Source organism: Succiniclasticum ruminis DSM 9236 (genome assembly GCF_900112895.1).
In the GTDB taxonomy this organism is placed as follows: Bacteria; Bacillota; Negativicutes; order Acidaminococcales; family Acidaminococcaceae; genus Succiniclasticum; species Succiniclasticum ruminis.
On record NZ_FONL01000003.1, the window covers coordinates 1 to 115,343 of the forward strand.

109 protein-coding genes, 1 tRNA gene, 1 riboswitch and 2 other annotated features (1 of these 113 running past the window's edge) are annotated in these 115,343 nt (G+C 50.1%); of the genes, 94 read left to right on the forward strand and 16 right to left on the reverse strand.

The window, feature by feature from the left end; translation table 11 throughout:
- Nucleotides 1-3,904, reverse strand: a 3,904-nt coding sequence (locus tag BM159_RS03295; protein ID WP_177205891.1) for an AIDA repeat-containing protein, incomplete at its 3' end; no start/stop codon positions are given.
- Between the two features lie 83 nt (nt 3,905-3,987).
- Nucleotides 3,988-4,797 carry an FkbM family methyltransferase gene (locus tag BM159_RS03300; RefSeq protein ID WP_093912852.1) on the reverse strand — a complete coding sequence of 270 codons (810 nt, stop codon included), beginning with the start codon at nt 4,795-4,797 and terminating at the stop codon, nt 3,988-3,990.
- 261 nt (nt 4,798-5,058) lie between these two features.
- On the opposite strand from BM159_RS03300, the gene BM159_RS03305 reads away from it, so the two are divergent.
- From BM159_RS03305 to BM159_RS03320, 5 genes are all read left to right on the forward strand, one after another.
- Nucleotides 5,059-6,285 (forward strand): autotransporter strand-loop-strand O-heptosyltransferase, encoded by a 1,227-nt coding sequence (locus tag BM159_RS03305; RefSeq protein ID WP_093912853.1) that lies wholly within the window; start codon nt 5,059-5,061, stop codon nt 6,283-6,285.
- A complete protein-coding gene (locus tag BM159_RS03310) occupies nt 6,275-7,477 on the forward strand; it encodes an autotransporter strand-loop-strand O-heptosyltransferase (protein ID WP_093912854.1) in 1,203 nt (400 codons plus the stop codon). Before BM159_RS03305 ends, BM159_RS03310 begins: the two co-directional genes overlap by 11 nt.
- A gap of 53 nt (nt 7,478-7,530) precedes the next feature.
- Nucleotides 7,531-7,607, forward strand: a riboswitch (ZMP/ZTP riboswitch).
- Nucleotides 7,574-7,735 carry a hypothetical protein gene (locus tag BM159_RS11810; protein ID WP_177205892.1) on the forward strand — a complete coding sequence of 54 codons (162 nt, stop codon included), beginning with the start codon at nt 7,574-7,576 and terminating at the stop codon, nt 7,733-7,735. It overlaps the preceding riboswitch by 34 nt.
- Nucleotides 7,728-8,903, forward strand: a complete 1,176-nt coding sequence (locus BM159_RS03315) for a phosphoribosylaminoimidazolecarboxamide formyltransferase (protein ID WP_093912855.1) — start codon at nt 7,728-7,730, stop codon at nt 8,901-8,903. The genes BM159_RS11810 and BM159_RS03315 overlap by 8 nt, the downstream gene beginning before the upstream one ends.
- Before the next feature lie 70 nt (nt 8,904-8,973).
- Nucleotides 8,974-9,564 (forward strand): DNA-3-methyladenine glycosylase, encoded by a 591-nt coding sequence (locus BM159_RS03320; RefSeq protein ID WP_093912856.1) that lies wholly within the window; start codon nt 8,974-8,976, stop codon nt 9,562-9,564.
- Between the two features lie 85 nt (nt 9,565-9,649).
- Here BM159_RS03320 and BM159_RS03325 read toward each other — a convergent pair whose 3' ends face one another.
- The gene (locus BM159_RS03325) at nt 9,650-10,645 is read right to left on the reverse strand and encodes a transglycosylase domain-containing protein (protein ID WP_093912857.1); all 996 of its coding nucleotides are present in this window, start codon (nt 10,643-10,645) and stop codon (nt 9,650-9,652) included.
- Nucleotides 10,646-10,860: 215 nt separating this feature from the next.
- Here BM159_RS03325 and argF point away from each other — a divergent pair, with 215 nt between their 5' ends.
- The 6 genes from argF (at nt 10,861) to BM159_RS03355 (ending at nt 18,583) form a co-directional block, all read left to right on the forward strand.
- Nucleotides 10,861-11,802 carry an ornithine carbamoyltransferase gene (gene argF, locus BM159_RS03330; RefSeq protein WP_093912858.1) on the forward strand — a complete coding sequence of 314 codons (942 nt, stop codon included), beginning with the start codon at nt 10,861-10,863 and terminating at the stop codon, nt 11,800-11,802.
- Nucleotides 11,803-12,041: 239 nt separating this feature from the next.
- Complete coding sequence (locus BM159_RS03335; RefSeq protein ID WP_093912859.1) at nt 12,042-13,271, forward strand: argininosuccinate synthase; 1,230 nt, start codon at nt 12,042-12,044, stop codon at nt 13,269-13,271.
- Complete coding sequence (gene argH, locus BM159_RS03340; RefSeq protein ID WP_093912860.1) at nt 13,271-14,683, forward strand: argininosuccinate lyase; 1,413 nt, start codon at nt 13,271-13,273, stop codon at nt 14,681-14,683. The genes BM159_RS03335 and argH overlap by 1 nt, the downstream gene beginning before the upstream one ends.
- Nucleotides 14,684-14,937: 254 nt before the next feature.
- Nucleotides 14,938-15,825, forward strand: coding sequence for a diadenylate cyclase CdaA (gene cdaA, locus BM159_RS03345; RefSeq protein ID WP_093913040.1), 888 nt, complete (start codon nt 14,938-14,940; stop codon nt 15,823-15,825).
- A complete protein-coding gene (locus BM159_RS03350) occupies nt 15,822-16,766 on the forward strand; it encodes a CdaR family protein (protein ID WP_093912861.1) in 945 nt (314 codons plus the stop codon). Before cdaA ends, BM159_RS03350 begins: the two co-directional genes overlap by 4 nt.
- Nucleotides 16,767-16,906: 140 nt before the next feature.
- Nucleotides 16,907-18,583 carry an FAD-dependent protein gene (locus tag BM159_RS03355; protein WP_093913041.1) on the forward strand — a complete coding sequence of 559 codons (1,677 nt, stop codon included), beginning with the start codon at nt 16,907-16,909 and terminating at the stop codon, nt 18,581-18,583.
- An 87-nt stretch (nt 18,584-18,670) separates the two neighbouring features.
- On the opposite strand, the gene BM159_RS03360 is transcribed toward BM159_RS03355, so the two are convergent.
- Together BM159_RS03360 and thrS are read right to left on the reverse strand one after the other, a co-directional pair.
- Nucleotides 18,671-19,324: a 3'-5' exonuclease gene (locus BM159_RS03360; RefSeq protein WP_177205893.1), complete on the reverse strand. Its 654-nt coding sequence runs from the start codon at nt 19,322-19,324 to the stop codon at nt 18,671-18,673.
- 225 nt (nt 19,325-19,549) lie between these two features.
- Nucleotides 19,550-21,466: a threonine--tRNA ligase gene (gene thrS, locus BM159_RS03365; RefSeq protein ID WP_093912863.1), complete on the reverse strand. Its 1,917-nt coding sequence runs from the start codon at nt 21,464-21,466 to the stop codon at nt 19,550-19,552.
- Nucleotides 21,467-22,005: 539 nt separating this feature from the next.
- Here thrS and BM159_RS03370 point away from each other — a divergent pair.
- From BM159_RS03370 to BM159_RS03405, 8 genes are all read left to right on the forward strand, one after another.
- Nucleotides 22,006-23,658, forward strand: a complete 1,653-nt coding sequence (locus BM159_RS03370; RefSeq protein ID WP_093912864.1) for a DUF4127 family protein — start codon at nt 22,006-22,008, stop codon at nt 23,656-23,658.
- A gap of 42 nt (nt 23,659-23,700) precedes the next feature.
- Nucleotides 23,701-23,907 carry a hypothetical protein gene (locus tag BM159_RS03375; protein ID WP_093912865.1) on the forward strand — a complete coding sequence of 69 codons (207 nt, stop codon included), beginning with the start codon at nt 23,701-23,703 and terminating at the stop codon, nt 23,905-23,907.
- A gap of 33 nt (nt 23,908-23,940) precedes the next feature.
- The gene (locus BM159_RS03380; RefSeq protein ID WP_093912866.1) at nt 23,941-24,540 is read left to right on the forward strand and encodes a chromate transporter; all 600 of its coding nucleotides are present in this window, start codon (nt 23,941-23,943) and stop codon (nt 24,538-24,540) included.
- A gap of 14 nt (nt 24,541-24,554) precedes the next feature.
- Nucleotides 24,555-25,130, forward strand: a complete 576-nt coding sequence (locus tag BM159_RS03385) for a chromate transporter (RefSeq protein ID WP_093912867.1) — start codon at nt 24,555-24,557, stop codon at nt 25,128-25,130.
- A 76-nt stretch (nt 25,131-25,206) separates the two neighbouring features.
- Nucleotides 25,207-25,314, forward strand: a sequence feature (ribosomal protein L20 leader region).
- 29 nt (nt 25,315-25,343) lie between these two features.
- Nucleotides 25,344-25,859, forward strand: a complete 516-nt coding sequence (infC, locus tag BM159_RS03390) for a translation initiation factor IF-3 (RefSeq protein ID WP_093912868.1) — start codon at nt 25,344-25,346, stop codon at nt 25,857-25,859.
- 15 nt (nt 25,860-25,874) lie between these two features.
- Nucleotides 25,875-26,072 (forward strand): 50S ribosomal protein L35, encoded by a 198-nt coding sequence (gene rpmI, locus BM159_RS03395; protein ID WP_093912869.1) that lies wholly within the window; start codon nt 25,875-25,877, stop codon nt 26,070-26,072.
- A 29-nt stretch (nt 26,073-26,101) separates the two neighbouring features.
- Complete coding sequence (gene rplT / locus BM159_RS03400; RefSeq protein ID WP_093912870.1) at nt 26,102-26,455, forward strand: 50S ribosomal protein L20; 354 nt, start codon at nt 26,102-26,104, stop codon at nt 26,453-26,455.
- A 102-nt stretch (nt 26,456-26,557) separates the two neighbouring features.
- Nucleotides 26,558-27,367, forward strand: coding sequence for a TrmH family RNA methyltransferase (locus BM159_RS03405; protein WP_093912871.1), 810 nt, complete (start codon nt 26,558-26,560; stop codon nt 27,365-27,367).
- Between the two features lie 77 nt (nt 27,368-27,444).
- On the opposite strand, the gene BM159_RS03410 is transcribed toward BM159_RS03405, so the two are convergent.
- Both BM159_RS03410 and BM159_RS03415 read right to left on the reverse strand, forming a co-directional pair.
- Complete coding sequence (locus tag BM159_RS03410) at nt 27,445-28,044, reverse strand: hypothetical protein (RefSeq protein ID WP_093912872.1); 600 nt, start codon at nt 28,042-28,044, stop codon at nt 27,445-27,447.
- Nucleotides 28,045-28,077: 33 nt separating this feature from the next.
- Complete coding sequence (locus tag BM159_RS03415; RefSeq protein WP_093912873.1) at nt 28,078-29,295, reverse strand: iron-containing alcohol dehydrogenase; 1,218 nt, start codon at nt 29,293-29,295, stop codon at nt 28,078-28,080.
- Nucleotides 29,296-29,527: 232 nt separating this feature from the next.
- Here BM159_RS03415 and BM159_RS03420 point away from each other — a divergent pair, with 232 nt between their 5' ends.
- The 22 genes from BM159_RS03420 to BM159_RS03530 all read left to right on the forward strand — a co-directional run bounded on the left by BM159_RS03420 (nt 29,528) and on the right by BM159_RS03530 (nt 54,573).
- Nucleotides 29,528-29,989 (forward strand): GAF domain-containing protein, encoded by a 462-nt coding sequence (locus BM159_RS03420; RefSeq protein ID WP_093913042.1) that lies wholly within the window; start codon nt 29,528-29,530, stop codon nt 29,987-29,989.
- A 76-nt stretch (nt 29,990-30,065) separates the two neighbouring features.
- Nucleotides 30,066-30,321: a binding site (T-box leader), on the forward strand.
- A 53-nt stretch (nt 30,322-30,374) separates the two neighbouring features.
- Entirely contained in the window at nt 30,375-31,400 is a 1,026-nt protein-coding gene (gene pheS / locus BM159_RS03425; protein WP_093730189.1) for a phenylalanine--tRNA ligase subunit alpha, read from the forward strand.
- A 14-nt stretch (nt 31,401-31,414) separates the two neighbouring features.
- Nucleotides 31,415-33,847, forward strand: a complete 2,433-nt coding sequence (gene pheT / locus BM159_RS03430; protein WP_093912874.1) for a phenylalanine--tRNA ligase subunit beta — start codon at nt 31,415-31,417, stop codon at nt 33,845-33,847.
- A gap of 107 nt (nt 33,848-33,954) precedes the next feature.
- Entirely contained in the window at nt 33,955-35,154 is a 1,200-nt protein-coding gene (locus BM159_RS03435) for a coenzyme F420-0:L-glutamate ligase (RefSeq protein WP_093912875.1), read from the forward strand.
- A 105-nt stretch (nt 35,155-35,259) separates the two neighbouring features.
- Nucleotides 35,260-36,243, forward strand: a complete 984-nt coding sequence (gene guaA / locus BM159_RS03440; RefSeq protein WP_093912876.1) for a glutamine-hydrolyzing GMP synthase — start codon at nt 35,260-35,262, stop codon at nt 36,241-36,243.
- A 119-nt stretch (nt 36,244-36,362) separates the two neighbouring features.
- Complete coding sequence (gene pckA, locus BM159_RS03445) at nt 36,363-37,976, forward strand: phosphoenolpyruvate carboxykinase (ATP) (RefSeq protein WP_093912877.1); 1,614 nt, start codon at nt 36,363-36,365, stop codon at nt 37,974-37,976.
- A gap of 122 nt (nt 37,977-38,098) precedes the next feature.
- Entirely contained in the window at nt 38,099-39,334 is a 1,236-nt protein-coding gene (locus BM159_RS03450; protein WP_093912878.1) for a glycerate kinase type-2 family protein, read from the forward strand.
- A 265-nt stretch (nt 39,335-39,599) separates the two neighbouring features.
- Nucleotides 39,600-40,958 carry a DUF3298 and DUF4163 domain-containing protein gene (locus BM159_RS03460; protein WP_093912880.1) on the forward strand — a complete coding sequence of 453 codons (1,359 nt, stop codon included), beginning with the start codon at nt 39,600-39,602 and terminating at the stop codon, nt 40,956-40,958.
- Nucleotides 40,959-40,971: 13 nt separating this feature from the next.
- Complete coding sequence (locus tag BM159_RS03465) at nt 40,972-41,355, forward strand: hypothetical protein (RefSeq protein ID WP_218149489.1); 384 nt, start codon at nt 40,972-40,974, stop codon at nt 41,353-41,355.
- Between the two features lie 152 nt (nt 41,356-41,507).
- Nucleotides 41,508-42,356 (forward strand): hypothetical protein, encoded by an 849-nt coding sequence (locus BM159_RS03470; RefSeq protein WP_093912882.1) that lies wholly within the window; start codon nt 41,508-41,510, stop codon nt 42,354-42,356.
- A gap of 97 nt (nt 42,357-42,453) precedes the next feature.
- A complete protein-coding gene (locus BM159_RS03475; protein ID WP_093912883.1) occupies nt 42,454-43,173 on the forward strand; it encodes a hypothetical protein in 720 nt (239 codons plus the stop codon).
- Nucleotides 43,174-43,323: 150 nt separating this feature from the next.
- The gene (locus BM159_RS03480; protein WP_093912884.1) at nt 43,324-43,956 is read left to right on the forward strand and encodes a hypothetical protein; all 633 of its coding nucleotides are present in this window, start codon (nt 43,324-43,326) and stop codon (nt 43,954-43,956) included.
- Between the two features lie 133 nt (nt 43,957-44,089).
- Nucleotides 44,090-46,000, forward strand: coding sequence for a hypothetical protein (locus BM159_RS03485; RefSeq protein ID WP_093912885.1), 1,911 nt, complete (start codon nt 44,090-44,092; stop codon nt 45,998-46,000).
- Nucleotides 46,001-46,026: 26 nt separating this feature from the next.
- Entirely contained in the window at nt 46,027-47,118 is a 1,092-nt protein-coding gene (locus BM159_RS03490; RefSeq protein ID WP_093912886.1) for a zinc ribbon domain-containing protein, read from the forward strand.
- A gap of 14 nt (nt 47,119-47,132) precedes the next feature.
- The gene (locus BM159_RS03495; RefSeq protein ID WP_093912887.1) at nt 47,133-47,630 is read left to right on the forward strand and encodes a hypothetical protein; all 498 of its coding nucleotides are present in this window, start codon (nt 47,133-47,135) and stop codon (nt 47,628-47,630) included.
- A 62-nt stretch (nt 47,631-47,692) separates the two neighbouring features.
- The gene (locus BM159_RS03500; RefSeq protein ID WP_093912888.1) at nt 47,693-48,619 is read left to right on the forward strand and encodes a hypothetical protein; all 927 of its coding nucleotides are present in this window, start codon (nt 47,693-47,695) and stop codon (nt 48,617-48,619) included.
- Nucleotides 48,620-48,793: 174 nt separating this feature from the next.
- A complete protein-coding gene (locus BM159_RS03505; protein WP_093912889.1) occupies nt 48,794-49,429 on the forward strand; it encodes a lactate utilization protein in 636 nt (211 codons plus the stop codon).
- Between the two features lie 14 nt (nt 49,430-49,443).
- The gene (locus BM159_RS03510; RefSeq protein WP_093912890.1) at nt 49,444-49,914 is read left to right on the forward strand and encodes an Rrf2 family transcriptional regulator; all 471 of its coding nucleotides are present in this window, start codon (nt 49,444-49,446) and stop codon (nt 49,912-49,914) included.
- 43 nt (nt 49,915-49,957) lie between these two features.
- Nucleotides 49,958-51,079, forward strand: coding sequence for a GTPase (locus BM159_RS03515; protein ID WP_093912891.1), 1,122 nt, complete (start codon nt 49,958-49,960; stop codon nt 51,077-51,079).
- Between the two features lie 32 nt (nt 51,080-51,111).
- Nucleotides 51,112-52,284, forward strand: a complete 1,173-nt coding sequence (locus BM159_RS03520; protein ID WP_177205895.1) for a GTPase — start codon at nt 51,112-51,114, stop codon at nt 52,282-52,284.
- Between the two features lie 71 nt (nt 52,285-52,355).
- A complete protein-coding gene (locus BM159_RS03525; RefSeq protein WP_093912893.1) occupies nt 52,356-53,879 on the forward strand; it encodes a DUF1538 domain-containing protein in 1,524 nt (507 codons plus the stop codon).
- 13 nt (nt 53,880-53,892) lie between these two features.
- Nucleotides 53,893-54,573 (forward strand): P-II family nitrogen regulator, encoded by a 681-nt coding sequence (locus BM159_RS03530; protein ID WP_245763626.1) that lies wholly within the window; start codon nt 53,893-53,895, stop codon nt 54,571-54,573.
- 75 nt (nt 54,574-54,648) lie between these two features.
- Here BM159_RS03530 and BM159_RS03535 read toward each other — a convergent pair whose 3' ends face one another.
- Nucleotides 54,649-55,674 (reverse strand): aldo/keto reductase, encoded by a 1,026-nt coding sequence (locus BM159_RS03535; RefSeq protein ID WP_177205907.1) that lies wholly within the window; start codon nt 55,672-55,674, stop codon nt 54,649-54,651.
- A 271-nt stretch (nt 55,675-55,945) separates the two neighbouring features.
- On the opposite strand from BM159_RS03535, the gene BM159_RS03540 reads away from it, so the two are divergent.
- The 8 genes from BM159_RS03540 (at nt 55,946) to tgt (ending at nt 63,672) form a co-directional block, all read left to right on the forward strand.
- Nucleotides 55,946-56,689 (forward strand): YebC/PmpR family DNA-binding transcriptional regulator, encoded by a 744-nt coding sequence (locus BM159_RS03540; protein WP_093730723.1) that lies wholly within the window; start codon nt 55,946-55,948, stop codon nt 56,687-56,689.
- 122 nt (nt 56,690-56,811) lie between these two features.
- Nucleotides 56,812-57,360 carry a crossover junction endodeoxyribonuclease RuvC gene (gene ruvC / locus BM159_RS03545; RefSeq protein ID WP_093912895.1) on the forward strand — a complete coding sequence of 183 codons (549 nt, stop codon included), beginning with the start codon at nt 56,812-56,814 and terminating at the stop codon, nt 57,358-57,360.
- A 68-nt stretch (nt 57,361-57,428) separates the two neighbouring features.
- Nucleotides 57,429-58,040, forward strand: coding sequence for a Holliday junction branch migration protein RuvA (gene ruvA / locus BM159_RS03550; protein ID WP_093912896.1), 612 nt, complete (start codon nt 57,429-57,431; stop codon nt 58,038-58,040).
- A gap of 108 nt (nt 58,041-58,148) precedes the next feature.
- Nucleotides 58,149-59,192, forward strand: coding sequence for a Holliday junction branch migration DNA helicase RuvB (gene ruvB, locus BM159_RS03555; RefSeq protein WP_093912897.1), 1,044 nt, complete (start codon nt 58,149-58,151; stop codon nt 59,190-59,192).
- Nucleotides 59,193-59,305: 113 nt separating this feature from the next.
- Nucleotides 59,306-59,977 carry an epoxyqueuosine reductase QueH gene (locus tag BM159_RS03560; protein ID WP_093912898.1) on the forward strand — a complete coding sequence of 224 codons (672 nt, stop codon included), beginning with the start codon at nt 59,306-59,308 and terminating at the stop codon, nt 59,975-59,977.
- 99 nt (nt 59,978-60,076) lie between these two features.
- Nucleotides 60,077-61,375 carry a SpoIID/LytB domain-containing protein gene (locus tag BM159_RS03565; RefSeq protein ID WP_177205896.1) on the forward strand — a complete coding sequence of 433 codons (1,299 nt, stop codon included), beginning with the start codon at nt 60,077-60,079 and terminating at the stop codon, nt 61,373-61,375.
- 91 nt (nt 61,376-61,466) lie between these two features.
- Nucleotides 61,467-62,498 carry a tRNA preQ1(34) S-adenosylmethionine ribosyltransferase-isomerase QueA gene (queA, locus tag BM159_RS03570; protein ID WP_093912900.1) on the forward strand — a complete coding sequence of 344 codons (1,032 nt, stop codon included), beginning with the start codon at nt 61,467-61,469 and terminating at the stop codon, nt 62,496-62,498.
- 34 nt (nt 62,499-62,532) lie between these two features.
- Nucleotides 62,533-63,672, forward strand: a complete 1,140-nt coding sequence (gene tgt, locus BM159_RS03575; protein WP_093912901.1) for a tRNA guanosine(34) transglycosylase Tgt — start codon at nt 62,533-62,535, stop codon at nt 63,670-63,672.
- 190 nt (nt 63,673-63,862) lie between these two features.
- Here tgt and BM159_RS11935 read toward each other — a convergent pair whose 3' ends face one another.
- Nucleotides 63,863-64,003, reverse strand: a complete 141-nt coding sequence (locus tag BM159_RS11935; RefSeq protein WP_177205897.1) for a hypothetical protein — start codon at nt 64,001-64,003, stop codon at nt 63,863-63,865.
- A gap of 74 nt (nt 64,004-64,077) precedes the next feature.
- On the opposite strand from BM159_RS11935, the gene BM159_RS03580 reads away from it, so the two are divergent.
- The 17 genes from BM159_RS03580 to bioB all read left to right on the forward strand — a co-directional run bounded on the left by BM159_RS03580 (nt 64,078) and on the right by bioB (nt 80,086).
- Nucleotides 64,078-64,476 carry a hypothetical protein gene (locus tag BM159_RS03580; protein ID WP_093912902.1) on the forward strand — a complete coding sequence of 133 codons (399 nt, stop codon included), beginning with the start codon at nt 64,078-64,080 and terminating at the stop codon, nt 64,474-64,476.
- Nucleotides 64,477-64,539: 63 nt separating this feature from the next.
- On the forward strand, nt 64,540-65,493 hold the full coding sequence (locus BM159_RS03585) for a TIM barrel protein (protein ID WP_093912903.1): 954 nt from the start codon (nt 64,540-64,542) through the stop codon (nt 65,491-65,493).
- A 213-nt stretch (nt 65,494-65,706) separates the two neighbouring features.
- Nucleotides 65,707-66,459 (forward strand): hypothetical protein, encoded by a 753-nt coding sequence (locus BM159_RS03590; protein ID WP_093912904.1) that lies wholly within the window; start codon nt 65,707-65,709, stop codon nt 66,457-66,459.
- An 87-nt stretch (nt 66,460-66,546) separates the two neighbouring features.
- A complete protein-coding gene (locus BM159_RS03595) occupies nt 66,547-67,266 on the forward strand; it encodes a DUF2939 domain-containing protein (protein WP_093912905.1) in 720 nt (239 codons plus the stop codon).
- A 101-nt stretch (nt 67,267-67,367) separates the two neighbouring features.
- On the forward strand, nt 67,368-68,384 hold the full coding sequence (locus tag BM159_RS03600) for an alpha-hydroxy-acid oxidizing protein (RefSeq protein WP_093912906.1): 1,017 nt from the start codon (nt 67,368-67,370) through the stop codon (nt 68,382-68,384).
- Between the two features lie 513 nt (nt 68,385-68,897).
- Nucleotides 68,898-69,821, forward strand: a complete 924-nt coding sequence (locus tag BM159_RS03605; protein ID WP_093912907.1) for a homoserine O-succinyltransferase — start codon at nt 68,898-68,900, stop codon at nt 69,819-69,821.
- A gap of 136 nt (nt 69,822-69,957) precedes the next feature.
- Nucleotides 69,958-71,244 (forward strand): O-acetylhomoserine aminocarboxypropyltransferase/cysteine synthase family protein, encoded by a 1,287-nt coding sequence (locus BM159_RS03610; protein WP_093912908.1) that lies wholly within the window; start codon nt 69,958-69,960, stop codon nt 71,242-71,244.
- A gap of 242 nt (nt 71,245-71,486) precedes the next feature.
- Entirely contained in the window at nt 71,487-72,419 is a 933-nt protein-coding gene (gene cysK / locus BM159_RS03615) for a cysteine synthase A (protein WP_093912909.1), read from the forward strand.
- A gap of 24 nt (nt 72,420-72,443) precedes the next feature.
- Nucleotides 72,444-72,520 (forward strand) — tRNA-Cys (locus BM159_RS03620).
- 253 nt (nt 72,521-72,773) lie between these two features.
- Nucleotides 72,774-73,559: a substrate-binding periplasmic protein gene (locus BM159_RS03625; protein ID WP_093912910.1), complete on the forward strand. Its 786-nt coding sequence runs from the start codon at nt 72,774-72,776 to the stop codon at nt 73,557-73,559.
- A 126-nt stretch (nt 73,560-73,685) separates the two neighbouring features.
- Nucleotides 73,686-74,342 carry a TetR/AcrR family transcriptional regulator gene (locus tag BM159_RS03630; RefSeq protein ID WP_093912911.1) on the forward strand — a complete coding sequence of 219 codons (657 nt, stop codon included), beginning with the start codon at nt 73,686-73,688 and terminating at the stop codon, nt 74,340-74,342.
- A gap of 342 nt (nt 74,343-74,684) precedes the next feature.
- Nucleotides 74,685-75,905, forward strand: coding sequence for a cysteine desulfurase NifS (gene nifS / locus BM159_RS03635; RefSeq protein ID WP_245763627.1), 1,221 nt, complete (start codon nt 74,685-74,687; stop codon nt 75,903-75,905).
- Nucleotides 75,906-75,924: 19 nt separating this feature from the next.
- Nucleotides 75,925-76,341, forward strand: a complete 417-nt coding sequence (nifU, locus tag BM159_RS03640) for a Fe-S cluster assembly scaffold protein NifU (RefSeq protein WP_093912912.1) — start codon at nt 75,925-75,927, stop codon at nt 76,339-76,341.
- On the forward strand, nt 76,338-76,958 hold the full coding sequence (locus tag BM159_RS03645; protein ID WP_093912913.1) for a C39 family peptidase: 621 nt from the start codon (nt 76,338-76,340) through the stop codon (nt 76,956-76,958). Before nifU ends, BM159_RS03645 begins: the two co-directional genes overlap by 4 nt.
- A 213-nt stretch (nt 76,959-77,171) precedes the next feature.
- Entirely contained in the window at nt 77,172-78,167 is a 996-nt protein-coding gene (locus BM159_RS03650) for an asparaginase (protein ID WP_093912914.1), read from the forward strand.
- A 122-nt stretch (nt 78,168-78,289) separates the two neighbouring features.
- Nucleotides 78,290-78,565 carry a metal-sensing transcriptional repressor gene (locus BM159_RS03655; RefSeq protein WP_093912915.1) on the forward strand — a complete coding sequence of 92 codons (276 nt, stop codon included), beginning with the start codon at nt 78,290-78,292 and terminating at the stop codon, nt 78,563-78,565.
- 522 nt (nt 78,566-79,087) lie between these two features.
- Nucleotides 79,088-80,086, forward strand: a complete 999-nt coding sequence (gene bioB / locus BM159_RS03660; RefSeq protein WP_093912916.1) for a biotin synthase BioB — start codon at nt 79,088-79,090, stop codon at nt 80,084-80,086.
- Between the two features lie 124 nt (nt 80,087-80,210).
- Here bioB and BM159_RS03665 read toward each other — a convergent pair whose 3' ends face one another.
- Nucleotides 80,211-81,578, reverse strand: coding sequence for a YjiH family protein (locus tag BM159_RS03665; protein ID WP_093912917.1), 1,368 nt, complete (start codon nt 81,576-81,578; stop codon nt 80,211-80,213).
- A 344-nt stretch (nt 81,579-81,922) separates the two neighbouring features.
- On the opposite strand from BM159_RS03665, the gene BM159_RS03670 reads away from it, so the two are divergent.
- The 11 genes from BM159_RS03670 (at nt 81,923) to BM159_RS03720 (ending at nt 93,534) form a co-directional block, all read left to right on the forward strand.
- The gene (locus BM159_RS03670) at nt 81,923-82,684 is read left to right on the forward strand and encodes a basic amino acid ABC transporter substrate-binding protein (protein WP_093913045.1); all 762 of its coding nucleotides are present in this window, start codon (nt 81,923-81,925) and stop codon (nt 82,682-82,684) included.
- 383 nt (nt 82,685-83,067) lie between these two features.
- Nucleotides 83,068-84,075, forward strand: coding sequence for a bile acid:sodium symporter family protein (locus BM159_RS03675; protein WP_093912918.1), 1,008 nt, complete (start codon nt 83,068-83,070; stop codon nt 84,073-84,075).
- Between the two features lie 64 nt (nt 84,076-84,139).
- Nucleotides 84,140-84,991, forward strand: a complete 852-nt coding sequence (gene panC / locus BM159_RS03680; protein WP_093912919.1) for a pantoate--beta-alanine ligase — start codon at nt 84,140-84,142, stop codon at nt 84,989-84,991.
- Between the two features lie 103 nt (nt 84,992-85,094).
- Nucleotides 85,095-85,508 (forward strand): aspartate 1-decarboxylase, encoded by a 414-nt coding sequence (gene panD / locus BM159_RS03685; RefSeq protein WP_093912920.1) that lies wholly within the window; start codon nt 85,095-85,097, stop codon nt 85,506-85,508.
- 244 nt (nt 85,509-85,752) lie between these two features.
- Nucleotides 85,753-86,490, forward strand: a complete 738-nt coding sequence (gene bioD, locus BM159_RS03690; RefSeq protein ID WP_177205898.1) for a dethiobiotin synthase — start codon at nt 85,753-85,755, stop codon at nt 86,488-86,490.
- Nucleotides 86,491-86,509: 19 nt separating this feature from the next.
- The gene (gene bioA, locus BM159_RS03695) at nt 86,510-87,901 is read left to right on the forward strand and encodes an adenosylmethionine--8-amino-7-oxononanoate transaminase (protein WP_093912922.1); all 1,392 of its coding nucleotides are present in this window, start codon (nt 86,510-86,512) and stop codon (nt 87,899-87,901) included.
- A 15-nt stretch (nt 87,902-87,916) separates the two neighbouring features.
- Nucleotides 87,917-88,492, forward strand: coding sequence for a biotin transporter BioY (locus BM159_RS03700; protein WP_093912923.1), 576 nt, complete (start codon nt 87,917-87,919; stop codon nt 88,490-88,492).
- Nucleotides 88,493-88,642: 150 nt separating this feature from the next.
- Nucleotides 88,643-91,141 carry an excinuclease ABC subunit UvrA gene (locus tag BM159_RS03705; protein WP_093912924.1) on the forward strand — a complete coding sequence of 833 codons (2,499 nt, stop codon included), beginning with the start codon at nt 88,643-88,645 and terminating at the stop codon, nt 91,139-91,141.
- A gap of 42 nt (nt 91,142-91,183) precedes the next feature.
- Complete coding sequence (locus BM159_RS03710) at nt 91,184-91,840, forward strand: hypothetical protein (RefSeq protein WP_093912925.1); 657 nt, start codon at nt 91,184-91,186, stop codon at nt 91,838-91,840.
- An 88-nt stretch (nt 91,841-91,928) separates the two neighbouring features.
- A complete protein-coding gene (locus tag BM159_RS03715; RefSeq protein WP_093912926.1) occupies nt 91,929-92,768 on the forward strand; it encodes a 4Fe-4S binding protein in 840 nt (279 codons plus the stop codon).
- Between the two features lie 61 nt (nt 92,769-92,829).
- On the forward strand, nt 92,830-93,534 hold the full coding sequence (locus tag BM159_RS03720; protein ID WP_093912927.1) for a L,D-transpeptidase family protein: 705 nt from the start codon (nt 92,830-92,832) through the stop codon (nt 93,532-93,534).
- Between the two features lie 139 nt (nt 93,535-93,673).
- Here the strand turns inward: BM159_RS03720 and BM159_RS03725 are convergent, their stop codons facing one another.
- Nucleotides 93,674-94,165, reverse strand: a complete 492-nt coding sequence (locus BM159_RS03725) for a hypothetical protein (protein WP_093912928.1) — start codon at nt 94,163-94,165, stop codon at nt 93,674-93,676.
- 172 nt (nt 94,166-94,337) lie between these two features.
- Here BM159_RS03725 and BM159_RS03730 point away from each other — a divergent pair, with 172 nt between their 5' ends.
- From BM159_RS03730 to BM159_RS03765, 8 genes are all read left to right on the forward strand, one after another.
- Nucleotides 94,338-95,033, forward strand: coding sequence for a DUF1638 domain-containing protein (locus BM159_RS03730; protein ID WP_093912929.1), 696 nt, complete (start codon nt 94,338-94,340; stop codon nt 95,031-95,033).
- A 107-nt stretch (nt 95,034-95,140) separates the two neighbouring features.
- Nucleotides 95,141-95,533 carry a TetR family transcriptional regulator gene (locus tag BM159_RS03735; RefSeq protein WP_093912930.1) on the forward strand — a complete coding sequence of 131 codons (393 nt, stop codon included), beginning with the start codon at nt 95,141-95,143 and terminating at the stop codon, nt 95,531-95,533.
- Nucleotides 95,534-95,574: 41 nt separating this feature from the next.
- Nucleotides 95,575-96,096, forward strand: coding sequence for a DUF362 domain-containing protein (locus BM159_RS03740; protein ID WP_093912931.1), 522 nt, complete (start codon nt 95,575-95,577; stop codon nt 96,094-96,096).
- Between the two features lie 52 nt (nt 96,097-96,148).
- Complete coding sequence (locus BM159_RS03745) at nt 96,149-96,784, forward strand: flavodoxin family protein (protein ID WP_093912932.1); 636 nt, start codon at nt 96,149-96,151, stop codon at nt 96,782-96,784.
- 297 nt (nt 96,785-97,081) lie between these two features.
- Nucleotides 97,082-97,522, forward strand: coding sequence for a MerR family transcriptional regulator (locus BM159_RS03750; RefSeq protein WP_093912933.1), 441 nt, complete (start codon nt 97,082-97,084; stop codon nt 97,520-97,522).
- A gap of 29 nt (nt 97,523-97,551) precedes the next feature.
- Entirely contained in the window at nt 97,552-98,661 is a 1,110-nt protein-coding gene (locus BM159_RS03755) for an MBL fold metallo-hydrolase (RefSeq protein WP_218149490.1), read from the forward strand.
- A 216-nt stretch (nt 98,662-98,877) separates the two neighbouring features.
- Entirely contained in the window at nt 98,878-99,669 is a 792-nt protein-coding gene (locus BM159_RS03760; RefSeq protein WP_218149491.1) for a carboxymuconolactone decarboxylase family protein, read from the forward strand.
- Nucleotides 99,670-99,757: 88 nt separating this feature from the next.
- Entirely contained in the window at nt 99,758-100,786 is a 1,029-nt protein-coding gene (locus BM159_RS03765) for a DUF362 domain-containing protein (RefSeq protein WP_177205899.1), read from the forward strand.
- 102 nt (nt 100,787-100,888) lie between these two features.
- Here the strand turns inward: BM159_RS03765 and BM159_RS03770 are convergent, their stop codons facing one another.
- Nucleotides 100,889-101,776: a LysR family transcriptional regulator gene (locus BM159_RS03770; RefSeq protein ID WP_093912936.1), complete on the reverse strand. Its 888-nt coding sequence runs from the start codon at nt 101,774-101,776 to the stop codon at nt 100,889-100,891.
- A 257-nt stretch (nt 101,777-102,033) separates the two neighbouring features.
- Between BM159_RS03770 and BM159_RS03775 the strand changes: the two genes are divergently transcribed.
- The 6 genes from BM159_RS03775 to BM159_RS03800 all read left to right on the forward strand — a co-directional run bounded on the left by BM159_RS03775 (nt 102,034) and on the right by BM159_RS03800 (nt 107,654).
- The gene (locus BM159_RS03775) at nt 102,034-103,026 is read left to right on the forward strand and encodes an aldo/keto reductase (protein WP_093912937.1); all 993 of its coding nucleotides are present in this window, start codon (nt 102,034-102,036) and stop codon (nt 103,024-103,026) included.
- Between the two features lie 85 nt (nt 103,027-103,111).
- Nucleotides 103,112-104,185: an alpha/beta hydrolase gene (locus BM159_RS03780; RefSeq protein WP_177205908.1), complete on the forward strand. Its 1,074-nt coding sequence runs from the start codon at nt 103,112-103,114 to the stop codon at nt 104,183-104,185.
- Nucleotides 104,186-104,199: 14 nt separating this feature from the next.
- Nucleotides 104,200-105,027 (forward strand): SDR family oxidoreductase, encoded by an 828-nt coding sequence (locus BM159_RS03785; RefSeq protein ID WP_093912938.1) that lies wholly within the window; start codon nt 104,200-104,202, stop codon nt 105,025-105,027.
- Between the two features lie 123 nt (nt 105,028-105,150).
- Nucleotides 105,151-105,717 (forward strand): flavodoxin, encoded by a 567-nt coding sequence (locus BM159_RS03790; protein ID WP_093912939.1) that lies wholly within the window; start codon nt 105,151-105,153, stop codon nt 105,715-105,717.
- Nucleotides 105,718-105,924: 207 nt separating this feature from the next.
- Nucleotides 105,925-106,866, forward strand: a complete 942-nt coding sequence (locus tag BM159_RS03795; RefSeq protein ID WP_093912940.1) for a DUF362 domain-containing protein — start codon at nt 105,925-105,927, stop codon at nt 106,864-106,866.
- Nucleotides 106,867-106,970: 104 nt separating this feature from the next.
- Entirely contained in the window at nt 106,971-107,654 is a 684-nt protein-coding gene (locus BM159_RS03800; RefSeq protein ID WP_093912941.1) for a flavodoxin, read from the forward strand.
- A 45-nt stretch (nt 107,655-107,699) separates the two neighbouring features.
- Here BM159_RS03800 and BM159_RS03805 read toward each other — a convergent pair whose 3' ends face one another.
- The 3 genes from BM159_RS03805 to BM159_RS03815 all read right to left on the reverse strand — a co-directional run bounded on the left by BM159_RS03805 (nt 107,700) and on the right by BM159_RS03815 (nt 110,905).
- A complete protein-coding gene (locus BM159_RS03805) occupies nt 107,700-108,686 on the reverse strand; it encodes an alpha/beta hydrolase (RefSeq protein ID WP_093912942.1) in 987 nt (328 codons plus the stop codon).
- Between the two features lie 15 nt (nt 108,687-108,701).
- A complete protein-coding gene (locus BM159_RS03810) occupies nt 108,702-109,814 on the reverse strand; it encodes an alpha/beta hydrolase (RefSeq protein WP_093912943.1) in 1,113 nt (370 codons plus the stop codon).
- A 104-nt stretch (nt 109,815-109,918) separates the two neighbouring features.
- Complete coding sequence (locus BM159_RS03815; RefSeq protein WP_093913048.1) at nt 109,919-110,905, reverse strand: aldo/keto reductase; 987 nt, start codon at nt 110,903-110,905, stop codon at nt 109,919-109,921.
- A 367-nt stretch (nt 110,906-111,272) separates the two neighbouring features.
- Between BM159_RS03815 and BM159_RS03820 the strand changes: the two genes are divergently transcribed.
- Both BM159_RS03820 and BM159_RS03825 read left to right on the forward strand, forming a co-directional pair.
- Nucleotides 111,273-112,355, forward strand: coding sequence for an alpha/beta hydrolase (locus tag BM159_RS03820; RefSeq protein WP_093913049.1), 1,083 nt, complete (start codon nt 111,273-111,275; stop codon nt 112,353-112,355).
- Between the two features lie 46 nt (nt 112,356-112,401).
- Nucleotides 112,402-113,298 (forward strand): cupin domain-containing protein, encoded by an 897-nt coding sequence (locus BM159_RS03825; protein ID WP_093912944.1) that lies wholly within the window; start codon nt 112,402-112,404, stop codon nt 113,296-113,298.
- Between the two features lie 195 nt (nt 113,299-113,493).
- On the opposite strand, the gene BM159_RS03830 is transcribed toward BM159_RS03825, so the two are convergent.
- A complete protein-coding gene (locus BM159_RS03830) occupies nt 113,494-114,663 on the reverse strand; it encodes an iron-containing alcohol dehydrogenase (protein WP_093912945.1) in 1,170 nt (389 codons plus the stop codon).
- Nucleotides 114,664-114,832: 169 nt separating this feature from the next.
- Here BM159_RS03830 and BM159_RS03835 point away from each other — a divergent pair, with 169 nt between their 5' ends.
- Nucleotides 114,833-115,343, forward strand: partial view of a LysR family transcriptional regulator gene (locus BM159_RS03835; protein ID WP_093912946.1) — the 5' portion only. It continues 347 nt past the right edge of the window; only the first 511 of its 858 coding nucleotides appear in the window; the start codon lies at nt 114,833-114,835; the stop codon falls past the right edge of the window.

Consider the following 115,343-nt stretch of genomic DNA (forward strand, 5'->3'; position numbering starts at 1 on the left):
CATCCGCGCTGAAATTGTACTTCGTGTTTTTATAGTGCACGCCGCCGTTGTTCCACACGATTTCGCCGGCCAGCGCAGCCGTGCTTACGTTTTTCTCGCCAACGGTGTATGTCAGTTTCGCTTTGGCAGCATCCAGGCTCAGTGTATCCGTATGCGTACCGGTAAAGGTAATGCCTTTATCCGCAATTGTGTCCGTAAAATCGTAGGTAAAACTTGTCTTCGTACCAGCGTCCAACGCTTTCAGCGATTCGCCCTTTGCGTTTTTAATCGCGCCCGTCGCATCCACAATCGTCATGGTGTTGCCTGGTTCCATGGCGGTGCGGCTGTCTTTTGAGAATTTCAGACTGTCCGCATTGATCGTCGCGCCCGTTGCGTCATAAACGCCGGTCAGGGTTGCGGCCGTGCCGCCGTCCGTGAAGGTCATTTCCCCAAGGGTAATGTTCTCCACGTTCTTCTTCATCGCAAAATAGGTCAGTGCAGCCCCGTTGTTTGTATCTTTGATGCCGCCCAGCTTATGACCCGTAACAGCAACGCCGTTCAGTTTTTCGTTGAAAGCGTCGCCGTTTCCGAATTTGTTGATGCCCTCAATCTTATCTGACGAGAAATAACCGGCCGAAGCGGTCAGGATATCCCTTGATGTGCCAGCTTCCAGCTCAGGCAGGTTGTTTATGTTGTCCGTATAAACCGTGACCGCCGTCCCGCTCTTCGCAGTCCAGCCGCTTGGAACCGCGGAAGAAGCAACACCGTCCCAACCTGCCAGTTCCACACTGTCCAGGGTCATGCTGCTGGCCGTATAATTAATCGCACCCGTCGTTTCCTCACTCGTTGTTGTCTCGCTTGTTACAGCTGCCCCCGCTACTGTGGCCACCGTACCCGTTAAAGTAGCCCTCAGAGCCACACCGTTAGGTGCGCTGTAACTAACTTCCTGCGCAACGCTTGTCTTGCCGGCACTGTAATTGACGGCCATCCCCGCCGGTAAACCCGTGGCGTTGGCAAACAGCGTCATGGTACTGCCGGAGGCAAGGGAAGCCTTCTGGCTTTCCTCTGCAAACGTAAAACTGAGTTTTTCCGCGCTGATGGATGTGTTATCGTTAAACCGGTCCGAAGCCGCTGCCTCATAATATGCGGACCCTGTATTCCAGGGAACAGTGCTGAACGCGATGTCCTTATACGTATTATGGGCATCGTAGGTCAGGGCTTTCTGGTCCGCCGCCAGTGAAACAGAAAGACTGTCAAAGGTTGCATCGATGCCGGCTTTTGGCTGCGCCTGTTTAACATTCGTATCTACCGTGCTGCCCGCTGTCAGGGACTTGCCATTCACGGTTTTTGCCGAAACAGTCCCCCCCGCGCTGATCAGGGAGCCGTTTGTATTCTGCGCCGGATTGAAGTCGCTCACGTTAAGGTCGGTGACATTGACATCGCCAACAGCGGACACGGCCGCCCCGCTGGCAGGAACCGCCGACAGAGCCAGCGTTCCCGCCGTAAGATTTCCACCGGCAGAGATAGTGTCCCCGGCAGACATAGCGTCCGCGCTGATGTTGGCGCTTGCGCTGATACTGCCGTCGGCGATAACATTGGCTGCGGTAATGCTCCCGGCTGCAATCGCACCGCCGGCGGAAATATTAGTTGCACTTACGACCTGTCCGTCCGCGTTGATATTTTTACCTGCAGAAAGGTTCAGTTCTTTATCTGAGGGATGCGTTGCGCCGGCGCCCACCGTGAGGGTCCCTCCTGCGCATACATCGCCGTAAGCATTCGTCAGCGCATGACGGATAGCGATATCCCCGGCAGCCTGAAGAACGCCGCCGCTCATGGAAACCTCCCCGCCGTTTTCCGTGCTGATATTCGCTGCGGAAAACGTTCCGCCGCCGCTGACGGTAAGTGAACTGCCGCTGGTCTGGACCGTCACGGCGCCCCCGGCGATTAGCGTACCGCCGGAATTCACCGTGATGCCGCCGCTGCTGTTGATTTGAAAACCGTTTTGCGTTTCCAGCGTGCCGCCGGAGACTGTAAACGAAGAAAAGTTATTGGTTCCGCCAAGGGGGATCTGCCCGCTGCCGCCGTCATAGACAACATTACCGTGGCCTCCTACCGTACCGGATGCTATGGCCCCGCCTGCCATGGACAGTGTGCCTCCGTCAAGGTTGACGCCGTTTGCCCTGCCGCCACTCAGAACGAATTGCGTGCCACCGCCTGTCACAGTGATATTATTCGCCGTGCCGCCGGAATTTACGTTTTGCACGCCTTTAAAGGTTTTGCCTTCCACAGAAATTTCTTTGAGTGTGCCGCCCGAAGCCGAGGCGCCCGCCTCAATGGTCTGTGTGCCTGCGAGGATACCGCCCTCCGTGGCACTCTGCGTGCCGCCTGACATAATTACAGCATTCAGGGAAACGCCTTTGTTCGTGATTGCCTGGATTCCTCCGCTGGTGACGGTTGTATCCCGCGCCATGCCGCCGGTGACGGTTTGGTTACCATACGCGGAAAAGATTGCGCCGACAACGGTGCCGCCTTCAAAGACCTCCTGATAGCCACGAGTGTTGGTATTCACCCCGCTGAACGTGCCGCCGGAAGCCACACCGCCGCTGCTGACAATCTGCTTGCCTTTATTTTTCAGGGTCGTGTCCGTCGCTGTGCCGCCGCTCAGAACGGATTGCGTGCCGCCGTTGTCTATGGTCGTGCTTATGGCCATGCCACCGTAATTGACATTTTGCACGCCGCCGCTGTTGACGGTGGTGTTTGACATCGCGCCGCCAGACAACACTTGCGCAGTGCCGCTGCTATTGACAGTGGTGCTGATGGCCGTGCCGCCGCCGGAAACGTACTGGACACCGCCTTCGTTGACAGTAGCTTGTATGGACTGGCCACGGCTTAAAACGTACTGCTTGCCGCCGCTTCCCACGGTGGTCTTTGACGTCGTGGCATATTCGGTCACTACTTCAGTACCACCCCGGTTGACTGTGGTGTCGGATACCACGCCGCCGGCCAATACCTGCATCGTGCCGCCGTCACCGACAGTGACGCTTATGGCAGTACCGCCGTTCCCCAGCTCCAGGATATGGCCGGAAAAAGTGGTACCGCTCTGGGTGGCTCCCACCACCAGCCGATGGATGCCCCCCGACGCGAAGGTAGCATTATCAATGATTGCCCCTTCGCCATTTTCCTCCAATACGCCGCCGCTCATGACGTGGGTATCCTTCGATGTGCCACCGTTATAGACGATTTGCTTGCCGCCGCTCATCAGGGAGGAGACCGTGCCCGTGCCGCCGTCCCAGATGGTCTGCCCGCCGCTGCTGTTGAGGTTCGTGACCGTACCCGAGCCTCCGATTTCAACAATCTGCCAGCCGCCGCTGTTAAGGTTCGTGACCGTGCCTGAACCGCTGACGTACTGATTGCCGCCGTTCATGGTCACAATCGTGCCCGTACCGCCACTGTTGATGGTCTGATAGCCTTTGCTCATGGTCGAGATTGTGCCCGTGCCGCCGTCGTTGATCATCTGCGTGCCGTTCATGGTCTCGACCGTACCCGTACCGCCACTGTTGATGATCTGCGTGCCGCTCATGTTCTCGACCGTACCCGTACCGCCACTGTTGATGGTTTGCATGTCATCTTCGGTCATCGTGCCGCCGTTCTCGGTCCAAGCGGCGCTTTTGATATCGCCGTAAGGTATGGTTTGCTCCGCCGCCTCTGCCGTCATTTCCGGCATCACCGCCTGCACCGCGTCAGCCAGCACGCCTGCGGCAGCTAACCGGGCGCCGCCCTGTACCGGCTCCATGTAGCCGCCTCGGGCAGACAGGTCCCTTGTCATGTTCACATAGGGAAGCACCATCGGCGCACCCACATTCAGTATGTTCACCACCGATACGGCTACCGCTATTTTTTTCTGCAGTTTCTTTTTCCGGCTCATGATTATATTACCCCTCTGTTCAAAACATTACGGACTGCCGCGCCGGACGGCGCTGCCGCCGTGCGGGACAGGTTACACATTGATCATTCGATTTCTTCGAAGCCTTCGAACCTGAAAGGAGCGTTTTTTGGCTTGCAGAGAACATTATAGGAAACAACCTGCAGGGCAAGCTTTCTTCCGTCTTCCAGTATCTTATCTACCTTAAATACGTTTTCAGGATTGTGAAAATAATTGTCCGGATTATAAAGAGGCGGCTCGTGCCTGTACAGGCGGTAGCCATGGGAACGGAGATACGCGAACAGCGCGTCTTTCTTATCTTCACGGTCTGCCTCGGCATAAATAACCGGCTGATACTTCCGGATCGTTTCTTCTGCGCCCTGCAGGACCTGAAGCTCCATGCCTTCCACGTCGATTTTCAGGAAGTCGCAGCCCGGAAGGTCAAGGGAATCAATGGTGATGGCCTCCACCGGTTCTCCCTCAGCGGAGTGTTCAAGTTCCACTCCGCCCCAGTTGTTAATCCGGTTCACATCAAGCACGGGAACCGGGATTGTGCGCTTACCGCTCCCTATAAGGCATTTCTGCAGGCAATGGACGTTCGTGAGGCTGTTAAGCGCAACGTTTCCGGCAAGGAGCTGAAAGACGAGCCGTTGCGGCTCAAACGCCCAAACCTGTCCCTGATCGCCTGCAAGCTGCGCCAGATGGATTGTATGGGAGCCGATATTGGCGCCTGCTTCAACCACGATATGGCCCGGCTTGACGATTTGCTCGAAAATATCCGCTTCGCCCTGGCTGTATTCCCCGTAAAGCCGTAACGACCTCCCGATAAATTGATCCAGCTGGTTGTACATGATTTTGCCGTAACGGAAATCATGGCAAAGATTAACAGGCCACATAAGGTTTCCCCCAAGTATATGATACTCCAAATATATGATATGTGTTTAATTATTATCCAACCATATTATATAGCAAAATCGGTCGCTTATCAATAAAAATAAGACAAAGCCTGCATATTATACAAGCTGTGCCCGGATGCTGTACTACCGGCCGAGTCCGTGCTGTCGTCAGCATTTATAACAGACCGCCGGCCGGAACGCCCTCTTGCATTTTTCCGGTGTTTTCGTTAAATTAGTAAGTAGGAAACGGAGGTTTCATTTATGGCGGAGGGGAAGAGAAAAACATACGTGAGTTTTGACGCAGGGCCGGTGACGCTGGACAGCGGCCTGGCGGGCGTGAAGCTTGATTTCAATTACGGGGCGAGGGTACTGCTGCCAGACGATGGGGAATACCGGGTCCGCTTTACGGATCTGGACACCAGCTCCATCCTGTACGATGCAGTGGGGCGCAACGCCCTTGTCACCAGTACAAAAAAATATTACATCAATTTCCGGGTGGAAATCTGGAAGGATGGCGTTCCTGCGCTGGTCCACGACCTTGACCTGGCGGGCCGCAACGTGCATATCCGTTACCCCGTGGGTACGCTGGGGGACATCCTGGCCTGGTTCCCCTATGCGGAGGAATTCCGCAAAAAGCACCGGTGCAATGTTTATTGCTCTATGAGTCCGGAGATTGCCGGTCTTTTTGCTCCCGCTTACCCCCGGATCCGGTTTATCGAACCCGGCACGACACCGCCGGACTGCTATGCCACCTATTATATGGGCATCTTCTTTCCGGCGGACGACCGCTTCCACCAGCCGGCTGATTTCCGCGTGACCGGGCTGCAACTCAACATACCCTACATTCTGGGGCTGGACGTGGTGGAGCGGCGGCCTGTGCTGACACCGTCAAAAAAACGGCCTGTCAAAGAGCCGTATGTCTGTATTGCAACCCAGGCTACCAGCCAGGCCAAATACTGGAACAACCCCCGGGGCTGGATTGAGACGGTGGATTATCTGAAGGCGTTGGGCTACCGGGTTCTGTGTATTGATAAGGAGAAATGCCACGGCTACGGGCGGCACTGGCACACCATCCCCTACGGGGCTGAGGATTTCACGGGAGACCGGCCCCTGCAGGAGCGGGTGGATTATCTGGGGCATGCGGATTTCTTCATCGGTCTGTCCAGCGGACTGTCCTGGCTGGCCTGGGGCGCGGGCGCGCCGGTAATCATGATTTCCGGTTTTACCCTGCCTTATAATGAGTTTTTTACCCCCTACCGGGTCATCAATTTCCACGTATGCAACGGTTGCTGGACGGACAGCAGCGAGGAATTCGTCCACGCGGACTTCGGCTGGTGCCCCCGCCATGCGGGAACGGAGCGGGAGTTCGAGTGCAGCCGATTCATCAGCTCGGGTCAGGTCTGCCAGACCGTGCAGCGGCTGATGGCGGACTACAACCTGCATCCGGAACAGGGAAAGGTAAGAAGGAGAAAAGCAAATGGAAAATAACGCCGTGGGAAAAGAACCTTATATGGTGTTCGACCCGCCTGTCGAGCCCACCCAGGAAACGGATGTGCCAGGGCTGCGGTTCGATTTTAATAACGGCCTCAGGGTGTCAGTGCCGGAGGGAGATTACCGGGTGCGGTTCATTGACCGTGACAGTCATCTTACGGTGTACGACGCAAAGGCTTCCAACGTAATGGCTACCAGTACGAAGCGGTATTTTGTGAATTTCCGTCTGGAGGTCTATACAACCCGGCCGGAAGAAACTCTCCTGTTTGCCCACGACTACGACGCCAAAGGCAAAAAGGTGCTGCTGAAATTTGCAGGGGCGGCCCTGGGGGACATGCTGGCCTGGTTTCCCTGTGCGGAAGATTTCAGGGAAAAGCACGGCAGCGAGCTTTATGTGCTGACGGATAAGCGCTATTGTGAAATTTTGCAGGCGGGCTATCCGGACATTCACTTTCTGACGCCGGAGGATCCGCGCCCCTCCGATCTCTACGCAACCTATTACGTGGGGCTGTTCGCCCCCTGGGAAGACCGGAACCTGCAGCCGGTGGACTGGCGGGTGATGGGACTGCAGGCCCACGGGGCGTATCTGCTGGGTTTGGAACCGGCGGAACGACGGCCGCGGCTTCTGCCTTCAGCGAAGGCTTCGGAGATCCGTCCCAAAGAACCGTATGTGTGTATTGCCACCCAGGCCACGGCCCAGTGCAAATACTGGAACAACGCCCGGGGCTGGATGGACACGGTTGCCTATTTGAAGGAACTTGGCTACCGGGTACTCTGTGTGGACCGGGAACGGGTGACGGTGAACGGAGTTTTCGGTAATACGATTCCCTACGGCGCGGAAGATTTCACCGGGGACCGTTCCCTGCAGGAGCGGGTAGACCTGATCTCCGGGGCGGCATTCTTTGTGGGCCTGGCCAGCGGCCTTTCCTGGCTGGCCTGGGGCGCGGGCGTCCCTGTGGTGATGATTGTGGGCTTCACCGCGCCGGGAACGGAGTTCCACACGCCCTACCGGGTGCAGCAGTTCCACACCTGTCACAGCTGTGCCAATGACCAGCGTTACGAACACAAATATGACGATTTCGGCAGTTGCCCGCGCCACCGCGGCACCGATCAGGAATTTGAATGTACCCGCTGCATTACATCTGAGTATGTGCGGGACATGATTGACAGGGTGAGGGGCGGGTCTTAAAATGTTTCAGATTCGTTGACAAGTTCCGATTATAAAGGATATAATAAAACACAGAAAGGTCATGTGACTGACGGAAGTGGATTCACCACATGGAGCATGACTGTGAATGCCGACCGTCTGGGCGAAAGCACAGGACTGGCCGGCTTTTGCTTTTATAGCAGTGAAGTGTTTGACCGGATCATCCTGTCGAATCAGTCTTTTGTAAATAGTGAATCAGGTTTAAACGCAAAACGCAAGGAGGAATCGACACATGAATGAAATGGCGCTGAAGTATGGCTGCAACCCCAATCAGAAAATCGCGAAAGTGTATATGAAAGACGGAAAGGATCTGCCTTTTACCGTACTGAACGGCCGGCCCGGCTTTATCAACCTGCTGGATGCCTTTAACAGCTGGCAGCTGGTAAAAGAATTAAAAGAAGCTACCGGTTTGCCGGCAGCGGCGTCCTTTAAACATGTAAGCCCGGCAGGCGCGGCGGTTGCCACGGAGCTGAGCGATACGCTGAAGAAAATTTATTTTGTAGACGACCTTGAACTGACACCCATTGCTTCCGCCTATGCCGCAGCCCGGGGCGCGGACCGCATGTCTTCCTACGGTGACTTTGCCGCCCTGTCCGATATCTGTGACAAGGAAACGGCGCTGCTGCTGAAACGGGAAGTGTCCGACGGCGTCATTGCTCCCGGTTATACGGAAGAGGCCCTGGAGATCCTGAAAAGCAAACGGAAAGGTACCTACCTTGTGATGCAGATGGATCCGGACTACGTGCCGGAGGAGCAGGAGACCAAGCAGGTCTTCGGCATTTCCTTTGAGCAGAGCCGCAACAACGCGAAGATCACAGCGGACCTGCTGGCAGAACGTCCCACGAAGAACAAAGATATTCCCGACGCAGCTGTCCGTGACCTTCTGGTATCGCTGATTACGCTGAAATACACCCAGTCCAATTCGGTCTGCTATGTAAAAGACGGCATGACCATCGGCGTGGGCGCAGGACAGCAGTCCCGCATCCACTGCACCCGTCTGGCAGGCAACAAGGCAGACATCTGGTGGCAGCGGCAGAACCCGAAAGTCATGGCCCTGCCTTTCAAAGCGGATATCCGCCGCCCGGACCGGGACAACACCATCGACGTATATATTTCCGATGACTATGAAGACGTGCTGGCGGAGGGCACCTGGCAGCTGTTCTTTACGGAAAAACCGGAACCGCTGACCAAAGAAGAAAAGAAAGCCTGGGCGGCGAAGCTCACCGGCGTGGCATTAGGCAGCGACGCCTTCTTCCCTTTCGGCGACAACATCGAACGGGCCCACCGCAGCGGCGTGCAGTACGTGGCCGAAGCCGGCGGCTCCATCCGGGACGACCATGTGATCGAAACGGCGGATAAATACAACATGGCAGTTTCCTTTACGCATCTGCGGTTGTTCCATCATTGATATGACGTTTGCTTGCGAGGCAATGCATAACAAGCTGCAAATTGCCGGCAGAATCATAGTATAAATCATTATGAACCATTTGTTTTTCCGACAGGATACCGTGGAGCTGGCCCGCAAGCTGTTGGGCTGTCTGCTGATACACCGTACTCCCGACGGCGTTGCCGGCGGTATGATTGTAGAAACAGAAGCATATGTGGGCGCCATTGATAAAGCCTGCCACGCATACCGGAACCGGAGCGAACGCACGGAAATCATGTACCACGACGGCGGGTATGCCTATGTGTATTTCATTTACGGCATGCACTACTGTTTTAACGTGGTGACCGGTCCTGAAGGAGAAGGCAACGCCGTCCTGATCCGGGCACTGGAGCCGGTTATCGGGCTTGACCTGATGCGTAAGAGGCGGCGTATGAATCAGCTGCGAAACTTGTGCAGCGGACCGGGGAAAGTGTGTCAGGCGCTGGACATTACAAAAAACGAATATGGGTTGGACCTGTGTAACGCGGACAGTCCGTTACGCCTGATTCAGTACAGGTACATTCCGGATGCGAAAATTGGGGCATCTCCCCGCATCAACGTGGCTTATGCGGGAGAAGCGGCAGCATGGCCCTGGCGTTTTTATGTGAAAGATAACCCATATGTGTCAATCATCGGTAGTTGAGCAGTAATGATTTTAATCTTAAAATAATAAAGAAGCGTGCAAGATTTTATTAAAAATCTTACACGCTTTATTTTATAAACAATAATTATTCCAGCAGCAGTGTCCTGCCGTTTTTCAGTGTCACGCCCTTTGCCAGGGCTTCTTTCAGTTCAGTGTTGCCGATATACCCGTATTTCAGCATTTCTTTCAATACGAGCCGTACCCGTTTGGCGCAGCCGCCCGGGTTCTCATAGGGATTCAGGGCGCTGGGGGCGTATGGCATGGCTGCCAGCATGGCGCTTTCAGGCAAAGTCATTTGTGACGGATCTTTGCCAAAATACTTTTTTGCCGCGTCCCGGATACCGTAAGCTCCGGCGCCGAAGTAAGTGGTGTTGAAATACATTTCCAACACTTCGTCTTTGGAATATTTGCGTTCGACCCAGGTCGCCAGAACAGCCTCTTCTGCTTTGCGGGCCATTGTCTGTTCGCTGCTCAGAAAAACATTTTTAACCATCTGCTGGGTGAGTGTACTGCCTCCCTGCCGCACTTCTCCTGCTTTCAGGTTGACAAAGGCCGCCCTGACGATGCCGGTGATGTCCAGGGCGCCGTGTTTATAAAAGTCATGATCTTCGATGGCAAGCAGCGCTTTCCGGGCGTGGTCCGGAATTTTCCGGAGGCTTATCCAGTCCGGATTTGAGCGTAGCGAGTTAACGGTTTCTTCCACATGCCAGACAGTAGAAACTTTCACTAAAGCGGAATCACCGCCCTGTTTTACCTGTTTGCCCAGTTTGTCTGCGCCTTTGGCGGCAGAATCCGCCAGCTTTCCGGCATTGTCCGGCAGGTTGGTATCTTTCAGCGTCTTGCCCGCTGTTTTGGCCGCATCGCCGACTTTATCGGTTACGGCTTTTGCCTGGTTTCCTGTCAGGTCGATGATGTTTTCTATTTTAGGATTCTTTTTAAAGTCATCCGTTGCCTGGCTTATCGGCTTGGGAATCTCAAGTTGCGGACCCAGCATATTCCAGCCGATAAAGAGCAGAATGAAGAGGACTGTCAGCCCCACTATCTGCGGAAGACGGCTTTTCTTTTGTTTCTTCTTGCGCATGGTATCTCCGTGAAAAGGTTGTCTTTTCCTGACCTGCAAATTATCGCTATTTACCTTATGATACCATCATTTTACCAATTGGAAGCGTATTTGGCAAAGCCGCTTTGTGAAATTTTTACTATTAAAATGTGAAAGAATATGGTAAAATACTAAATTATAACAGGAAAACCTTTTACAGCCTGTTCTTAACTTCCATAAAGATGAGAGGGGTTATCATGAAATTAAAGCATAAGGATTTGTTGTGCATCCATGATTTATCGACAGAGGAAGTGTTGCTGGTTCTGGACGTGGCGAAAAAGCTGAAGAAAATGCAGAAGATGGGCGTTCCTCATGAATTCTGCAAAGGTAAAACCCTTGCCATGATGTTTTCCAAAGCATCTACCCGTACCCGTGTTTCCTTTGAAACGGGCTTCCATCAGCTGGGCGGGCATGCGATTTACCTGAACGACCGGGATTCCCAGATCGGCCGTGGCGAACCGATCCGTGACACTGCCAGGGTGCTGTCCCGTATGGTGGACGGCATCATGATCCGTACTTTTTCCCATGATTCCGTTATCGAACTGGCAGAATATGCCTCCATTCCTGTCATTAACGGTCTGACGGACCTGCTGCATCCCTGTCAGGCCCTGACGGACCTGCTGACCATTGAAGAGCAGTTGGGCTCGTTAAAAGGCCGCAAGCTGGTGTATGTAGGAGACGGCAATAATATGGCCCATTCCCTGATGTACGCCTGTGCCAAAGTCGGCATGGATATGTTCTGCGCCAGCCCGAAAGGTTACCAGCCGGATCCGATGGTTTTGAAACAGGCGCAGGAAGACGCGGCGCAGACGGGGTGTACCATTTCCGTGGAAGAAGATATTGCCAAAGCAGTCAAAGGCGCTGATGTATTATATACAGATGTCTGGACCAGCATGGGACAGGAAGCGGAACGGGAAATCCGTCTGAAAGCGCTCCATGATTACCAGATCAACAGCGAATTGCTGAAGGCGGCCAACCCCGGGGCTATCGTGCTGCACTGCCTGCCGGCCCACCGGGGCGAGGAGATTACGGAAGAAGTGCTGGAAGGCCCGCAGTCCTTTGTGTGGGATCAGGCGGAAAACCGTCTGCATACACAGAAAGCCATTATGGTGCTGTTGATGAGCGATGCGGAACTGTGATGCATATCGTTTCAGCACAGGAAACGTCTGTTCTTTTCAGTGTTGCAAAGTGCAACAGCACACTATGCAATGCATGAAATATTTTATAATTATTCAAAAAAAATGAAAAAATTTGCATAAAAACACTTGCATTTTTTTCATTACGTGCTACAATAAGCATGTTAAAACTTTATCTGCAGCAACTGCGACAGGCAGGGCTATGCAGGAAATCACAATTACGACAAGGGAGGCCCGTTAAAATGGCAAAAGTAAAAAAGGAAGACATCAAAAAAGTTGTATTAGCATACAGCGGCGGTCTGGATACCTCCGTTATCATCCCCTGGTTAAAGGAGAATTATAACAACTGCGAAATCATCGCGGTCTGCGCTGACCTGGGTCAGGGCGACGAACTGGATCCGGTGCATGACAAGGCTATCAAATCCGGCGCCAGCAAATGCTACATTCTGGATCTGAAAGAAGACTTCATCGCCAATTATGTATGGCCCTGCGTAAAGGCCGGCGCCGTATATGAAAAGAAATATCTGCTGGGGACGTCCTTTGCCCGTCCGCTGATCGCCAAGCACCTGGTGGACATTGCCCACAAGGAAGGCGCCGATGCGGTGGCTCACGGCGCTACCGGCAAGGGCAACGATCAGGTACGTTTTGAGCTGACCGTAAAATCTCTGGATCCGGATCTGGCCATCATCGCTCCCTGGCGTGAATGGGAACTGCGTTCCCGCGATCAGGAGATCGATTACGCGGCAGCTCATAACATTCCCATTCCCGTATCCCATGAAGACGACTATTCCATGGACCGCAATATGTGGCATCTGTCTCATGAAGGTTCCGATCTGGAAGATCCCTGGAACGCGCCTCAGGCGAAGATGTTCCGGGTAACCTGCACGCCGGAGACCGCACCGGACAAACCGGAAATGATCGAGCTGGAATTCGAACAGGGCGTTCCGGTATCCGTAAACGGGAAAAAGATGAGCCCGGCCCGGCTGGTGGAAACCCTGAATGCCATCGGTATCCGCAACGGCGTAGGCATCAGCGATATCGTGGAAAACCGTCTGGTGGGTATGAAGAGCCGCGGTGTGTATGAAACTCCGGCGGGCGCCATCATCTACTATGCCCACAATGAACTGGAAAACCTGTGCCTGGACCGGGATACCTATCATTACAAAGAAGGCCTGGCCATCAAATATGCGGAACTGGTGTATGACGGAAAATGGTTCTGCGCGCTGCGGGAAGCTTTGGAAGCTTTCGTTAACGAAACCCAGAAGACCGTTACCGGTACGGTTCGTCTGAAACTGTATAAAGGCAACATCATCAGCGCCGGCGCCAAATCCCCGTATTCCCTGTACAGCCAGGAATATGTGACCTTCGGCGAAGACGAAGTATACGATCAGAGCGACGCAACCGGTTTCATCAATCTGTTCGGCCTGCCGTTAGCCGTACGGGCCATGATGAAGAAAGGCACGTTAAAATAATGGCCAAATTGTGGGGCGGTCGGTTCAGTAAGAATACGAACGAATTAGTGGACGCATTCAATGCGTCCATTAATTATGATAAGCGTTTGTATCAGGAGGATATCCGGGGCAGTATTGCCCATGCCAGGATGCTGGTAAAATGCGGCATTATTCCGGAGGCAGACGGAACGAGGATCGTGGCGGGGTTGCAGGATATTCTGAAAGACATTGAAGCCGGCAACTTTGAATTCAGCGTAGCGCTGGAAGATATCCATATGAACGTGGAAGCGCGCCTGACGGAACGGATCGGGGATGCGGGGGCAAGACTGCATACGGCCCGGAGCCGCAACGACCAGGTGGCGCTGGATATGCATATGTATATGAAGCGGCAGATCGTAGAGGTAGCGGAACTGCTGCTGGAGTTTGAAAAAGTGATCCTGTCTGTGGCGAAGCAGCACGACAAGACGCTGATGCCCGGCTACACCCATCTGCAGCGGGCCCAGCCTATTACGTTTGCCCATCACCTGCTGGCTTATTTTAATATGTTGCAGCGTGACTTCCGCCGCCTGCTGGGCGTGTGGGAGGATGCAGACATCATGCCCCTGGGAGCCGGGGCCATCGCGGGAACCACGTTCCCCATTGACCGGTTCTATGTAGCGGAGCAGTTAAATTTTAAAAATGTGTATGCAAACAGCATGGACGCGGTCAGCGACCGGGATTATGTGCTGGATTTCCTGTCTTTTGCCTCTGTATTGATGATGCACATGAGCCGCCTGTCCGAAGAGCTGTGCCTGTGGAGCAGTACGGAGTTTGGTTTTGTGGAGCTGGACGACGCCTTTGCCACCGGTTCTTCCATGATGCCCCAGAAGAAAAATCCGGATATTTCCGAGCTGGTGCGGGGCAAGACGGGCCGCGTCTACGGCGAGCTGATGGCTATGCTGACTACATTGAAAGGCTTGCCGCTGACATACAATAAAGATCTGCAGGAAGACAAGGAAGGTCTGTTTGATGCCATCGACACGGTGAAGTTTACGCTTCAGGTCTACAGGGACATGATCGCTACCATGACGGTAAATACTGACCGGATGCGGTGGGCGGTGTCTCACGATTTTTCCAATGCTACGGATCTGGCAGACTATCTGGTCCGGAAAGGGGTACCGTTCCGCAAGGCCCATGCTGTAGTAGGACAGTGCGTGGCCTATGCCATTAAAGAACACAAATTCCTGCTGGATATGACACTGGATGAATATAAGCAGTTCTGCGAACTGTTTGAGCCTGATCTGATGGAGGCCCTGGATCCGGAACATTGCGTTAACGCCCGGGTTTCCTACGGAGGCCCCAGCTACGTGAAAAACGACAAGCAACTGGAGAAAGGCGAGGCAATCGTGAAAGAACAGGAAGAAACGCTGAAGGGACTGCGGGAAAAGGCCTGAGTGAAGCAGAATAGGAAAGCCAGACAGGCTCAAAAATCTGCCGGAGTGCATACGAATAAACAGTGTTTCCTTAAATATAACTGAAAAACTCTTTTGTCTGAAGATTTTCATGGTTTTTTGGAAATTTTCTGCAAAAGAGTTTTGTTTTTTATAGCGAAATCTACTACATTTTGTTATAATATAATGTACAGGTTTATGACCTATATATTTTTTGTTATTCTTTTGTTATTCTATAGAAAGACAGGGTGAAACTGTTGCTGGAACAATTTCAGGCATTAGCAAGGACAATAGGTATCCTGGACGTAATTGATACCGGCCTTGTTGCTTTTTTTCTGTACAGAATTTATATTATGCTGAAAAATACCAGAGCTGCGGCATTGGTCAAAGGACTGATGGTACTGGCGGCGCTGGTTATCGTCAGTAAATGGCTGAACCTGCACGTCATCAACTGGATATTGGAAAAAGCCATGACTATGATGATGGTTGCTTTGCCTGTTGTATTCCAGCCGGAACTGCGTCGCGCGCTGGAACAGATCGGCCGTGGCCGTCTGTTCCGTAAACGTGTGGAACTGGATGAAGCAGAACTGAACGACATGATCGAAGCGGTGGCTAATGCCGCGGTCATAATGGGGCAGAGAAAGGTCGGGGCCCTGATAGTGTTTGAAAGGGCCGTCGGACTGGAAGAAAGAATTGAAACCGGCATTAAGATCGACGGACTTGTGACGGACAGTCTCCTGTTGAATATTTTTGAAAAAGACACGCCTTTGCATGATGGCGCGGTCATCATCCGGGGCAATCGTATCATTGCGGCTTCCTGTCTGCTTCCGTTGACGGACGCCAGGGGTCTGAGCCAGGAACTGGGGACGCGGCACCGGGCGGCTATCGGTATTTCCGAACAGTCGGATGCGCTGGTAGTAGTGGTCAGCGAGGAAACAGGTACGGTCTCTGTTACCAGGAATGGCGAAATCTACCGTTACCTGCGGCGGGAAGATGTTGTCGACATGTTACAGTCTGCTTTTGTGGGGAACAATCATTTTACGCTGAAACAGATGATTTTGGAGAAGCTGGATAAAATCCGTAATAAAAATGAGAAAGAAGCAAACGACGTTAAGCAGATCGTGAAACCGGGAGGCAAATCATGATTAACAAGAACACTGAGAATCGTGATAAATGGTTTGCCAGGTTTATGTGTGTGCTTATTGCCTGTTGTTTATGGCTGTACGTGATGAGCGAGCAGAACCCCATCGTTGAAAAGGAATTTGCGGTTCCACTGGTTTCACGCAATCTGACAGAAAGCATGATTGTGTTTAATGTTCCTGAAAAAGTAAGCGTAAGGGTCAGGGGTACCCGTACGGCGCTGGCTAACATGCCGGAAAGCGATATTTTTGCTTTTGTTAATTTGAACAAGCTTTCTGTAGGCACACATACGGTCCTGATCAATGCCCGTTTTGCCAGAGGGGATGTAGTGCAGGTTACCCCTCCGGCAGTAAATCTGTTTATTGATGTGAAGAAGGACAAAATCGTGCCTGTCACTGCGGAGATCATCGGTTCTCCCAATAAGGATTTTGCAGTAGAAGAACACAGGCTTACACCCTCTGAAGTTAAGATTCAGGGAGCGGCTACCCGCCTGGAAGCGTTGGATAAGATTTTTGTTCCTGTAGATGTGGGGGGGCGGAGTGAAGAATTTACTGTGACACAGAAACCGCTCGCTGTGGCGAAAGACGGTATGGACATGCAGGATGTGACAATTGATCCGGCTGAAGTCATAGTGCACACAAAATTTAAAAAGAGATCCCAGACGGCGACGGTTCTGGTTAAGGCTGTCTATAAGGGCGCATTACCGGATGGGTTAAAAATCACAAGTTCTACTGTCAATCCGTTTAAAGTTACCGTGTCCGGGGCTCCGTCCGTAATTGATAATCTGAAAGAATTGGAACTGGAACCGGTCCGGTTGGACAGTATTACTAAAAACACGACCGTGCCGGTGAAGATAATTTTGCCTGACGGAGTAAGAGCGGACAGGCAAACGGTTGACATTGATCTTACGGTGGAAAATACTTCTGCGGAAAACACAAATGAATAGATGTTGAAATAATTAGGAAAGAGCAGAGGAAAATTTATTCGTTGCCGGCAGAATAGGCGTGAAGGAAAGCTCTTTCCTTTTATTATTATTAGAACTTATAATATTTTCATGGCAGACTGGAGAAGAATGCAATGACGGTTATGCAACTGCGGGTAAATGATGTCCGGATGAGCCTGCTGAAAGAGAAAACATTAAAAGAATGTGTGGCGGACAAGCTGAGCGTAAGGAAGTCGGCATTGCAGAAGGTACAGGTGCTGCACCGCGCTGTCGATGCGCGCAGAAAGAATAATATAGAACTGCTGTATCACGTTACCGCGGAAGTGGATTTGCCCCAGTCTGTTAGCCGGAACATACTAAAGAAACCGGGTGTCAGCATATTTGTCGCTGCACAGCCGGAAGCCCCCCAACTGGGAGAAATGCCCATGAAAGAACGCCCCGTTATCATCGGCGCAGGTCCGGCCGGTCTTACCGCGGCTTTGGAACTGGCAAAATACGGATACAGGCCTGTGGTTATTGAACGGGGAAGGACAGTAGAGAAAAGGGTGGCGGATGTTGACAGGTTCTGGCGAACCGGAAGGTTTGACCCGGTGTCTAACGTTCAGTTCGGTATGGGCGGAGCCGGAACCTTTTCGGATGGCAAGCTGACTACCCGTGTCAATGATCCGGTAATGGCCGACATCCTCCAGGCGTTTGTTAAAGCCGGGGCTCCGCAGGAGATTTTAACTGAGCACAAACCTCATGTGGGAACGGATAAGTTACGGGCCATGGTGCAGGGATTGGCTGCGGAAATTGAACGCTGCGGAGGCGAGATCTGCTGCGAGACCCAGGCTGTTGATTTTCTGGTAAAAGGTAAGCAACTGACCGGTCTGTTGCTGGATAACGGGACGGTACTTCCGGCAGAAACGGTTATCCTGGCCTGCGGACACAGCGCAAGGGATACATATAAGGCGCTGGCTGCCATCGGTGTTGGCATGGAAGCGAAAGCGTTCGCCATAGGTGTGCGCGTGGAACATCCCCAACTGTTGATTGATAAAGCGCAGTATGGGGATTTTGCCGGACACCCACGGCTTGGTGTGGCTGATTATGCGCTGGTTTATCATACGGAAGATAAAAAACGCGTAGCCTATTCTTTCTGCATGTGCCCGGGCGGGCAGGTCGTCGCCGCAGCTTCCGAGGAAGGCGGAGTAGTAGTCAACGGTATGAGCCTGTATCAGCGGGACAGCGGCATTGCCAACAGCGCGCTGGTGGTTAATGTTACCCCCGATGATTTTGGGCTGGATCCGTTGGCAGGTGTAGCGTTTCAGAGAAAATATGAAGCAATGGCTTTTGCGGCAGGCGGTAAAAACTATAAAGCCCCTGCCCAAAGCGTACAGAGCTTTTTGCAGGGGAATCAGCCCACATTACGTGACGCACAGAAATACCTGGAAGAAGTGGCAATGCAAAACAAGACTGTAAGTCCGGCCGGACAAGCCGAAAAGTCTTTTTCTGCAACCATGCCAAGTTACCGGCCTGGTGTGGCGGAATGTGCATTGGAATCGATTCTCCCGAACTATGTAACAGATACATTAAAACAGGGGATCCAATACTTCGGCCGCAGGATCCGGGGATTTGACGGGCCATCTGGCGTTCTGACAGGAGTAGAGACACGTACGTCAGCGCCTCTGCGGATTGTACGCGGCGCAGATTTCCAAAGCGTGACCCATGAGGGACTTTTCCCTTGCGGTGAAGGCTGTGGCTATGCGGGTGGCATTATGAGTGCGGCTCTTGACGGGTATCATGTAGCCAGAGCTGTTATGAGGAAATTTAAGCCGTTTTGATCAAGTCCAAACAAAGGAAATACAGATTTTCTGAAATGATGAATTTCAAATAAAAAAGGGTTGTAACAAAAACTGTAAAAAGCTTTGTTACAACTCTTCTTTTTTGTTTTCGTATTCTTTGAGAAGGCACCGGTAAAGGGCCCAGGCGGAGTAGCAGTCGACCAGGGCGCGATGCTCACCGTCCGCCTGGAGATTGTAATATTTCATCAGCGCGTCCAGACCGAATTTGCCGCCTGTCTGTGTAGGCAACAGGCGTTTGGCGATGCGTTCCGTGTCCAGAAATCTGGGCAGGAAAAGCTTCTGACGGTGAAATCTGCGACAAGCCATATTGATATTCATAATATCGTTGTAACCGATATCATGCCCTAATACAATGCTGTCACCGACAAAGGCAAAGAAATCATCCAGCACATCGGCTAATTTTGGTTTTTCCGCCAGCATATCTTCGGTAATTCCGGTTATGGCGACGACCCGCTTGTTCAATTTTGTAATCGGTTTTACCAGTTGCTGGTAGATTTCCTGGACTTCACCGGAAGGAGAAACCCGAATAGCGGCAATTTCTGTAATATCTTCTTCCAGAAAGCCGGCGCCTTCCAGGTCAAAAACGATAAAACCGCAACGGCAGGGATGGGGGATTTCATTTTTGTTAACCTGGTTTTGCACCTGCCTGCGCCAGTTTTGTCTCCGTTTTTTGGCCAGCGCAAGCTGTTTCTGCTTTGGTGTCAATATAAGTTCTTTCATACTACTCGTCCTGAAATGTTTGTAAGATAAAACCATTATAACATATCAGAATTTTGCCTCCAAATGAAATTTTGGTTTTTGTCCCGAAAATGCAATGGTTGCAGGAAGATAAAGCGCCTGCGAAATCAGGAAAATGAAACGGCGAAACGTTTCTGTTTTCAGATCCGTTTCGCCATTTTGTGATGTCTTTTCCTGACTGCACGAGTTAAGCGGGTTAATTTACAATTAGTCGTTTACTTTCTCGTCAATATCCTTCTGCAAGCGGGCGATGAAGTCTCCCAGGCTCATGGCTCCCAGATCACCGCCGTGGCGCTGGCGGACTGCAACGGTACCGGACTCGGCTTCCTTTTCGCCGACGATCAGCATGAAAGGAACCTTCTGCACCTGGGCTTCCCGGATCTTCTTGCCAATCTTTTCATTGCGGTCGTCCAGCTGGGTACGATAGCCAAGTTCAAACAGTTTGTCATTGACTTCTTTGGCGTACGCCTGCTGCTTGTCGGTAATGGGCATTACACGGACCTGATTGGGAGCCATCCATACGGGGAAGGAGCCGGCATAATGTTCGATCAGGATGCCGATGAAGCGTTCAATGGAACCGTAAACAACGCGATGGATCATAACCGGGCGGTGCTTCAGTCCGTCTTCTCCGGTATATTCGCAGTTGAATTTTTCCGGCAGTTGCATGTCCAGCTGAATGGTGCCGCACTGCCAGGTTCGGCCGATGGAATCCTGAAGATGGAAGTCGATTTTCGGGCCGTAGAAAGCGCCGTCTCCTTCATTGATGATGTAATCCAGATGGTTGGCTTCCAGCGCTTTGCGCAGGCCTTCTGTGGCCAGTTCCCAGGAAGCGTCATCGCCCATGGAATTCTCCGGGCGGGTGGACAGTTCTGCATGGTATTTCAGGCCGAACGTGGAATACACTTCGTTAAACAGCTTAATCACGTTGGTGATTTCCGGCTGGATCTGCTCCGGGGTCATGAAGATATGGGCGTCATCCTGGGTGAAGCAACGGACACGGAACAGGCCGTGCAGCGCGCCGGATAACTCATGACGGTGAACCAGGCCCAGTTCCGCGTAACGCAGCGGCAGTTCCTTGTAGGAATGGGGGCGGGTATTGTAAACCAGCATACCGCCGGGGCAGTTCATGGGCTTGATGGCGTAATCCATATCGTCGATCTTGGTGAAATACATATTTTCCCGGTAATGATCCCAGTGGCCGGAACGGATCCACAGATCACGGTTCATGATCATGGGGGTCATGACCTGTTCATACAGGTATTTGCGGTGTACCTGGTGCCAGTATTCCAGAATGGCATTGCGCAGGCGCATGCCATTGGGATGGAAGAAGGGGAAGCCGGGACCTTCATCGTGCATGCTGAAGATATCCAGTTCTTTACCCAGCTTACGGTGATCGCGCTTTTCAGCCTCTTCCAGCATGTGCAGGTAGTCGTCCAGTTCTTCCTTGCTGGGGAATGCGGTTCCGTATATACGCTGCAGCATCTTGTTTTTTTCGTTGCCGCGCCAGTAAGCTCCGGCCAGGCTCATGAGTTTAAAAGCTTTTACCCGTCCGGTGGAGGGGCAGTGGGGGCCGGCGCACAGGTCGGTAAAGTCGCCCTGGGTATACAGGCTGATGACCGCGTCTTCCGGCAGATCGTTAATCAGTTCCACTTTATAGATTTCTTTTTCCGCGGCAAAACGGGCCAGGGCATCCTTGCGGGGAACTTCACTGCGTACCAGCGGAAGATTTTGTTTTACAATTTTTGCCATTTCCTTTTCAATGGCGGCCAGGTCTTCCGGCGTAAAGACATGTTCGCTGTCGATGTCATAATAGAATCCGGTGTCGATGGCAGGACCGATAGCGAACTTTACTCCCGGGAACAGGTGCTGGATGGCCTGGGCCATCACATGGGATGCAGTATGACGGATGGCATGCAGGCCTTCCTTGGTGTCGGGCGTAACAAATTCAACGACAGCGTCTTTTTCAATAATATCACTGAGGTCTTTGTTCACTCCGTCCACCACGGCCAACAAAGCCTGCTTGCCTAATTTCTGGTTTAAGCTCTTTGCGATTTCCAGATAGCTGGTGCCGGCGGCAAACTCTTTTACACTGCCGTCTTTTAAGGTTACTTTTACATTTGACATTTCCTTTTTCCTCCTAAAATAACGAATGCTTCTTCGGAAACGCGGGATTTCAAACAAAACCGGAGAACTGTTCCACCCAGACCGTTGAACGAATCACAAAAGTTTTCCGGAAAATAAAAAACCCCCGTTCCCTACACACAGGGACGAGGTTAATCGCGGTTCCACCCTCATTGGCTGCAAAGGCAGCCCACTCAAGAACCGGTAACGCAGTTTACGCGGCGCTTGCTAATCAGATAAAACTTTTCACAAGGCAGTTTGAAGGTGGTTCCGTTTTACGCTTGCGCTGCCGCTCTCAGCAATTGCGGCATTTTCTGTAAGGCAGTATGCAAAACATCGTCCTTCGCATTACTTTTAAGGTTTTTGTTTATGCGTAAATTATAGCACTTTAAACTTACGTGTCAAGCGTGAAAATTTTCGTAATGTAAATAAAAATCAGAATGTGTACTTTCCTTTTAAATGAGCTTGCGTTATAATTATATAATACAAAACTAAAATGGTATATTATGCTTTCTACATAAGGGAGAATATCTGACTTAATTATGAACAAATTACGGTTGTTTAAGACATTTATAACTTTGTTCAGTTTCATATTGTGCGTGCTTTCCGGAACGGCAGCGTTGGCAAAAGAAAAAACAGCACTTCTGTTTATTCCTCTGGATAACCGTCCGGTCTGCTTTTCTTATCCGGTGAAAGTTATGGAAGCGGCTGGCTATAAAATCTATACGCCGCCGGAAAATCTGCTGGCCACCCGTACTTCTGCAGCAGATACGGAAAAGCTTTGGAAATGGTTGGAGAGCAGGGCGGAAAAGGTAGATGCTGCCGTAATTTCTACAGATGCCCTGATTTATGGGGGGCTGGTAGCTTCCCGCACCCATTCGCTTACCATGGCAAATCTGGAGGCCAGGGTTAAACGTCTCCGTGACTTGCAAGTGGATAAAGACACCCGTTTTTATGGATTCAGTACTCTGATGCGCACTCCCCGGGAAAGCTATGGCAATGTAGAACCGGAGTACTATTCCAATGTGGGGCCGGCCATTTATCGGTATTCCCAGCTTTCTGACAAGTCGGACCTGCATGCGGAAACACTGTTGGAAGATTTTGAAGTCGGCGCATTTGAACGGAATCTGGCAAAGGACCATCTGAAAGACTGGCTGGACCGCCGCAATAAGAACATGGCAATCAACCACCAGCTGGCAATGCTGACCCGGGTGGGACGGTTTGATTATTTTGCCATCGGCAAGGATGATAACGCTCCTCTGTCTCACACACATATGGAAGCACGAAAAATATCCCTGAACAATGCATACCTGTCTGATGAGTCCTTCCAGATACTGCCCGGTGTGGACCAGTTGGGTTTGTTGATGTTAACACGTGCGGTAAACGACTTGGAAAACCGGACTCCGGCGGTTTGCCCGCTGTATGTGGAAGGTGTCGGTCCCAAAACCATTCCGCAATATTCTGATATGCCGCTGGGGAAATCGGTTCCGGAGCAGATCGTTGCTGCAGGCGGAAAAATTGTATACAGCCCCGACGCAGCGGATGTTGTCCTGGCCATCAATACGCCTGCGGACGGGACAATGTACGACTCTACCAATCTCTCAAACCAGTATTATGCTTCCCCGGCAAATAAACGTTATATTGTAAATCTGGGAAAAATGTTAGAAAAAGGCGCAAATGTTTCACTGGCTGATGTAGCCTTTTCCAATGGCGGTGATAACGGCTTTATGAATGAAATGTCACTGCGGGGCTTTACGGATAAATTATCTGCCTACAACGGATGGAATACAGCAGACAATACCGTCGGTTTCGCGATTGCCCAGGGAATGCTGGCGCCCCGGATTGCGAAAGAGAAACAGCTGATGCTGATGCGGGAGCGCATTTTGGATGATTGGTATTATCAGTCTAATGCCAGGCGGCTTATTACGGACGAACTGGAAAAGAATAAAAAGTCGGCATATAAATACACATTAAATGAAATGATGCCGAAAATCAAAAAACAGGCTCTGGACATTATCAGCAGGTTAGCAGTTAATTATGATATAACGGCAGGTACGAAATTTGATGTGGTATTCCCCTGGAACCGGTTGTTTGAAGTGGATATCGTAAAACTGCAGCAGGATAAAAATAAATTCCGGTCACGCAGCCGTTCTGCCAAAGGGATGCTTCCGGATGTACCGGTGTATTCGAAATGAACAGGATACGGCGCAGGAGTTTATCAAAAGGAGAGCAGGCTTATGCTGGATTCTATTTTTGAACCGGGCGTTACGGGTATCAGCCCTTTTGCTATCATAATATCCCTGTACCTTGCCTACTATGTGCATAACGACGCGCGCAATCATAATAACCCGCGGGCGCTGTTGTGGGCTTTCGGAACCTTTATGGCATGGATCATATTTTTTCCCCTGTACTGGTTTAAAAATATGCGGGGACGACGCGACTAAGAATCCGCTGACTTTTTTCAGCTGGAGGGATACATGGATAAAACGAAAGATGCAGAAGAAAAATTGGAAAAAGCGGCTTTTAAAGAGCCGTTCAGTTACCGCAAATTATTCATTTCCACTTTTCTTATCAGTGCTTTTACCGTGGGCGGAGGATTTGTTCTCATTCCTCTGATGAAAGCAAAATTTGTGGATGAGTATGGCTGGCTGGAAGAAAACGAAGCGCTGGACCTGGTTTCCATCGCTCAGAGTGCGCCGGGTGTTATGGCGGCAAATTCTTCTATTATTATGGGGTACCGGATGGGCGGCTTTCTGGGAAGCCTTACGGCGTTGTTTGCTACCGTCCTTCCACCGCTGATCACCCTTACCATCATTTCGTTTTTTTATGATGCCTTTGCTTCCAACCCGTATGTGAGGATGTTTTTGAAAGGGATGCAGTGCGGCGTGACGGCTATACTGATAAAGGTGGTACTGGATCTGGTGGTCAAGCAGGTGAAGAAAAAGCTGGCAATACCTCTCATTGTCATGGCGGGAACCTTTATTGCCGCGGTTGTTTTCAAAATCAACATCATGCATATTATAGCAGTGGACGCCATCATCGGACTGTTTCTGATGCGCGACCCCCAATATGATTAAGGAGGTGGAAGCAGATGGATATTCTGTTACAGTTGTTCCTCAGCTTCGCTGCGGTAGGACTTGTCTGTGTAGGCGGCGGCTATGCGTCCATGCCCTTGATTCAGGCAGAGGTAATTGACCGGCATGGCTGGCTTACCATGAATGAATTTGTGGATATCTTCACACTCTCCCAGATGACTCCCGGACCTATCGGCATTAATGCTGCGACCTTTGTGGGAAGCAAAGTAGCCGGTATTCCCGGTTCCATTGCAGCCACGTTGGGTTTTGTTTTCCCCTCTGTTTTTATTGTCTTGTTTTTAGGTTACCTGTATTATAAGTATGGAAATGTATCCGCTATCCGCGGAATTCTGAATGGATTGCGCCCAGCTGTGGTGGCACTGATCGGCAGTGCCGGCCTTAATTTCATATTACTGGCCTTCTGGAATAAGGAGAAGCTGCCGGTAGATTTGGCAAAGACAGATTTGGTCGCGGTAGTAATTTTTGTTTTGGCCTGGTTCGCCCAGAAGAAAAAGACTGGCACTATCACGCTGTTGTTTTCTTCCGGTGTGGCAGGTCTGGTACTTTATCTGGTTACGGGGTTGCATCCGTAATAATTAACAGTGCCCGGGTTTTAAAAAAATCTGCAGCATACTTGACATTGCACGAGCTCTGTGCTATTATATCCCAGTAACAAAGAAGAAGCCATCCGCTTCTCACCTTGCGGCTACGCTCGACAGGGTTGAATACAGCGATTCGCGCGGGTGGATTTTGTTCCGCCCGCGTTTTCATTTTTGTTACATATCCTGTTTTGGAGGTGAACCGCTATTAGCAAGGCAGACTTACGCATTAACGATGATATCCGCTGGCGCGAGGTACGCGTAATTGACGAGAACGGACAGCAGTTGGGCATTATGTCCAGCCGTGAGGCGAATGCCATTGCCCAGGAACGTCATCTGGACCTGGTGGAGATTTCCCCGCAGGCCCGTCCCCCCGTGTGCAAGATATTGGATTATGGCAAATATCGTTATGAGCAGCAGAAACGGGAAAAAGAAGCCCGTAAGAAACAAAAAGTCTTTGAAATTAAAGAAGTAAAGCTGCGCCCCGGTATTGAAGACCATGACTTTGGCGTTAAGTTTAAGAATGCGGCGCGTTTCCTGGAGGAAGGCAACAAGGTCAAGGTCACGATTATGTTCCGTGGCCGTGAAATGAGCCATCCGGAACTGGGCGAGGCGTTGCTGGTCAGAATGGCTGAGGAATTGGGTCCTGCAGCCGTCGTAGAAAAGAAACCGAAATTGGAAGGACGCAACATGACCATGATCGTTGCGCCTAAAAGTAAATGAAGGAGGATGTAAATTATGCCTAAGATGAAAACCCGCAGAAGCGCGGCAAAACGCTTCAAAGTTACCGGTACCGGTGAATTCAAACGCGCGAAAGCATTTCGCAGCCACATTCTGGAACATAAATCTCCTGCCCGTAAGAGAAATCTGCGTAAAGCGGGTCTCGTTCACAAAACCGATCATGAACGCGTAGCAAAAATGCTGCCGTACGCATAAGAGTTTGAGGATACAGGAGGAGAACAATCATGGCAAGAATTAAAGTTGGCGTAACTGCCCATCGTCGTCATAAACACATTCTGAAACTGGCAAAAGGTTATCGCGGAGCAAAGCATCTGTTATTCAGAAAAGCTAATGAAACCGTAATGAAAGCGCTGATGTATGCACGTCGTGACCGTCGCGCCAAAAAGCGCGAGTTCCGCCGTCTGTGGATTGCCCGTATCAATGCTGCAACCCGTGCTAACGGCCTGTCCTATAGCCGTTTCATCTGCGGCCTGACCAAAGCCGGCATCGCTCTGGACCGTAAGGTGCTGGCTGATATGGCAATCAACGACGCTGCCGCATTTGCAAAGCTGGTTGAAACCGCAAAAGGCGCGCTGTAATTTGTGAAAAATATACAAGAAGAAAGAACCTGAATTCATTCAGGTTCTTTTTTTATATGTTATAATTATCTTAAAACAGGAATTGTTTTGGGAGTGGATAATATGGAAATCATTACCAGCGTTAACAACCAGCGCGTAAAAGATGTTGCAAACCTGAAACAAAAAAAGTACCGGACGGAAACAGGGACATTTTTTGCGGAAGGTCTGCGCGCGGTGACAGAAGCGGTGCAATTTGCTGACGTGTCCGAGCTGTTTTTCATAAAGACTGAAGAGAACAAATTAACGGAAATCATAAAAACAGCAGAAGAAAAGGGCGTGCGCCTTTATTGTGTCGATGAAAAAGTAATGGCAAAACTCAGTGATACAAAAACGCCCCAGGGCGTGCTGGCTTTGATTAAAATGCCGGAGGACAGTCTGCAGAAGCTTAATCCGGGAACGTCATCGGACAACAACGCGCCCGTTATCATTCTGGACCGTGTCCAGGATCCGGGTAACCTGGGGACGATTATCCGCACGGCAGATGCGGTAGGGGCTCTGGGAATCATTCTATTGGAAGGCTGTGTAGACGCATTTTCGCCAAAAGTGGTGCGGGCTTCCATGGGTTCGCTGTTCCATTTGCCCGTTATTCAGGATGTTTTTCCGGAAGAAGCGCTTACCTGGTGTTATCGCCATGGCTATGAACCGGCAGCTACCGCTTTGAAGAATGCGCAAAATATGTATAAAGCAGACCTCAGTAAAAAGATGGCTTTTATTTTCGGGAATGAAGCCAACGGCGTGGCGGAAGAACTGCAGGCTGCGGCGGAAACACGCCTGTTCATTCCCATGGCAGGACAGGCTGAATCCATGAATGTGGCCATGGCGGCAGGTATCATTTTATTTGAAGGGTTACGGCAGCGTAAGTTTTTCCGTTAACTGTTTGCAATTGAAAACCGCTGCGTTGGGAAAATCTTTCCCACGCAGCGGTTTTGTTTTACTGTATAAGAATTAAGTTACTTCAAATCATTGACAAAGTCGTTGCAGATGCGGTTCAGCATGCCGTCGTAACCGGAATCCTGCCGTTCCCGGGTATCGATGCAGTTATAAACGGTATGCCCGGTGTTGCGGTCTTTCAGCGTAAACTCCACTTCGGCATAAGCATTGGTAATCCATTCGCCCGGATGCTGGATCAGCCTTTTTACCGGGATGGTGATGGAGCGTTCCCTGCCATCTCTGCCTTTCTCAACAATTTTCTTGTTTTCATATATTTCCTCCACCCAGGGTTCTTTCCAGTAAGTGTAGGTGGCAAGGGTATGAACGGCAAGAAGCAGGTCTAATCTTGCTCTTGTGGGTTCCTCAGGGGGTATAATAAGATTTTTATTCTTCTTAGCGAGGGCGGTTCGCAGGGAGTTCAGGGCGCGGCCTGTAGGATTGCTGTCTTCCTGCAGATCGTGGGGATGATTTGATTTGGGCGTGTAAACGCATTCCGCCAGATACAAATTCATTATGTTGCTGAAATTGTAATTAGGATCTTTAAACTTGCTTTTAGAAGCGGACACGGAACCCATGAAAGTCATCATCAATACGAGTGTAAGAATAAACAGCTTTTTCATATTTAACCCCTCCTGCAAAATTCACAAGTATTTTTAGAAATCAACTTCCGTATCGTAGTAGCAGCACTTCAGCAGCTTCACCATTTCTTCCTGGCTGGGCTGGCGCGGATTGGAACCGGTGCAGGCATCCAGGATGGCGTCGGCGGCGATGCGTTCCACTCTCTCCAGGAACACTTCCTCCGGCACAAAGCCTTTGTCTTCCGGCAGGCCCTTCGGTCCGTAGTGGTTGATGCTGTGGGGGATGTTCAGGTCGTCGTTCATCTTCCGCAGGTAGGCGATCAGCAGATCGACTTTTTCTTCGTCGCTCTTGCCGCCCAAGTGCATGTAGTCCGCAATGACGCCGTACCGTTTCAGGGCGGCAGGGTCTTTGGAGTTAAATTTGATTACTTTCGGCAGGTACATGGCGTTGGCCGCACCGTGGATGATGTGGGCGCCGTAATCAGCAAAGGCCGCGCCGGTCTTGTGAGCCATGGAGTGAACGATACCCAGCAGTGCGTTGGAGAAAGCCATGCCGGCCAGGCACTGGGCGTCATGCATGATGTCCCGGGCTTCCATGTCGCCATTGTAGGATTTTACCAGGTTTGCCTGGATCAGTTCAATGGCATGGATAGCCAACGCGTCCGCATATGCACTATGGGCAGTGGAAACATAAGCCTCGATAGCGTGGGTCATGGCGTCCATGCCGGTGTGGGCCGTCAGTTTCTGGGGCATGGTGTGAACCAGGTCCGGATCCACGATGGCGATGTCCGGCGTAATTTCAAAATCGGCGATGGGATATTTGATGCCCTTCTGGTAATCGGTGATGATGGAGAACGCCGTGACTTCCGTAGCAGTTCCGCTGGTAGAAGAGATAGCGCAGAAATGAGCCTTGGTGCGCAGTTTCGGCAGTCCGAATACTTTGCACATATCGGCAAAGGTGGTTTCGGGATATTCGTATTTGATCCACATTGCCTTGGCAGCGTCGATGGGGCTGCCGCCGCCCATGGCTACGATCCAGTCGGGCTGGAATTCCTGCATGACGGCCGCGCCGTTCATGACGGTTTCCACGGAAGGATCGCTTTCAATCCCTTCGATCACCTTGGTTTCCATGCCGGCTTCTTTCAGATAGGCCAGCGCCCGGTCCAGAAAGCCGCCGCGTTTCATGCTGCCGCCGCCTACACAGACGATAGCCCGTTTGCCTTTTAAGGTTTTCAGTGTTTCCAGCGCGCCTTTTCCATGATACAGGTCGCGGGGTAATGTAAATCTTGACATGATAAAGACCTCCTTTATAATGAAAAACCGTAAAAAAATTTGTGAGAGCCTTGCTGTAAATATTATACTACAAGGCAGGCGCAATTTCGAGCGAACAAACTGTGAATAATGCGGATATATTTGCTTTTTTGTGTAAAAGCAGATATTATTTTGATTAAAGAAGAAAGCCATCGTTTCTTCTACAGGACAGGTGAGAATAATGAATAGTAGTAATAATATGACACCCAGGCATATGACACCTGATTACGATTTATTAGTGCAGCAGGTAAAAGCTCTGGGCGAAGAAGAGAACTACTGGCTGCCGGTACTGGCCAACACCTCCGCGCTGTTGATGAACGCCCTGCCGGATTTAAACTGGGCCGGCTTTTATCTCATGAACCGTGACTCCTTAGTGCTGGGACCGTTTCAGGGAAACCCGGCCTGTATCCGTATTCCCTTGTGCGCCGGTGTGTGCGGAGCGGCAGCACTGCACGACAAGGTGCAGCGGGTGGATGACGTGCATCAGTTCCCCGGGCATATTGCCTGCGATAGCGCAAGCAATGCGGAAATCGTGATTCCCATCCATAAAAATGGGAAACTGGTAGGCGTGTTGGATATTGACAGCCCGGTAAAGAACCGTTTTACGGAAGCGGACGAAGCGGGGCTGAAGAAAATTGTGGCCGCGCTGGAGGAGATTGCGGAGTTTACAGATTAAACGTCACTTTCCCTTGCCCAACGTTCCTAGTTGTGCTATAATACTTAAGTCAATTGCATAACGTCCCTAATCAAAACATTGCACAAGGAACGGGAGAGTAGCGTTTTCAAAGCATAAAGAGAGTCCGGGCAGGTGGGAGCCGGATTGCGGAAACTGCGTGAAGTTCACCCGGGAGTGCCTTTGCTGAACCTGCGGGAGTATAAAGTAGGCAGAGCGTTTGCCGCGTTAAGGCGCAAGAGTATAGGAGTCACGGATTGATTTGTCTGAACTTGTTTAATCTGTAATTCCTTTAAAGTAGGGTGGTACCGCGGAACATCACTTTCGCCCCTTCACAGGGACGGAAGTTTTTTATTTTATTGCTTTCACAGGAGGCATGAACATGAGCATGAAAGAAATGCTGCTGGAGCTGAAGGAAAAAGCGCTGGCAGACCTGGAAGCAGCAGCCAGCTCCCAGGAGTTGCAGGATTTGAAAGTAAAATATCTTGGTCGCAAAGGTCCCATGACGGAAATCCTCCGGGGCATGGGCAAGGTGCCGGCAGAAGAACGTCCGAAGATCGGCGAAATCGTTAACCAGGTAAAGCAGACGCTGGAGCAGTGCCTGAAAGACCGCACGGAGATTTTGCGGGCGGAAGCACTGAAAGCAAAAATTGCCAACGATAAAGTGGACATCACCCTGCCTGGGCGCAAACCAGCGGGCGGGCATCTGCATCCCATCACGCTGACCAACCGGGAAATCAAAAAGATATTCATGCACATGGGCTTCGATGTAATCGAAGGCCCGGAAATCGACAACGACTACTTTAACTTTGAAGCGCTGAACCTGCCCAAGGATCATCCGGCCCGTGATATGCAGGATACCTTCTACATTACGGACAATTTCCTGCTGCGCACTCAGACCAGTGGCGTGCAGGCCCGCACCATGCAGAGCAAGGAGCCTAACACTCCCATCCGCATGATTTCCCCCGGCGCGGTGTACCGAAACGATTACGACGCCACCCATTCCCCCATGTTCCATCAGGTGGAAGGACTTGTGGTGGATAAAAATATCAGCCTGGCAGATTTGAAAGGTACTCTGGAAACCTTCTGCAAGGAAATGTTCGGCAGCAGCGTGAAGATTCGTCTGCGTCCCAGCTACTTCCCGTTCACGGAGCCAAGCTGCGAGGTGGACATCAGCTGCGTGATCTGCGGCGGCAAGGGCTGCAACGTGTGCAAACATTCCGGCTGGCTGGAAATCTTGGGCGCCGGGGAAGTGCATCCCAACGTGCTGGAGATGAGCGGCTACGATTCCAAAGTCATGAACGGCTATGCCTTCGGCATGGGGGTGGAACGAATTGCCATGCTGAAATACGGCATTGACGATTTACGGTTATTCTTTGAAAACGATCTGCGGTTCATCCGCCAGTTCAGGTAAGGGAGGGAAAGATAATGTTAGCTTCGATTGCATGGTTAAAACGCTATGTTGACATTGATGTAACTCCCGAAGAATTGGCTGACAAGCTGACCCGGGTAGGGCTGGAAGTGGAAAGCGTAATTCATCAGGGACAGGGGATTACCGGTGTGGTAACTGGTAAGGTTACAGCTATTGAGAAAAACCCCAAAAGCGATCATCTGTGGGTCTGCCAGATGGATTACGGCAGCGGTGAGATCGTCCAGATCCAGACCGGGGCCCAGAATGTGAAACTGGGGGACATCGTTCCCGTGGCAACGTTGGGCGCGGAACTGCCCAACGGCATGAAACTGAAAAAAGTAAAAATGGCCGATGTGTATTCTTACGGCATGCTGTGCAGTGCGGCAGAACTGGGTATTGACAACAAGCTGCTGTTGCCGGAACAGCGGGAAGGCATTCTGATTTTATCGCCGGATACACCTATAGGAAAAGATATTAAAGATGTGCTGGGCCTCAACGATACAGTGTTGGATATTGACCTCACCGCCAATAAACAGGACTGCTTCTGCATGACCGGCATAGCCCGGGAAGCGGCTGCGGTATTGGGCAAGACCATGCGCATGCCGGATACCAGCGTAAAGGAAACAGCTGGCGGTGACGTTCACGACATGCTGCGTGTTGCTATTGAGATTCCAGAACTGTGCAGCCGTTTTACCAGCCGCGCGCTGAAAAATATTAAAATTATGCCGTCTCCGGACTGGATGCAGAACGAGCTGCGCGCCTGCGGTGTGCGTCCCATCAGCAATGTGGTTGACGTGACCAACTATGTGATGATGGAACTGGGGCAGCCCATGCACGCCTATGATTACGACACGCTGGCCGGTCAGGCACTTATTGTGCGACGGGGCAAAGCAGGGGAACACCTGCAGACCCTGGACGATCAGGACCGGGAACTGACACCGGACATGATCACCATTGCGGATACGGAAAAAGCCGTGGGCCTGGGCGGCGTCATGGGCGGCCTGATTACCGAAGTAACGGATAAAACCAAAACCGTTATTCTGGAAGCGGCAGCCTTCAACGGTCCGTCGATCCGGCGCACCTCCAAAGCGCTGGGCCTGCGCAGTGAAGCCTCTATGCGTTTCGAGCGGGGCGTGGACATTGCCAACTGCCATCGCGCGCTGGACCGGGCGGCTCATCTGCTGGAAGAAATGGGCGCCTGCGAAACGGTCTGCGGTATTGCGGATGCGTATCCGGTGCCCTATCATCCCGCAGTGATTACCGTAACACCGGAAACCATCAACACCCGTATCGGTGTGAATATTCCCAAAGCAGAAATGACAGAGATTCTGCAGCGTCTCCAGTTTAAAGTGAAGGAAGACAACGGCGCTCTGGTAATTACGGCGCCTACCTGGCGTCAGGACGTGACCTGTGATGCGGATATTTCCGAGGAAATCGCCCGCATGCATTCTTATGATAAAATTGAAAGCCACAATCCGGAACTGGCACTGCGCCAGGGCAAGGAAGATCCCATGGAAGAAGTGAAAAGCGAAGCGGAAGACTATCTGGCTTCCGCCGGTCTGGACGAAGTGATGACCTACACCTTCACCCATCCGTCTTTTGTGGATAAGATGATGCTGAAAGCAGACGATGCCCGCCGCAACGTCATCAAACTGATGAACCCCATCAGCGACGAGTTCGGCGTGATGCGTACCACCATGCTGCCCAGCCTGCTGAACACGGCGGCATACAATCTGGCCCGGCAGGCGGAAAGCGTGAAGATTTTTGAAGTGGGCCGGGTGTACCTGCCCAAGTCCCTGCCCCTGACTGAACATCCGGAAGAACGGCGGGTCATCGGTGCCGTGATGAGCGGCCGCCGCAATGAACTGAACTGGACCAGCGGCAAGGACAACGTGGACTTTTATGATATAAAAGGCGTAGCAGAAGGTTTGCTGACAAAGATGCAGCTGACGGACTATGAACTGGCTGCCTGTGAGGAAACTTACATGCACCCGGGTAAGAGCTGCGTCGTAAAAGTTGGAGAAAAGGTAATCGGCTATTTCGGCTGCCTGCATCCTACGGCTGCGGCTAATTTCGATGTGCCTGAAGAAACCTATGTGCTGGAACTGGAGCTGGCGCCTCTGGCCGAATCGGCTCTGAAGGTTCCCCAATACACGCATCTGGCCAAATTCCCCGGCACCAGCCGTGACATTGCGGTAGTGGTTCCCAAAAACGTGACCATGCAGGAGCTGGAGAGCGTACTGCGGACCAATGCCAGCGAACTGCTGAAAGGGATCCGCGTCTTCGACGTGTACACCGGAAAGCAGGTGGCGGAAGGCTGCAAGTCCGTGGCCTTTAATCTGACCTTCCAGGCAGAAGACCGCACGCTTACCGACGGCGAGATTGATCCCGTCATCAAAAATGTGGTGGAGAAAGTGGCGGAAGCCTACGCGGCAGAACTGAGAAAATAAGAAAAAATAGCGGAAACACTTGCCCCCATAAAAAAATAAGGGTAAAATATATAGTGGTATGCTTTTTTGAAATCCGGCCTCATGGCCTTAAGAAGGGAACATTTTATATGGAAAACAAAGAACGTTTAGTAGGTACTGTATCCAGAGGCATCCGTTTACCCATCATCCGTCAGGGCGATAACCTGGCAGACATTGTAACGGAAAGCGTGCTGAAAGCCGCGGCAAGCGAAGGCTTTGCCCTGCGCGACCGGGACGTTATCTCCATCACGGAATCCATCGTGGCCCGTTCTCAGGGAAACTATTGCTCCGTAGATGACATTGCAGCGGATGTGAAAGCGAAGTTGGGCGGTGAGACCATCGGCGTCATCTTCCCGATCCTGTCCCGCAACCGGTTTGCCATCTGCCTGCGCGGTATTGCCAAAGGTGCGAAGAAAGTCGTGCTGATGCTGAGCTATCCTTCCGATGAAGTAGGCAACCATCTGGTAAGCCTGGATCAGATCGATGAAGCGGGCGTAAATCCGTTCAGCGATGTGCTGACCCTGGAAAAATACCGCGAATTGTTCGGCGCGACGGTTCATGAATTCACCGGCGTGGATTATGTTGACTATTATAAAGAACTGATGGAGTCCAGCGGCGCGGAAGTGGAAGTAATCTTCGCCAACCATCCGGAAGCTATCCTGAAATATGCGGACAAGATTTTGAACTGTGACATCCACACCCGTGCCCGCACAAAACGGATTTTGAAAAAAGCCGGCGCGAAAGTGGTCTGCGGTCTGGACGATATTATGACGGCATCTGTCAATGGCAGCGGCTACAATGAAAAATACGGTCTTCTGGGTTCTAACAAATCCACGGAAGACAAGGTAAAACTGTTCCCGCACCAGTGCCAGTCCCTGGTGGAAGAAATCCAGGCAAGGGTGCTGAAAGCTACCGGCAAACACGTGGAAGTCATGGTATACGGCGACGGCGCCTTCAAAGATCCCCAGGGCAAGATCTGGGAACTGGCGGATCCGGTGGTTTCCCCGGCCTTTACCAGCGGTCTGGTAGGAACACCCAATGAACTGAAACTGAAATATCTGGCAGACAATGATTTTGCGAACCTGTCCGGCGAAGAGCTGAAGAAGGCCATTACCGACAGTATCGTGAAGAAGAGCGGCAGCCTGGTTGGCAATATGGCGTCCGAAGGCACCACGCCCCGTCAGCTTACCGACCTGATCGGTTCTCTTTGCGACCTGACCTCCGGCTCCGGCGACAAAGGCACCCCGGTTGTTCTGGTGCAGGGCTATTTTGACAACTATTCCAATTAAACTGTATTGCATAGCAGGCCTGAATGAAAGCCTGCTATGCATTTTGTAATTTTAAGGCAGGAAACAAGAAATAATAGTTCTTACAAATCCTAAGGAGGCTCATTTATGGAACAGGCAAAACGTCCGGAAACGATGGAACGGATTACGACAGCCGAACTGGCAAAAGCGTTTATTGATGAACAGGTTGGGGAACTGCGTAAGCAGATTGGCGATAAAAAAGTGTTGCTGGCGCTGTCCGGCGGCGTAGATTCCTCCGTTGTAGCTGCGTTGCTGATCAAAGCGGTAGGGCAGCAACTTGTATGCGTGCATGTAAATCACGGTCTGCTGCGTAAAGGAGAACCGGAGCAGGTCATCAAAGTGTTCCGGGACGAGATGAAGGCAAACCTGATTTACGTAGATGCGACGGAACGGTTTTTAGGCAAGCTGGCTGGTGTCAGCGATCCGGAAACCAAACGCAAGATCATCGGCGGTGAATTTATCGAAGTATTTGCGGAAGAAGCGAAGAAACTGGAAGGTATTGAATTCCTGGCTCAGGGTACCATTTATCCTGACATTCTGGAAAGCGAACAGGGCATCAAGGCCCATCACAATGTGGGCGGTCTGCCTCCCGAACTGAACTTTGAACTGGTGGAACCGGTGAAACTGTTATACAAGGACGAGGTCCGCGTAGTAGGCAAGGAATTGGGGCTGCCTGACAACATGGTATACCGTCAGCCTTTCCCCGGTCCGGGGCTGGGCGTGCGGTGTCCGGGTGCCATTACCCGGGACCGTCTCGAAGCGGTGCGGGAAAGCGACGCGATTCTTCGGGAAGAATTCGCGAAGAACGGACTGGAAGGAAAAGTATGGCAGTATTTCACTGTAGTGCCTGACTTCAAGTCTACTGGGATCCGCGATGGTAAGCGTACGTTCGACTGGCCGGTCATCATCCGTGCCGTCAACACTAAGGACGCCATCACCGCAACGGTGGAAAATGTTCCTTATGAACTGATGCAGCACATCACCGACCGCATCGTCCATGAAGTGAAAGGCGTGAACCGTGTACTGTACGATTTTACCCCGAAGCCCACGGCGACGATTGAATACGAATAATTTTGCAGTAAACATCAAAAACAGTTTATATTACGATTCATATAAAATGTGAATTTGCAGCTTGCGAATTGAAAAAAGGTCCATAAAACAAATCATCAAAAAAGAGAAGGTAAGTAAGAATGGCAGTTTTGAATTTGGAACAGTACGGTATTACCGATGTAACGGAAGTCATCCACAATCCGTCCTACGGATTCTTATATGAAGAAGAAATGAAACCCGGACTGGAAGGGTATGAAAAAGGCCAGCTGACTGAACTGGATGCTGTGAACGTCATGACCGGCATATACACCGGGCGCTCACCCAAAGACAAATACATTGTCATGGATGAAAACTCCAAAGACACAGTGTGGTGGACGACACCTGAGTATCCGAATGACAACCACGTCATGAGCGAAGAAGTTTGGGCGAAGGTAAAAGAAGAAGCCGTTAAGCAGCTTTGCGGCAAGCGGCTGTTTGTAATGGACGCTTTCTGCGGCGCCAACGCGGACACCCGCATGGCCGTCCGTTTTATTATGGAAGTGGCCTGGCAGGCGCACTTTGTGAAGAATATGTTCATTGCTCCCACAGAGGAAGAACAGGAAAACTTTAAACCGGATTTCGTAGTGTACGCTGCGTCCAAGGCAAAAGTTGCTGATTATAAAGAACTGGGAATCAATTCCGAAACATGTATCGCCTTTAACATTACCAGCCACGAGCAGGTCATCCTGAATACCTGGTACGGCGGTGAAATGAAAAAAGGCATGTTCTCCATGATGAACTACTACCTGCCGCTGCAGGGCATCGCTTCCATGCACTGTTCTGCCAACACGGACCTGAAAGGCGAAAACACCGCGATTTTCTTCGGTCTGTCCGGCACCGGCAAAACCACCTTGTCCACAGATCCCAACCGCTACCTTATCGGCGACGACGAGCACGGCTGGGACGACAATGGCATTTTCAACCTGGAAGGCGGCTGCTATGCCAAGGTCATCGACCTGGACAAAGAGTCCGAACCGGATATCTATAACGCGCTGCGTCGCGACGCGCTGCTGGAGAATGTTGCCGTGGACGCAGAAGGCAAGGTGGATTTCCATGACAAGAGCGTGACGGAGAACACCCGTGCTTCCTATCCTATCAAACATATTGAGCATAATGTTAAGCAGATCCGTGATACTTCTTCCGGCCCTGACGCGAAGAACGTGATCTTCCTGTCTGCAGACGCATTCGGCGTGCTGCCTCCGGTTTCTATCCTGACTCCGGAACAGACCAAGTATTACTTCCTGTCCGGATTCACTGCCAAGCTGGCCGGCACGGAACGGGGCATTACCGAACCGACACCGACTTTCTCCGCCTGCTTCGGCCAGGCTTTCCTGGAACTGCACCCGACAAAATATGCGGACGAACTGGTGAAGAAAATGGAAAAATCCGGCGCTAAGGCGTTCCTGGTGAACACCGGCTGGAACGGAACCGGTAAACGTATCTCCATTAAAGATACCCGCGGCATCATCAACGCAATTCTGAACGGGGATGTGAATAAGGCTCACACCAAAAAAATTCCCGTATTTAATCTGGAAGTTCCTACCGCGCTGCCCGGTGTGAATCCGGCGATTCTGGATCCCCGGGATACCTATACGGATTCTGCGGAGTGGGACGTGAAGGCTAAAGATCTGGCAGAACGGTTTATCAAAAACTTCAAAAAATATGAAGGGAATGCTGAAGGGAAGAAACTGGTAGCTGCAGGCCCGAAGCTGTAAGGAATATTTCATCGTGTGAAGATAAATACCCTGACTGTTTACGGAAAACGTAGAAATTCCGGAATGTGCTCCACGGCACATTCCGGATTCTTTTATAAGGTTATTTTGAAAGAGGAGAGCGGATGGACAAAGTATTGCGCGAAGACGCCGAAAAAATCATATATGCCGCGCTTCAGGCAGTGCAGCCGGATGAAGCGGTACGGCGCACGCTGAGGGATTACCGGTTTAATACCGGACGGAAAATTTTAGTAGCGATCGGCAAAGCGGCCTGGCAGATGGCAAAGGCGGCGACAGATACGCTGGGACAGGTGGACGCCGGTATTGTCATCACAAAATACAAACATGTGAAGGGCGATATTCCCGGTGTGGAATGTTATGAGGCTGGCCATCCGATTCCGGATGAAAACAGTTTCGCGGCAACCAGGAAGGCGCTGGAAATGGTAAAGAACCTGGCGCCGGAGGACACGGTGATTTTTCTTGTGTCCGGCGGAGGCAGTGCATTGTTTGAACTTCCGCTGATTCCTGAGGAAGAACTGCAGAAGATTACGCTGGGTTTGTCAAACAGCGGCGCGGATATAGTGGAACTGAACAATGTCCGCAAGCGCCTCAGCGGCGTAAAGGCGGGACGGTTTGCCCTGGCCTGTTATCCGGCGAAGGTGCTGAGTATCGTTCTGAGTGATGTATTAGGCGACCCCCTGGACAGTATCGCCAGCGGGCCGGCCTATCCGGACAGCAGTACCTGTGCCCAGGCAAAAGCCATAATAGAAAAATATAAAATCCATCTGTCTCCGGAAGCAGCAGCGCTGCTGGAACAGGAAACGCCGAAAGAACTTAACAATATAGAAACACATGTTAACGGTTCGGTGAAGGAACTTTGCGCTGCAGCGGCGCGGACGGTGGAAGAGATGGGATATAAAGCGTTAGTTCTGACTGATGAACTTCGGTGTGAGGCTAGTTCGGCAGGCAGTTTTCTTGCCAGCATTTTGAAAAGCCATGCCTGCAGCAAACAGTCTCTCGCATTTATCGCCGGTGGCGAAACCGTTGTCCGTGTCACCGGGTATGGCACCGGAGGACGGAGCCAGGAACTGGCGCTGGCAGCAGCGCCTGGTATTGCCGGGCTGGAAGGCGCCGCGATTTTCTCCATTGACAGCGACGGCACAGACGGTCCTACCGACGCGGCCGGCGGCTATGTGGACGGGGAAAGCATCGCTGCCCTGGAAGAAAAAGGAATCAATTTTGACAGTATGCTGCGGGAGAATGATTCATATCACGCGCTGGAAGCCATCGGCGGGCTGATCATGACAGGCCCCACAGGCACTAATGTGAATGATCTGGCGGTTGCGTTGCTGAAAAGATGAAGGAATCACTTAAGCAGCGGACACTTCCGTTTGAATCAAATATTGAAGACGCACAAAAATCCGGAATACCTGGAAAACCAGGTGTTCCGGATTTTTTGCTGTTCTCAGTTCAAATTCAATTTATTCCTCTGCGAAAATATGGTAAAATTAATAAACAAAGTGATGTCCGGTGTTGCAATGACATACTATTGTCGAAAAATCGATATAACATGAAAAGAGTACAAATAAAAAATGTGCCGTTATTGTGCGAAAAGGAGGTTATCACATGAATAAGATGAAAACGGCAGCAACTGTACTTGCAGCAGTTTTTGCGTTTGCTGTCGCGCCGGTTTTTGAAACAGGCCTTGCAGATACAAGCGGCCTTGCGGGGACAAATGGGGTAACCGGTATAAGCTGGTCGCGTCCTGTTTTTGCCGAAGGTAACGGCGTGGATTACCAGCTGGGGCTGCACTACATTCCGCTGGTGACGCGTACGGAACATTATGACGTGAGCGACGAGAAGGGTGACCTTTTACGCGCCCGCTGGACAGGCATCCGGGTAACCGGCCCCGTGCCGTTTGAACCGAATATTAACAAAGCACTGGATGCATACACTGCAAATGAAAGTAAAAATTTCGCTGCTTCAAGCAGGAAAATGTTGTCCGATGCTAAATTAGACCACAGCGAACGGGCGAAGTATGGCGCTACGTTCTTTCCCGCTTTTGAGGATAACAGAGATATCTATGTGCGGCGGGCCGACTCCCTCGTGGTGAGCCTGCTGGAATCCGGTTCCAGTTATATGGGCGGCGCCCATGGTATGTATGGTTTCACAGGCAAAACCTTCGATACCTACACAGGAAAGGAGATGCAGCTGACTGATATTTTCACAAGCCCCACTGCCATGACAAATGCCATCAAACAACAGCTGATGTTTGATTATCCCAAAGCATCATTTCAGGGAAACAACGGCGCCAGCATGCGTGAGATGGTGGACCAGCTGGCGAAGGAGGGGCATCTGTTCTGGACCATGGATCCCCGGGGCGTGACTTTCTATTTCAATCCGTACATCCTCGGTTCGTATGCGGAAGGGGTTTTCACCACTACGCTGCTGTATTCCGAGAGGCTCGATATTTTCAAACATGATCAGTACACGCAAGCCATTAGTTGGCGGGGGCCGAAAGCCTATTGCATGGAAATTCCTTCCTACCTGCCCGTACGTTTAAGCGACAGCCCGCGCGGTGACAGGCTGTCCGTGATGAACGATCCGGAAGAACTGCTCATTGATTACTGCGGCGAACAACTGAAAGATAAGTTTAATGCAAAACAGATCCGCGCCACACTGGTGTCTATGCCGGAGGGTGAACGGTACCTGTATGTGGATTATCAGAAGGAAGACTGGAAGCACGCCGTACGGGTATATGCCCTCCGCAACGAACCGGTCTTTGTGGGCGAGTATGCCATGACGCGTTTTATTTCGGATATGGTAGGGAATAATGGCTCGGACTGGTACGTGATGACAGATCCCCAGGCGTTTTACATGACGGCCATGCCGGGCAGCGGCTATGCTCCCTGGACAAAGCTGACCTGCCGGATAGGCGCAAACGGTGCGCCGGAAGTGTATGAAGTGGAAGGCGGGAAAGGGTAACAGGAGATTCAACATGAAAAAGTTTATTGTTGCGGTGCTTTTGTTGACAGTGGCAGTGTTTTCTGTTTCGGTTCTTCCCTGCGAGGCAAAGGATATCTGGGTGGATCGCTGGCAGAACAGTAATGCGGACGTTTATGTGATGGACGAAACGCTTGTCTGGGAAGAGAATCTGGAAGGTAAGTTTTTCAGGGTTTCCACAAAAGAGGTGCAGAACGGAAGACTGAAACGCATCGTAAAATGGAAATATATAAAACATGGGCAGGAAATGTGGCGCTATGAAACGAATCAGATGGACGGCAGCCATATGACAGTGGTTTCGCCCGGGGACAAAGTATTTGACTTCTGCATGAAAAGAATCGGCTGGCAGTACCGTACGGAAGATTTCTGGTGCTATTAAAACCGCATTAGTCTAATTCGACAGCTTGATTTGAAACTGAACCTGTAAAGCACATGCGGAGGCTTTAACCTGCTTTTGGTGCTTTAACCGGGTGTGCGTATGATTGTTTGTTGAAAACGGTCCGATACATTTTTTGCCGGAGGAAACCGGGGATGAAAAAGTTTTTATTATTAGTGCTTTGCATGACAACATTGTTCATGTCAGGCTGCGGTGACAAGTTCGCAAAGGAAAAAGAAGCCATCAGCAAAGCGGAAAAAACGGCTATGTCCATGCAGATGCCGGTTCTCGTGAAACCGGATGACTGGAAGCAGCCACGTCCGCCCAGGCAGGAGTATACGCAATATCAGGCTGGCCTGGATAAACTGATTGCAACTGAAAAGAAGATTCTGGCAGAGATGCGAAAGTCAGATGCGCAGATTACCGCGTTGTTAAATCAGGCCGGCGACGAAACGGAAAAGAAAGACCTGTTGGCGTTTAGAGATAAAGTGCGTCAGGACCGCATCAATTTTGTAAGGAAGATTTCCCGTAACCGGCTGAGCGGGGATCCGTTTGTTGTAGGCGTCGGCAGTACATGGGAAGAAGTGGAAATGGTTTATGGTAAGCCTTCCGGTACTGGCAAGCCATTTATCGGCGCAAAAGAATATGATTATAAAGGGGTGAGCTTTAAAGACTGGATCGGCGGCGGTGTTCCGCCTCTTGAAGTAAGGAAAAAATGGGTATCAAGGACGGTATTGTACGCTTCGACGACAGATAAAAAGATTGTATCTGACGCCGGTATCAGGGTTGGCATGACCCGGGACGAAGTGTATAAGATTTTAAAATCCAAATATGTAAATAAGACTTATAATGCGAAGAGAAACGCGATGCAGGTTGACAAATCAAAGAAAGAAGATGGAACCGATATAGTGGTCCAGTTTGCGATGAAAGAAACGGGACCGAATCTTATGTTCTTAGAGTTTAAAAAAGGCAGACTGGTCAGGTATACGGCCGGCCCCAATTGAGCGGCAGAGTTAATTGTTGGTTCCGGACGTTCAGGAAAGGTATAAGCGTGTTGCGACGATTTCATCCAAAGCGTCATTAAGGATGTGTGGAAATAGTATGAAAAAGGTAAACTGCTGGCTGTATAGATTGTTTTTTCTGGTCGCTCTGTTTTGCTTATTTGCGCATGCGGCTTTTGCCACACCTGCTATACCGGTGGACAGGGACGAGTTCTCCATAGGCAATACCGTCACAGCAGAGTTCACTGCCTATGGGGTGAAAGCACAGCATACGGGTTATAAGGAAGAAATTAAAGATTCGCGGATTTTTTACACGCGAAGGGGTACGGCAGACCCTGGTCAGCCGCTGCGGTTTACTCTTGCGGCGAAGCAGTCGCTGCAGGGGGCGGTTCAGGAATTGGAAGTTACGATGCAACCCTATGCGGAAATGAACCGCTACGCAGGAAAGAAGCTGGAAAAATTCTATCGTAAAATAAAAGGCACGGCGGGAAAACGGCTGAACGTGAATATGGAATATACGCTGCCGAAAAATTCGCGCCTGCTGGTAGCCACGGTGCAGCTGAAAGATTATTACAAAAATGGTAATCAGGTGCTGCCGCGCTACACTACGGTAGAATATGAACTGAATGTGGTTGGCTTTGCGGAAGCCAATGCGACGCAGCTAAGCGGTAAAACTGTAAAGAAGGTGAACGACAGCAAAGGCAAGCTGATGATTATCGAGAAAAAAGGAACGGATGCCGCTGTCGCGGCAGCAGGCATTGGCATTCCGGTCCTCGCGGCATTGCTCTATTGGTTTATCCATAAACGCGGGAAAAAATAATATTGCTTTAGCGACGGTTAAAACATCCCGGTTCCGTACGATGACCGGGATGTTTTTAGTATAATATGTGTGAATCATTATCGGTTTATGATATAATTATTATAATAATTTTTATATTTGTAAATTATGCGGTTAAACGGGAGAATTGTTATGGCGGACAACACCTATAAAAGTAAAAACATTACCATGTGCTATGACGGAAAATACCGTTGGGTGTATGAACTGGACATGTACAAATCTCCGGTGATCATCAAAGAAGTGTGGAGAGCGATGCTTGTCGCCGGTGTGATAGTGCTGGCAATTTTGTTTGCGATAAATATTATGGATGGCGATTTAATGGAAACGCTGCAGTTTGTGGCGCAGGCGGCGGCAATCCTGTTTGGTATTTTTCTTGTGCTCAGCATCATCGGATATCTCGTTTTTGCGTACATAATCGGCGGAAAATATTGCGTAGTGTTTGAGATGGATGAGGAGGGCATCAATCACAAACAGCATGATAAGCATGTAAAGAAATCTGAACTGGCAGGTGCGATCACTGTCCTCGCAGGACTGGCAGGCGGCAATTTGAGTACCGTAGGCACAGGTATTCTGGCGGCGTCGCGCACATCTATGCTGACTTATTTTGACGATGTGAAAGAACTGGAGATTTTGCCTAAAGAGCACCTGATCTGTTTGAATGAAACGCTGAGCCGTAACCAGGTGTATGCAGAAGACGAAGACTTTGCGTTTGTGGCGAATTATATCAAAAGTCATTGCAGGAACGCAAAGGTGAGAGAAGGATAAAAGGAAGAATGTAATTATGAATGTTATAGCAGCAAATTGATTTGGAAAAATCCAAGGTTGTCGGAACATGGTAAGATTGGTATTGTATAACGTTACGGTTGTTATGGCGCGGTTTTAGAGCGGGGATTTGGTTATGGGACTGACAAAGTTTTTGAAAGGAACAGCGGCAATTCTTACTGTTGCGGTGTTGGCGGTTGCATTGAGCGGATGCGGCAGCGGAGGCAGGAAAAAAGAAATCAAGGGCTTTTCTGTACCTGCAAATAAGTTGCCGGAGGGCGTTATTTCTGTTATCAGGCCGAAACCGAATAATGAAACTCTTTTTGTCCGCGCATTGGTTTTTGAAGCTGTTCGCCGTAATCAGGTGGCCAGATTATACACTGAAGCGCTGATTCATTTCGATCCGAAAAAGGGGAGCCCTGCAGATCATGAAAGGCTGCTGAAAAAAATGAAAGCAGCCTGGAAGAGCGCACAGGAGTCTGCTTCGGTGGCAACATTTTATGCCCTGGGCCTGTCTCAGTTGGAGAGAACAGAAGGATATAATCCGTATCAGAAAAAGACAGCAATGCTGACGCTTCCGGAAATCCGCCTGGTGCCGACAGTGTATGCGGAAGAAAAAAGCAAACAAGTAAAATTGCCTAAAAGCTTAGAAGGTAAAAAGTTGATGAGTATCTCGCAGGCTTTGCGCCACAGCAGTGCAAAAGCATGTGATGTTGCGGATACGATGAAACCAAGATATGATAATGCAGAATTTTACGATGCCGCCTATAAAGCCGCAAATGTAGCTAAATCAGCGGGGAAGGTTGCCGGTCTTGTTATTGCCGGAGGCGCGGCAACGGCTACTGCTCCTGTTGCAGTGTGTATTGCCGGAGGCGCGGCATTTACGGCAAACTTTCTTGATACAGGGTTAGATGTCTTACAGACAGGCGTGGTTCTTCTAAAGGGAGAAGAAGATAAAACCCTGGAGAAAGTTCAGGTTTATACCGGAGCTGCTAATTTTTTTCTCAATATTGCTTCAAATGCAGCTTCATGGGTAAACGATAGTAAGTCCGCTTTTAATTATGCAAAAACTCTTGCCGATAAAAAAGGAGCCGCTCAGAGTAGTAAATATCTTGTAAAAAGGTTAGCTAAGAATTCGATAGATAATTATTCTAAGGCTTTTAAAAATTGGAGTGAACACAACCCCACGTGGGAAGACGCCGATACCATCACATCGGTACCGGATTTTTGTATAGATTTTCACGAATTACGAGAGAATTCCGGAGAGATTTGCGGAGATGTGAAAGAATTGTGGAAGTCGCTGAAAGGTGATGACGCCCTGGCAATTAATATGCGTAAAACGGAAGACGGCAGTACTGAAACCCGCGTAGGTTCTCTAGCGTTAAAGAAAACGAATGCCAGGGATAAAGAGAAAGCAGAAGCCCTGGGTTTGAGCGGTACGATGGACGACTTAAGAAAAAAGGCGGAAACTGCGGAAAAGGAAAAAGCTTCTAAAACTGTCGCTACATCTAAAGATCTGGAAAAAGAAGCGGAAGAAGTTTCCAATGCAGGGGACGCCGGTAAATATGAAAAAACATTCAACACGTTTATGAACTCGACATTACAGGGACTGATCAAGTCTGTTTTAGGGCCGGGGGGAAATATCCGCGACTTGGATAAACTGATTAGCGAAGCGGCCGGGGAAGAAATGAAAGCAACCGGAATTATGGTTTCAAGAGATGAAAAAGGGAACATAACCAAAGCGGCAATTGTTGGGGAAAAGAAAAAAGTATTGGCGCCTTTTGCACCTGAAAAAGTGGCGGGAACCTATAGCGTATATGTGGCAAAAGAAAAAAAGAGAGTAACTGTCAGAGTAAGGAATAATGGAGGAAAACTGTCTGTAATATACAGTTATCATTGGGGACCTGAAGGGCATGAAGATGAAGAATTGACTACAGTAGGACCATTCACCCCATCCTATGACCCTCAGACCGGAAGGGGTCACGCAGGAGAATACTCCTTCCAGTTTACCAATAACGGTAGCGGTATGAGCTTGAGCGTGCACTGAATAATTTGAAAAGGAGTATCAGCTTTATGAACCTTGTTTTAAAAACTGCTTTACAGTTTTTGCTGATAGGCGTGTTCCTGGTGTTTTCTGCCATACATGTATCTGCTGCAGAGGTGCGTCGCGTACCGGATTATGATTTGGTGGGACAGGGCTTAATGGCTCTTACGTTGGACGTGGAAGGATCAGACAACTTCCGCTATGCCGGGCTGGAAAACAAAATGCATACCTATCGTGGAAAAATAAAGCTGGAAAGCAAGCTGAAATTTGTGATTAAGGCCACACTGGCAGGAACAAAGACTTTGCCGATTACTGGGCGGAGCTGTTCCATTCGTATGCAAATCGTTGCAAAAAAGAAAGGAAAAGTGATTAAAACACAGAATTATAAGAAAGATAACAAGAGTAATCTGTTCCTCAGTTATACGGCGCCCAAGGGGGCAGATACCATTGAAGTCAGTGAAACCTTTATATTGAACAACAAGAGTAAAAATAAAGAGTATAACAAGCAATTGATTGAGAGGAACAAGTTGATTCTTACTACTTCTGACGTGAGCGCCGCCGTTGTGTCGACAAAATCAGCCGGAGGCAATAAAGGCGCAACTGGCAGTAGTAATGATAAACAGAACGGTGAAGATAAAAACAAAGCTGAGGGAGGTAACGCTAATGAAGGTAAAACCTTCAGTACGGGCATGCTGGCTGGCGGCGCAGCGGCAGTAGCGGTAATTGGCGGCGGAGTATTCTTCTTCATGAAAAAAAGGAAGGCAGACCAGGCCACTAACGAAGAAAGAACACGTACAGAACAATTGCGTCAACAAGCGATTCAGCGTCAGCAGGAATTGCAACAGCAGAATTTGCAGCGCCGCCAGGAAGAGATTAATCAGCATAACCGGACGCTGGAAGAAAACCGGATGCATCAGCGGCAGAAAAGCGGACCACAGCCGGGAGTGGCAGGCAATTATGTGGCCGGTACAGCAGGTGTGATGGGCAACGCACAAAGTAATGCAACGGAGAATCCGGTACAAACTATGCCGGACGCGCCCCCCCATTTTTGCCAGAACTGTGGCGCACCGTTAAAACCCGATACCAGGTTCTGTGAAAACTGCGGGACAAAAGTGAAATGAAAAGAGGTATAAGCATGGAAAAGATCAGGGTTATTACATTGTGTTTCGTTTTGTTGTTTGGCTTTGCAAGCTTTACGCATGCAGAACTTCCAGCCAGCCGAATCGCCTTAGGCGTGCAGCTGGGCGCTAAGTTTGAAGATGCGAAGAACGTATTCGGCGTTCCCGAACGTGTCACGATGGAAGAGGTGAAATCGGAAGCCTATGGTGATTTTGTGGAGTCCACGTTCATTTATGAAAAAGAATCCATTATTGTGAAATTTTATAATGAAAACGCCTGGCGGATTGAATCCAATGGTAAAAACGGCTGGGCAACCCCCGACGGTGTGACGGTAGGCATGTCGTTAAAGGATATGTACGCGCGGTTGGGAAAGGAAGATATTAAAAACCCGGCTGAAAACGGCGAAACGCTGTACTGGTATAATCATGATACAAAACAGCAGGTTAATGTCGGCAATCTATATGTGTTTGTAAAGAATGGACGTGTTTCAAGAATTGTGATCGCGTATCAGTGACAATTTCGAAAACGCATAAGCAATATAAAGTTTAAATAAAACCAGCATAAAGGAGGCAGGGCATGAAAAAGAAAACCGATGTAAAAAAATATTCAGGCACTTTTAATAAAATTTTGCCTTTCCTTTTTGTTTGCTATGCTTTTCTGTTAACATTAACCTGTGTATCCGGCTTTGCGGCAAACCCTTCTTCCGAAAAAGCAATTGGTCCCGAGGATATCCCGGAAGGCGTATACCGGCGTTTTTCTCCCAGAGAAGAAGTAACCTATCTGGTGGTGATGCACAAAAAAGGAACGCTGGCGGGGGATCCCTTTAAACGTACTTACATAGGTATTGAATCCGTGCGGCGGAGCCATCCTTCCCATCCGGATGGCAGCGTGTTCATGGCAGCCCGTCTGCGGAGCTCGAAAGAGTTTAAACTGAATCCGGCCAAGGAGGCCGGTCCGGTTCCGACTGACGATATGGTCGCGTTTATGCTGGATTACGCGGAAACCGTCAATGCCGACGGGACAAAGGGGCTGAAGAAAAACCAGTCCCAGGCATATGTGATGCAGCCTGCGTTCGACGGACGCATCAACATCATAGGTTCGGAAACGCTGTCTGCGCCGTTATGCGGACATTATATCCCTGTAACCGACAGGCCTGCTCCGTTGGTGCTGCAGCAGGCCATGATCAAATACATGTTGGAAGATTTCATCCCCGCCGCGACCAACATGGACAACCGTTCCCAGTTCTATGATTACAAGATGGAGTTCCTGACGGGGGACAATCCTCCGGTGGATTGCTGGGCAGGCTGGTACCTGGTTCAGGTATGGGAAGACAGGAACATGGATAAGTACGATTCCCGCTACCAGATGAATTTTATCGTGGGTGATACAGGCAATGAAATCAAATTGCTTACTTTATACGACGGAAAAATGTGGCCGGTGTATGAGGACGACCGTCTGAAGGGCAAAACAAACCGGGGCCCGCAGGTTGTGCCGAAAGGATAATATGCTGTTGTATTGCCTTTCATGACAACAAATTGTAAAATATTTAAGTAAACTGCGTGAGGAATGGGTTTTTCCATTCCTCATTTTAATTTTTAATGGTATAATAAAAAGAGTATTCCAGTGACCAGTTATCCTTTTATAAAAATATTAAGCTTGCCGGGGAGGGAAATCATTATGGCGGATCCGAGAACAGAACGCAACGCCTTATTAGGCGCCACACTGGTGAAAAAGTTACAGGCGCGGGCCTTTGACGCATATTACTGCGCTACGAAAGAGGAAGCGCTTAAGCAGGCGCTGGCTCTTATTCCGGAAACAGATGTGATTTCCTGGGGCGGTTCCGCTACCATTGCGGAAATCGGTCTGCTGGAGTATGTGCGGAAGAATTTTAATTGTATTGACCGGGATACCGCGAAAACACCGGAAGAGCGCATGGAGATTATGCGGAAGGCCTTGCTTTGTGATACATTTTTAATGAGTACCAACGCCCTGACGACAGAGGGTGAACTGGTGAACATAGACGGCAACGGAAACCGTTGTGCCGCTATGATTTACGGGCCGAAACAGGTCATTGTCATCGCCGGGCTGAACAAGGTTACAGGGAATTTGCACAGTGCCATTGACCGCGCCCACACAACGGCTGCAGCTATCAACATCCAGCGTTTCGGCGCCAAAACGCCCTGTGCGCTGACCGGAGTCTGCGCGAACTGTAACTTTGCCGATACCATCTGTAACTATATCGTTGTCACCCGCCGCAGCAAACCGGCTCATAAGATCAAGGTTATCCTTGTAGGTGAAGACGTAGGATTTTAAGGAGATAAACGATTATGCAATTTTCTTCCCGTTTTACGATTGCCGTACATATTCTGTTGGCAGTCAATGAATTTGAGGGACAGTTCAAGACGACGTCCTTCTTTTTAGGCAACAGCGTCAACGTAAACCCTGTCATTATCCGCAAAACGCTGGGACAATTAAAAGATGCCGGACTGGTTACTGTGGAGGCCGGTGTGGGTGGCGCGGCTCTGGCGAAAGAACCGAAAAAGATCACACTGTGGGATATTTTCTGCGCTGTGGAAGACAAAAAGGAAGATCTGTTCCATTTCCACGATCCCAACCCGGACTGCCCCGTGGGAGGAAATATCCACGCGGTCATGGACGGGCGTCTGAAGAAGTTCAAACGGAACCTGCAGAAAGATATGGACGATGTAACCCTGCAGGATCTGGTTAAGGATCTGCGTAAGGAACTGAAGAAGAACCGGAAGCTGGGATTCGCGCCAGCGCCTGCGGAAGAGGAGTAAGCATAAGGTTTCCGTGCAGGAAGGACTCGGAGGTGTATTCCCAATGAAAGAAGAGGACGTAAAGAAATTAATCGATAAACTGCAGTATTTTGATTACGACAAAGTACTGGACAAGATACGCAAGAACGTTAAAAAACCGAGCGTCCTTGTGACCGGTGGTACCGGTGTGGGAAAGAGCAGCCTGATCAATCATCTCTTCGGTATGGACGTGGCTGCCACAGGCAACGGCAAGCCCTTGACGGACCGCATTACCCGCTATGAGCCGGAGAATCTGGACGTGGTGCTGTATGATACCCTGGGCTACGAAGTGGGGGAAGATAAACAGCAGCAGTTTTATAAAGACGTAATCGGCTTCGTGAAAAATGCCAACGGCCAGGGGGATGTCCAAAAGTATGTGCATCTGGTCTGGTATTGTATTTCTGCCGCCAACAAACGGGTGACCCCTACGGATCTGGACGCAATCGCCGCGTTGGAAGGACTTACCAAGGTCTGCGTGGTGCTGACACAGATCGACGCGGCTACCATGATTGAATTGGACGAGATGAAAAAAGTTTTGCAAAAGAAACTGCCGAAGACAGACGCGTTCATGGTGAGTATCGATCCGCGGATTCCAGAAGAAAAAATGCAGTGGGGCGAGCTTCTGAACTGGTCGGTTGAGCATCTGGACGCCGGATTGCAGCTGGCGTTTGCCCAGGCTCTGGGGCAGGAACTGAGCGCGAAGCATATCCAGGCAGACAAGCTGATTCACAGGTACGTGGCGGCTGCCGCCGGCGCAGTAGTGTGTCCGTTACCCATGACGGACTCTGCAGCGCTGATTGCCATCCAGACTACTATGGCGACGCATCTTTTCAATTTCTGGGGCATCGACCGGGGAACTGACAAAATTAAAGAAGTTTTTGTCAACGTGGTGGTAGCCAATACGGGGCGGATATTTTCCCGTTCCCTGTTGAAGCTGATTCCCGGCGCGGGCTCCGTTGCAGCGGCTGTAGTGAACAGCGGCGTGGCCACCTCCTTCACGTATGCCTTTGGCCGGGCGGTTAATGAAGTCTGTTATAAAACCGCGTCCCGTATGGCAAAAGGGGAAAAGGTGGATATCACGTCTGCCTTTGCCATGGACGTGATTATGCAGCTGATTCAGAAGTATTATAAAAAGAATGCAGTATGATTTTTAGCAATCGTTACAGGTGACTTATGTCAATGAGAATCTGGAACCGTACGGGAAGCAAAGGACCTCATAAAAAAGAAGGTTCTCCTTCAGGAACGGAAATGGCCGCGAAGGATTACCGCGGCCAGCAGAAAACAGAACAGAAAACTAAACCGCACAAACCCGCTGTGAGGAATATTCTTGTGCTGGGAAAAACCGGGGTGGGCAAGACTTCCCTGCTGAATTACCTTTACGGCTTTGACCTGCCCACAGGAGCAGGCCTGCCTAAAACGGGGAAAGGTCTCCACGAGAATGTGATTACCCGCAACGGGACAGCTTACCATGTTTTCGATACCTGGGGGATTGAGGCGGATTCTCTGCCGGAATGGCGGAAGGAAGTGCTGGCGCTGGTGCGCAAACGCAATACATCCCCCCATATCAGAGACTGGTTCCATGCAGTGTATTACTGCTTTTCCGCCAACACCGCCCGCATTGAAGAAACGGAGATTGAAGAGATCCTTGTGCCGTTGCTGCAGTCCGGCTGCAAGGTGATCGTGGTTCTGACCAATGCGGAGGACGGTTTCCGGAAGCAGGAAAAGATAGAAGGCATGAAAGAGTATCTGCAGGAAGAGATGACAAAGCGCCTGCATCGCGACCCGCAGCTTGAAATTATCCCTGTTGCCAGTATTGCCGGCGAGACGCTGGCGGGAGATTCCATTTCCCGCTTTGGCCGTACCGAATCGCTGGAAGCGGCGCAATATAATCTGGCGGACGATATTGAAAAACGCCTGCCGGCCATTTATAAAATGAACGTGCTGAACAAGCTGGGAGCATGGAAGGAACGCAGCCTGCTCCTGCTTGCCAACGGTAAGATCAGCTTTGTGTTGAATAATAATTCTGCCAGGCAGCTGATTGATCTGATTAATTACGATTTGCTGAATACTTTCGGCGCCATTGATGCGGATGGCGATAAGCTGGAAGCAGAAGCCAACGAATACCTGTTGGCGGCGGGGGACAAAAAACCAATGGACCGGCGCTGGCGTCCGGACTTCAGCCGCATCACCTATGTAAAAGGTTACGAATACAGCAAAGGCTTATCTGTCGGGCTTGCGGTGGATGTGGCTGCCAGTCTGCTGCGTTCTTCGAAAAGCATCCGTGAAAACCTGAGCCGTCGGGTAGAGAAGACCTATGCTGCAATCATGGACAGCATGAAGAGCAGGAGATAGAAGCATTTAGAATATTAATATAAAAATAAACTTAAGGCATACAAGTAAACTTTAGAGAGGGCGACTCCGTTTTGTTAAAAGACATACTAAAGGAAAAATTCAGTGAAGTCATCCGGGCTATCTTCCCGGTTGTGGCAATCGTTTTGATACTTTCTGTCACAATAGTGCCCATGCCTACCCATGTGGTGATGGTTTTCTTATACAGCTGCATCCTGCTGATGATAGGGATGGTATTCTTTACCATCGGTTCAGAACAGGCTATGGAGCCTATGGGCAATCATGTGGGAACCCGTATTACAAAAACCCGCAAACTGTGGCTGATATTGCCGCTGGGTTTTTTGCTGGGCTTTATGATCACGATTTCTGAACCGGACCTGCAGGTATTGGCTAACCAGGTCCAGTCCATTCCTAACAGAGTGTTGATTTTGTCGGTATCAGGCGGCGTGGCGCTGTTTCTTCTGGCAGCCATGATCCGTATGGTGTTGGGTATTTCACTGCAGCGGATGTTGCTGTTCTTTTATGTCATTGCTTTCATATTGGCATGCTATGCACCGCCGGATTTTCTGGCGGTGGCGTTCGATTCCGGCGGTGTGACCACCGGTCCCATGACGGTGCCGTTTATCATGGCTTTTGGCGTAGGCGTTTCGGCGTTACGGGGCAGCCGCCATTCTTCCCAGGACAGCTTCGGTCTGATAGCCCTCTGTTCCATCGGGCCTATCATCGCCGTACTGCTTCTGAGCCTGATTTTTAAACCGGAAGACGCGACGTTTGAACCGGTTGTGATTCCGAGAGTGCTGCATTCCCTGCAGTTAGGCGGGCTGTTTTTGGCCGAGCTGCCGGATCAGATGCATGAAATTGCCCAGGCAGTTCTGCCCATTGCCATATTTTTCGGTATTTTTCAGCTGGTTTTACTGCATCTTCAAAGGAAGCCGCTGCTCCGCATTCTTCACGGTATTATATGTACCTATATCGGTCTGGTACTGTTCCTGACAGGCGCTAATGTGGGCTTTATCCCGGCAGGATTCGACCTGGGAAGCATTTTGGCCACACTGCCCTATAACTGGATCATTATACCCATCGGCATGCTGATTGGTTACTTTATCATCAAGGCGGAACCGGCAGTGTATGTGCTGATGAAGCAGGTGGAAGATATTACTGCCGGCGCTGTCAGCGGAAAATTACTGCTTCGCAGCCTGTCCATCGGTGTGGCGATTTCGGTAGGCCTGGCCATGGTACGTGTGCTGACAGGAATCCATCTGTTTTATATGCTGATACCGGGGTATCTCATCGCGTTGATACTTACATTTATTGTGCCTCCCGTGTTTACTGCCATCGCCTTCGACTCAGGTGGTGTGGCATCCGGTCCCATGACAGCGACGTTTTTGCTGCCTTTTGCGATAGGAGCCTGTATGACTCAGGGCGGCAATGTTGTGACAGATGCGTTCGGTGTGGTAACTATGGTAGCCATGACACCGTTAGTCACGATCCAGCTGCTGGGAGTTATGTATATGGTAAAAGCACGCAGAACTCCCAAAACCAGCGTCAGCCAGAGTACGCTGGAGAATTTCGGGGACTACGATATTATCGAGTTGTAGGAGGTAGCAGGCTGTGGAAGTCTATTTGATGATAACTATCACAAGCAGGGAGAAGCTGCCTGGCTTTCTTGAATTTTATGATAAGAAGCTGCCGGTGGGGTTTGTTTTGTTAGGTTACGGTACTGCCAAAGATGAGATTCTTGATATGCTGGGGCTGGACCGGTCTGAGAAAGCGGTCTGCCTGAATGTGGTGACAGATGAAGTATGGAAAGAAACCAAAGGGCATTTGCGGAAAAAGCTTTATATTGACGTACCAGATACGGGTATTGCATTCATCGTTCCCATGAGCAGCATCGGCGGCAAACGGGAGCTGGCGTATCTGACGGCAGAACAGAATTTCCGGAAGGGAGAAGAATCCGTAATGAAAGATACAACAATGGAGTTATTGATCATTGTCAGTAACCAGGGGCACAACGACATGGTCATGGACGCGGCCCGTGCGGCCGGGGCCTATGGCGGTACGGTGCTGCATGCCCGGGGCACCGGTGTGAACCGGGCCGAACTTTTCTTCGGCGTGCCGCTGGCTTCGGAAAAGGATGTGACTTTAATCGTTACCCAAAAGAAACAGAAGAATGCAATCATGCAGGCCGTGATGCAAAAGGCCGGCATGGATACGCCGGCCCAGGCCATTCTGTTCTCGCTGCCGGTAACAGATGCAGCAGGACTGCACGCAGTAGAGGAAGATAACGGATAGGGCAGATAATAGTAAAATCCCGTTATGCGGAAGCGCCTGCATAACGGGATAAATATTTATAATGTAAAAGTTGTTTTAATCGTTGTGATGCTCTGCGTAAAACTCGTTATAATCCTTTAACATATACTGCAGCAGGGACGGGGTATCCAATCCGTAAGGGCAACGGCTCTTGCACAGGTCACAGTGTACGCATTCTTCGATTTTCTGCATTTTGGCATACCACTCATCACTCATGAACCGTTTATAGGGTGAGCGGCGTAACAACATGGCCATTCTGGCCGCCTGGGGGATGTCAATACCCACTGTGCAGGGCATACAGTATCCGCAGCTCCGGCAGAAATTCCCCGACAGTTCCTTCCGGTCTTTATCGATAACAGCCTGCAGTTCTTCAGTCATCTGCTGATTAATTTCCGTCAGTTTCAGCCACTGCTCCAATTCCCACTCGTGCTGGATGCCCCAGATGGGAACCACGTTGTCGTGCTCCTGCATGAAAGCGTAACAGGCTGCTGCATTGGTCAGCATACCGCCGGACAGACCTTTCATGGCAATAAAGCCCATGTCGTGCGTTTTGCAGTCTTTTACCAGTTCGACATCTTTATCCGTCGCAAGGTAGCAGAAAGGGAACTGCAGCGTTTCATATAATCCGGAATCAATGGCCTGATGCGCTACTTTCAGCCGGTGATTTGTGATGCCTATATGCCGGATGTAGCCTTTCTTTTTCGCGTCAAGCGCCGCAGCATATGCTCCCTTTTCATCTTCCGGGGAAGGCATGACAGCGGGATTATGGAACTGGAAAAGGTCGATGTAGTCTGTCTGGAGGCGTTTTAAAGAAAGCTCGATATGCTCTGTTACCGTTTTGTAATCCGTGCCGCCGCTTTTGGTGGAAATAATAACGTTCTGGCGGACATCGTGCAGAGCCGCGCCGATTTTTTCTTCGCTGTCGGTATACATATTGGCGGTATCAAAATAATTGATGCCGTTGTCATACGCTTTGCGCAGCAGTTTTTTTGCCGCTTCCAATGAGATGCGCTGGATGGGCAGGCAGCCCATTGCGGTTTTCGTGACCCATAAACCGGTCTTCCCTAATCTGATTTTATTAATGTCCATGATTCCCCTCCCGGTAATTGTTTTCTTTTATAATATTGATATAATCTTTAGCGGTTTTGGGATTCTGATTAAATTATATACGATAATTTCCGATTTGAATATAACTGAATAAAGAAAAATTGTTTCAGCGGGCTTAAATCAGTGAAAATAATAGTAAAGAAATCCGGCAGATGTTAAGAAAATGATTGTCATGAAGGGGAAAATATAGTATAATACGATAGTTAAATTTACTTATCTTATAAGCTGATATATTGGAGGAATTAACATGTCCGGACATTCTAAATGGGCAAATATCAAACACAAAAAAGGCAAAGCAGATGCAGCCAGAGGAAAAATAACCACAAAGATCGGTCGTGAAATCACGATTGCCGTACAGATGGGCGGCCCAGACCCGGTTGGTAATATGCGTCTGAAACTGGCGTTGGCGAAGGCAAAGGCCAATAACATTCCGAAAGATAACATTAAGCGTGCGATTGCCAAAGGCGCCGGTGAAACGAACGGTGCAAAATACGAAGAAATTACGTACGAAGGCTATGGCCCGGCCGGCGTGGCCATCATGTTGGATGTGCTGACTGACAACCGCAACCGTGCGGCGGCAGATATCCGTCATGCATTTACGAAACACGGCGGAAATATGGGTGAAACCGGTTCCGTTGGCTGGATGTTCAAACGCAAAGGTATCTTTACGATTGACAAAGAAGCAGGCTACGATGAAGATGAAGTTATGATGATCGCGCTGGATGCCGGTGCGGAAGATATGAAATCCAATGAAGACAGTTTTGAAATTGTGACCCAGCCGGAAGACTATGACGCCGTAGAAAAAGCGCTGGCCGATAACAATATTGAAACCGTTATGTCGGAAATCACCATGGTCCCGGACACAATGGTCACGCTGTCTGATGAGGATGCCGAAAAAGTCCGTAAAACAATTGATATGTTTGACGATATGGACGACGTACAGGAAGTCTATACCAACGCTGACTTGCCGGATGAAGACGACGAGGAATAAGAAAGAGCAGGCAGGCTTCAAATGAGCCTGCCTTTTTTATATTGTTTCACATTTTCGTCATTTGTACCCTGTATAATAGATTATACTAAGATGCTTTGATGCAGAAGGCTGGAGGAAACAGTATGTTGGCGTTAGGAATTGATCCCGGCACTGCTATCTGCGGTTATGGTGTGGTGGAAATGAAAGGCAGTGTTATGAAGCCGGTGTTTTACGGTTCCATACTGACTGACAAAGACTGGCGTCCGGAAGAGAGGCTGCTGAAGATCCATCAGGATGTTTCTGACATTATTGGCCATTTTCAACCGGAATTTATGTCCATTGAAAAATTGTATTTTAACCGCAACGTCAACACTGCGATACCGGTTGCCCAGGCGCGCGGTGTAGTATTATTGGCCGCTGCCGAGCATAATCTGCCGATTTTGGAGTTTACGCCGATGCAGATAAAAAAATCGGTCACAGGGACCGGCGGGGCGGGAAAAAACCAGATTATCTTTATGGTGCGGCGACTGTTGGGGATTCGTGAAGAAATTAATCCGGACGATACGGCGGACGCGTTGGCTGCCGCGATCTGCGGCCTGAATCAGGCAAGGGTGCTGCAGCTGCAGGCAAAAGGCGGCGCACGAATCGGGGAGATTCTGGAAAAACAGCGGAACCCGCTGAGCAAGAGATGAAAGACAACTGTAATAAATAAACTGTATTATAATTATGGTTTTGATAAACGGCATTTGGAGCGTGTATTATGATTGGTTCAGTAAGAGGAACGGTAGCGTATCAGGCGGCAGAATATTGTCTGATTGAAACGGCGGGTGGTGTCGGATACCGTGTGTTTATGCCGGTGTCCCAGATGCGGACCTTGTCCATGGGACAGGAAGTTCGTGTCCTGACATATACGTCAGTTCGGGAAGATGCAATTCAGTTGTACGGCTTTTTGACACAACAATATTATGATCTGTTTGCGCTTCTGTTAAGCGTAAGCGGCATAGGGCCCAAAGTTGCGATTGGCATTTTAGGAGCGGCAAGGCCGGAAGATTTTTATCTGGCGGTGCAGAGCCGGGATCTTAAAATGCTGACCAAGCTCCCCGGTATCGGAAAGAAAACGGCAGAGCGCATGGTGTTGGAACTGAAGGACAAGATCGGTACACTGGAAAGCGAAGAAAACGACAGAGAATTTGCCGCCGCAGTCAACGGTGAAGGCAAATCGGAAGCAATCAACGAAGCTATGGCTGCACTGGCTGCGTTAGGCTATTCCAATTCGGAAATTTTGCCGGTGTTGCGGAAGATTCCGGACTATGGCACATTAAAACGGGATGAACTGATTCGCAAAGCTTTGCAGATGTTTGCAAAAAAGTAAGAAAAGAGCATCTTCAGTACCTGGTCGATTTTAACAGAATCGACACATGATTGATATTGTAATTTATTATTTTCGTTAATAATTAAGATGAATAAAGGGGATAACGGAATGGAATTTGATGACCGGCTGGTGACATCGGAAGTTATGGAGTCTGATGGGGAACAGTACAGTCTTCGCCCCCGGACGCTGGAAGAATATATCGGGCAGGATAAAGTTAAACAGAATATCTCGGTATTCATTGAAGCGGCGCTGAAACGGAATGAAGCGCTGGATCATGTGCTTCTTTTTGGCCCTCCCGGTCTGGGGAAAACGACACTGGCCAATATTATTGCTAACGAACTGCATGTAAACATGCGTGTTACATCAGGTCCTGCCATTATGCGCCAGGGCGATCTGGCTGCGATTCTCAGTACGCTGTCGGAAGGGGAAGTGTTGTTCATCGATGAGATCCACCGTCTGCCGAAAGCAGTGGAAGAGATACTGTATTCAGCCATGGAAGACTACCAGCTGGATATTGTCATCGGTAAAGGACCGGGTGCCCAGAACGTCCGGCTGCCTCTTCCAAAATTTACACTGATTGGAGCCACCACAAGGCTGGGCTCTCTGGCGGCACCGCTGCGTGACCGTTTTGGGGTGCAGTGCAGACTGGAGTTTTATCAGCCGGAGCAGTTGCGCATTATCGTCAACAAGTCTGCGGAAAAGCTGGATGTAGAGATGACGCCTGAAGGCGCGCTGGAAATCGCCCGCCGTTCACGGGGAACGCCCCGCGTGGCAAACCGCCTTTTGAAACGGGTACGCGACTTTGCCCAGGTTCTGGGACAGGCTGTCATTGATCAGAAGTTGGCTGATGAAGCTCTTTCCCGTCTGGAAGTTGACCGTTACGGTCTGGACCAGAATGACCGGCGTATCCTGCAGACAATTGTCAGGACGTTTGGCGGTGGACCGGTGGGCGTGGATACCATTGCGGCTGCTGTCAGTGAAGAAGCCGGCACCATCGAAGACGTGGTGGAACCGTATCTGATGCAATTAGGTCTGCTGCAGCGCACACCCCGTGGCCGCGTGGCGACCAGGGAAACCTATCGCTATCTGGGAATTCCCTACCCGGAGGATGCAAGTGGCAAGCCAAAGGTCGAACAACCGTCTCTGCTGTAAAATGAGCTGATTTATGTGAGGAAGGAAAACAGGCGATAGTTTCCCGACAGAAATGTGGAAAAATAAATCAGCGTCTCCCTTGATGATTACTGTGTATTGAGAAAGATAGAACGATGAAATTATTATTACATGCCTGCTGCGGTCCCTGTGCCTGTTATCCGACAAAAATACTGAGGTCGCAGGACGTAGATTTTACGCTGCTGTATTATAATCCGAATATTCATCCCTATAAAGAATTTAAACACCGATTGGCTGCATTACGGGAGCTGGCGGAAAAACAGGATTACCGACTGATCATTGATAAGACCTATCCGCTGGAAGAATGTGTGAAAGGGATGCTGGAGGAACCGGTCGTCCGCTGTGCGTTCTGCTACCGGATGCGGCTGCGGTATGCGGCAAAATATGCGGCAGACAACGGGTTTACCGCATTCTCTACAACGTTGCTGTACAGTCCGTATCAGAAGCATGAACTGATTGTGCAGATGGCGAAAGCAGCAGCGGAAGAATTTGGTGTGGAATTTTATTATCAGGATTGGCGACCTCATTATCAGGAAGGCGTGGATATCAGCCTGGCTTTGGGATTGTACCGCCAGCCCTATTGCGGTTGTGTGTTCAGCGAACGGGACCGCTATATGGAATGGAAAAAAACCAAAACCGAAGCGGGATCTGCTCAGGCTTCCAATTACATTGATACAAGTGCTGCTGAACCGGAAAACAAACCTTTTGTCCGCATAAACAAAAACATTATTCAGCTTGCGAAAAAAGACACGATACTGTTCAAATGATGTTATACATGCTTTCAAGTTGTGTTGCAGGTAAACGGTATGATGAAACATGCTGCTGAAAAATATTTCAGAAAGATTATAGTTATAGCAATTTTCTGGTTGACTGTACTTTTTACAGTTCCGGTCCGCGCATCATCCGTGATTGATGTGGGCCTGACCGTTTCCCAATTCTCTGCGGAACTGGTTGCGCCCTCCCCGTTTGTTGCTACAGAACCGGACGGGACGAAAGCGACGCTGAACAAAGGCAAATACTTTATTGCGGCTGATAAGGGAAAAATTAAACTGGCAGGCAGGCAGCTTGCCAGCGGAACCGTTTTGGAAATTGCAGAACAGGAAGATAAAAACGAAACTCCCGCCGGCCGTCCTCCCCGGCATTTTACCGTGAACCGCCAGGAGTACCGGGGAACGCTGAAAATCTATCTGACAAACGATGGAAAGAGCTTAACCGTTGTAAACCGGGTGCCCATGGAGTTTTATGTGAATTCTGTGCTGGGACCTAAGTCTTCTCCTATCTGGCCGGATGAAGCAATTAAAGCGCAGGCGGTGGCAGTCCGCAGTCTGGGCTGGTATTATAAGCATCATCCGGAAAGCAATTTGTTTGACGTCCGGGCGGTGGAACCGGATGCTTTTTATGGCGGCATTCGCAACGAGAATAAGAATGTAACCAAGGTGGCAGCCAGGACCACCGGCCAGGTTTTATATTTTAAAGGCAGCCCTGCAATGACTTATACCTGTGAAAGCAGCGGTGGCAGAACAGTGAGCGCTTCAGAAATCCTGCAGAAAGATATTCCGTATTTACAGGCAGTGGAAGACTATGATACGGACTGTCCCAGTTTCACCTGGGAAAAAAAGATACAGGCTGTGACTATCAGCCGGCTTCTTGAACAGGGCGGACATAAGATTGGACGGTTACGGGGATACCGTGTATCTGACAGTGAAAAGCCGGATCAGAAAGACCGCTATCCCAGCGGCAGGGTTAAGACGATTTACTGGCAGGGAGAACTGGGCAGCGTAACCATGGCCGGTCAGGAGCTGGCGGATATGCTGGCCCTGAGCAGTAACTGGTTTGATGTGTATATTACCGACCCGGTGCCGCAAAGGCTGGATGTGCCGATTGAAAACGGTTATGGCATAGAAGTCGGGAAAAAGCAGATTCCCATAGAAATTAAGGGCCGTGAAAAACAATCGTGGCAGTCTGCTATTCCCGGATATCACTTTTTAGAAGGAACCGCGGAAGAAACCATTTTGTTTAAAGGAAAAGGGATCGGCCGCGGTCTGGGTCTGTCTAAGTGGGGAGCTAAAGGCATGGCTGACGCAGCGCCGGAAAACACGGAGGATTATTATAAAACCATTTTGCAACATTATTATCCGGGGACTGAACTGGTCTCTGCGTACTAATAGCATATTAAGAATAGGAATTGCCTGCCGGTACGTTGTTGCGTAAACGGGTTTGTGCAATGTTTCCTGTACAAAGAAAAGAGACTTACCGATGAAAGTTACTGATTTTGATTATGATTTGCCCAAAGAACGGATCGCCCAGCATCCGATGGAACCGAGGGATCACAGCCGGCTGCTGGTGGTAGATAAGAATACCGGCGTCATGGAACACCGGCATTTTTATGATTTGCCCGAATATCTTCGCCCCGGCGATGTACTGGTGTTTAACGATACCCGCGTCATCCCGGCCCGCCTGTACGGGTTTAAGGATACCGGGGCCCATGTAGAAGTGTTCCTGCTGACCCGTCTTAACAATACGGACTGGGAAGTGCTGGTCCGTCCGGGGAAGAAGCTGCAGGTTGGAGCCCATATAAAATTTGCGGAAGAATTATCCGGAACGATCATCGACCATACGGATTTTGGCGGGCGCATCATCCGTTTTGCGTTTGAGGGCGTATTTGAAGAAATACTGGACCGGCTGGGAGAGGTTCCGCTGCCGCCTTATATCACAGCGGAACTGGAAGATAAGGAACGGTACCAGACCGTATATAACCGGGACCCGGGGTCTGCCGCAGCGCCCACTGCAGGGTTGCACTTTACGAAAGAACTGCTGCAGAAAATCAAGGACATGGGCTGTGAGGAAGTGTTTGTCACCCTTAATGTAGGGCTGGGAACTTTCCGGCCGGTTACGGAGGAAAACATTGAAGACCATCCCATGCACAGGGAATTCTACAGCGTGACCCCGGAAGCCGCGGCTGCCATCAACAGGGCGAAGGCGGAAGGCCGCCGGATCGTTGCGGTGGGGACGACAGCGGTGCGCACGTTGGAATCTGCGGGCGCTACGGGAGAAGTAAAAGCCGGCAGCAGCTGGACGCAGATTTACATTTATCCCGGCTTCCAATGGCATATTGTGGACGCGCTGGTAACGAATTTCCATCTGCCCCAGAGCACGCTGCTGATGCTGGTATCTTCCCTGTCTTCCAGGGAAGTGATGCTACACACCTATGCGGAGGCAGTGAAACGGGAATACCGTTTCTTCTCTTTTGGCGATGCCATGTTTATTACAGACCTGGAACACAAATAATCTTTTGTAGTGTTTTGTATTGTTAGGAGATTTCATGCACGCAGTTACTTATGAACTGATTAAAGAAGCAAAACAGGGAAAGGCCCGGCGGGGTCGTCTGCATACGCCTCACGGAACCTTTGAGACGCCTATGTTCATGCCGGTGGGAACCCAGGCAACCGTAAAGACACTGTCCCCGGAAGAACTATACGATATGGAAAGCCAGGTGATTCTGGCCAATACGTACCATCTGTTTTTACGTCCCGGCAGCGGGCTCGTAAAAAAGGCCGGCGGTCTGCATAAGTTTATGAATTACAACCGTGGCATGCTGACCGACAGCGGCGGATTCCAGGTATTCAGCCTGGGCGAAATGCGGAAAATCACGGAAGAAGGCGTCATGTTCCGTTCCCATATTGACGGCAGCAAACAGTTTTTATCCCCGGAAGTTTCTGTGCGGGTACAGGAAGAACTGGGAGCTGATATTGCCATGGCTTTTGATGAATGCATTCCCTATCCGTCGGATTTTAATTATACAAAAAAGTCAACAGAACGGACCACGCGCTGGGCGGAACGTTGCCTGAAAGCCCATACCCGTCCGGACCAGGCGCTGTTCGGTATCGTGCAGGGCGGCATGTTTCCGGAACTGCGGAAGATGAGCGCAGAATCGTTATTGGAAATGGATTTTGCGGGCTACGGCATCGGCGGACTTTCAGTAGGGGAGCCCAAACCCGTTATGTATGATATGCTGGACCAGACCACAGACTGGATGGATAAACAGAAGGCCCGGTATCTGATGGGTGTGGGAACACCCGACTGTATTGTGGAAGGCGTAAACCTGGGTGTTGATATGTACGACTGCGTGTTCCCGACCCGGGTGGCCCGGAACGGCACAGCCATGACAGCCAGGGGTCGGCTGGTGATCCGCAACGCTGTGTATGCGGAAGACTTCCGGCCTATCGACGAACACTGTAACTGTTACACCTGCCGCAATTTCTCCCGGGCATATATCCGTCATCTGTTTAAAGCGGAAGAGACATTCGGGCTGCGTCTGCTGTCCATTCACAACCTTCATTTCCTTTTGGATTTTGCCAAAAAGATACGGGACGCCATTGAACAGGACCGTTTTGCGGAATTCCGGAAAGAGTTCTGGAACAACTGGGAGGAAAAGGACAAGCGACCTGAAGATTTGAACTGAAAGACATGCTGCTGCAGCGAATGAAAAATGTTGGTAAAGAAAAACTGTAAGAGTAAGTTTTCCTCTTACAGTTTTTTTAATTTTCAATAATAATTATCAATAGCATTGTAAAAAAGTCATTTCCCTGAATTCAAAACAGATGGCATAACTTCTGAAATGCAATTGACATTTTTGTAAAATAATTGTATTATTAAAATGAACTTAAAACAGTAATAGTTACTAATAAAATCGCTTTTTTAACAAGCTGTGCTTGAAGATGCGTGACACTGAAACGTTCGCCGGAACTGCCGGCATATTTTTCGTTTTCTAAACCCGCTTCTTCCTCTCTCACAGGTACATGCTTCCTTCGTTTATCAGAGACTGATTTAGTAGTCATCAATGGTTTTGTTGAGGAGGTAATGTAACATGTCCGCTATTGCACCGATTTCTATGCAGGAAGTAAGCGAAAAGGTTTTGCTGGCACGTAAGGGCCGTCTGGAAGAAGACGCGCAGTTTGTGGTAAACCCGAGGCTGTGCTCTACAGAGTTTGTTCCTCTGGAAGAGCGTATGGCCGGCGAAAAACCGGAGATTGCCGCTTGTCTTGCGAAACTGAAAGAAAAGGTCGGCAGTGAAACGTTTGCCAAACGCTTTAACGTCTTACAGAACATCAACCGTTCCGGAAAAAATCTGTTGATCGTTTCCGGCAACGAAAGGCTTCGCACCCTGTTGCTGAAAGAACACCTGCATGACATTATGGAAGCGTTTTCCGTGGATAATGTCAGGATTGTCGGCGGGGCAGGCTTTGGCGGGATAGACGCATTTTAAAACATTCCCGGTACTGTTTCCGCGCGTGCGGGGACAGGCCGGGTTTTCTTTGGAGAGATAACTGTGAAACAGCTGTTTAATTATTCTACGGTTCCGGGATATGAAGAAGCCATCCGGCGCACCGGCAAGTCGCTGGAGGATTTTCTGGCTATGCTGGGGCTGGATGGGATCGAGCTTCTGGTATACCGGAGCGAACCGTACATGCGTCCCTTTGACAATGTTGCGGTAGGCGCCCACCTGCGTTCCTGGTCCTGCTGGTATGATCTGTGGAAGAATAATAAGGACCGCCTTTACCAGATCTTCCGGAGCGACGAAGCGTTGCGGGATTATTACGGCGGTACCCAGAAACGGGCCTGGCTGCTGCAGATCAAGCGGAACATCCAGGCGGCCCTGATTGAAAAACCGGAGTATCTGGTGTACCGGGTAGAGGAAGTTTCCCCGGCGGAGCAATACTCCTGGAATTTCGATCACACTAACGCAGAAGTTATGAAAATGGCGGCCCGGGTCTTTAACCGGGTCAGCGACCAGGTCCCTGCGGATACGAAAGTGCTGTTTGAGAATTCCTGGTGGCCGGGGCTGACGCTGCAGAATGCAAAGCAGACGGGAGAATTCCTGGAAAAAATAAAATTCGATAATATCGGGCTGATGCTGGATACGGGGCATCTGCTGAATACCAATCCGGATCTGCAGAGCGAGCGGGAAGGCATCGATTACATCTGTCAAATCCTAAAAAATTTGGGCGAACTCCGGTATTACATCAAAGGAGTGCATCTGAGCTGTTCCCTGTCGGGGGAATATCAGCGGCAGTCGCCCCGGATGATTCCCTCGCTGGAAAACGATGCCCGGCTGTTAAGCCATGTCTGTAATATTGACCAGCATAGGCCTTTTACCGATCCGGCTGTATTAAAGATTTTTGAGCTGATTGAACCGGATTATGTAGTGCATGTGTTGTATTACGATGATTTTAACCAGCTGGCGCGACAGATTACAGAGCAAAAACAGTTGTTGAATGCATAGTGTGGAAAAGGAAAACCGGTACAGGATTGAGCGATGCAATTCTGTACCGGTGTTTTAATTTTGTTTCGTCATGTCTTATCCGGCAGATGAGCGGCGTCGAGGTTTCTTTTTCGGAATTTTTCAAGGCGCTGGGAAATGTGATATAATTATTTTAAAATAGTAAGCTAACAAATTGAACTAACAGATAAATATGTGTTGAAACAGGAGGGAAAAATGAAAAAAATTGTACTGCTGCTTCTTTCTCTTTTAATGCTGGTCAACAGTGCTACGGTTTTCGCAAAATGGAGCGACCGGGACATTGTGGAACGGATCCGCACCGTGGGCAATACGCCTGCTGCCCAGAAAAAGGCAGATAAAATATTCAGTGAACGCCTGAAGGAAGCAGAAGCAAAGCGTGCCAGGGAGAGAGCAGAAGCAGAACAGGGATACCGTACGGTGAGCCGCAGGCCGGTAGTTGCCATCGTGTACGAAAACAATGCCAAAACAAAATACGACAATACCATTGACAAAAAGCTGTTTGAATATCTGGATGCCGCCCTGCCGGTCAGAACCTACGAACTGATTGACGGCAGAGACTACAAGGCGCAACTGGCGGAAAACGGTATTGAAGATATCGCGGACGCGGAACGGGCGGATATCGTGGACATATTGGCAGGCAGCGGGGTAGATTATTTTCTGTATCTGGGTATAAATCCGGTGCAGGTCAAGGACAAGGGAAGCCTGTTCGCAGCAGGTAAAATCGCCAACACATCCCTGCCATTCAGAATCATTGACATTAACAACAACAAATATATTTATACGAAGACCTATACGGAATCGGCAAAAACCATGTCTGCCATCGGAGGTGTCGGCAGTAAGTCCGTTACACTGGAAATTATGACAAGGGTGGGCAAACAAATCCAGGCGGCCATTGAAAGCCGGCTTCCGAAGACTATCTCATATACGGAACAGATTGTGCGCGAGTAGAAGGAGATAATTTGTTCCGGCTGGTGTGGCATAGAATTACTTTCAAATTGTGCCGCGAAGCAGGCGCTTAAAGAGGAGGTTGCTTGTATGTCTGGGTTTTTAAAGAAAATCGGTTTGGGAATACTGGCAGTTGTAATACTGGGGCTGGCGTTCTTTTTCTTTTATGTTGCCAAAACACCCCAGTACTCACTGTATCTTATCCATAAAGCCGTGCAGAGTCACGATACCGTTTCCTTTGAGCAGCATGTAGATCTGGACAATATTTACAGCAAAGGCATTGACGATCTGATTGCGTCGGGACTGAAAGGGAAGAAGAGCATCGGGGCCGATCCGTTTTCCGCCAGCATAATCAAACTGGTGAAACCGACGGTGGTCAAAGCCATAAAAGATGCCACGCTGGAGTCTGTAATGCGGGAAAGGCCGAAGGATAACGTTCCGGCCGTGTCGAAGGAAAACGGGCAGACCGCGCAAAATGAAAATGTCTTAAAAAAGAAGAACAGGAAAGAGGATGCAATCCCCCTTGTAAAGAAGCTGAAGGAGAGAGTTGACGTCTCTAATTTAATAATCAAAGATGCGTCGATTACGCAAAAAGACAGTAATACAGCGGATGTTTCCGCGCTTTTGCACAATAACAAACTGAATAAGGATTTCAATATTAATTTCCGTATGGACAAGCTTGCCAACGGGGAGTGGCAGATAAAGGAAATCACGAACTTTGTCGAGTTGCTGACAAAAGTGGAAGAGGCCACCAAACAGGCTGCCAGAGAAACAGTGAATGAAACGGTGCAGGAAAAGAAAAAACAGTAGATGCAACGTTTACTGCAATAAGATATTTTTGTAAAGACAGGCCATATTATAAAGGCAGGCGAACGAATTTTTGTTGTAATAAAAGTGAAAGGGGAAACATCATGGACTATGCTGAACTGATGGAACTGGCCCGTCCCAGACTGGGAAAGGACTGCAAAGGATGCCTGATTTGCAACGGGCGTGCCTGCGGGAATAAGATGCCGGGGCCGGGCGCGAAGGGCATTGGCGATACGGCGATTCGCAACTATGAAAAATGGAAAGAAATCCGTATCAATATGGACACGCTGGTGGAACGGAAACCCGTGGACATGAGTCTGGACTTTTTCGGTAAACGCCTGAAATACCCAATCATCGCCGGACCGGTCGGGTTAGTTGCTGTGCATTACAGTGATGCCTATACGGATAACACATATAATGACGAGCTGGTTTCCGGCTGTGCCGCGGAAGGAATCGTAGCCATGACCGGTGACGGAGCCGATGCCACGGTGATGCAGTCGGCCTGCGCGGCCATAAAAAAGACCGGCGGCATGGGGATTCCTACGGTGAAACCCTGGGGGCCGGAAACATTGCAGGAAAAGTTTGCTCTGGTAAAGGAAAGCGGCGCGTTTGCCTGCGCCATGGACGTGGACGGGGCAGGACTGCCCTTCCTGAAAAAGCTGAATACATCGGCGGGCTCCAAATCCCGGGAAGAACTGGCTGAAATTATCCGCAATGCCGGTCTGCCTTTTATTGTGAAGGGAATCATGACGGTAAAAGGCGCTTTAAAAGCAAAAGAGGCTGGCGCTTCTGCCATTGTGGTATCCAACCACGGCGGCAGGGTGCTGGATCAGTGTCCTGCCACTGCAGAGGTGCTGCCGGAAATTGTTGACGCGGTACAGGGTGAAATGAAGATCCTGGTGGATGGCGGTATCCGCTCGGGCGTCGATATTTTCAAAGCCCTGGCCATCGGGGCGGACGCAGTCATCATTGCCCGCCCGTATGTGACGGCGGTATATGGCGCCGGCGCGGAAGGAATCCATGTACTGACTCAAAAACTGGCGGCAGAACTGGAAGACACGATGGAAATGTGCGGCGCCCATACTCTGGCGGAAATTACGCGGGATATGGTGAGATTGTAAACCTCATTGCATAGGAACACTTTTCGTGAGTTTTCTGTAACATTCGAAACAGTTGTGCCAAAATAATAATATTTTTTCAAAAAAGTTGAATTTTTATTTGACATTGTTCGTTTCCTCTGCTATTTTTAATCACAAGTTAAATACTATGATTTGGCTGTGAAGAGAAGAGTACGCAGAGGAAACTGCCACAGAGAGCTTTCATTCCGGTGCAAGAAAGCGCAGGGAACTTTGCCGAAGATGGCCTTGGAGCTGACTGGTCGAAGTAATTGAGACCGTCCGGGCGCACCCGTTACAGTGCTGGGGTATTCAAGGAGAAGTCCCGCGTACCCGAGAAGCTGGTCTTGTAATTTTTACAATTGCTGCTCGTGGTATGAGGATAACATCCCGCGTACCCGAGGAGGCCGGATGTGTGAGCATCCGGTAAATATGGGTGGTAACACGATGCTTTCGTCCCATTGGGGCGGAAGCATTTTTTAGTTTCAGGCAGTTCACAACCACAGGGAGGAGTTATGTATGCCGGTGAAAATCACAAATGAGTTGTCTGCAGTGGAAAATCTGCAAAAAGAAGGAATTATAGCCATCACAGAGCAGCGGGCCGTGACCCAGGATATCCGCCCGCTGAAGATCCTGATCCTGAACCTGATGCCCCTGAAGAAGCCCACCGAACTGCAGTTGCTGCGGCTGCTGGGCAACAGCCCGCTCCAGATTGAAGTGGACTTTGCCCGTACAGTGTCCCGGGAAACTACCCACACGGATAATACCTATCTGGACAAAGCGTATCTGGAGTTCGCGGACATCAAAGACCGGTACTACGATGGGTTTATCATCACGGGGGCGCCGGTGGAATGCTTCGAGTTTGAAGAGGTGGAATACTGGCAGGAACTGGTGGATTACATCCAGTGGGCCCAAAGCCACGTGTTCTCTGTACTCTCCCTCTGCTGGGCCGCCCAGGCCGTGCTGTATTATCATTACGGCGTTCAAAAGCATGTGCTGCCCCGCAAACTGTCCGGCATTTATCCTTACGGGCTGACGGTGAAGTATCATCCGCTGTTGCGGGGCTTCGACGACCGTTACTTTATTCCCCAGTCCCGCCACACGGACATCGACCATCAGGCAGTGGACGCCACGCCGGATCTGAAAGTGCTTTCCCGCTCGCTGGAACGGGGCATCAACATCTGTTGTACGGAGGACATGCGCCGGGTCTTTGTACTGGGGCACTTCGAATACGACAGGGAAACCCTGGCCACCGAGTACATCCGGGATAAGAAGAAGGGTATGGACCCGGACCTTCCGGAATATTACTATCCGGACAACGACAGCACTGAGCAGCCGGTGTTCAAGTGGTGCAGCTACGCCCACCTGTTTTACGGAAACTGGCTGAACATGGTCTATCAGGAAACGCCTTATGATTTGCTGACACTGAAGAAAAGGGAATAAGGCGGAACAAACAAAGCCGTTTTGCAATTCAGCAAGACGCGCGTGAGCAGTTCTGAAAGGAAATAAACAATTACTGGTTAACTTCTGCAATCCCATTGCAGGCAAAAATAATAATTATAAAAAAGGAGAGAACATCATGGCAAACTATAAATTTGAAACATTGCAGTTACACGTTGGACAGGAACAGGCAGACCCGGCAACGGATTCCAGGGCGGTGCCGATTTACCAGACGACTTCCTATGTATTCCACAACAGTCAGCACGCGGCGGACCGCTTCGGTCTGAAGGATGCCGGCAATATCTATGGACGCCTGACCAATTCCACCCAGGACGTGCTGGAAAAACGGCTGGCAGCACTGGAAGGCGGTAGCGCGGCACTGGCCCTGGCCTCCGGCGCGGCAGCGGTGACTTACGCTGTGCAGGCGCTGGCAGCGAACGGCGGTCACATTGTGGCCCAGAAAACCATCTACGGCGGCAGCTTTAACCTGCTGGAACACACGCTGCCTGCGTACGGCATCAAAACGACTTTTGTGGACGCACATAACCTGAACGAAATAGAAAATGCCATTCAGGAAAACACCCGGGCTATTTATCTGGAAACTCTGGGCAATCCCAACAGCGATATTCCCGACATTGATGCCGTGGCGGAAATTGCCCATAAACACGGCCTGCCGCTGGTTATCGACAACACCTTCGGCACCCCGTATCTGATCCGTCCTATTGAACACGGCGCGGACGTGGTAATCCATTCCGCTACAAAGTTTATCGGCGGTCACGGCACCACATTAGGCGGCATTATCGTGGACGGGGGGAAGTTTGACTGGAAGAAGAGCGGCAAGTTCCCCAACATCGCGGACCCGAATCCCAGTTATCACGGCGTGTCTTTCTATGATGCCGTAGGCCCCGCTGCCTTCGTAACCTATATCCGCGCCATCCTGTTGCGGGACACCGGCGCCTGCATTTCACCCTTCAACGCCTTCCTTTTATTACAGGGAGTGGAAACCCTGTCGCTGCGGTTGGAGCGCCATGCGGAAAATACGAAAAAGGTCGTGGAATATCTAAGCGCGCACCCGCTGGTGGAAAGCGTAAGCCATCCGTCCCTGCCCGGACATCCGGACCACGCATTGTATGAAAAGTACTTCCCCAACGGCGGCGCCTCCATCTTCACTTTTGAAATCAAAGGCGGACAGGAAGCTGCCTGGAAGTTTATCGACAGCCTGAAGATTTTCTCCCTGCTGGCCAACGTGGCGGACGTGAAGAGCCTGGTAATCCATCCGGCTTCCACCACTCATTCCCAGCTGACGGAAACGGAACTGAAAGACCAGGGCATTTCGCCCAGCACCATCCGCCTTTCCATCGGCACGGAACACATCGACGACATCATCGCGGACCTGGAAAACGGGTTTGTGGCGATGCAGAAATAAACAGAGGAACAGGAAAACAGCGTCTGCATAAGGAGACGCTGTTTTCTGTAGCAGGGGGTTAATAAACATTTTTGCGTGCATATTGGTTTTATTCGTTGCACATCGGAAATTTCCCTAAATTCCTATTGACATAGTATGAAATAAGTGCTATAACTATGTTTGAGAAGAAAAGAGCACGGATTCGTTTACCGGCGCTTCCGTAGGAAACTTCTGAATTTAGAATAGAAAAGAAGGGAAACGTTATGGCTAAGATTTTCAAAGGGACTTTGGGATTAATCGGCAATACCCCCCTGGTGGAAGTTGTCAATATTGAAAAAGAGTTAGGCCTGCAAGCTACAATTCTGGTGAAGCTGGAATATTTTAACCCGGCAGGCAGCGTGAAGGACCGCATTGCCAAGGCTATGATCGAAGACGCGGAAGCGAAAGGTCTGCTGAAGCCGGGCGCTGTCATCATCGAGCCCACTTCCGGTAACACCGGTATCGGTCTGGCAGCAATCGCGGCGGCCAAAGGGTACCGTATCATCCTCACTATGCCGGAAACCATGAGCGTGGAACGCCGCAATATCCTGAAAGCCTATGGCGCGGAAATTGTACTGACGGAAGGCGCGAAGGGCATGAAGGGCGCTATCGCCAAAGCAGACGATCTGGCGAAGGAAATCCCCAACAGCTTTATTCCCGGCCAGTTTGTAAATCCGGCCAACCCGGCCATCCATAAAGCCACTACCGGTCCGGAGATCTGGAACGATACCGACGGCAAAGTTGACATCTTTATCGCGGGCGTAGGCACCGGCGGAACCGTAACGGGTACCGGTGAATATCTGAAAGAACAGAACCCCAGTGTGAAAGTCGTGGCGCTGGAACCGGCAGATTCTCCCGTGTTGTCCGAAGGCAGGGCAGGCGCTCATAAGATTCAGGGCATCGGCGCAGGCTTTGTACCGGAAGTACTGAATACCAAGCTTTACGACGAAGTATTTAAAGCGGAAAGCGCGGACGCCTTTGCGGCGGCCAAACTGCTGGCGAAAAAAGAAGGCATCTCCGTAGGCATTTCCTCCGGCGCGGCGCTGCATGGGGCCATTGAACTGGCAAAACGTCCGGAGAACAAGGGCAAGGTCATTGTAGCCCTGCTTCCGGACAGCGGTGACCGGTATTATTCTACCCCGTTGTTTACGGAATAAAAGATATATCGTTAACGTCCAAAAGGCGGCGTAGCCAAGTGTTTAAGGCACTAGTCCGCAAGACTATCATTCCCTGTGTTCAAATCCAGGCGCCGCCTCCAATTATATAAATAATAAACTGTACCGTTTAAAAAGCCAAAGGGCCGGCGCGGTACAGTTTTTTATTATAAAAAAGCAGATAAAGCCTTTGACTGGCGGTTTGTTTTCCTCTTTTTAAAAGTTGCCCAAAAAACACAAATTACAGGTTGTAATTTATTTAAAGGTGTGATATGATTTATCTAACTTAAATAACAACGTGTTATTAAAAGTCGGCGACGCCTGCTGTGTCTGGCGGACAGAAATGGGAGGAAAACCATGAAAAAGTTTTTATGCTTTGTATTAACAATGATTTTTATGCTTGCTTTTATGGGCTGTGGCGGTGAGAAAAAAGCAGATGTGCCTGCGCAGAAAGCTGTATCGAAGACAGTGCTTCACGTGGGAACTAACGCGAATTACCCGCCCTTTGAGTATTACCAGAAGGCCTCCAAAGCTTTCATAGGCTTTGATGTCGAACTGATGCAGGGTGTGGCCAGAGAAATGGGCTACAGCAAGGTGGAATTTGTGGATATGGAATTCAATAAACTGCTTCCTTCCCTGAAAGAGGGGAAGGTGGATGTGGTTATTTCCTGTCTGACGGTTACGGATGACCGCAAAAAAGAGGTCGATTTTACGCAGCCCTATCTTGTCAGCGCAAATGTAGCGGTTGGTTCCACTGACGCAAAAACCCGCAGCACAGGCGCCATGAAGGGTAAACGTATCGCGGTTGAGACCGGAAGCATCCACGTAAAACAAGCAAGACAGTATTCGGATACTGTCGTTGAATGCGGCGGAGCGGAAGAAGCGTTAAAACTGATCATGGACAAGAGGGCAGATTTTGCTATCATGGACAATTATACAGCACGCTTTTTCATCACTCATTTTTACAACGGGAAACTGAGCATTATGGCGGAACTGCAGGACGATACAGATACCCGTGTCGGGATTGCCGTAGCCAAAGGGAATAAAGAATTGATGGATAAACTGAATACGGGTCTGCGGAAATACCGTGAGGACGCCGCGTATTACCAGATGAAGAACAATTACTTTGGCAAACTTCTGTAAGGCACGGGAAAGTAATCGGCCAAAGCAAATATTATAAACCGTTCGGTTCAGATGCGTTTATTTGTCAATAACCGGTATAATGCAAGCACCAAAATCTAAGCCGGATATGATATAATAATAAAAACGATGAAGGAAGACGGTGCGATGGATTTTATCAGGGCGCGGGGAGAAGAACAGAAAAAAATCAGGATACAACAGATTGTAGATGCTGCGGCTATGCTTTATGAGGAAGTAGGCTATGACAAAGTCACGTTCTCGCAAATTGGCAGAAAACTGAGTTTTTCCCGTCTGAATCTGTACAATTATTACCACTGCAAGGAAGATATTTTCCTTACCCTTCTGTTACAGGACAGAGGGAAAATGGTAGAAGACGCCAGGAGAACCTTTTCAGGAGCAGTAACAGACAGGGACGCATTCTGCCATGCCTGGGCGTCGCTGATGCTGCGTCACCAGCGGATGCTGTCTCTGTTCAGCATTACGAATACGGTGATACTGCGAGATGCTTCTTCAGAAATGCACAGGCGTTTCCGCTCGGAGATGAGCCAGACCACTGACAAATTGATTTCGCTGGTGCAGGAGCTGTTTCCGGCGTTTACCCCTGAACAGGCGCTTCTCTTTTTGGAATGTGAGAGCAGTTATGCCCTGACGCTGTATCCGGCAAGCCTGGAATATAAAAACAGTCAGCACATTGAAATTTTTCCCGATGCAGGCAGGGGAACCCGGAATTTTGTTTCGTTATACGTTCCGTTTTTGAAAGTTTTACTGAAAGGGCTGGAAAAATAAGTTACTCCTTAATTGAATAGTTTTTCTTAAGTAAAGCAAACCGGCGTCAGCAAGGATCAGGCTGATACCGGTTTTTCTGATTTTGAACGGTGGAGATTTTTATAATTTTTTTTCTGTATCTGCGGTTTATGCATCATAAGATTCAGGTGTGTTTTCATGGCTGATATTACATTGTTAAATTCATATAAAACCCATTGACATAGTATGAAATAGATGCTATAACTATAACTAAAGAAAATCGAGCCGGTGAGCAATATGCAAACAGATGCAGAAGCAAAGGAACGAAAGGTTGTTAAAGCGCCCTGAACCATAACAGCCGGCGGGATAATGGGCGTATTAGTAATGAAAGGAAGAGATAATTTGCGTAATCATATGGTATATGCCGATAATGCGGCAACGACTAAGATGAGCCCCGCAGCCATTAAGGCAATGCTGCCGTACATGGAAACCATATGGGGCAATCCGTCCAGCCTGTATGGTGCCGGGCAGCGGGCTGCGGAAGCGTTGCAGTCGGCCAGGGAGCGGATTGCGGCGTGCTTTGGGGCATCGGCAGGGGAAATCTATTTTACCTCCGGTGGAAGCGAAGCGGATAACCAGGCCATTATCTCCGCGGCAAAAATCGGGGAGCGTAAAGGGAAGAAGCATATCATTTCTTCTGCATTTGAACATCATGCGGTGCTCCATACGCTGAAGAAACTGGAAAAGGCCGGATTTGAAATTGAGCTGCTGGATGTGCATGAAAACGGACTGATACATCCGTCTCAGGTTGCGGATGCCATTCGTGAAGACACGTGTCTTGTCACGATTATGTACGCCAACAACGAAATCGGATCCATCCAGCCTATTGTGGAAATCGGGGCGATCTGCAAAGAAAAAGGGGTGTTATTCCATACTGACGCCGTGCAGGCAGCCGGGCATCTGCCGATTCATGTAGTTGAACAGAACATTGATATGTTGTCTCTTTCTGCTCATAAATTCCACGGTCCCAAAGGGATTGGCGTACTATATGCGCGTAAGGGGATCCCGCTGACCAATATTATCGAAGGCGGGGCGCAGGAGCGCGGTAAACGGGGCGGCACGGAAAACGTACCGGCGATTTTGGGTATGGCGACGGCGTTGGAAGAGGCGTGCGCTCATATGGAAGAAAACACGAAAATGGTACTGAAACTGCGGAACCGGCTGATTGAGGGACTTTCCAAAATTCCGCACAGTGTTTTGAACGGAGATTTGGAGAAACGACTGCCGGGTAACGTCAATTTCTGTTTTGAAGGCATCGAGGGCGAAAGCCTGCTGTTGTTGCTGGATGATAAGGGAATCTGCGCTTCTTCCGGCTCGGCCTGTACGTCTGGTTCGCTGGACCCGAGCCACGTCCTGTTAGCGATCGGAAGGCCGCATGAAGTAGCGCACGGTTCGCTCAGGCTGTCTCTGTGTGAAGAAAACACGGAAGAAGAGGTGGAGTATATTTTGCAGTCTGTTCCGGACATTGTGGAATATCTACGCGGCATTTCCCCGTTATGGAAAGATAAAGTGAAAGGCAAACGGGCATTTCTGTTGCCGGAATAAGGACAGGGAGGTTTTGTTAATGGCACTGTACAGTGAAAAAGTGATGGACCACTTCCGCCATCCGAGAAATGTGGGAAGCATAGAAAACGCCGATGGTATCGGCGAAGTAGGCAATGCAAAATGCGGCGATATCATGAAAATATATCTGAAGATCGACAATGATATAGTGACGGATGTGAAGTTTGAAACGTTTGGCTGTGGCTCGGCGATTGCGTCCAGTTCCATGGCAACGGAACTGATTAAAGGCAAACCCGTAAGCGAAGTTTTGCAGCTTACCAACAAAGCGGTAACGGAAGCGCTGGACGGATTGCCCGCGCATAAACTGCATTGCTCCGTATTGGCGGAGGAAGCCATTCAGGCGGCGATTAATGATTACAAAAGCAAACAGAAAATCCGGGCGGTGGGCTCGTTAGCAAAAGCGGAAGAATCAAAATGAGAATCCCATTGCGTTATCAGGTTTCGGAATATGACTGCGGACCAACTTCCCTGCTGAACGCACTGAATTACCTGTTCCAGCGGGAGGAGATTTCGCCGGAACTGATCCGTAACATCATGCTGTATTCACTGGATTGCTACGGCAGCGGCGGCGCACCGGGAAAACGCGGAACCTCCCGCATGGCCATGATGTTTCTCAGCAACTGGCTGGAGGGCGTTGGCAAGACGGGTATCCTGCCGGTAGAAAGCCGTTACCTTTCGGGCAGGGACGTGCGCATGGATGCCCACAGTTTCCTTGTGGATGCACTGCACCGGAATGGTGTGGCGGTTGTACGGCTGTATCTGGACGGGGAACACTATGTGCTTCTTACCGGGGAAAAAGAGGGACGCGTTTACCTGTTCGATCCTTACTACCTGCCCGACGGGCTTGCGGAAACTGACATAGAAAATACGACGGGCCACCCGTTCCATTACAACCGTATCGTGCCCTTTTCATATTTTAACAGGGAAACGCAGGCGCCTTACGCATTGGGCAGTGAAGCGGAACGGGAAGCGGTGCTGCTGTTTGATACGCGGACGAAGCTGACGGAAGAAAAAGCCATCGAGTATTTCATTTAAGTGGGGTATTTCTAATAGGTGTTTCGCTAATTGAATATCATCTTTTAATAGCAAAGATAATCATATAATCCGGTATCGGTCAGAAGCAGGCTGATACCGGAGTTTCTGTTTTTTACGCGTTATTTTCTAAATCAGGTTGGCATATGGTATAATATAACAGACGTAAAACCATTGATAACTTTAAATTTGATTTTTTGGAGAGGTTGAAACGCTATGAAACAAATAGCAAATGTGCATATCATCGCAACCGGCGGCACCATCGCCGGGCGGGCGGATTCGGCAGCTGCCACAGTAGGCTACAAAGCAGGGGAACTGACGGTTGGACAGCTGATAGCGTCTGTGCCGGGATTAGATAAGCTGGCGAATCTTTCCGGAGAGCAGCTTTGCAATATCGACAGCAAAGATATGAAGGAAGCAATCTGGCTGCAGCTGGCGCAGCGTGTGGAGGAAGCGGCAGAACGGAATGATGTGGACGGTATCGTCATCACCCACGGTACGGATACCCTGGAAGAAACGGCCTATTTCCTGCAGCTGACGGTAAAGACGGACAAACCCATCGTGCTGACGGGCGCAATGCGTCCGGCTACTGCCATCAGCGCAGACGGTCCTATGAACATCTGGCAGTCTGTGCAGGTTGCGGCAGACGAAAGCGCAAAAAGGCGTGGCGTGCTTGTGGTGATGAACGGACAGATTAACGGGGCGGAAACCGTTACAAAAATCAATGTCAACGCGTTGGAAGCGTTCCAGTCACCGGGAAGCGGGGCCGAAGGCGTTATCGTGGACGGGAAGATTTTCTGGCAGTCTCAGGATATAACGGACGCATTATCTGCGAACAAAATGAAATTCTCCATAAAGAATCTCACGGAACTTCCCAAAGTGAGAATCATCTACGGCTATGTAGGCGGCGATGACGGACTGTTTGTGAAGGCGGCCCTGCAGGACGGAGCCAGGGGATTGGTGTATGCGGCTTGTGGAAATGGCAGCGTACCGGAAAAACTGGCAGGTCTGTTAAAAGAAACGGTTGCATCCGGCGTACCTGTAGCGATTGCCACCCGTTGCGGCGGGGGTGTCGTGGTTTTATCTGAAATAATGACGGCAACGAATGGCTTTATCGCAGCAGGTACGTTGAATCCGCAAAAAGCAAAAATCTTGTTGCAGCTCGCGTTGACGAAAACAAATAATGTGAAAGAGATCCAAAAGATTTTTTGATTTTCGTAAGAGTTAGTTAAGTGACTGAGGCAGAAGGAGTCCGGGCTTGACAACCGGCAGAGTTTCCTTATAATTAAAAATAATAGGTATGGGGGTATACCCTGCAACAGGAGGTTTATTGTATGATTCAATGTATGGATTCAGAAAATCTTCACCGCCGGTTTAAGAAGATTATCGGCCAAATCAATGCTATTGACCGGATGGTTGATGAGGACATTCCCTGTGAAGATATCCTGGCACAGATTAATGCGGCCAAGTCTGCGCTGCATAAGGCAGGGCAGGTGGTTCTGGAAGGCCATATCCAGCATTGTGTCCGGGAAGGCATTGAAAAAGGAGATGCGGACAGAACCATTGCGCGCTTTACGAAAGCGGTGGAACGGTTTGCCAATATGAAATAAGAAATTACCCACCAAAAGAGAACCGGATCAGTACAACAGCGGAGCCCCGCAATAGGGGTTTTTCCGCTGTTTTATATTTGTATTTGAAATAATTGTAAAATCCATTTTCACCTCTTGACAACATATACCCCTATGGGTATAATACCACTAAAGACAATACAAATACCCGTATGGGTATAACGATGTTAAAATATTGAAATTACTGATTTGTCGCAGCATTGTGTGTAAGGGGAAGGGAGATATGAAGATGAGCTTCAGTAAAAAATACGGTTTTGAATATGATAATTCATTTATGTTTTGGGGTTTCCTGTGGCTAATGAAATAAAAACAGCCCGGGGTGAGAGTGATTGCTTTGTAATTCTTCAACGTGCGCTTCTTCTGTAGAAGAGGCGCTTTTTCTATATACGTTGTTTTTTCTTAATTCTTTATATTTTTGGTTGACGAATTCCATCGAGTTAACTATAATTATGTTAACGTTAACGATAAGGAAGTTAACCAAAATAGAGAAAAGAGGCATCAAGTATGACGATTTCGGAACTGACTGCAAAAATAATAAAAGAGGATTACCGGATTACCCGTGACAACCTGGATAAAGAACTGCTGCTCACGGCAGATCTGGAAGAGATGCTGGATTGCGCCGGCAAACTGCAGAAGCATTTCTGCGGGAATCTGGTGGACTTCTGTTCCATCATCAATGGGCGGAGCGGACGCTGCAGTGAAGACTGTAAATACTGCGCCCAGGCTGCCTGCAACCATACCGGTATTGACGAATACGGCTTTTTGCCGAAAGACAAGATTTTTGCGGCCGCGAAAGCAAACCAGGACGCGGGCGTGAACCGCTTTGCCATTGTCACTGCGGGCCGGGCGTTAAAGGGTAAGGATTTTGACAAAGCCATTGAAGCCTATAAAGAAATGAACGCAAAACTGAAGATTCAACTTTGCGCTTCCATGGGGTTTATTGACGCGGAACAGTTCCGCCGCCTGAAGGAAGCGGGCGTTACCAGCTATCATCATAATATCGAAACCTCCCGCCGCAATTTTCCGAATATCTGTACCACCCACACCTTTGAGGATAAAATCCGAACCATAAGGATTGCCCAAAAAGAAGGCATGTGCGTCTGCTCCGGCGGTATCATCGGCATGGGGGAAACCTGGGACGACCGTATCGATATGGCGCTGACGCTGGCCGAACTGGGAATTGAGTCCATTCCGCTGAACGCCCTGATGCCGATCAAGGGTACGCCGCTGCAGGATACCCCGGAGATTTCCGCAGAGGATGTGGCCCGTACGGTCGCTATCTTTCGTTTCATCAACCCCACGGCAAACATCCGCCTGGGAGCAGGCCGGGGCATTCTGCCGAAGTCCGGGGAGACGGTCATTGGCAGAGGGGCTTCCGCTTCCATCACAGGCAACATGCTGACTACTGCCGGCGCCGCAACGATTGATAGTGACATGCAGATGTTAAAGAGACTGGGCCTGACGAATAACCCGGAAGAGGCGCAACCCGGAAGCAGAAACTGAAAGCATTATATGTAATGTGATATGCAAAAAGAATGGAATAGTATAAAAAAGACCGGTATCAGTCAGGTTTTGACCGATACCGGCTTTCTCTTTTTATCAAAGTGTAAATATGTACATCTCGGAACTAAAAGATCATATGCGCAAAAGCGGAAGCGATGATAAGGCTGATCACAGTCCGTTCTAAAAACAGGACGAAAAGCTCAGGCAGGTTTACCGGGATTTTGGAACCCAGGATCAGGCCGCCTACTTCGGAAAGGTAAATCAGCTGGGTTACGGAAACCACCGCAACGATAAACCGTGTCATGTTACTGGTGATGGTGCTTGCCGCCAGGATGGACGGGGTAAACATGTCGGTGAATCCGACCACCATTGTTTTGGAGGCCGCTGCGGCTTCCGGAATGTCGAGCAGGTTGAGAAGGGGCATGAAGGGGAGCCCCAGAGTTTCAAATACAGTAGTGTTCAGCGCCAGTACCAGTGCCAGAGTTCCGATACACATGACCACAGGCAGTACGCCGAACCACATGCCAGCGGCATTCTTCAGGCTGCTTTCCAGAAACTGCCCAATTCCTTTATACTCCGCGACACGTTTGCATGCCAGGTCCAGACCGTAATCCCAGGAAGAGGTATAGCCTTCGGGAAGTTCTTCCCCCATGGCTTTGCCGGGCACAAGAAACGTGTCCTTTTTTAAAGACAGGGGAGGGATGCGGGGCAATACCAGAGCGCAGACGATTCCGATGACGCAGACCACCAGATAATAAATCCCGAAATAATCCATCAGCTTGACCTGGGCCAGTACCACAATGCTGAAGGTGATGGAAACAGCGGAAAAGGTAGTGGCCACAATGGCCGCTTCCCGCTCGGAATAGTAACCGTCTTCGTACTGGTTTGCTGTAAGCATTACGCCCAGAGTGCCGTCGCCGATCCAGGAGGTGATGCAGTCTACCGCCGCACGGCCCGGAATGGTGAAAAGGGGGCGCATGACTTTTGTCAGCAGCGCTCCGATAAACTCCAGCAGGCCGAAATCCAAAAGGAACGGGAGCAGCAGTCCGGCCAGCAGGAAGATGATGACAAGGACGGATAACAGTTCGGTGAGGACGAATCCCCCGGCGTCTGCCATGGTAATCATATGGATAATGCCCGTATCGTTTTCGCCGGCGTCAATCTTCAGATATGTCAGCCAGATAAAGACGGCGCCAATGACCCGGATCAGGGCCCAGACGGGCGTGGCGGAAAAGGTCTTGTCCACGACGGGGTAGGTTGTGATGAAACTGGGGCGTTTCAGGGATATTACCCCCAAAATGGCTGAAATGGTAACGATGGCAACGCACAGCAGCGGAAGGTAATCGCCCAAGGCTGTACCAATCATATCGGCCATAATTTTTACCACGATGGTCCAGTTGTCATTGTATTTGATAGGCACCATAAATAAAAGGATGCCGAGCAGCGAGGGGATCAGGAACCCTGCCATGAGTTTTCCGTTTCTTGCTTTCATAAACGTATCTATAATCCGAATCCATACTCAGGGATCCCGGATTTTCCTTTCCCCCGGTTACCCGGGTTGATTGGTCTGTTCCGCCAGATTATCCGTTGACAGGCTTTGCGTGTTTTGAAAAAACGATGCGGTTTACTTACGATAACTATAACACTAAATCGAAAAAGTTAAAATAACAAAATGAAAAAAGGAACTTATTCATTGTGTTTCTGCCAAAACTGTGTTAAATTTTACTTAAGGAAACGCATCCACCGCATTTATTTATGGCTGTAAAATACCCGGACAAATCCGGAGAAAGGAAGATTCCGTCACTGTTTCATGGGACTGGATCATATACAGGGAAAATGAAAAAATATTTACTGTGCCTTATCAGCATCCTGATGGCACTTTGCGTTACTGCCGGTTGCGGCAGAGAGAAAAAGGCTGATGGCCCGAAGGTGTTGAAAGTCGGGACGGAAGTTACATTCCCGCCTTTTGAATTCAGAGAGCAGGGAAGCAAAGAAATCACTGGTTTTGATATGGATCTGATTCGCGCAATCGGAAAAAAACTGGACATGCAGGTCGAGATTCTGGACATGGACTTTGAAGCGCTGATCCCCGCTGTCAAACGGGGAAACCTGAATCTGGTCATTGCCGGTATGACGATTACGAAGGACCGGCAAAAAATCGTAGATATGAGTGAGCCCTACTATACTTCGGGGTTAGTTCTTGTGGTAGGTAAAGGCAATACTGCGATTCAAAAACCGGAAGACCTGAAAGGAAAAGCCGTGGCGGTACAGATCGGGACTACCGGCGAGGTGAAGGCGAAACAGCTGACAGGGGAAAAGGTTCGGGGTTTTAAAACCAATGAAGAAGTGTTCAACGCGCTGAAGGAAAAAACGGTGGAAGCTCTCATCATTGACAAACCTGTTGCCCAATATTTCATTAACAAGCATCATCCGGATGTCGTGATTGTCGGAAATACTTTCGAAACAGAGACTTATGGCATTGTGATGCGCCGGCACGGGGAACTGACGCCGAAAATCAATAAGGCTCTCGCGGAACTGAAAAACAGCGGGGAGTACGACAGGATTTACGAAAAATGGTTTGGGAAAGATAGTAAATAATAACGTGCGCATAGGCAGTAAAGCGTAGTTACGGAGATGCATATAACGGAAACAGAACTGGTTCAGACCATGCTTTCCGGTTTAAAAAATCGACCTCAAATATTCACTTGCATTTTTAAATCGTTTGTGCTATTATCTTCGCGGAATAAGAAAGGCATGGAAGGTATCCCCAGGGGAACTTTACCAGTACGCCGTGCTTATTCCGGACAATGTCACACATCGCTTGGATCATTAAGACCGGGACGAGACGCTAAATGGCTTCGTATGCGCATCTTACCGGATGCGCATTTTTTATTTAGCTCTCCGGTAAGCGCAGGCACGGCCACAGGTTGTGCGGCTGCGCGTCAGTGTTCCCCATGGGGACGTTTTGCAAAGGAGGAGACATGAAAAAGTTTTGTGAGCTCATCGGCAAGTATTTCGGTGTAGTCATCATCTTATTCTTCATCGGCGGCATGACCTGCCCCCCGGCTTTCACCTGGGTACTGGGAAAACTGGCAGGGTTTTCGCTTTTGAGCATGATGCTGGGAATCATTATGTTCGGCATGGGGACCACCATGGAACTGAAAGATTTCCGGCTGATTCTGCAGCGTCCCCGGGACGTATTCTTAGGCGCGGTTGCCCAATATGCCATCATGCCTTTTCTGGCATACCTGCTTTCGAGGGCCTTCAATCTTGATCCGGCCCTTACGGTAGGCGTGGTACTGGTAGGCACCTGCCCCGGCGGCACCGCTTCCAACGTAATCACGTTTATCAGCAAAGGAGACCTGGCCCTTTCCGTAACCATGACGACGGTTTCCACGCTGTTGTCGCCCATTATGACCCCGCTCCTCACGTATCTCATTATCGGTCAGCGGATTGATTTCAGTCCCGTTGCCATGTTCTGGAGCATCGTACAGATCGTTATCATTCCCATCGGTTTCGGTGTAGCGCTGCGCCACTTTTTCCCGGACTGGTGCGAAAAGGCAAAAGCATATCTGCCGGCTCTGTCCTGCCTGTGCATTTCCCTGCTGATCGCCGGCCTGGCGGGTGCAAGCCGCGACGCGATTCTGGCTTCTTCCGCTACAATCATGGCTGTCGTAGTTCTGCACAACCTGCTGGGCAGCGCCTTGGGCTTTGCGCTTGGCCGCTTCTCCGGCATGAGCTGGAAAAAGTGTGTGGCCCTTTCCATTGAAGTGGGCATGCAGAATTCCGGCCTGGCTGCCGGTCTGGCCAAAACCCATTTCCCGGCTCTTGCCGCCGCGGCAGTGCCCGGCGCCATCTTCAGCAGCTGGCATAACATTTCCGGCAGCATACTGGCCTGGCTGTATGTGAATTACCTGAATCCCCGCTACGACGAGGAATTGAGAAACGATGCATGCAGGATTTCCGAAAATGCAGAACCTGCCCATTAAACCGGCAGGAGTTATAAAGACTGATTTTATCAAGACATTGTAAAGAGATACAGGAGGCAGAAACATGAAGTTAGTAAAAACTGTGGCAGAGTTACAGAAGATAGTGAAAGAAACCAAAAAAGCGGGCAAAAGCATCGGTCTGGTTCCCACCATGGGCGCCCTGCATGAAGGCCATGCCTCGCTGATTAAGGCAGCCCATGCGGAAAACGATTTTACGATCGTCAGCGATTTTGTCAATCCGACCCAGTTCGGTCCCACAGAAGACCTGGACGCCTATCCCCGTACGCTGGAACACGACTGCAAACTGGCGGAGGAAATGGGGGCGGACGTGCTGTTCGCGCCGTCTCCCAAGGAAATGTATCCCAGCCGGGATATGACCTGGGTCGAAGTGACGGGCGACATCACCAAAGTGCTGTGCGGACGTACCCGTCCCATCCATTTCCGCGGCGTGGCTACCGTCGTAAGCAAACTGTTCAATCTGGCCCAGCCGGACAAGGCGTACTTTGGCCAGAAGGACGCGCAGCAGGCGCAGGTCCTGAAACGCATGGTAAAAGACCTGTTCTTCCCACTGGAGATTCGTGTCATGCCGATTGTGCGGGAAGCGGACGGGCTGGCCAAGAGCAGCCGCAACGTCTATCTGAACAAAGCCGAACGAAGCGCCGCGGTAATTCTGAGCAAAGCGCTGGCAAAGGCTAAAGCTGCTTTTGAAGCAGGGGAACGGGACAGCGCGAAACTAATTGCGCTGGTTACGGAAATGATTCAGACAGAACCTTTGTCCAACATTGACTATGTTGAAATGTATCAGCTTCCGGATCTTACGCCTGCGGAAAAGACGGTGACGGCAGATCATCTGCTGGCTGTGGCCGTGAAATTTGGCACGACGCGCCTGATCGACAACATCATTCTGCAGAAATAAGAAAAAGCTGAACAGAAAAAGCAGGTTAATAAAAACAAATTAGCAAAACAGATTTACATAACAAATTAGCAAAACCAGAGAAAACTTTCAGGAGGATAAGCGAATGCTTTATACTATGTTTCACGGTAAAATTCATCGCGCTGTGGTAACCCAGGCGCGGCTGGATTATATGGGAAGCATAACCATTGACGAGGATCTTCTGGACGCGGCGGGCATTTTGCCCGGCGAAAAGGTCCAGATCGTGAATAACAATAACGGGGAGAGGCTGGAAACCTATACCATTGCCGGAGAACGGGGCAGCGGCGTCATCTGCCTGAACGGGGCCGCCGCGCGCAAAGCCCAGGTGGGCGACGTTGTCATCATCATTGCCTATGGCCTGATGGATGCCAAAGAGGCGAAGGAAAACGAGCCCAAAGTTGTGATGGTAGACGAACATAACCGCATTGTTGCGGATATCGGCAGGGAAAAGGCAAACCAGACAAATACCGACGCAATGACAAAAGCAAAACGGTGTTAATTACGTTCCGGTATTTCCGGAATACTGTCATGTAATAAATACAGCAGCTGTACTTTTTACGGTATGGCTGCTGTTTTTTTACCCGGGTTTCACTATTCTGAAGGAACAAGGTTAACCTAAACAAAAACAAGGTTGACGTATTTACGATTCCGCTTTATAATTTTAACGTAAACCACTGCCGAAAGCGAGGTTAACGTTGCGGAGGCAGATGGTGAAGGCATCTATTAAACCAAAGAAAGAAGGTATGGGTTTGCTTGCAATAGGCATTACGGCAACGGATACGGAAATGGGTAAGACCGTGGTGACAGGCGCATTGGCAGCTGCGTTGCGCTTCCGCGGTATTACGCCGGGCATTTTCAAACCGGTTGCTTCCGGATGTGTGCGGCGGCAGGATGGGGAACTGATTTCTACCGATGCGGAGTTCCAGATGAAATGCGCGGGCTATCCTGACACATTGCGCAAAGAAGTGATTCCTGTAGTATTGGAAGCTGCTTTGGCTCCGGCGGAAGCCAGCAGGCTGGAAGGCATAACGCTTCAGCCGGAAAGAATGATCGAAGGGGCGAAAGCCTGTATAACCGGTCATGAGATCTCCGTGCTGGAAGGCATCGGAGGTATCACGGCGCCGATTACGGAAGACTTTCTGGTAAAGGACTATTTTAAAGCCCTGGGTATTCCTGTATTAATCGTAGTAAAACCGATATTGGGAAACGTAAATCATGCGGTGCTGACTTCGTATTACTGTCAGCAGCACGGTATTCCGGTACTGGGGTTCCTTGTGAACGGATGGAATGAAGAAACAGCGGGAGATTTGGAGAAAGGAAATCTTTATTATTACGAAAAACTGACAGGACTTCCGGTTTTGGGAAAGCTTCCCAAGATGACTGAGGAAGAAATGAATGATCCACGGAAGCTGGCTTTGATTACGGAGCAAACTGTTGAACTGGACAAAATCCTGGAACTGGCAAAAGGAATGCGTATTTAAAGAACAAGGAGACACTCAGATGAACAAATGGGAAGAATTGGACAAAAAATATATCTGGCACCCCTTTACCCAGATGAAAGGCTGGTTGAAGAATCCCCAGCTTGTAATTGATCATGGGGACGGTGTGAAACTGTATGATACAGATGGGAAAGAATATCTGGATGCCATCAGCAGTTTGTGGGTTAATATCCACGGGCACCGGCGGAAAGAAATCAATGAAGCAATCATTGCGGAATTAAACAAAGTGGAACACAGCACGTTGCTGGGCCTGATTAACGAACCTTCCGCAGAACTGGCGGAAAAGCTGGTGGAGGTTACGCCGGAAGGGCTGAATAAAGTGTTCTATTCGGATGACGGATCCACTGCCGTGGAGGCTGCTATCAAGATTGCATTCCAGTACTGGAATTACGCCGGACATCCGGAGAAGAAAGATTTTATCAACTTGGGCGATTCTTATCACGGCGATACGGTAGGCGCTGTTTCGGTTGGTAATGTGGAAGTATTCCACAAGGCCTATAAGCCGTTGCTGTTTTCGACCCACCGTGTCAGCTGCCCGTCGTTCTACCATACTAAAATGGACGTGCGGTCGGAAAAGGAATTCCTGGATGCTTTATTAAAGGAATTGGAAGATTACCTGAAAGAGCACGCATCCCATACGGCGGCCATGATTATCGAGCCGTTGTGCCAATGTGCCGCAGGCATGCTGATGCAGCCGAAAGGTTACATCAAAGGCGTCCGGGACCTGACGAAAAAATACAATGTGCTGCTGATCGTGGATGAAGTGGCGGTGGGATTTGGGCGAACCGGCCTGATGTACGCCTGCAAACATGAAAATGTACTGCCGGACATGATGTGTCTTTCCAAAGGCATCAGCGCCGGTTATCTGCCGTTAGGAGCAACGCTGGTGACGGACGAAATTTACAACGCCTTTTTGGGCGAACCTACAGAGTATAAGACGTTCTATCACGGACATTCTTATACGGGGAATAACCTTGCCTGCGCAGCGGGACTGGCCAGCCTCCGGATATTCGAGAACGATGATGTGATTGCCGGCCTTCCGCCCAAAATGGAAATGATCCGTCAGCATTTTGAACGTATCAACGCAATGGAATTTGTAGGAGATGCGCGCCAGTGCGGTATGCTGGGCGGCATTGAGCTGATGCGTGACAAAGCGAATAAGGTCCCCTTTGATCCCGGCCTGTTAATGGCGGGCGGCATCTGTCAGAATGCGCGGAAGTACGGACTCATTATCCGTAACATCGGCGACGTGATCGTCTTTATGCCACCGTTGTGTTCCACTCCGGTAGAAATTGATGAAATGCTGTCGCGCTTGACAAAATCCATGGAAGAAATATTTGACAGAGTGCGTAACCGGAACATGGATGCGTTTTCCGATCCCTGCGCGTTTTGATTGGAGGAATAAACTGTGCGCAATTCAAAATTACGAAACCATATCCTTTGCGCGATTTTTACTGCGCTGATAGCCATTGGGGCCTTCATTCGCATTCCGGTTCCCGTAGTGCCTTTTACCCTGCAGTTTCTGTTTACCACACTGGCAGGCGTGCTGTTGGGTTCACGCCTCGGTGCAATCAGCGTGGTCCTGTATATCGCGCTGGGGTTGTTGGGAGTGCCTGTCTTTGCGGAAGGCGGTGGGCCCGGCTATATCCTTAAACCAAGCTTCGGTTATTTGCCGGGATTTGCCATCGGCGCCTATATTTCCGGCTATTTTGCGGAAAAACCCGGAGCCTCCTCATTCAAAAATCTGCTGCTGGGAAATGCTTTGAACCTGGCTGTTGTTTATCTGTGCGGCATGGTTTACTGCTATGTAATCAGCAATTATTATCTGGGGACACCCATTGCAGTCTGGCCGCTGGTATTGTACTGTTTCATCCTGGCAGTGCCGGGAGATGCCGTGCTGTGCGTGGTCGCTGCCATTTTAGGGTCCCGGCTTGTGCCGGTTGTTGGCGTGAAAGCTTGCCATACGTCCGGAAACAGAATATAAATTTATTGGAAAAAATCAGGACGCTTCATTTTTATATGAAGTCAGTCCTGATTCTTTTTTTGTAAAAGCAGGTAACATTATGTTATAGTAACAGTAAAGTAATAAATGAAATGAAATGCAAGAGCAGAGAAAAGGAAAAACAAAACCAGTATGAAAGATAACAGAATGGCCCCGCAGCACATTATCGTCCGCGGGGCAAAAGTACATAATCTGAAAAACATTGATGTGGACATCCCTCTCGGCAAGCTGGTGGCTATTGCGGGTGTTTCCGGATCCGGAAAATCCTCGCTGGCGCTGGGCACGTTGTATGCGGAAGGGTCGCGACGATATCTGGAGGCCCTTTCCACCTATACCCGGCGCCGCATTACCCAGGCAGGCCGGGCCGAGGTTGATGAGATTAGACATGTCCCTGCTGCGCTTGCTTTGCATCAGCGTCCGGGCATTCCCGGCATCCGCAGTACCTTCGGAACCGCTTCGGAACTGCTGAACAGCCTGCGTCTGCTGTTCTCACGGCTGGGCAGTCATTGCTGCCCCAACGGGCATCCCTGCCCGCCGGACATGAATGTGGCACTGATGCTGCCTACGAAATGTCCAGTCTGCGGTGAAGAGTTTTACGGTCCCGGCGCAGAAGCAATGGCCTTTAATTCGGAAGGCGCCTGCCCCTCCTGTTCCGGCACGGGTGTGATCCGCACCGTGAATGAGGATTCGCTGGTGCCTGACGACTCCCTGACCATCGATGAAGGCGCCGTGGCGCCCTGGCAGACCCTGATGTGGTCCCTGATGAAGGATATCGCCCGGGATCTGGGAGTGCGCACCGATGTCCCATTCCGCGACCTGACTCCGGAAGAAAAGGAAATCGTCTTCCACGGACCGGCCAAAAAGCATCATCTTCTCTATATGAACGAGAAGACGAACATGGCGGGGGAGATGGATTTTACTTATTATAATGCTGTCTATACGGTGGAGAACGCGCTGGCCAAAGTCAAAGACGAAAAAGGAATGAAACGGGTGGAAAAATTCCTGCACGAGTCCGTTTGTCCTGATTGCGGCGGCACCAGGCTCTCAGAGAAAGTTCGCTCCACAACGCTGGCGGGAAAGAATCTGGCGGAAGCGACAGCTATGACGCTGGCGGATCTGATCCCGTGGGTGCAGTCTGTACCGGAAACGTTGCCGGAGGAGATGCGTCCCATGGCGGAGAGCATCATCCAGTCGTTTTTGGACAATGCCAAAAGGTTACTTGACCTCGGCCTCGGGTATCTGACCCTTGACCGGGCCAGTAATACACTCTCTACCGGTGAACGGCAGCGGGTGCAACTGGCCCGCGCTGTCCGCAACGAAACAACGGGCGTTTTATATGTACTGGACGAGCCCAGCATCGGGCTTCATCCGTCTAACATTGACGGCCTGATGAACGTGGTGGACAGCCTGATTGCCGACGGCAACTCCGTGGTGCTGGTGGACCACGATGTCCGGGTGCTGAAACAGGCAGACCATATGATCGAGCTGGGGCCTCTGGCCGGTACCCAGGGAGGAACCGTTCTGGCCCAGGGCAGCATTAATGAGATTCTGGCAGCCGGCGCATCCAAAATTGCGCCTTTTCTGGCAGATACCGGGCATATGAAGATACGCAGCCGCGTTAAAGCGGCGGACGTGTTCCGCCTGGGAACGATTCGCATGGAGACGTGTCCGATCCACACCGTGCACGCGCTGAATGTTGCAATCCCCAAAGGCAGACTGACGGCGGTGACTGGCGTGTCCGGCTCCGGCAAAACGACGCTGGTGCTGGAGAGCCTGATTCCCGGACTGACGGCGCACTGTGCAGGGGAGAAGTTGCCTTTTCCGGTGAAAACTGTTGAAGCGGAGGGAATCCGCCGCGCTAACCTGATTGATGCGTCGCCCATCGGCATCAATATCCGTTCCACGGTGGCAACCTACAGCGGCATTCTGGATGAACTGCGCAAGCTGTTCGCAGGGACGGATGCGGCGAAAGCCGGGAAGCTGAAAGCCGGCGATTTCTCCTACAACACCGGTTCCCTGCGTTGTCCGGTCTGCGACGGAACCGGGCAAATCTCCCTTGACGTGCAGTTTTTGCCGGATGTAACCATAACCTGTCCGGAGTGCGACGGAAAACGCTACAGTGGGGAGGCGGAGAAAATCCTCTGGAAGCCGAAGGGAGCCGAAGAGGCGTTTTCCCTGCCCGCGCTGATGGCGATGACTGTGGACGACACGTTGGAACTGTTTAAGGACAGGAAGAGAATATACGAAAAACTAAAAGTGCTGCACGATCTCGGTCTGGGCTATCTTACCCTCGGAGAAGACACTCCGGCTCTTTCCGGCGGTGAGGCGCAGCGGCTGAAACTGGCCAGTGAAATGGGACGGACCCAGGAAGATTCCGTGTTCGTATTTGATGAGCCGACAATCGGCCTGCACCCGCTGGATGTTAAGGTACTGCTGGGCGTGTTTGACCGTCTGGTGGAAGCAGGCGCTACCGTCCTTGTGATCGAGCACGATCTGGATGTGATTGCCAACGCGGACTATGTCATCGACATGGGACCGGGCGGCGGCGAACAGGGCGGGCGTATCGTGGCCTGCGGAACGCCGGAGCAGATCCGGCAGTCCAAAGAGAGCATTACCGGACGGTATCTGTAAAAAGCGCCAATCATTAAGTCAGGGAGAACGGGAGGGAAGACCATGAGTTCTATTCTGGACAAGTACAAGGTGTTTTATAATGATAAGGTAATCGGTTACTACTATATCTACAGCAACCATAAGGCAACGTATTACACAGAATGGGGCTGTCCCTGGGATATGGAAGACAAGCTGAAGGAACTGGGGCTTGAAAAGGAATTGCAGGAAACAAAACCCCTGAAGGTGTTTACCGATTTGATCAATGACGCAAACCGGGTGCCGGGAAGAAGGCGTATCCTGTATCGGAAAGGCCCCTTGCTGCTGGAACGTTACCCCAAGGATACAGGGGAACGGTTTACAGTCTACCGGCGCGACGCCAGGAAAGGGACGCCGGAGTATTCGCCGCTTTCTCACGATGCGCCTCATTATGAAGGACCGAAGACCCCGGAAGGAATGCGCGAATGGGCTTCCTGGTATGCTTTCAACAAGATGGATGACGGAACCTATGAAGCGGAACTGGACGAAGCCTGGTGGTGGGGCGGCGGCCACAATGACGGCGGCACCATCCACCGTGAGATACCGGAAGAATGGTTTGACTTGCCCTACGAGGACTTTCTGGGGGAAGTAGTGACTCTTGCGGCGGCGTCCCACTATGGATTTACTGCTGAAATATTGCTGGAGAAGAAAGGCCTGAAAGAGTTCTTCGGATTCGGTGAATAACGTGGCTGTTACGGAACCCCTCTTGACTTAGAGCGGGCTTTATCGTATATGATTAAAAAACAAAACAGTAAAGGAGAAACGGACTATCATGGTTACCCGCCGTCTGCTGCAACTCTGTTCGGCCATTTTATATAATTGTAATTTAATCAGCGATATCCCTGCGAAATATATCAACAGCGAATTCTGCGTGCCGGGGCTGAACTGCCGTTACTGCCCGGCGTCGGTGGCGGGCTGCCCGCTGAATTTCATGCAGCGGCTGTTTGCGGACGGTCTGGCCCATCTGCCCCTGCGGGTTTTATGCTGGCTGCTGTTGCTGGCATTGGCCTTTGGCCGGTTCATCTGCGGCTGGCTCTGTCCCTTCGGGCTGGTACAGGATCTGCTGGACAAAATTCCGGCGCCAAAAATCAAAAAGAATGAATGGACGCGTCGGCTCAGTTATCTGAAATATGTATTCCTGATACTTTGCGTGATCGTCATTCCCTTCGGCTTTTTCCTGGGAGGCAGCAGGGTTATGGCCTTTTGCCAGTACGTTTGTCCCAACCTGCCTTTTTCCAACTTCCTTATGACCTTATCTTCAGGGGGAAGTATCCGTCCGTATATGTTTCTCAATTACCGCTTCGCCATTCTGGCAGCGGTGATTGTATTATCGGTGTTCCTGTTCCGGCCCTTCTGCCGTTTCATCTGCCCGTTAGGCGCGTTCTATGGCCTGTTTAACAGAATCGCGTTGCTTTCCGTCAAGCTGGACGAAAGCAAGTGCGTGCACTGCAACGCCTGCCTGCGGACCTGTAAAATGGACATCAGAAAAGTGGGAGACTGTGAGTGCATCTCCTGCGGCGACTGCAAGGCAGCCTGTAAGTTTGGGGCCATCCGGTTCGGTTGGGAAAAAAAGCAGAACAGCGTACAGAAAACAGAATTGAAAACCAAATAAAATGTCGAACAGAAAACCAAATAGAATACAAGAAGTGTTTTTTGAAGGAGGTAACTGAAACATGAAACGGATACATGCATTTGGTGTAGCGGCGCTGACTGTACTGATGCTTCTGCCCGTTGCGGGAGAAGCCGGATCTGCCAAAGAGATGTTGTCGCCCGCATGGGTTTCGGCGCTGCCTGCCGCCGCAAAGACGGAGCAGCTTATAGTGGTTGGCGGCGTAGGCCAGACCACTGCCTGGGTATCCATGCACCGGAAAGATAACAAGGGCAACTGGCATCAGATCATGACGACGCCCGGGTTTATAGGCAAGGCAGGATTGGGAAAGGAAAAAGAAGGCGATGCCAAATCTCCAGTGGGAACTTTCCGGCTTAACAGGGCTTTTGGCATAGCGTCGGACCCTGGCTGCGCCATACCCTACACAAAAGTCGACAACAATATGTACTGGTCGGGGGATCAGCGCCCCGGCATGCAGTATGACCGCATGGTGGATATCCGCAAGTATCCGGATCTGAACAAAGAGGACAGCGAGCATATCATAGATTACACGGAGCATTACCAGTACTGCCTGAACATAAACTATAACAGGCTGCATACGCCCGGTCTTGGCTCGGCGCTCTTCATGCACTGCTTCGGTCCCAATAAACCGTTTACCGGCGGCTGCGTCGCCGTTCCCAAGGATAAGATGCGTTTCGTGATGAAACATGTGCAGCCCGACTGCCTGATCGTAATCGATTCCCTGGAAAATCTTGGCGGGAAGTTATAATAAAGCGGCGTGTGCTCTGATAAATCGGCTGTGGTTTTCGGCGCAGGCAAAAAAGTTCTTCTAAAAACAAAAAACGGCGGTCTGTATGACCGCCGATGCAATAATAAAAACTGTACACATTACCTGGCAAACTGCGGAATTAATCCTTTTGACTGAGGATGGCGTGCAGCCCTTCTCTCAGTTCCCTGAAATGTTTCGGGAAATTCTCCGAGCCTTCCGCCCGTATTTTCCTGTCGCCGTTGACGGTGGCATTGAGGGAGAACATGATTCCGTCATTAACGTTTTTCGGGTGCTTGCCGTGGAAACCGTCCCAGGAAACCAGTTCGCAGTCGTTCAACAGTTTCAGTATCCTGTCAGCGCTGCACACCGTTTGTCTCTGAGGAATGCGCTTATCCTCGTTTTTTTCATATCGTATCGCGTATTCAACAACTTCGGCGTCCTTGTCTTTCATCACAATTTCGTACTCAGTGGTGAATCGCATACCCATCAGACGAAGTGTGACAATCTCAAAAGAAGTAATCTTTTCAGTCGGTTTTCCCATGCCAAACATGTGTGAAACAGATGGAAATGCCATCAGCGCTGCGGCTGCTAACAGGAGCATGAAAGCCCGTTTCATATTTTTGCTGCTCATTTTGATTCCACCTTTTTATTATTTTGTCTTTCAATCAATTATATCATATGGACAGCCCTGCGACACAAGGATTGTGAAATAATAATTAAAACTCGTAGTAACTTTGACAGCTGTGGTTTTTCTGCAGCTGTTTTGTTATAATAAACAAAAATTATATTTGTGAGGCGATACGATGAATCTGGACAAAACAATCATGAATCAGGATAAGACAATCATATTGGCCTGCAGTTCACTTACGGAATATGTGGAAGCGGCACAGGCCAGCGTGGGAACAAAAATGCGGGTCAGATATCTCAACCGGATTTATCACAGAGACCCCGCTGAAATGCAGGAACATATCAAAGCGGAACTGGAACGGATGCCGGAGGGGATTGACACGGTTCTGGTCTGCATGGGATTTTGCGGTGGTTCCTGGAATCTGGTGCAGTCCCGTTACCGTCTTGTCATTCCGCGGGTGGATGACTGCGTATCGCTTTTGCTGCAGACTAAGGATGATCCTGTCAGCAACCTGAAAACGCCCGGTCATCTTTATGTGCGGGCTATGGATCCTTCTACGGAATCCTTTAAAGCCATTTTTGAAAGATTGGTAAAAACATACAATGTAGATGAGGAGACAGCGAAAAAGCGGCATAAGGAATGGATGGATTTATATAACACCATATCCGTTATGGACACGGGCATCAATCAGTGCCGCCGGCCGGAATACGCGGCTGTTGTAAAAAAGGATGCGGACTGGCTTGGCGCGAAGATGGAATACGTAGAGGCCGGCACCCATCTTCTGGAAAAACTGTTTAGCGGAAGGTGGGACGATCAGTTCCTGGTTCTCGAACCGGGCCGCGCTGTCCAAAAAGAAGAAATGCTGGTTTAGAATGTCCGAAAACATCTGAAAGAAATAATACAGGAACAGTCGTAGATTTTTCTGCGACTGTTTTGTTATAATTAAAACAACGTATTTTTATAAAAGAAGGTACGGGCATGATTATTCGACAGACAACGAAGGAAGTATTGGCGGCTTCCATGATGGAGCTGGCCAAAACCAAATCGGTTGATAAAATTTCGATAAAAGAGATTGTACAGAACTGCGGGCTGACGGCAACCACGTTTTATAATCATTTTCAGGACAAATACCAGCTGCTGGCCTGGATTTACAACCGGAAAGTGGAGGCGCTGTTTGCTGAAACCAGCGGCATTGTGACATGGCATCAGTTTTTGATGGCCGTCTGTACTCCATTACAGGAAAACCGGACTTTTTATAAGAACGTATTAAAAAACACAGCGGGTCAGACATCGTTCCGATACAGGACTAACGATTACGCGATTTCCCTGTTGGTTGCCTGCAGGGAAACGAAACGCCGTTTATCGGCGTAGTTTCCTTTGGTAACGCGTATTACGGCGTGGCTCTTACGGAAATGAAAGAACGGGCGGAAAGCAGGGGTTTCCGGGTTTGCGCGTTAGGCGCTTTTGTGTCGCGGCATTCCATGGCGCCGGAAGTAGGTGTCGGCCGGCCGGACGCAAAGGACGAAGCAATCATGGCGGATTTTGGGCGCAAGGCTTATGAAAAAATCCTGGTAGGAGACTATACCCTTCACAAGCAGCCGGTTACCCACTGGTCTTCGTCAGAGTGGGCAAACCAGACTATCGCTTTCCGTGAGAAGAATAAAGAACCCTACTGTTTCCCAAAAGAGTTCAGAGCTAAAAAAATATCAGATGACTGCATCAAATGTAAAACCTGTGTCCGGAACTGTCCGGTGGATACGATTGACATAGAAAACAAAACATTTGACATTGATGCCTGCATTGGCTGCTACGGCTGCATAAACCGATGCCCGATGCACGCCATCTCTGTCACCGGTCCGGAGGTGACAGAATTTATGAAAGGTTTTATTGATATGTTTAAAAACACACGGCTGGAACCGGAATTGTTTCTATAATCCGCTAATATCTGCTATAATAATCATAGTTCAGTTACCGGAGGCGAAATCCATGAGCAAAAAAATCGTAGCAGTAAACGCCAGCCCGCGTAAAGGGTGGAATACGGACACGCTGGTGACGGAAGCGGCGAAAGGCGCGGAGTCGGCCGGCGCAGAGATTCAGAAGTTTGATTTGTACCGGCTGGAAAAATTCACCGGCTGTATTTCCTGTTTCGGCTGCAAAAAGGAAAAGTTTAAAGGACATTGTATTTGCCGTGACGGATTGACTCCGGTGCTGGACGCGATCCGGGAAGCAGACGGGCTGATCATCGGTTCGCCGGTGTATCTTTCAGAAATGACCGCAGTATTCCGTTCCCTGTATGAGCGTCTGACTTTCCAGAACCTTACGTATAACAAGGAAAACTATTGCTGCAATGCCCACATGATCCCCGTGCTGCTGATCATGACCAGCAACGCGCCGGATACGTATTATACCCAGTTGCTGGAAAATTACCGCAAGACCCTGAACCTTCTGGTAGGTCCGACGGAGATCCTTGTCAGCGGTGACACGCTGCAATTGAAAGATTACAGCAAGCTGGACTGGCCCTGGACACTATTTGACCCGGAAGCCAAAAAAGCGCGTCACGAAACGGTGTTCCCACAGGAATGCAAAAAAGCCTTTGAGATGGGCGCGGCGCTGCTGAGATAAACCGGGCAGAGCGGCAGGGCGCCGGAGTTCTTCTGACCGCCTGTAATACAGTTTCACAGTCTCTGTCATAACCATCGGTGTACTAATACGCCGGCGGTTTTCGTTTTTTAAATGGATTTGTCCGATTTACAGTTCCCGTGGAAACGATTTTAAAATGTGAATTAACTATGAATTTTCGTTTTCAACCTTGACTTAAAGTGAACTTTAATAAATAACATATAGTTAACAAATGCCATATATAAAAACCAATTGCTGTCGAGCCTTTCTCTTATATATCAACAAAAGGAGCTGTGCATCTTGTCTTACACTATTTCCGAAGCTGCCGAAAAAACCGGACTGCCGCCGTCCACCATCCGTTTTTACGACAAAGAAGGGCTGCTGCCTAACATCAAACGCAAAAACGGCATCCGCGTCTTTGAAGACATGGACCTGCGGCTGATGGGTCTTCTGACCTGCCTGAAAAACACGGGCATGCCCATCAAGCGTATCCGCAATTATGTGGAACTGACTTCCAAAGGCGACGAAACCCTGCAGGCGCGCTATGAAATCATCAAGGCGCAGCGTCAGTTTGTGTTGGATCAGATCGAACAACTGCAGTATTATCTGGAAGAACTGGATTTCAAAGACTGGTACTATAACAAAGCGCTGGCCACCGGTTCGGAAAGCGCAATCAATTTAGATGATTACGAAAAGGAAACGGGAAAGAAAGCCCCGGACGATCCCAACCGTGAGGACTAAACGTAATTCGTGAAAATGAAGCAAAAACCATGAAAATTATTTTGAAAGTTATACTGGCATTAGTGCTGATCATTGCAGCCGGCGTATATTTTTACAGTCAGCGCCCGGAATTCGGGCGGACGCCTACAGGCAAACGGCTGGCCCGTATCCAGCAGTCGCCCCATTATTATAACGGGCGCTTCTGGTCGATTGTCCCGGTGGAGAAGCCGGTGGAAACCAGCCAGTTTCAGGCGACGATGCGTTTTTTGTTTGGCAAAACGCCGGAGCGGCTGATTCCCGCGGAACCCATGGTGTCCCGGAAAACGGATCTGCGCCAACTCGATCTGCAACAGGACACAGTAGTCTGGATGGGGCATTCCACGTTTTACCTGCAGCTGGGCGGCAACAGGATTCTGATCGATCCGGTCTTCAGTGAATGGGCCTCGCCGCTGCCGTTCATCAATAAAGTCTTTGCCGGAAGCAACGTCTACACGGCGGAGGACATCCCCGATATCGACCTGCTGGTGATTTCCCATGACCACTGGGATCATCTGGATTATCCCACCCTGATGGCCTTGAAACCGAAAATTAAAAAGATTGTGGTGCCTCTGGGCATCGGGGAACATTTTGAGTATTGGGGATTTGACCTGGATAAAATCACGGAAGAAGACTGGTACACGCCGGTTAAACTTTCGGAGCAGCTTACCGTTCACATCCTGCCGGCCCAGCATTTTACCGGGCGTTTCCTGAACGCGAACCAGTCGGAAGCCTGTGCCTTTGCCTTCATTACGCCCCAGCGCAAGGTGTTTTACAGCGGAGACGGCGGTTACACCAAAGAGTTTAAAGAGTTCGGCAATACTTTTGGCGGTTTTGACCTTGCTATATTGGAAAACGGACAGTATAACAAAGACTGGCCGAAGATTCACATGAACCCGAAGGAAACCGCGCAGGCAGGGGAAGATTTAAAAGCAAAAACGGTGCTGCCCTGTCACGGAGGCAAGTTTTCGTTAGCCCGCCATCCCTGGGATGAACCCTATATCTGGCTGGCAGAAGAAAGCAAAAATAAATCCTACAAATTGCTGACGCCCCGCATCGGGGAGGCGGCGGTCATCGGGGAGAACACGGAACACTTCGTCCCCTGGTGGAAAGAGATGAAATGATCCGGCAGAGTTTCCATTCATGCCTGAAAAGCATTTCCCGCAATTAATAACAGGTATTTGTTTCATACACGCGTATTACTTATAATAAAAATGCAATACCAAGCTTTGAGGGGAGCGTGCATATTCATGAAAAACAGTTGGAAAAAAGTGTTGGCGGCCTTTGCAGGTGCGTCGATCCTTATGTCAGTGAGTTTAAATTATGTGGAGGCAGCAGCAATGACAAATCCGAATCAGAGAGTTGCAAAGAAAATTGTGCAAACGGCAGGCAGGGACAGGTTGGGGGATTTTGCCCCGGACTTTGCCCGTTACAATGACGATATTTTATTTGGCGAGGTGTGGTCGAAGAACGATGTGCTTTCGTTACACGACCGCAGTATCGTAACTGTTTCCGGACTGGTAGGCAGCGGCGTCATTGACAGTTCGCTGAAGTATCATATCCAGTCGGCGAAGAATAACGGGGTTACCAAAGCGGAGATGGCAGAAATCATTACCCAGCTGGGATTCTACACCGGTTGGCCGAAAGCCTGGGCCGCGTTCAACATGGCGAAGGAAGTGTATGCGGAACCGGCGGCTGCGGCAGCGGCTGTGACAGACAAAGAAAAGTTCCAGCAGGAGATCATGTTCCCCATTGGCGAACCGAACACGGCGTATGCAAAGTATTTTATCGGACAAAGTTATCTGTACCCGGTTTCCACGCAGCAGGTTGCCATGTATAACGTGACCTTTGAGCCGGGCTGCCGCAACAACTGGCATATCCATCACGCCAAATCCGGCGGCGGCCAGATGCTGATTTGCGTAGGCGGCCAGGGCTGGTATCAGGAATACGGAAAACCGGCGGTGAAACTGCTGCCCGGAACCGTGGTCAACATTCCTGCCAATGTGAAGCACTGGCATGGCGCCGCGGCAGACTCCTGGATGTCCCATCTGGCCATTGAAGTAGCCGGCGAAGAAACCAGCAACGAATGGTGCGAACCGGTAACGGATGCGGAATACAAAAAACTGAAATAATCAAGCGAAATATGTAATGCCCGTCGGGCTGTGCCTGAAGTTCGCCTTTGGCACGGCTTTACGGGCATTCGTAATAACGGAGGATCCTATGTTAAAAAAACTTGCGATCGCACTGACTGCCATTACATTTACACTGGCTTTAACCGGCTGCGGCGGAGAAAAGAAGACCGCAGAGGCAAAAGATGTGAAACCGGCTGCCACGGTTGCGGCTGTGAATTATATCAAACCGGAAGTCAACCATAAACCGCTGCGCTTTCTGACGGAAGATAAGAGCGCGCCTATTGTCTATTTTACCAAAGACATTTCAGCCGGCGGCCTGATGAAAGTGTACAAAGCCCTGGGGCAGGAAAAGAAAGGAAAAGTCGCCATCAAGGTCTCTTTTGGAGCCGAAGGGGAACAGTATCTGGATCCGATACTGATGGCGGAACTGATGAAGGAAACGCAGGGCACATTTGTGGATACCAACGGCTTCACCGCGCCCCGCAATACGGCGAAAGGAAATTACGCCATGGCGGAAAAGCACGGCTTTACCAAAGTCGGGCCGGTGGATGTGCTGGATGCGGACGGGGATGTTGACATGCCGGTGCAGAACGGGTATCACCTGAAATATACCCGTACCGGATCCCATATTCAGAACTACGATACCTTCGTGGCGGTACACCGTTTTAAGACCCATTACATTGCCCAGTTAGGCGGTAATATCAAAAATATATCTTTGTCCCTCGGTTCCCTTTCCGGAAAAGCGCTGATCCACAGCGCGGGCAAAAACGACAAAACCTATCAGTGGGCCGATGACGACACCACGGCTCAGTGCTTCGCGGACGCGGCCAAAGCGGCGATGGACTATAAGAAAGGGCGCTGGGTGTTTATCAATGTGCTGGATGCCTTTAAAGCGGAAGACAAATGCGTGAATGTGCAAGACCGTAAAAGCGTCGGCATTCTTGCCTCCGCTGACCCGGTAGCGTTGGACCAGGCCTGTGTGGATTTTGAATTCGGTGCGGCTAAGGACGATGCCACAAGAGCTGCGTGGGAAAAGCACCACAGCGTCAACGTACTGGAGTTTGCAGAAAAGATAAATATTGGGAAACGTCATTACCGTATGGTTTCCGTGGATTAAAAGTACAAGGCCGTCGTTCCTGATTTGGAGCGGCGGCCTTACTGTATTCTGAAAGTTATTAAATTGAAGTGGATATTGAAGCGAATGCTGAGGAATCAGCATTCATACCGGGAAATCCGGACGCGTTTTGTAGTAACGTTGCAATATCCGGATAAAATCGGATACAAGCTCCCGTCTGTCGCTGGCGTGGGTGCAAAGGACGCAGGAAATAGTTTCTTTGCAGTCGAAACGCGTCCAGGCAAATTCCCCGTTGTGGTCATTGAGAAAACCGGGCGCCAGGCAGATACCTTTATGGGATGCCACATTGGTGAGCGTGGTGTCGTGGTCATTGCTGTTAAAGTGGGCAAGATGAAGTTTCTGCAGCACCCGCTGTTGTACAGCGCGCAGTTCCGGCTGGGAACCGCCGCCCACCATCAGCGTGCGTCCTGCCAAATCGTCAATCACGATTTTGTCTTTTTGCGCCAGCGGATCCGTCGTTTCGCTGATGAGATAAATTTTGCTTTTGAACAGCGGATGAATTTTTATGTCGGGGATGCGTTTCATGTCTTCCTCTCTGGCAAAGACCATATCCTGCTCGCCCCGTAGAAACCTGTCGAAACTGTGGAGGGGGATAAATTCCGGCGTAACGGAAACGCCTTCATGGGTGTGCTCAAATTCTTCAATCGCCTGAGGCAGGAAATAAATAGCGGAACGCATGGGCAGGCCGACGGTCAGGTTGGAGTGATACCGGCGGCTGTTATTCTGCCCCTGCTCAATGGCGCGTTTTAATTCATCCCGCAGATTTCCCAAAACCAGACAGAATTGTTGTCCCGCCGGGGTGAGAGCGGCGCCTTTCCCGGAACGGTGGAAAATCGGGAAGCCGATTTCCTCTTCCGCGGTTTTAATGTGGTAGGTCAGAGTCGGCTGCGTAATATAAAGATTTTCGGCAGCCCGGTTGAAATTCAGCGTCTGCGCCAGCATCAGGATGCAGTCAATTTGTTTGCTGTTCATAATATTCCTCCATTGGTGCATTGTCCATTTTCCTGTATTACGGAAGTAAGGTACGGAAACCGATTGTGGTCGGAACTATTCGGGCCTGCAGGCTTTTCCCTTATTATAATCTAATAGAAAATTTCTATCAATAATAAAATAATACAATTGGACTTTTTGTATATCCGTCTTTTATAATCGGTATAGAGAAAAAGAAGGCGGCATCAGCCGGTCGACGAAAAATCTGATTTAAGAATGCTCAAAAGGAGGCACACACAATGCAGTATGTAAAATTCGGTAACACGGGTATGGATGTTTCCCGTATTTGTCTGGGTATGATGAGCTTTGGCAAACCCGGAAAAGAAAACGGCGTTTTCCCCTGGGCAAAAGACTATGAAGAAGGCAAGGATATTTTCAAAAAAGCAATTGATCTGGGTATCAACTATTTCGATACAGCCAATGTTTATCAAATGGGTTCCAGCGAAGAAATCACCGGACGTTATATTAAAGAATTCGGTTTGAACCGGGACGAAATCGTAGTGGCCACGAAAGTCAATTTTGAAATGCGTTCGGGCCGTCCTAACGGTGGCGGCCTGTCCCGTAAAAATATCATGACAGAAATCGACCACAGCCTGGAACGTCTGGGCATGGATTATGTGGATGTGTATCAGATCCACCGTCTGGATCCCAACACACCCATGGAAGAAATCATGGAAGCGCTGCACGACGTAGTAAAGAGTGGCAAGGCGAGGTACATCGGCGCATCTACCATTTTTGCCTGGCAGCTGGAACGCCTGCAGTGTATTGCGGAGCGCAATCATTGGACGAAATTTGTTTCCCTTCAACCCCAATACAATTTGATTTACCGGGAAGAAGAACGGGAAATTATGCCCCTGTGTCAGGACCGGAAGATGGCGGTGGTTCCCTGGAGCCCGCTGGCCGGCGGTCGCTGCGCACATCCCTGGGGAACGGAGACGGGACGGAACAAGATTGATGAGGTTTCCCCTATGGTATGGAATGCTACAAATGATGTAGATAAAGTGGTGGTGGACAATCTGGAAAAAGTTGCGAAAGCCCACGGTCGCACCATGGCCCAGGAAGCACTGGCGTGGATGTTGTCTAAACCTTACATTACTGCGCCGATCGTGGGAACAACCTGTGTGCAGCACGTTGTAGAAGCGGTATCCGCTCTCGATATTAAACTGGACGAAGAAGAAATCAAAGCATTGGAAGCGCCTTATGTTCCGCACATTAAAACCGGCGCGTTCTGAGATAACAGGAGAGAACGAAAAGATGAAAACAACACGAAAAAAGATTTGGAAGTCCCTCGCTTTGGGCCTGACATTATCCATTGGTATGTATATGCTTCCTGTAATGTCTGCAGAGGCAGCTGTTCAAAAACCGCTTACCATTGCGGAACAGGGCTCTTTCACCGTGGGCGGCACTTATAAACAGCATCCGGGCACATTTTCACAGGAAAATTTCATTGCGGAAGATGGACAGCGGGCGTACGGGGACTTTGCCTATGTGGAATATCAGAAGCCGGTAAAAGCAAAAAGAATGCCGCTGGTTTTCCAGCATGGAGGAGCCCAGTCAAAACGAACTTGGGAATCCGGTCCGGATGGGCGGGAAGGATTTAATACCATGTTTGTCCGCGCCGGTTACTCGGTGTATCTGGTGGACCAGCCCCGCAGCGGTGAATCCAATCTTTCAACAGAAGCCGTAACGCCGGATACACCCTGGGCCAGTAATCCCATGTACGGTGATAAGACCCTGTATGTTCTTTCCCGCGTCGGCCATTACGATGAAGCGGGCAATCCTGTGCCCAATGCCCAGTTCCCGGCAGGGGAAAAGAATTATCAGGCCTTCCAGCAGAGCTGGACCATCGGTTCAGGTCCTTTGGATAACGACCTGAATGCCGATGTACTTGCGAAATTAGCGGATCAGCAGAAAGACGGGGCGGTACTGGTTACACACTCCATGGGCGGCACCATCGGCTGGCGTACGGCCATCCGTTCAGATAAAGTTAAAGGCATTATTGCGTATGAACCGGGTGGAACTCCCTTTATTTTCCCGGAAACGGAAATGCCGAAAATTACTGAAGCGCGTTTTAAAGCGCTGTCCGCTTCGGCTATGGGCGTACCCATGGAAGATTTTCTAAAGCTGACCAGGATTCCGATTATTCTCTACTACGGGGATTATATCAAGATTGGTTCGGAAAATGTGGGTGAGGATAAATGGGGTACAGAATACGCCATGGCACAGCAATTCGTGGCGGCAATCAATCGCCACGGCGGCGATGCCACCCTGGTGCATCTGCCAGAGATTGGAATTAAAGGCAATTCCCATTTCCTCATGCAGGAAAAAAACAACGCAGAGATCTTGAAGCTGGCGCTTAACTGGCTGAAGAAAAAAGGCCTGGATAAGTAACGGAGGATGGTATTATGAGCAAAGATGTAATGATTGTAACCGGCGCGGGACAAATCAGCATGGCAATTGCCCGCAGGGTTGGCTTTGGGAAGAAGATTGTGCTGGGTGATAAGAATCCGAAGAACTGTGAAACGATAGCAAAGATAATGACGGACGCGGGATTTGATGTGGAACCCTTTGAGATGGATTTGTCTTCCCGTGAATCCATCATCGCCACGATCAAAAAGGCGCAGGAATTTGGCGAAATCAAATATATGGTAAACGGGGCAGGCGTGTCTCCGTCTCAGGCTCCCATTGAAGCAATTTTAAAAGTTGACCTCTACGGAACGGCGGTGTTGCTGGAAGAAGTGGGCAAAGTGATTGCCAAAGGTGGGTGCGGCGTCACCATTTCCAGTCAGTCCGGCTGGCGTATGCCGCAGCTGACGCCGGAAGAAGACAGACAACTAGCAACTACGCCGACAGAAGAGCTGCTGAATCTTGAAATTTTACAGCCGAATCATATTAGAGACACATTGCATGCATATCAAATGGCTAAACGTTGCAACGAAAAGCGCGTGATGGCAGAATGTGTGAAGTGGGGCGAACGGGGTGCGAGACTGAACGACATTGCGCCCGGTATTATAGTAACACCGCTGGCGATTGATGAATTTAACGGACCCCGGGGTGATTTTTACAAGAATATGTTTGCAAAATGCCCGGCAGGCAGACCCGGTACGGCAGATGAGGTGGCAAACGTGGCGGCACTTTTAATGAGCGAAGCAGGCGCGTTTATCACCGGCTCCACCTTCCTCATTGACGGTGGGGCGACTGCGAGCTATTTTTATGGGCCGTTGCAACCGTAATAGTTCAGGTAAAAAATTAGGCGTTAAGGAAATGTCCGTATGAACTGCAAACGAATGAATCAGCGCTGCAGATCCTTACGAAACAGAACGGATCGCGGAGCTGGAGAAAGGAGCATATTCATCATGGCAAAAGTTTTAATTGCGTATTATTCACGCAAAGGGCAGAATTACTGGAACGGCAGCATTAAAAATCTGGCGAAAGGCAACACGGAAGTCGTAGCTGAAATGATTCAAAAGGCTGTTGGCGGGGATTTGTTTGAAATTGAAACGGTAAAGGAATATCCTGTGGATTACACCGAATGTACAGAGGTGGCAAAAGAAGAATTGAGGGCCAAGGCCCGTCCGGAACTGAAAGCCTATCCGGAAAGCATGGATGAATATGACGTTATCTTTTTAGGTTATCCCTGCTGGTGGGGCACCATGCCTATGGGCGTGTACACATTCCTGGAACACTTTAATTTTTCCGGCAAAAAAATCGTGCCCTTCTGTACCCACGAAGGCAGCCGCATGGGAGGCAGCGTGAACCAGATCAAAAAGACAGCGCCCGGTGCTGTGGTGCCGGAAGGCCTTCCCGTTCACGGGGCGGAAGCAGCGGAAGCCGAAGACGAGGTCGCGGCCTGGGCAAAAAAGTCCCTGTCAGCGGAAGCGGGCGAGGCAGGATTCATAAAACGAACGCTGCATCTGGGGTAAAAGTAAAAATAAATTCAGCAGAAAACGGCAGAACGCTCCATTGTTTTTGCTATGCTTTTTTGTTATAGCAGTGCTGCAAAACAGGCATTGTACATTCTGGCGAAGATAGGTTATAACTATATTATGGAAGTTTGTATTCTTTTTTAAACACGCCACGAAGGCAGGTTGCGGGACGCAGGAGCGTCCGGCGTAAGAAAGGAGACCATCATGACAGAATTCAAACAGGCGCCGGTTGTAGGAAGCAAGCGGGTGGACGCAGGAGCGCCCGGAACGAAAGCAAAGGTTTATTTTACCCGTACGATTGACGCGGAACATTTAATTAAGCTTTACAATTTAGTGAATGAAAATATTTACGGCAAAGTAGCTATTAAGCTGCACACCGGAGAAAAGCACGGTCCCAACATTTTGCCCCGGGATATGGTACAGGCTTTTCAGGCGACCGTTCCTGACAGCGCCATCGTGGAAACGAATACACTGTATCCGGGCGACCGCTATACCACGGAAGAGCATCGGGACACGCTGAAAGTGAACGGCTGGACTTTCTGCCCGGTGGATATTCTGGATGAAGAAGGCGATGTAGCATTGCCGGTACGCAACGGCTTACGGTTGAAAGAAGTGCATATGGGCGGTCATCTCACCGACTATGATTCCCTGATTGTGCTGACGCATTTTAAAGGACATGCCATGGGCGGATTTGGCGGTTCCATGAAAAATATCGCTATCGGCTGCGCTTCCGGACAGGTCGGCAAACGGGAAGTGCATCTGGTAGTGGACGACATGCCGGCTAATTTTGAAGAATGGCCCATGAAAGAACAGTTTATGGAAACCATGGCGGATTCCGCTAAGGCGACCTGTGATTATTTCGGCAAACACATTGTGTTCCTCAATGTGATGCGCCGCATGTCCGTAGACTGCGACTGCGCAGGTGTGGCAGCGGAAGAACCCACCATTGCGGATATCGGCATCTGTGCTTCCACGGATATTCTGGCCATTGATCAGGCCTGCTGTGACATGGTATTCACCAAACCGGAAGGCGACCAGAAGGATCTGGTGGAACGCATCACCAGCCGTCACGGTTTGCATCAGCTCACCGCCATGCGGAAACAGAAGATGGGCAATCCCCAATACGAACTGATCGAAGTGGAATGAATGACGTTGCAGCAGCATGCTGAAAGCAACGTACGTAAAGCTTGCAACAGACAGGCTGCAAAACAGTTTTGAATTACTGGTTTAAAAACGAGGGGGTAATTATAATGAAACGGGTTTTATTTTTCCTGACCGCGGTTTTTCTGTTAGCTGCGTTCGCCGGTGGTTGCGGTGGTGAAAAGAAAGCGGAAAAGCCGGCGGCAAAACCGGCAGCAACGGAAACGAAAAAAGCGGAAGCGGCTCCGGCTCCTTCGGCAGGAGGCAAAAAAATTTTAGTCGCATACTTCTCCCGAACGGGTGAAGAGTACGGCGTGGGTGTAATCACCAAAGGCAATACAGCGGTGGTTGCGGATGCCATTGCGGAAATTACCGGAGCAGATAAATTTGAAATAAAAACGGTGAAAGCGTATCCCCAGGCCTATCGGGAAACTACGGACGTGGCAAAAAAAGAGAAGCAGGACAACGTCCGTCCGGAAATTGTGGGCAAACCGGGAAATCTGAAAGACTACGATACGGTATTTTTAGGTTATCCCATCTGGTGGAGCGACCTGCCCATGGCCGTATACACTTTTTTGGAAAACAACGACTTTAACGGCAAGACCATCATTCCGTTTTGCACCAGCGCAGGCAGCTATATGACCGGCAAGGAAAGCCGCATTACCGACCACGCCAAAGGCGCAACAGTCCTGAACAAAGGGCTGGGCCTGCCGGGCCGTATGTCCCAGGAAGATCCGAAAGCGGTGAAGTCCGAAGTGGGAAAATGGCTTAAGGAGATTGGCTACGCAAAATAAAATATCTTATTCTTACGGCCGCAGATGATTCTGCGGCCGTTTTTGTTACTTACACTGCTTTTCCCAGAAGGCGGCAGCGCGATGGATCCAGCCTTCGGCAACAGTGCCTTCCCCCAGTCCGAAACCGTGGGGCAGGCCGGGGAAGATTTCGATTTCCGCATCAGTGCCGTTGGCGCGGATGGCCTGTATGCGACGCTGCATGGTGTGGGAAGAAGCAATCCAGTCGCCGGTGCCGACGCAGTTATAGGTCGGGGGTTCGTTGCCGTAGACTTCAGACAGACCGGTGTATTGCATAATCACAGCTGCCGGACGGGGGCAGGGCTTTTCACCGAAGGATTCTGTACCGAGGGAACCCAGCCAGGCTGCCATGCGGGCGCCGGCGGAACCGCCCCAGAGGGAATAGTTGGACGGATCAACCTGCAATTCGCCGGCGTGAGTATGGATAAAGGCGATGGCCCGGGCCAAATCTTCACAGGCCTTTTGCGCATCGGGGCGGTAAATCAGAGCGAAAGCGTTGTAATCTTTCCTGGATAATTCCAACGCATGGGGAAAACTGTCGTGCATAGCGCCTACGTAGGAAAAACCGCCGCCTGCGTTTAACAGGGCAAACCGATTGCCCGGCCTGCCCCGGAAGAAAAAGAGACCCGTATTGCGTTTGCGCGGGTCTTTTTGTTTTTCTTCGTCAGAGTAGATGTCGTAAAAAATCTGCTGGCCCTTTTGTGCCTGCGTTTTCATATAGTTTACGATTTCCACAGTGCGTTCCGGTCGGACATTGTTATACCAAACCAAAATATCGCCGATGTCTTTCAAAGCAAGGTCACGGCTGATGTGCCGGTCCACCGGGAAAATCAGCCGGCCGTGGCTGCGAAACGCAGGATCGTTTATTACATCAACAACTTTTGTTTCCAAATGGAACGGTGTTTCTGCTTGCATGGCGGATTCCTTTTTTGCGCTGCTTTTGCTTTCGCCGCAACCGGTGCAGGTGATCAGCATCAGGGACAGAGAGAGGATTAGAAAAATTGTTTTTTTCATTTTTATTGTTTTGGTTTATTTATCCAGCTTTTGTTCCCGCAGCCACTTGTCGAACAAATCAGCCAGCTGCCCGTTGTTCAGGTCGCTCATGAGGAAATGCGTGTTGCCTTTGATACCCAGCTTTGGCAGTTCCACCAGTGTGGCATTGCCGCCGTGCCGGTTGATGGCTTCCGTAAATTTCCGGGCCATCTGCAGACGGACGCGCCAGTTTTCACCACCCAATTTGTTGGTTACCTCTTCCGGAATATAATCGCCAAAATACATGACGATGGGAATCTCCGTCAGCCGCCGGAACTGTTCCATGGGAACGGGAACACCGGAGGCTGTGCCGGTTAAACTGGGCATGGGGTCCGGTACTTCACCTTCCGGGAACACGTAACCGCCCGGCTCGTAGGAAGCCACTGCTTTTACATTTTTATTGCCCATGGCGGAAAGCCAGCCGGGGAAACCGCCTGCGGAATGGGTAACCAGGACGACGCCGTTTGCGTTTTTGGACGAAGAACCGTTCTTCGCTGTCATGGCAACGGTCTTATCAATGGCGGCGCTGATGGATGCTACATCCGTTTTCATATTATGAGCGCTTACGTCCGGCGTCATTTCCCGGAAAAACTGATCCAGTGTTTCCGCGTCTTTAGGGAACTGCACGTCGCTGTGATAATTCGGGTATTCGCCCAACCGCCAGATATCGAACCACAGCATCTCGTCCGCTTTGGGAGTCAGAGTCGTTGTGGCAGAAGTTTTACCGGCGCGCCCCCGTCCGGGCAAATCCATGATAAAAGCGGGGTAGTGCCTGCGCAGCATTAAAGTGGAGAAACCTTCCCGTCCGTCCGGCGTCATTTCCCAACAAAGGCCGGACCCGCCGTAACCGTGGATAAAAAGCAACGGCGCGTTTTTGGCCCTGGCGGGAATCTGATAACTGACAATAGCATGGTCGGCGCGATAGCTTTGTCCCTGCTCGATGGGACTGGCCCAGCCGCCAAACTTTTTGTTGTCATAGGTTCCTTCGCGCTGGATGGTAATTCCCCCGGCGGCAAAATGTCCCTGGGTCTCCAGCGTCAGTTTTTCATTGGCAAAAGCGCCGGTAGAAAACAGTGTCAGCATGGCGAGGAGTGCAGCAGTTTTTTTCATGATAAAACCCTTTCCTGTTATCAATTATCAAATTTATAGTTTCTGTTTAAATTGCAATAGCATTCTTATCTTTATTTTATTTTGTTTCTTTTGTTTTTATTCGTTTACTTTTTTACCGGTGATCCGCCGAAGACAGCGGACATTTTCATGTGATTCAGCTTTGTATCTATAGCCGCCACTTCGTCTGCGGTTAAAATCACATCTGCCGCGCCGAGGTTTTCTTTTATGCGCGAAAGTTTACGGGAGCCGGGTATCGGTACGATATACGGCTTTTTACAGAGCATCCACGCCAGCGAGATCTGGGCGGGGGATGCGCTTTTTTCTTTTGCCAGCGTATGAATCAGCGCCAGCAGTTCCCGGTTCTGTGCAAAGGCTTCGTCGGCATATTGGGGCATAACGCTGCGATAGTCTTCCTTGCTGAACGTTTCGCCCGCCTTGAAGGCGCCGGAAAGAATACCGTTGGCCAGCGGTGAAAAGGCAACATAACCTATCGTTAATTCTTCCAGTACGGGGAACAGACTTTCATGCCAGCGGGCCATCATGGAGTACCGGTTCTGGATACAGGTGACGGGACAGACGGCGTGGGCTGCACGCAGATAGGTTTCGTCTGCTTCGGAAATACCCCAATGCAGTATTTTTCCTTCTTTAATTAAATCGGCCATCGCGCCCGCCACTTCTTCCGCCGGAATTTTGGGATCGATGCGGTGCTGGTAATACAGGTCGATTACATCCACGCCCAGTCGTTTCAGACTTCCGTCAATGGATTTGCGGATCGTTGCCGGACGGGAATCCATGACGAGCTGGCGGTTTTCGTGGCGCACGCCGAACTTGGTGGCTATTTTTACTTCATTGCAGATGGGCGCCAGCGCTTTTCCCACCAGCTCTTCGTTATAACTGGTGCTGCCGTCGGCGTATTCTCCCACATAACACTCTGCAGTATCAAAGAACGTGCAGCCTTCTTCCGCCGCCGCGCGGATCGCTGCAATTGCGTCGGCCTCATCGGTGGGCGCGCCATAGGCATGCGAAAAACCCATGCAGCCCAGGCCTACGGCGGAGACGGTTAAATCGTTGCCCAATGTGCGATAGTTCATGTTCATTATCCTCGTCTTTCTTGCGGTTTCCGTGATGTATTTTACAAATAACGTGCTCCGCTTTTTCTGCGTTGTCTTTATTGTAAATTGCCTTTTCTCGTTTGTACAATATCAGAAACGAATAACAGTATAAGCAAAACGGATAGTGAAATACGGTTTGATTTCTCTATGCGTTTTTGTTATAGCACATTGCGGAATCGGCATTGTACTTTTTCAACGGAAAACAATACAATCAAATCAGCAAAGCGGAAACCAAATCGGATTTTTCTATAAGTTGTATTCCGTGCAGTACCGTTTCCGCACTGCGCGGAAGATGCCGGAACTGTTTCGACCGGTTATATTTAAAAAAGAAAGGATGAAAAACATGATGTTTAAGAAAAAAATGATGGCAGCTTCTCTGATGGCGCTCGTATTAGGCTTCTCTACCATGGCTTTTGCAGCGGAAGCACCGGCTGAAAACCCCTTTGGTCTTGTGTACCGCGGCGCTATTACACAAAACGAAAAAGGCAAGGTGAATATCCGTCCTGTGGAGTACAAGGTGGAAGGCATCAAGGTCGCGGCGAATCTCTACCTGCCGGCAGATTATGACGAGAAAAGCAGCAAGCGTTATCCTGCCGTGACTGTCGCCCATCCCAACGGAGGCAGCAAGGAGCAGGTGGCCGGTCTTTATGCCCAGCGGTTGGCGGAGCTTGGCTATATCGCCATTGCCTGTGATGCCCGCTATCAGGGAGAGAGCGGCGGAGAGCCGAGACTGAGGGATTATCCCTCGAACCGCATAAAGGACATCAGCGGCATGGTGGATTATCTCTCTACGCTCCCGAAAGTGGATAAGTCTCGTATCGGCTCCCTCGGTATCTGCGGAGGCGGCGGCTACACATTGGCGGCGGCGCAGACCGACAAACGCATCAAGGCGGTGGCCAGCCTCTCCATGTTCAACTCCGGCAGAGTGCGTCGGAACGGCTTCCTGGACGCGGATATCAAGGGCGCTCAAGCAAGAATGCAAAGGGCGGCGGCCGCGAGAGATAAAGAACTGGCGGGGGAAATCGTCTATGAGGGCTTCCTGCCCCCCAATTCCACTGATGAACAACTGCGGGCGAAAATGGCAGAGCTTCCCGAAAACACCCTCTACCGTGACGGCATTGAATACTATGGCCTGACGCACCGCCATCCGAACGCCACGGGGAGCTACACCACGGAATCCTTCATGAAGCTCATGGCCTTTGATGTGGAAGACAGAATGGATCTCATCAACCAGCCACTCCTGATGATCGCAGGAGAAAAGGCAGACACCCTCTATATGACGAAGGATGCTTTTGCCAAGGCAAGCGGCGCGGAGAACAAAGAACTTTTCATGATTGAAGGCGCCAGCCATATCCGCACCTATTGGGTGCCGGAGTATGTGAACAAGGCAGTCAATAAGCTGAAAGAATTCTACGGAAAACATCTGTAATAATAAATGGTTGGGTCGTAACCGGCATGGTGGAAAGGTGATTTTTATGAACAAAAAAATGATTGCGGCGTTGGGATTGTGTCTGTGCAGCATCGCGTCCTTTGCGTTTGCCGACACAGGAAACTGGAAATATCCGCCGGGCAAGGATGTGTCCAGCCGGTTTGCCGGCACGGTGTATCGCAACGATCTGATTGATCTGGATCCTACATACAATGTTCCCCAGACAAATTGTATTTCTTTTGAGCCGGGCAGCCGCAGCGCCTGGCATGTACACGGCGGCATGGTGGTCGTGGGACTGGATGGCGTCGGTCTGCTGCAGATTGACGGGCAGCCTGCTATGATCATCCGCAAAGGCGATGTGTTACAGATTCCCGCCGGTGTCAGCCACTGGCACGGGGCGGCAAAAGATTCCCGTTTCCAGCAGCTGGTGATTTACGATAAAAACTGGAAAGCGCCCGCCGGCCTGAAGGCCCGCACCGGCATGATTTCCGACGAGGAATACGCAAATCTGGAACTGGTAGAAGCGCCCCGGAAGGCAGTTCCTGCCAAAGGGTTCACCTTTGCCGCAGAAAAATTCAATTCGCCGAACTTTAACAAACCGGTGTATCTGGGTCGGACTTTAACAACACCGAATGCGGCGGGCGCGCCTGCATATTCCTATGTGTTCTTCCCCAAAGGCGTTTACAACAAATGGCATATGCACGGGGAAGGGCAGATCCTGATCGCAACTGACGGAATCGGCCTGCACCAGATGCGCAACGGCGAGATTCAGGTGATGCGGCCCGGCGATGTGGCCTACTGCCCGCCGGGGGAAACCCACTGGCACGGCGCCGCGCCTGACAGCAGCTTTGCCCATCTGGCCGTGAGCCCGGCAGGAAAGCATACGGTAGAGTGGTACGACTTCCTGGATAAAAAGGAATACAAAAAGGCAGCGGTGAAATAAATACTGTTCTGTATAAGTTGTCTTCTTCAAAACGATTTGTAAACGCAACTTAAATTGAAAAACGCTCTGCGTGATGTGAAACAAACAGAAACGGGTTTCACAAACATGCAGAGCGTTATTTTTACTTTTTTTTTGAAAATGGCAGAGATGTTTTAAAGATTTCAACAGCAGTACAGAAACGAATACATCGTCTTGTTAATACGCCGATGCGAAAATTTCCCGGATGTCTTCCCGGGTCAGCCTGCGGTAGCTGCCGGGGGAGAGGAAGCAGGTGTCGGCAATTTCTTCCGCCTGTTGTTTGTCTGTTACGCCCAGTTCCCACAGGGTGGTGGGCAGGCCGATTTCCTTAATAAAATCTGCCAGGGCGTCAATCCCCGCCAATGCCAGCTCTTCATCGGTTTTTCCTGTTGGATCGATGCCCCATACGTTTGTGGCGAAGCGTACGAATTTGGGCAGGCCGTCCTTATAAATGTGACGGTAGTAGGGCGGATGCAGTACGGCCAGGCCGCAACCGTGGTTGCAGTCTGTGTACGCGCCGACCTGATGCTCCATCAGGTGGCACTCGAAGTCGGTCTTTTTGCCTAATTTCAGCACGCGGTTTTCTGCCATGGTAGAGGCCCATACCAGATTGCTGCGGGCTGTGTAGTCATCCGGATCGGCGATCGCTTTGCGCAGATCGCGGATGACGCCCCGCATCAGGGCTTCATTGATATCGTCGGATACGTTGTCCTCATTAGGAAGGCTGAAATAGATTTCCATCATGTGGGACAGGGAATCAAAGCTGCCGGAAACCATCTGTTTCTTCGGCACGCTGTAGGTGTACAGCGGATCAAGCAGCGCAAACTGTGCGTTCAGCGCCGGATAATCGCGGCCGGTTTTAATCTTCATGATTTCGTTGGTAATGACGGCGCCGCCGTTCATTTCGCTGCCGGTACCGGTCACGGTCATGACGATGCCCAGTGGGACAGGAGAGACAGAAACGGTTCCGGCTTTCATCCAGAAATCATCCCAGACGTCCCCATCGTATACGGCGGCCAGTGAGATTGCTTTGCAGCAGTCCATGACGGATCCACCGCCCACGGCCAGGATCAGGTCGATCTGTTTTTCTTTTGCAAGCTTTGCGCCTTCCAGCACTTTAGTGTAAACCGGGTTGGACATAATGCCGGAAAACTCCGTCACGGTTTTTCCCGCCGCTTTTAAAATTTCCGTAATTTCTTCATAAATTCCGTTGCGTTTAATGGAGCCTCCGCCGTAAGCAAGCATCACATTTTCGCCGTACTGTTTCAGAACGTCCGGCAGGTACTGACTGACACAGCCTTTGCCGAAGTATGCCTTTGTCGAATTCTCAAAAATAAAATTTTCCATGTTAGTTCCTCCCTTGACGTTGCACAGGTGCAAAGCCTTCTGGCCTTTGTTTACAGTTCTATTGTAGAGTTTGCGGAGAAAAAAGTACAATACCAATCCTGCAATGTGTTATAATAAAATTGCATAGTGAGAGACGGGAACCCAGGATTGTTTCAGGAGGGAATTCATCATGATTGAACTGGCGCAGCTCCGGCATCTGGCAGCGTTCCATCAGTCTGGCACGCTGTCTCAGGCAGCAGAAGAGCTTCATATTTCCCAGCCGGCATTAAGCCGTTCTATGCAGAAGCTGGAAGAAGAACTGCAGGTGCCGTTGTTTGAACGGCAGAAAAATAAAATACGCTTGAACGCAAACGGTCAGATGGCGGTAGAACATGCTCAGCGTATTTTAGAAGATGTGAAGGAAATGGCGGAACAGGTACGGGCTTTGGACCGCCGCAGCCATACCATCGCGTTGGGCAATTGCGCTCCCGCCCCCGGCTGGTCAGCTGTGCCGGTGCTTTCCAATTTATATCCTGGGATGACCATTTCTTCGGAAGTACAGGAGATTCCGCAACTGATTGACGGTTTGCGGGACGGAACTTATCAGATCATCACGCTTCCGTATGCGCTGGCGGACGAAGCCTTTTATTGCCAGGCTGCACAAAAGGAAACGCTGTTCCTTTGCCTGCCGCCAAAGCACC

What these genes read in the sequence shown, in the direction of transcription:
- BM159_RS03300 (WP_093912852.1), bottom strand. Translation starts at nt 4,797, where the DNA reads ATGTGGCCTGTTAATCTTTGCCATGATTTCCGTTACGGCAAAATCATG.
- BM159_RS03305 (WP_093912853.1), top strand. Translation starts at nt 5,059, where the DNA reads ATGGCGGAGGGGAAGAGAAAAACATACGTGAGTTTTGACGCAGGGCCG.
- BM159_RS03310 (WP_093912854.1), top strand. Translation starts at nt 6,275, where the DNA reads ATGGAAAATAACGCCGTGGGAAAAGAACCTTATATGGTGTTCGACCCG.
- BM159_RS11810 (WP_177205892.1), top strand. Translation starts at nt 7,574, where the DNA reads ATGACTGTGAATGCCGACCGTCTGGGCGAAAGCACAGGACTGGCCGGC.
- BM159_RS03315 (WP_093912855.1), top strand. Translation starts at nt 7,728, where the DNA reads ATGAATGAAATGGCGCTGAAGTATGGCTGCAACCCCAATCAGAAAATC.
- BM159_RS03320 (WP_093912856.1), top strand. Translation starts at nt 8,974, where the DNA reads ATGAACCATTTGTTTTTCCGACAGGATACCGTGGAGCTGGCCCGCAAG.
- BM159_RS03325 (WP_093912857.1), bottom strand. Translation starts at nt 10,645, where the DNA reads ATGCGCAAGAAGAAACAAAAGAAAAGCCGTCTTCCGCAGATAGTGGGG.
- argF (WP_093912858.1), top strand. Translation starts at nt 10,861, where the DNA reads ATGAAATTAAAGCATAAGGATTTGTTGTGCATCCATGATTTATCGACA.
- BM159_RS03335 (WP_093912859.1), top strand. Translation starts at nt 12,042, where the DNA reads ATGGCAAAAGTAAAAAAGGAAGACATCAAAAAAGTTGTATTAGCATAC.
- argH (WP_093912860.1), top strand. Translation starts at nt 13,271, where the DNA reads ATGGCCAAATTGTGGGGCGGTCGGTTCAGTAAGAATACGAACGAATTA.
- BM159_RS03350 (WP_093912861.1), top strand. Translation starts at nt 15,822, where the DNA reads ATGATTAACAAGAACACTGAGAATCGTGATAAATGGTTTGCCAGGTTT.
- BM159_RS03355 (WP_093913041.1), top strand. Translation starts at nt 16,907, where the DNA reads ATGCAACTGCGGGTAAATGATGTCCGGATGAGCCTGCTGAAAGAGAAA.
- BM159_RS03360 (WP_177205893.1), bottom strand. Translation starts at nt 19,324, where the DNA reads ATGAAAGAACTTATATTGACACCAAAGCAGAAACAGCTTGCGCTGGCC.
- thrS (WP_093912863.1), bottom strand. Translation starts at nt 21,466, where the DNA reads ATGTCAAATGTAAAAGTAACCTTAAAAGACGGCAGTGTAAAAGAGTTT.
- BM159_RS03370 (WP_093912864.1), top strand. Translation starts at nt 22,006, where the DNA reads ATGAACAAATTACGGTTGTTTAAGACATTTATAACTTTGTTCAGTTTC.
- BM159_RS03375 (WP_093912865.1), top strand. Translation starts at nt 23,701, where the DNA reads ATGCTGGATTCTATTTTTGAACCGGGCGTTACGGGTATCAGCCCTTTT.
- BM159_RS03380 (WP_093912866.1), top strand. Translation starts at nt 23,941, where the DNA reads ATGGATAAAACGAAAGATGCAGAAGAAAAATTGGAAAAAGCGGCTTTT.
- BM159_RS03385 (WP_093912867.1), top strand. Translation starts at nt 24,555, where the DNA reads ATGGATATTCTGTTACAGTTGTTCCTCAGCTTCGCTGCGGTAGGACTT.
- rpmI (WP_093912869.1), top strand. Translation starts at nt 25,875, where the DNA reads ATGCCTAAGATGAAAACCCGCAGAAGCGCGGCAAAACGCTTCAAAGTT.
- rplT (WP_093912870.1), top strand. Translation starts at nt 26,102, where the DNA reads ATGGCAAGAATTAAAGTTGGCGTAACTGCCCATCGTCGTCATAAACAC.
- BM159_RS03405 (WP_093912871.1), top strand. Translation starts at nt 26,558, where the DNA reads ATGGAAATCATTACCAGCGTTAACAACCAGCGCGTAAAAGATGTTGCA.
- BM159_RS03410 (WP_093912872.1), bottom strand. Translation starts at nt 28,044, where the DNA reads ATGAAAAAGCTGTTTATTCTTACACTCGTATTGATGATGACTTTCATG.
- BM159_RS03415 (WP_093912873.1), bottom strand. Translation starts at nt 29,295, where the DNA reads ATGTCAAGATTTACATTACCCCGCGACCTGTATCATGGAAAAGGCGCG.
- BM159_RS03420 (WP_093913042.1), top strand. Translation starts at nt 29,528, where the DNA reads ATGACACCTGATTACGATTTATTAGTGCAGCAGGTAAAAGCTCTGGGC.
- pheS (WP_093730189.1), top strand. Translation starts at nt 30,375, where the DNA reads ATGAAAGAAATGCTGCTGGAGCTGAAGGAAAAAGCGCTGGCAGACCTG.
- pheT (WP_093912874.1), top strand. Translation starts at nt 31,415, where the DNA reads ATGTTAGCTTCGATTGCATGGTTAAAACGCTATGTTGACATTGATGTA.
- BM159_RS03435 (WP_093912875.1), top strand. Translation starts at nt 33,955, where the DNA reads ATGGAAAACAAAGAACGTTTAGTAGGTACTGTATCCAGAGGCATCCGT.
- guaA (WP_093912876.1), top strand. Translation starts at nt 35,260, where the DNA reads ATGGAACAGGCAAAACGTCCGGAAACGATGGAACGGATTACGACAGCC.
- pckA (WP_093912877.1), top strand. Translation starts at nt 36,363, where the DNA reads ATGGCAGTTTTGAATTTGGAACAGTACGGTATTACCGATGTAACGGAA.
- BM159_RS03450 (WP_093912878.1), top strand. Translation starts at nt 38,099, where the DNA reads ATGGACAAAGTATTGCGCGAAGACGCCGAAAAAATCATATATGCCGCG.
- BM159_RS03460 (WP_093912880.1), top strand. Translation starts at nt 39,600, where the DNA reads ATGAATAAGATGAAAACGGCAGCAACTGTACTTGCAGCAGTTTTTGCG.
- BM159_RS03465 (WP_218149489.1), top strand. Translation starts at nt 40,972, where the DNA reads ATGAAAAAGTTTATTGTTGCGGTGCTTTTGTTGACAGTGGCAGTGTTT.
- BM159_RS03470 (WP_093912882.1), top strand. Translation starts at nt 41,508, where the DNA reads ATGAAAAAGTTTTTATTATTAGTGCTTTGCATGACAACATTGTTCATG.
- BM159_RS03475 (WP_093912883.1), top strand. Translation starts at nt 42,454, where the DNA reads ATGAAAAAGGTAAACTGCTGGCTGTATAGATTGTTTTTTCTGGTCGCT.
- BM159_RS03480 (WP_093912884.1), top strand. Translation starts at nt 43,324, where the DNA reads ATGGCGGACAACACCTATAAAAGTAAAAACATTACCATGTGCTATGAC.
- BM159_RS03485 (WP_093912885.1), top strand. Translation starts at nt 44,090, where the DNA reads ATGGGACTGACAAAGTTTTTGAAAGGAACAGCGGCAATTCTTACTGTT.
- BM159_RS03490 (WP_093912886.1), top strand. Translation starts at nt 46,027, where the DNA reads ATGAACCTTGTTTTAAAAACTGCTTTACAGTTTTTGCTGATAGGCGTG.
- BM159_RS03495 (WP_093912887.1), top strand. Translation starts at nt 47,133, where the DNA reads ATGGAAAAGATCAGGGTTATTACATTGTGTTTCGTTTTGTTGTTTGGC.
- BM159_RS03500 (WP_093912888.1), top strand. Translation starts at nt 47,693, where the DNA reads ATGAAAAAGAAAACCGATGTAAAAAAATATTCAGGCACTTTTAATAAA.
- BM159_RS03505 (WP_093912889.1), top strand. Translation starts at nt 48,794, where the DNA reads ATGGCGGATCCGAGAACAGAACGCAACGCCTTATTAGGCGCCACACTG.
- BM159_RS03510 (WP_093912890.1), top strand. Translation starts at nt 49,444, where the DNA reads ATGCAATTTTCTTCCCGTTTTACGATTGCCGTACATATTCTGTTGGCA.
- BM159_RS03515 (WP_093912891.1), top strand. Translation starts at nt 49,958, where the DNA reads ATGAAAGAAGAGGACGTAAAGAAATTAATCGATAAACTGCAGTATTTT.
- BM159_RS03520 (WP_177205895.1), top strand. Translation starts at nt 51,112, where the DNA reads ATGAGAATCTGGAACCGTACGGGAAGCAAAGGACCTCATAAAAAAGAA.
- BM159_RS03540 (WP_093730723.1), top strand. Translation starts at nt 55,946, where the DNA reads ATGTCCGGACATTCTAAATGGGCAAATATCAAACACAAAAAAGGCAAA.
- ruvC (WP_093912895.1), top strand. Translation starts at nt 56,812, where the DNA reads ATGTTGGCGTTAGGAATTGATCCCGGCACTGCTATCTGCGGTTATGGT.
- ruvA (WP_093912896.1), top strand. Translation starts at nt 57,429, where the DNA reads ATGATTGGTTCAGTAAGAGGAACGGTAGCGTATCAGGCGGCAGAATAT.
- ruvB (WP_093912897.1), top strand. Translation starts at nt 58,149, where the DNA reads ATGGAATTTGATGACCGGCTGGTGACATCGGAAGTTATGGAGTCTGAT.
- BM159_RS03560 (WP_093912898.1), top strand. Translation starts at nt 59,306, where the DNA reads ATGAAATTATTATTACATGCCTGCTGCGGTCCCTGTGCCTGTTATCCG.
- queA (WP_093912900.1), top strand. Translation starts at nt 61,467, where the DNA reads ATGAAAGTTACTGATTTTGATTATGATTTGCCCAAAGAACGGATCGCC.
- tgt (WP_093912901.1), top strand. Translation starts at nt 62,533, where the DNA reads ATGCACGCAGTTACTTATGAACTGATTAAAGAAGCAAAACAGGGAAAG.
- BM159_RS03580 (WP_093912902.1), top strand. Translation starts at nt 64,078, where the DNA reads ATGTCCGCTATTGCACCGATTTCTATGCAGGAAGTAAGCGAAAAGGTT.
- BM159_RS03590 (WP_093912904.1), top strand. Translation starts at nt 65,707, where the DNA reads ATGAAAAAAATTGTACTGCTGCTTCTTTCTCTTTTAATGCTGGTCAAC.
- BM159_RS03595 (WP_093912905.1), top strand. Translation starts at nt 66,547, where the DNA reads ATGTCTGGGTTTTTAAAGAAAATCGGTTTGGGAATACTGGCAGTTGTA.
- BM159_RS03600 (WP_093912906.1), top strand. Translation starts at nt 67,368, where the DNA reads ATGGACTATGCTGAACTGATGGAACTGGCCCGTCCCAGACTGGGAAAG.
- BM159_RS03605 (WP_093912907.1), top strand. Translation starts at nt 68,898, where the DNA reads ATGCCGGTGAAAATCACAAATGAGTTGTCTGCAGTGGAAAATCTGCAA.
- BM159_RS03610 (WP_093912908.1), top strand. Translation starts at nt 69,958, where the DNA reads ATGGCAAACTATAAATTTGAAACATTGCAGTTACACGTTGGACAGGAA.
- cysK (WP_093912909.1), top strand. Translation starts at nt 71,487, where the DNA reads ATGGCTAAGATTTTCAAAGGGACTTTGGGATTAATCGGCAATACCCCC.
- BM159_RS03625 (WP_093912910.1), top strand. Translation starts at nt 72,774, where the DNA reads ATGAAAAAGTTTTTATGCTTTGTATTAACAATGATTTTTATGCTTGCT.
- BM159_RS03630 (WP_093912911.1), top strand. Translation starts at nt 73,686, where the DNA reads ATGAAGGAAGACGGTGCGATGGATTTTATCAGGGCGCGGGGAGAAGAA.
- nifS (WP_245763627.1), top strand. Translation starts at nt 74,685, where the DNA reads ATGAAAGGAAGAGATAATTTGCGTAATCATATGGTATATGCCGATAAT.
- nifU (WP_093912912.1), top strand. Translation starts at nt 75,925, where the DNA reads ATGGCACTGTACAGTGAAAAAGTGATGGACCACTTCCGCCATCCGAGA.
- BM159_RS03645 (WP_093912913.1), top strand. Translation starts at nt 76,338, where the DNA reads ATGAGAATCCCATTGCGTTATCAGGTTTCGGAATATGACTGCGGACCA.
- BM159_RS03650 (WP_093912914.1), top strand. Translation starts at nt 77,172, where the DNA reads ATGAAACAAATAGCAAATGTGCATATCATCGCAACCGGCGGCACCATC.
- BM159_RS03655 (WP_093912915.1), top strand. Translation starts at nt 78,290, where the DNA reads ATGATTCAATGTATGGATTCAGAAAATCTTCACCGCCGGTTTAAGAAG.
- bioB (WP_093912916.1), top strand. Translation starts at nt 79,088, where the DNA reads ATGACGATTTCGGAACTGACTGCAAAAATAATAAAAGAGGATTACCGG.
- BM159_RS03665 (WP_093912917.1), bottom strand. Translation starts at nt 81,578, where the DNA reads ATGAAAGCAAGAAACGGAAAACTCATGGCAGGGTTCCTGATCCCCTCG.
- BM159_RS03670 (WP_093913045.1), top strand. Translation starts at nt 81,923, where the DNA reads ATGAAAAAATATTTACTGTGCCTTATCAGCATCCTGATGGCACTTTGC.
- BM159_RS03675 (WP_093912918.1), top strand. Translation starts at nt 83,068, where the DNA reads ATGAAAAAGTTTTGTGAGCTCATCGGCAAGTATTTCGGTGTAGTCATC.
- panC (WP_093912919.1), top strand. Translation starts at nt 84,140, where the DNA reads ATGAAGTTAGTAAAAACTGTGGCAGAGTTACAGAAGATAGTGAAAGAA.
- panD (WP_093912920.1), top strand. Translation starts at nt 85,095, where the DNA reads ATGCTTTATACTATGTTTCACGGTAAAATTCATCGCGCTGTGGTAACC.
- bioD (WP_177205898.1), top strand. Translation starts at nt 85,753, where the DNA reads ATGGGTTTGCTTGCAATAGGCATTACGGCAACGGATACGGAAATGGGT.
- bioA (WP_093912922.1), top strand. Translation starts at nt 86,510, where the DNA reads ATGAACAAATGGGAAGAATTGGACAAAAAATATATCTGGCACCCCTTT.
- BM159_RS03705 (WP_093912924.1), top strand. Translation starts at nt 88,643, where the DNA reads ATGAAAGATAACAGAATGGCCCCGCAGCACATTATCGTCCGCGGGGCA.
- BM159_RS03710 (WP_093912925.1), top strand. Translation starts at nt 91,184, where the DNA reads ATGAGTTCTATTCTGGACAAGTACAAGGTGTTTTATAATGATAAGGTA.
- BM159_RS03715 (WP_093912926.1), top strand. Translation starts at nt 91,929, where the DNA reads ATGGTTACCCGCCGTCTGCTGCAACTCTGTTCGGCCATTTTATATAAT.
- BM159_RS03720 (WP_093912927.1), top strand. Translation starts at nt 92,830, where the DNA reads ATGAAACGGATACATGCATTTGGTGTAGCGGCGCTGACTGTACTGATG.
- BM159_RS03725 (WP_093912928.1), bottom strand. Translation starts at nt 94,165, where the DNA reads ATGAGCAGCAAAAATATGAAACGGGCTTTCATGCTCCTGTTAGCAGCC.
- BM159_RS03730 (WP_093912929.1), top strand. Translation starts at nt 94,338, where the DNA reads ATGAATCTGGACAAAACAATCATGAATCAGGATAAGACAATCATATTG.
- BM159_RS03735 (WP_093912930.1), top strand. Translation starts at nt 95,141, where the DNA reads ATGATTATTCGACAGACAACGAAGGAAGTATTGGCGGCTTCCATGATG.
- BM159_RS03740 (WP_093912931.1), top strand. Translation starts at nt 95,575, where the DNA reads ATGAAAGAACGGGCGGAAAGCAGGGGTTTCCGGGTTTGCGCGTTAGGC.
- BM159_RS03745 (WP_093912932.1), top strand. Translation starts at nt 96,149, where the DNA reads ATGAGCAAAAAAATCGTAGCAGTAAACGCCAGCCCGCGTAAAGGGTGG.
- BM159_RS03755 (WP_218149490.1), top strand. Translation starts at nt 97,552, where the DNA reads ATGAAAATTATTTTGAAAGTTATACTGGCATTAGTGCTGATCATTGCA.
- BM159_RS03760 (WP_218149491.1), top strand. Translation starts at nt 98,878, where the DNA reads ATGACAAATCCGAATCAGAGAGTTGCAAAGAAAATTGTGCAAACGGCA.
- BM159_RS03765 (WP_177205899.1), top strand. Translation starts at nt 99,758, where the DNA reads ATGTTAAAAAAACTTGCGATCGCACTGACTGCCATTACATTTACACTG.
- BM159_RS03770 (WP_093912936.1), bottom strand. Translation starts at nt 101,776, where the DNA reads ATGAACAGCAAACAAATTGACTGCATCCTGATGCTGGCGCAGACGCTG.
- BM159_RS03775 (WP_093912937.1), top strand. Translation starts at nt 102,034, where the DNA reads ATGCAGTATGTAAAATTCGGTAACACGGGTATGGATGTTTCCCGTATT.
- BM159_RS03780 (WP_177205908.1), top strand. Translation starts at nt 103,112, where the DNA reads ATGTATATGCTTCCTGTAATGTCTGCAGAGGCAGCTGTTCAAAAACCG.
- BM159_RS03785 (WP_093912938.1), top strand. Translation starts at nt 104,200, where the DNA reads ATGAGCAAAGATGTAATGATTGTAACCGGCGCGGGACAAATCAGCATG.
- BM159_RS03790 (WP_093912939.1), top strand. Translation starts at nt 105,151, where the DNA reads ATGGCAAAAGTTTTAATTGCGTATTATTCACGCAAAGGGCAGAATTAC.
- BM159_RS03795 (WP_093912940.1), top strand. Translation starts at nt 105,925, where the DNA reads ATGACAGAATTCAAACAGGCGCCGGTTGTAGGAAGCAAGCGGGTGGAC.
- BM159_RS03800 (WP_093912941.1), top strand. Translation starts at nt 106,971, where the DNA reads ATGAAACGGGTTTTATTTTTCCTGACCGCGGTTTTTCTGTTAGCTGCG.
- BM159_RS03805 (WP_093912942.1), bottom strand. Translation starts at nt 108,686, where the DNA reads ATGAAAAAAACAATTTTTCTAATCCTCTCTCTGTCCCTGATGCTGATC.
- BM159_RS03810 (WP_093912943.1), bottom strand. Translation starts at nt 109,814, where the DNA reads ATGAAAAAAACTGCTGCACTCCTCGCCATGCTGACACTGTTTTCTACC.
- BM159_RS03815 (WP_093913048.1), bottom strand. Translation starts at nt 110,905, where the DNA reads ATGAACTATCGCACATTGGGCAACGATTTAACCGTCTCCGCCGTAGGC.
- BM159_RS03820 (WP_093913049.1), top strand. Translation starts at nt 111,273, where the DNA reads ATGTTTAAGAAAAAAATGATGGCAGCTTCTCTGATGGCGCTCGTATTA.
- BM159_RS03825 (WP_093912944.1), top strand. Translation starts at nt 112,402, where the DNA reads ATGAACAAAAAAATGATTGCGGCGTTGGGATTGTGTCTGTGCAGCATC.
- BM159_RS03830 (WP_093912945.1), bottom strand. Translation starts at nt 114,663, where the DNA reads ATGGAAAATTTTATTTTTGAGAATTCGACAAAGGCATACTTCGGCAAA.